Genomic DNA, 115,343 nt, shown 5'->3' with positions numbered 1-115,343 from the left:
ACCAGGGTCAGCAGGCCCGCCCGGTCCCAGTCGTCCCCCTGCTCGATGGAGCGCTGGCCCTGCGCTTCGACGACGGCCCCGCCGTCGGCACTCATGGCCTGGAGGAGGCGCTGCGCGGGCGGCGGCACGAGGTCGCGACCGGCGTGACCATGAGGGCTGCGAACTCCTACTTCGGCTCCCTTCAGCTGTTGGCGGCCACCACCTTGTCGGGCTTCTGCCGGCTGGCCGTCCACCAGGAGTCCGCCGAGGCGGTGACCGGCATCGCAAAGGACCGTGACGCCCCCGCCATCCTGGGCGAGGCCTCGCTGGCCTACCTGATTCACGTCCAGACCAAGGACAGCGATCGCAGGGAAGACAAGGAGTGGGAGTGGTTTGCGTACGCCTTCGGGGAGCAGGGGCCCGAGCTCGCCGAGCGGCTGGTGGCCACGGTTCATGCCTGGGACCGGCACATCCGCGCCGAGGCCAACGACGAGCACGTCGATCCTGTCCTGTCGGTTTACCCGGCCGGCACGTCCGACGATGCGCTGCCTGCCGGTGACGTCCTGGACAAGGTGAACTGCCGGATGGTGTTCCGGTGGCCGGGGCGTGACGTGGTGCTGCCCGGGCCCGTTGAGCGTCCGGTGGCCGACGCCGTGGCGGAGGGGGTGTGACGGTGAAACAGGCCGTGCAGCAGGCAGTGTTCGTCGCCCCGGCGGAGCGCGACGAGCTCGAGCGGATGCGTCGTGCGCACGCGGCCGCCGCGGAGCAGTTCCGGGTGTCCGCATCGGGGCCGGAGGTGTGGGGGTGGCAGGGCCGCACCCTGGGGCGGAGGGCCGGGGATTGCTGGCTGCGCATCGTCTCCGCCGAGGCCGGCAAGGCGGGCGGGCGGCTGTGGGAGGGGACGGCGACCGCGGACACGCACGTACCCCGGTCGGTGCCGCGGCCACGGCTTCGCGGCGTTCTCGACTGGACTTCCCAGGACGTCGCCTACCGGGCGGAGCTCACCGAGTACATCTCCACCCCGCCGGTCACCAGCGGCACTCCCGTCCTCGACCAGGACATCGCTCTGCCCGACTCGTGGTGGGCGGAGCTGAAGTCCGCACTCGGGACGCTCGCGACGGTGCCCACCAACCGGGAATCGGTACGGCAGAACTGGGTCGACCGGAACTTTCGCCGCTTCCTCGGCATTGCCCCCATCCGGATCCGGGAGACGACGACCGGGCACGCCGATCTGCACTGGGCGAACCTCACTGGCGCGCCCCTGATCCTGCTGGACTGGGAGAACTGGGGCCGGCTGCCCGTGGGCTACGACCTGGGGCTGCTGCACGCGTATTCGCTGGCCGCGCCGGCGACCGCCGCCCGGATCCGGCGCGAGTTCGGCCACGTCTTGGACACGGACGCAGGCCGGACCGGGGAGCTTATCGCCCTCGGGCAGCTCCTCCAGGCGTGCTCCCGGGGCGTCCACCCTCACCTCACCCCGCTCGTCGCCCGCCAGGCCGAGCACCTCACCAACATCCCCGTCCCCACGCCCTGACCAGCCCGACGGCCGGAGAAACCCATGCCCCGCCCACGCGTCGACGTCGTCGTTCTGACCATGAACGATCGCCCTGCCGAGGAAGCAGCCGCGCAAGCAACCCTCCTTGCCCAGAGCGGCGTCGACGTGCGGGTGGTGGTCGTCGGCAACGGCTGCAAGCCCGAGGTCGTACCAGCCGGTGCGCTCACCGTGTGCCTGCCCGAGAACATCGGCATCCCCGGCGGTCGCAACGCAGGCGCCGCCGCGCTGCGCGACGCGGGCGATCCGGCCGACTGGCTGTACTTCCTCGACAACGACGCAACCTTCCCCCGCCCCGATGTCCTTGCCCGGCTCGTCGCCGAGGCCGAGCGGCATCCAGAAGCCGCCTGGGTGCAGCCCCGGCTGACCGGCCCGGACGATTCGACCACACCGCGCCGCTGGGTCCCCCGGCTGCGCGCCTCGAATCCGGGACGGCCGGGGAAGGTCGCCTCGATGACCGAAGGTGTCGTCCTGATCCGGCGCGCCGCCTTCGACGCAGCAGGCGGGTGGGAATCACAACTCTTCCTGTATCACGAGGGGTTCGACCTGGCCTGGCGGCTGTACGAGGCGGGCTGGTGCGGCTGGTACGCGGCGTCGATCCGCATGCACCACCCCCTCACCGAACCCGCCCGCCACGCGCTGTACCACCGGCTCGCCGCCCGCAACCGGATCTGGACCGCCCACCGCAACCTCCCCGCCCCGCTCCTCCCCCTCTACCTGAGTGCCTGGACTGCGATCACCCTGGCCCGGGCCGTGCGCGGCGGCGGACTGGACCAGACGCTGCGCGGCATGCGCGAAGGATGGACTACCCGGCGTACGCAGCGGCGGCATCCGATGAGCTGGCGCACCGTCTACCGGCTCACCGCCGCCGGACGGCCGCCGATCATCTGACCCCTCTGCCCCCGTCAGCCCACTTCGAGGAGTCCTCTTCGCCATGAACAAGCCGCCGTTGCCGTCGCTGATGGGGGTATTCGCGCACCCCGACGACGAGAGTCTGCTGGCCGGCGGTGTGCTCGCACAGCACCAGGCCGCCGGCGCCCGCACCTGCGTCGTCACCGCCACCTGGGCCCCAACAAGCCACCGAGCCCCCGAACTCGCCCACGCCCTGAACGTCTTGGGCACCGAAGCCCCGCGCCTGCTCGGCTACGCCGACGCCCGCACCCCCGCCTCGGCACCCGAAGGCGCCGTACGCCTCGTCGACGCACCCCTCGACGAAGCCGTCGGCCGCTTGGTTACACACATCCGCGAGGTCCGGCCCGACATCATCGTCGGCCACGACGCCCTGGGCCAACTCACCGGGCACCCGGACCACCGGCGCGCCCACCAGATCACCCTCCTCGCCGTCGAGGCCGCCGGCCTGCCGCACCTGTATCCCCACGCCGGCGAGCCCTGGCAGCCGGCAGCCCTGTACGCGGCCACGCACCCGCAATCCGGCGTCGGCCGGCTCGGCCCGCTCCTGCAGAGCGTCGGGAAGACGCTCCTCGCGGTGCCGGAGGCGTACGTGACCACGACCGTCGACGTCTCCCCGTGGGCCGCGGCGAAGATGGAGGCGATCCTCGCGCACCGCAGCGAAGCCGCCCGCGAGCGGCCCCTGCCCGGCCTGCTCGCGCGCCTGCCCGAAGCAGAACGCGACGAGATCATCCGCACCGAGTCCTTCACCCGGCTCACCCCCGGCCCCGCGCCGGGTGACCCTCACCGGCTCATCGCCTGACCGACCGCCGTCCACGCGGTCCCCCCGCACGATCGGAGACGAGATGACCGTCACGCCCTCCCCTGACACGCCGCCCAGCACGACGATGACCGACGAGGAGTACGGCGCCTTACGCGCCGCGGCCGCCCTATGGGTGGGAACGTCCGTGCTGATCACAGACGAACGCGGCCGCATCCTGGTGCAGCACGTCGACTACCGCACGACCTGCCTCCTGCCGGGCGGCGGCGTCGACGAGAACGAGCCCCCCGCGCAGGGCGCCGGGCGGGAAGTGCGCGAGGAACTCGGCGTCACTACGACCGTCGACCGAGGGCTCGCGGTGGACTGGGTCAGCGCCGACAGCCTCGACGCGCCTGCCAGCATGCGCTTTCCCGGCGAGATCCTGCACGTCTACGACGGCGGGACCTGGGACAATGAGCAGATCGCCGCCATCCGGCTGCCCGACCGAGAGATCACGTCCATCGAGTTCGTCGAACCCGCCCGGCTACCGGACCTGATGGCCCCCGGCGACGCCCGCCGGGCCCTGTCCGCCCTGCGCGCCCGCATCAACGCCGCCGGGCCCTCCCTGCTGGAGAACGGCCTCCCGATCGCCCCCACCGTCCTGGACCGGGCCGGCGCCCTTCGCACCGCCCGCGCCCGGCACCACCTGCCCTTCTACATCGGCCCCGCCCCGGAGCAGCTCTCGGTGGTCCAGGTCTGGGGCTGGCTCCTCGGACCCGACGGCCGCGTCCTGGTGCTTCTGGAACCGGACACCGGCGCGGCCCTTCTGCCGGGCGGCGCCCCCGAACTCCCGGACCGCGGCGAACCTCTCGCCACACTGCGCCGGGAGGTACGCGAGGAAGCCGCAGCCGAGTTCGGCGCCTCCCTACTCCTCGGCCACCTCTGCGACCCCGACAAGCCGTACGCCCGCCTCCGCTACGCCGCGCCCCTCACCCGCCTCGGCCCGCCCTCCGTCGACCCGGCCACCGGACGCACCCACATCCGGGTCCTAGCCACACCCGAGCAAGCCTCGGAGCTCTTCGACTGGGGACTCCCGGCAGCCGACCAGCTCGCCGCCGTCCACCAGGCCCGAGCGCGGCTCGGGATCCCCCGTGCCGCGCGGCAGCCCCTCACCGAACTGCCGGACGCCACCGACCTCACCACCTCGTAGACCCCCGGCCCATCTCGAAGCAAGGACTCGTATGAACAACACATCACCTGCCTTGGGCACGCCCCCTGTGGCCGCTCGATCCCTGCCGGTCACGAGAGCCGCAATGGATGCTCCACCGCCGGTTCGAACGGGACACTGCCAGTGCGGCCGGATCTCCTACCAGGTCACCGGCGTCCCAGATGATCCGCATTTGTGTTCATGTGTCCATGAGACGCGGATCTCCGGCGGGCCCGCGGTGCTGTGGGTGGGCTTCCCTCTGGACTCTCTGATCTGGACCGGCCCCGGGGGTGAGCCTAAGTGGTATGCGACCTACCCGACCCTACGACGAGGCTTCTGCCCCGACTGTGGATCGCAGCTCGTGTCCATCGCCGATGACTCCGACATGGTCATGGTCACCGGGTTCAGCCTTGCCGACCAGAACGGCATCGAACCACTGGGCCACTCCTTCCGTGAGCACGCCGTGCCGTGGATGCACATCACCCTCGCCCCTGCCCCGGCACCCGACTGAGACGGGGTTGCGGCACCTGGAACTGAGCCAGCTGACAGTCTTGAAGAGCCGTGTCGAGAGCGAACCTCTCGAACACCATCGGTCGGATTGTCCTGATGGCCGAGTCGCGAGTGGCGGCTGTTCCCGTCGCCGGCTGCGGCAAACCGCTGGCCGACTACACGCCGAAGCGAGCCGCCCGGCCAATCATCAGAGATCACGTACACCAGGCGCTGACTGTGCCGATCAGCCGACCGCATCCAACCCTCATCCGGGACGCGGACGACGTCTTTCAGCCACAGCAAGTAATTGAGTTATTTTCCTGCAATAGAGGAACGAAAAGGCCGCGTGGGCCCTACTCTTTTCCCATGGCAAAGCCTGACAGTGGAACAAGGTCGGCCAGTCACCTCCGTACGGCACGGAACCACCTGCCGGACGTACCGAACGTGCGCAACTTCCGGGATGCATGCATTTCCCCTATGCGTTCTGGAATTCTCTACCGATCCGGTTCTCTGAACCGGCTGACCGACGTTGGGGCCGGGCGCCTAAGAGAACTGGGCGTTCGCACGGTGATCGACTTGCGCAGCGGTGTCGAAAGCGACGTCTGGCCCGGGCAGACGCACGGGCTCGACATCGAATGGGTTCCGATTCCGGCGTTGCCTGATTTGGATGCCCTGAAGGCGATGGGCTTCACCGACTTCACGGGCTTCGACGGCAAGCCGTGGCCCGTGGACCCGGCCGCCCTGTACCCCTTCATGGCCACCTACGGGGCTGCGGCGATCGCGGCGCTGGTCAAGCGGCTGGCCGAGCCGACCGCGCTGCCGGCGGTCGTGCAGTGCGCCGTGGGCAAGGACCGCACAGGTTTCGCGGTGGCCGTGGTCCAGTCGCTACTGGGGGCCCCGTGGGACCAGGTCGTCGGGGACTATGTGCGGTCCAACGTCGAGCTGGAGCTGACGGCTGGACCGACGTCCTTCCTGGACGAGGCGGGGGTCACCCGCTACTCGCACCCGGTCAGCGAGGCCCTGCTGGCCTCGGCGATGGACACGATTCTGACCGGGTTCGGCTCCATCCCCGCCTACCTGGCACCCCACGGGATCACGGAGGCCGACCTGGACGCCCTCCGCTCCAACCTGCTCGCCTAACCAGGCCCGCGCGGCTGCGCCCGCGATCCACCGGATCGCGGGCGCAGCCGCGCGTCGACGCCTCGTCATCCGTTCGGGTGACGTTCGCTACGCGGCCCACGGCGTGAACGCCGTCTCGCCCACATCCGCTCTGAGCATCGCCGCAGGCCACACTGGTGCGCTTTGATCAATTGCGACGCCGGATGCATTGAATTCGATCTTGAGAATGCCGGACTCTACACGCGACAAGGCGAGTTGGGCACCCCGGGACCGTTGCGCAGCGTGGCTCGTATAACATCGCTTGGGTCGCAAGGCGAGCCCTGGTGTCCTAGCGTAGATATGTGCTGCTTGTAGACCCATGGGCCGATTCGGGATCTAGGTATGGGAGCGGCTTAAATGACTGATGCGCCTGGTGGTGCGGTCCCGCTTTCCGGCGGAAGGATGACCGACGGCGTCGTTAAGGTCGATGATTCCGTGCGCAGGCCGGTATCGGATTCCTCGGAATTCGTCGCCACCCTTCTGAAGGTTTTCGAACAGCAAGGATTCGACGGCGCTCCGAAATATCTCGGACAGGCCGACGGGATGGACATTCTGAGTTTTCTCCCCGGTGAGGTTCCGGCGCGTTTCCAGGTGTGGGAGGACGGTCAGGTGGCGGCGGCCGGAGCGCTGCTGAGGGCCATGCACGACGCCACTCGTGGTAGCGAGCTGGCCGGCCGCTCGCCCGTGGTGTGTCATCACGATGCCGCCCCGAACAATGCCGTTTTCGTCGATGGGCTGCCCACCGCGTGGATCGATTTCGACACCGCGGCGCCCGGCTCACCCCTGGAAGACCTCGGCTATGCCGCGTGGACGTGGTGCATCGCGTCCAAGTGCACCGTCCCGGTGGAGCGGCAGGCGGAGCAGGTGAAGATCCTCGCCGACGCCTACGGCCTCCAGGGCCCGGAACGCGGTGCGGTGGTCGACGCCATCCTCGAGCGGCAGGCGCGCAACGCCCGGTTCTGGGCGGAGCTGATGGCCTCTCCCGACACCGCGCCCGCCGAGCCCGAAGTGCTGGCCTCCCGGATCGAGTGGAGCCGCCGCGAGTTCGCTTTCACCGCATCGAACCGGTCGGTGTTCGAGGACGCCCTGGCCTGAGCCGGCCCTGTCGCGCTTCAGACGGTGGGCGGGGCCAGGACCGGTGCCGGGGGCAGCCCGAACATCGAGCCGCTGGTCCGTGCCAGTGCCGCGACGTCCACGGCTTCGCCCCCTGCCGTGGCGTAGGGGGCGATGTTCCGGTCCAGCCTGGGGTTGACCAGGAAGAGTGTGGTGATGCGCCGCTGCAGCTGGTGGTTGCGGACCTGGTGGTAGAGCGGCGGGATGTGGCCGGCGGTCATCGCGGTGAGCACGCTGCCGGGCATGACGAGCAGGCGGCCGTCTCCGACGGTCGCCTGCTTCATCTCTCCGTCGGTCTCGATCTCCAGTCCGGGGCCGTCGGAGGTGGCGAGGGTGAACAGGTGGCCGTCCTCGTGGCGGTCCTGAAGGAGGTCTCGCTCGGGTTCGCGGAGGTACCAGTTGATCTCCAGGTAGGACGAGGTGCGGAATTGCAGGTCGTCGTGGTAGCCGTAGTGGGCCGCCAGGCCGGCCAGCACCTGGTCGGCAGCGTGGGCGGCGACCCGCCAGTACCTGGCCATGGCCTTGAGGAACGGTGCGACGGTGTCGGCCTCGTGCCCGGGGACCTTGGCCGGGTCGTTCGCCCAGTAGGTGAACGAGCTGTTCATGTCGGGCCGTTCGGGGCTGACGGAGTACTGGCGCCCGTAGGGCCGGTAGCCGAAGTTGAAGTCGCTGCTGCCGTGCCGGAGCTTGGTCTCCTCGTCCTGGGTGAAGAACCGCGCTGCGTGGGTGCGCAGGTCCGCGAGGACCTCGGCGTCTTCGGCGGGCAGGGGGATCGTCGCGTGGCTGCGGTCGAGGAGGTCGCGGGCTGGGCTGGTGAGGGACATGCGGGCGCTCCTGGGATGTCTCGGGCCTGGGTTACAGGAAGTAGAGCTGGCTGAGGGCGGTGGCCTGGGCGGGCGGGGAGTTGATGGGATTGCCGTCGAGGGTGACCCGTCCGGTGTCCGGGTGGACGCGGACGTCACTGAGTCGGTCGTTGCGGTTCATGTCGGCCAGGCCGATCGTGCGGGTGTCGCGGACGGCGACCCGGCGGCGCTGGGTCGGCAGGGTGTCGGTGCCGCTGTCGTGCGCGGACCGGCTGACGAAGGCGACAGACAGGTCGGCTGCGGTCGCGCCGTACGCGCCGACCTGCGGCCCGAGGACGAGGGGCTGGCTCGTCTCGGTGGAGGCGTTGGGGTCGCCGGTGGCGCCCCAGGCGGGGTAGCCGGCCTTGAGGACGAGTTGCGGCTTGGCACCGAAGTAGGCGGGGTTCCACAGCACGATGTCCGCGAGGCGGCCGGGGGTGAGCGCGCCGACCTCGTGGGCCATGCCGTGGGCGATGGCCGGGTTGATGGTGAGCTTGGCGATGTAGCGCAGGACGCGTTCGTTGTCGTCGCCGCGCGGTTCGGGGTCTAGGGCGCGCATCTTGGCGGCGATGGCGAAGGTGCGGCGGACGGTCTCTCCGATGCGGCCCATGGCCTGGGAGTCGGAGGAGGTGATGGGGATGACCCCGAGGTCATGGAGGACGTCCTCGGCGCCGAGCGTGCTGGTGCGGATCCGGTCGTGGGCCATCCGCCGGCAGTCGGGGTCGTCCGGGTCGAGCCGGTGGACGGTGGCGATCATGTTCAGGTGCTCGGCGGCGGTGTCGCGGGTGTAGGGCAGGCTCGGGTTGGTGGAGGACCCGATGATGTTCGCCAGGCCGGCCAGATGCAGGACGTTCGGGGCGTGGCCGCCGCCGCAGCCCTCGACGTGGAAGGCGTGCAGGGTGCGGCCGCCGATGACCGCGAGGGTGTCCTGGACGAACATGGCCTCGTTGAGGGTGTCGCTGTGCAGCGCGACCTGGACGTCGTGGTCGTCGGCGACGGTCAGGGCGGTGTCCAGGGCGCGGGCGTGGGCGCCCATGTCCTCGTGGACTTTGAACCCGGAGGCGCCGCCCTGCTCCAGGGCGCGTAGCAGCGGGTCCGGGTGGGAGGAGGAGCCGCGGGCCAGCAGGGCGATGTTGACGGGGAAGGCGTCGAAGGCGCGCAGGGCGTGGCGCAGTTCGGCGGGGCTGGTGATGCCGCAGCCCCAGGTCGGGCCGAAGTTCTGGGAGACGATTGTGGTGACCCCGGAGGCGAGGGCGGCGCGCATGATGCCTGGGGAGCAGAGGTGGACGTGGGTGTCGACGATGCCGGGGGTGGCGATGAGGCCTTCGCCGGGGATGACGGTGGTGCCGGTGCCCGCGAGGACGTCGACGCCCTCCAGGGTGTCGGGGTTGCCGGCGCGGCCGACGGCGGCGATGCGTCCGTCCTTGATGCCGATCGAGGCCTTGCGGATGCCGAGGACGGGGTCGACGAGCAGGACGTTGCTGACGATCAGATCGCAGGTCCGGTCGGTGAGGCGGGCCTGGTAGTGGATGCCGTCGCGGCCGGTCTTGGCGTAGCCGGTCAGGAACTCGTCGCCCGAGCGTTGGGCGTCGGCTTCGACGCGCAGGGTCAGGCCGGTGTCGGCCAGGTGGACGCGGTCGCCGGTGGTGGGGCCGTGCTGCTGCGCGTAGGTGAGGTGGCTGCTCACAGGTCGCCTTCCTGGTCGGTGGTGGGGCCGGTGTCGAGGTAGCCGGCGACGTGGGCGCGGGTGAGCGCGGTCTCGCGGGCGCCGGGGGCGTCCAGCGGGCCGTCCACCAGACCGGCGAAGCCGATGACGATTCGGGCGCCGCCGATCGGGGTCAGCGCGACCTGCTGGGTGGTGCCGGGTTCGAAGCGGGTGCTGGTGCCGACGGGCAGGGCGAGGTGGCGGCCGTAGGCGGCGCGGCGGTCGAAGGCCAGGGCGCGGTTGGCCTCGAAGAAGTGGAAGTGCGAGGTGACGGTGACCGGCACCCCTGCGGTGTTGGTGACCTCGATCCGCATGATGTCGGCCAGCTCGGGCGGCGGATGGTCGGCGGGAAGGACGGCGCCGGGGGCATGGGCCGGGTTGGCGGGCGGCCCGAGGGGGTGGGTGATGACGATGAGCTTGGAGCCGTCGGGGAAGACGGCCTCGACCTGGATCTCGGTGAGGATGCCCGGCACCTCGGGCAGCACGTCCGCGGCGGTGAGGGCCGCGCGCCCGGCGGCGACCGCGTCCTCGAGCCGGCCGCCGTCCCGGGCGGCCTCGCACGCGGCGTGGGCGATGAGCGCGGTCGCCTCGGGCACGTTGAGCTTCACGCCACGCTGGTGGCGCTCGCGGGCCAGCAGGGTGGCCGTGTACAGCAGCAGCCGGCCCTGCTCGGCGGGGGTCAGGTGCACGACGTCTCCTTCCCGGCGGGGGCGGTCGGGTTCATTCGCCGATGACCACGCCGCACGCCTTGGCGTGGGAGCGGATCGTGGCACGGGCCTGGGCGAGGTCGTCGAAGGTGATCTCGGGCATCAGCGCGAGGGTGTAGTCCCGCATCGCGTCCTCCGGCATCACCACGTCTTGGTGTGCCCAGCGGGCCGAGACCGCAGCGAGGGTGGCGTCGTCGGCGACCGTGAGGCCGAGCTTCGCGGCAGCCTGCCGGGCGGCGTCGGGGGTGGTGAGGTAGGTGTAGTCGCGGGCGCCGGGCTGCGGGGAGAGCACCTCCGCGTCGATCGCCGAGAACACGCCGTGCTTGCCGCCTTCGGTGATCAGGGCCAGGATCCGCTCGAGGTTCTCGGTCAGCAGGGCCCGGGTCATGCCGATGTGGCCGACGACGAAGCCGGCGCGGATCAGCATGCCGTGGTCGCGGGCGACCGTGATCGCCTGCGAGTTGAGTTCGTACAGCTTCTCGGCCTCCGCGAGGACGTTGCGGCGGCGGCCGCCGACCGGCTTGTTCATCGCGGCGAGGGATGTCGCGGCGCCGGCGTCCATTCCGATCATGATCTGGCGCACTCCGAGGGAGGTGAGCAGCGCGGTCTTGCGGGGGTCGGCGATTCCGTCGGCGCGGCCGTACCCGACCAGGAGGGGCCGCTCGTTCTCGCTGAGGGCGGACCACCAGGCGGGGGTGTCCGCGGCCATGCCGGTCAGCAGTTGGGCGAACGTCAGGGGCAGTTCGTCGGCGGTCAGGTAGTGGTAGTCGTAGCCGGCGTTCCAGGCGGCCTCGATGGCGGCCCACGCCTGGGCAGGGGTGAGCTGGTTGCGCCACAGCTGCCCGGGGTGGATCGAGCAGAAGGAGCAGGCGTCGTCGGCGGCGAACTTCACGCAGCCGCGGCCGATGTCGACCGGCATGCCGGCCGTGACGGTTCGTCCGAGCAGTTCGTGGATGCGCGGGGCGATCCGGTGGCCGAACTGCCTGGTGTACAGCGGCGTCTGGGGGAAGACCCGGTCCACCAGGGTGTAGTCGTAGCCGGAGAACACCGGCTCGGCCCGCGTAGGGGTGGTGTGGACGAGGCCGTCGGCGCGGTACACCAGACCCGGGAACGCCGGCGGGTCGATCGGCGCCTCAGCCCGCAGGGCGCCGATCAGGTCGGTGAAGGGCCCCACGACCTCGTTGCCGACGAAGCCGTAGTCCAGGCTGGGGGACGCGTTCATGCACACCGTGGGCAGGGAGCTGAAGTGGTCGTTGCCCGCCACGGTGGTGATTCGGGCGTCGGTGTCCTTGGCGTGCCGGGCGATCAGGACGCCGGCCTCGTAGTTCGCGGTCAGCATGCCCAGGCAGACCGCCAGGATCCGGTCGGCGTGGGCGGTGATGCACTCCAGGATGTCGTCCAGCGGCGTGATCGTGCCGTCGATGTAGACCGGCTCCAGGGCGGGGTTCGTCGCCAGCGAGGAGACGAGGGACAGTGCGCCCAGGCACAGGAAGTCCGACCAGTCGGAGTGCTCCTCGGGGCGGGTGACGGTCAGCAGCCGGCCGGTGATGACGGTGTTGGAGTTCGGCGGGACGACGACCAGGACAAGATCACGGGGCATGGCGGTCTGCTCTCTGCAGGATCGGGGCACACCCGGCCGGGGCGCGCGGCTCACAGGTGGCTGGCCTACGGCTGAGGGTGCGGCCAGCGGTCGGACAGGGAGTTCGCGAGGTGGTGCATGGCGGCGGCTGAGCGTCCGGCGGGCAGGCGGCGGTGCTCCCGCTGCCAGCGGTGGCGGCGCAGCGCGACGAGCACGGCCGAGTACAGGGCCGCATCGCGCACCAGAGCGCCGTTCAGCTCGGCTGCGCTGCCCTGCTGATAGCCGCTCAGCAGGTGGCGGGCGCGTCTCGGGGAGAATCCGCGTCGGCCGCACAGGCCGAGCAACGCCATCCCCACGTCCAAGTGGGGCAGGTCCAGCGAGCCGTCCTCCCAGTCGAGGAAGATCAGGCCCCGGCCGCCGCGGACGACGATGTTGTCCGGGAACAGGTCGCCGTGGACCGGGACGCGAGGGGCATCGTGCTCGGTGACGTGGCCGACGGCGTGCCAAGTGGAGCGCGCCCACTGGGCGAACGCCCCATCGGGCAGCGTGGCCAGGGTGTCGGCGTCGGCGTCGTGCAGCCGCAGATGCGGGGGCAGCGCACTGTCGAAGCCGGCCGCCGCAGTGCGGTGCACCCGCCCGAGGAGGAGCCCGGCCTCGTGGACCAGGCGGACCGGTAGCCGGGCGGGGCTGCGCCCGTCGACGAAGTCGCACACGATGACCGGCCGACCGCCGTGCCGGGTGACCCAGCCGCCGGCGCGCAGCGGCCGCAGCCGCGGTGCCGGGGCGCCGGTGAGCTCCAGATGACGCAGGAAGCGGGCGTACTCCTCGGCCTGCGCTGGCGACTTCTTGTTCAGCACGGTCACCACGACCGTGCCGGTGGCCGTCTGCGCCTTGATGTGGGCGTTCTCCATACCGCCCGGCAGCGGTCGTGCCCGGCGCAACGTCAGGCCATACGCGTCGAGCAGCTCGGCGGCGTCCAGCTCGGAGAGCGGCTCCCCTGCCGCGGCGGTGCTCACCGGGCCTCCGGCCGGGGCGTAGGCAGGGTGGCGGTGATGTCAGCAAGGGTGGTGCGGGGGTGGGTGACGGCGCGCAGCGCCTGGTCGAGGCCGGTGAGCGTGGCCGCGATGGCGGGCCGGGTGGCGGTGTCGGTGCGCCAGGTCAGCGTTCCGGCAAGATGGCCGGCGTGCTCGTCCAGGACCCAGCGCTGCTCGATGCTGGTCGGCGCGCGGCGTGGGCCGACCCGCTCCAAGTCGATGTCCTGGCAGTGCAGGCCGTCCAGGGTGAGCGAGGTGGTGCGCATCGTGTTGAGCGCGAGCGTCACCCGGTACAGCGGGCCCGGCCCGAGGGCGCCGGTGTCGCAGAGGTTCTGGTAGAGGTCCTGGATGGGCAGGGCCTGGTGCTCGATGGCCTCGGTGACGGCGGTGTTCGCCTGCGCCACCAGATCCCCGGCGGTCATCGTCGGGTCGACGTGCAGTCGGATCACGGCGGTGTTCACGAAGTAGCCGATCAGGTGCTCGGCTCCGGGCCGGGCCCGATTGGAGATCATCATGCCGATCCGCACGTCCCGCTCGCCGTCGACGCGGTGCAGGACCAAGGCGAGGGCGGCGAGGAACGGTCCGGCCACGCCCCCGCGCTGCGCGCTGGTGGCCGCGGTCTCGCGCAGGCTCCGGACGAGGTCGGCCGGCACGAGGACCGGTTCGACGTCCACCGGGCTCAGGCCGTCGGCCTGCGGCTCGGCCCGGTGGCCAGGCAGCGGCGGGGCGAGTCGGCGGCGCCAGTAGGCGAGCTGGCGCTGCTCCTCGGGGCCGCCGCGCTCGGCGCACATCTGCCGGCTGTGGGCGGCGAAGCTGCGGGGGATGGCGGGCAGGTCCGCGTCCCGCCCGGCCCGGGCGGCGTTGTAGAGCTCGGACAGGTCGCGGTAGAGGACGCCGATGGACCAGCCGTCGCTGACGGCGTGGTGGACCTGCAGCAGGAGGACGTGCCGCTCCTGGTCCAGGCGCAGCAGGTGGACGCGGAAGAGCAGGTCGTGGCGGGGGTCGACCAGCCGGGCCGGAGCGTGGCGCAGCAGTTCCTCGGCCGTGGGGAACTGCTGCCCGGCCGCGAGGTCGAGCGCCCCGAGGCTCATCGGGTCCGGGGCGCGGTTGGTAACGAGCTGGACGGGCGCGCCATCGGGCCGCCGGCGGAAGGTGGTGCGCAGCGCGGACTGCCGGGCCACGAGCGCGGTGACGGCGCGCCGGAGTGCGGCGACGTCCAGGGGACCGTCGATGCGGATGGCGCCGCTGTCGATCGGGCGCAGCCGGGTCGGCGTGCCCGGAGTGGGCCAGGAGCCGTCGGGCAGGACGAACTCGGCGTCGAACAGGCGCTCCTGGCCGGGCGAGAGCGGCGCGATGTCGGTGACGGCCGAGGGCTCGCCGGCGGCGGTGGTCGCGGTCATGCGTGCTCTCCCTCGTGGGCGGGGATGCCTCCGAGGAGGGTGTGCAGCAGTACGAGGCGTTCGCCGCCGGGCAGCAGCCATCGGATGCGGTCGAAGTCGAGGCCGTGCACCGGGGCCAGAGCGAGGCCCGCTCCGGTGGCGGTGTGGCACAGCAGTTGGCCGATGTAGCCGGCGTTCAGCAGGGCGAGGGGTTCGGCGTCGCATCCGTACAGGGGGGCGGAGTCGGCGGGGTCGGTCGCCAGGAAGATGCTGAAGGCCGCGGTGCCCGCCAGGGGTCGGTTGGCCGGGCCGAGGTGGATGCCGGGGTCGAGGTCGATGTCCGGGGCGTGCGGGGTGAGGTCATGGGCGTCGGGGTGGTAGCCGTACAGGCCGCCGGGCAGGCCCTGGACGCGGCCGGGCCGCACGTGGAGATGGGCCTGGACAGCGTACAGGCCGCCGGCTGAGGGGTAGAGGAAGGCGGGCCGGCCGCCGGCATGGGTGCGGCGCAGGCTGTCCAGCAGGTCGGCGAGCGCCGCCAGGGTGACCGGGTGGGGGTCGAAGGTGCGCGGGGTGCGGCGCCGCGCCCGCACGTCCAGGTGGCCGGGCGCCCGTTCGGGCAGGGTGCGGGAGGCGGGGGCCGGGCCGTGGGCGGGCCGGGCGGCGCGGAAGGCGGCCCGCTCGGCGGGATCGGTCAGTTGCGGCTGGCCGGACCACACGCCCGGCGCGGCCGGCACCGAGTCGTCGGGGGCCGCGGAGTTGTGCTGGAGGAGGGTGCGCAGGGTCGGGGCGGCGTAGAAGGCTTTCAGGTCGGGGCGCCCGCCGGTGTGCTGTTCGACGGTGTTGGCCAGCCGGATCACGTCGACGGAGGTGATCCCGAGGGCGAGCAGGTCCTGGTCCAAGCCGGGCCGTCCGGGCACGATTGCGGCCAGCGCCGCCCGCAGCTCCTTCTCCAGGCCGGTGTCGTGGCGGGCGGTCCCGGTGGCGGGCTGCGGTGACCGGTGGCCGGGGTCTGCGGCGAGGCGTTCCAGCGCGCCGCGGTCGACCTTGCTGGTGGCGCTCAGCGGCAGTGCGGGCAGGATGGTGAGCGCGGCCGGGAGCATGTGGGCGGGCAGGCGGCGGGCGAGGTCGGCGCGCACCGCGTCCAGGGGGCGGGCGGTGACGGCGAAGGCGGCCAGGCGCCGGTTGGTGCGCTCGCCGGTGGCGACGACGGCGGCCTGCTCGACGCCGGGCACCGCACACAGCGCCGTCTCGACCTCGCGCAGCTCGACGCGGTAGCCGCGGATCTTGACCTGGTCGTCGCGGCGGCCGAGGAACTCCAGGGTGCCGTCGGGGCGCAGCCGGCCCCAGTCACCGGTGCGGTAGAGCCTGCGGCCGGTGCGGCCGTCGAAGACGAACGCGGCCGCGGTCAGCTCCGGATCCCGCCAGTAGCCCAGCGCGGTGCCGTGGCCGCCGATGTACAGCTGTCCGGGGACGTGTGCGGGACACGGCAGCAGCTGGTCGTCGAGGACCTGGACGCTCTGCCCGGTCATCGCGGTGCCGTACGGGATGCTCGACCAGGCCGGGTCGAGGTCGCCGATCTCGTGGAGGATCGACCAGATCGAGCCCTCGGTGGCGCCGCCGAGGCTGACGATCCGGCACTTCGGGGCGCGCTCGCGCAGCCGCCCGGGCAGGTTCAGGGGGATCCAGTCGCCGCTGAGCAGGCACACCCGCAGGCTCTCCAGCATCGTGTCGCCGGGGGGCAGGCTGTCCAGGAGCAGGTCCATCAGCACCGGCACCGAGTTCCACACGGTGACGTGCTCGGCGCGGGCCAGGGCGGTCCAGGCGGCAGGGTCCTGGCGCTGGTCGCGGGTGGGCACCACCAGGGTGGCACCGGCCGCGAGGGTGCCGAACAGGTCCCAGACGGCGAGGTCGAACGTGGATGGGGACACCGCCAGCACCGCGTCCGTCGCACCGATGGCGAAGCGCTCGTTGACGTCGAGAACCGTGTTGAGCGCTCCCTGGTGGGAGATCATGACGCCCTTGGGCCGGCCGGTGGAGCCCGAGGTGTAGATCACGTACGCGAGGTCCCCGGCCGTTCGGCTGCGCTGCGCCCGGCCCACCGCCGTTTCGCTGGCGGGGGTGGGGTCGTCGGTGAGGAGGACGGTCAGGCCGGCGGGCAGGCGGGTGCGGGCCTGGGTCTCCTGCTCGGTGACGACGACCGTGGCACCGGTGGCGGCCAGGAGGTCGTGGAGGCGTTCGGTGGGCCAGGCGGGGTCCAGGGGAACGTAGGCGTATCCGGCGAGCAGGACGCCCAGCGTGGCGGCGGCCTGCTCGCGGCCGGGGCGGCACAGCACGGCGACGAGTTCGCCGGCGGGCCCGGCGGCGGTGACCTGGTCGGCGATCTGCCGGGCCGCGTCGGCGAGTTCGCCGTAGGTGGTGCGCTCGCCGTCGCAGACGATCGCGGTGCGCCGCGGGTGCCGGCGGGCCTGCGCGATGAACGGCTCGTGCAGGAGTCGGCCGCCGCCGAGCGGCTCGGCGAGCTCGGGTGCCGGAGCGGAAGCGCTGAGGCGGGGGCGCTCGGCGGCGCCGGGGTCGTTGATCAGGGTGCGCAGCTGAGCGGCGTGGTCGTCGAGCATCGCCTGGACCAGGCCGTCGGGCATGCGGGCTTCGACGGTGTCGAGGTTGATCACGAGGTGGCCGGCGGCCTGGTAGGTCTGGTAGTCGACCAGGACCTGCGGGGTCTGACCGATCCCGAACCCGATGGTGCCGGGGAACGGGGTGGCCGGCTCGGCACCGGGCACCTCCAGGTCGAGGGTGCTGGTGAACACGACGGGCGCGGCCGCCGCGGTCCGGTCCCGGGCCTCCCGCAGGTCCCGCAGGACATCGACTCCGCTGTAGCGGGCGTGGTCGAGGTCGGCCCACAGCCGGCGCTGCAGCGCACGCAGCCGCTGGCCGAACGTCGGCGCACCCAGGTCGATGCCGGTCAGGACGGTGGAAGTGAAGTCGCCGACGATCTGGTTGATCTGCGGATGGACGTCGGGCCGGTTGTAGACGGTGGTGTTGAGCAGGAAGGTGCTGCTGTTGGTGAACCGTCCCAGCGTCTCGGCGAAGACGGCCATCAGCAGCGCGGACAGGGTCGCGCCGTGCGCGGCGGCAACCCGGCGCAGCGCGGCGAGGTCGTCGGCGGGCAGGCGCAGATGCAACCGGGAGAACCGCGGCCGCGACCCTTCGGCGGTGTCCGCAGGCTCGGGCAGGAGCGGCAGCGTGGGCGGTGCGGGCAGGGCCGGGAGCTTCGCCCGCCAGTAGGCGCGGTCGCGTTCGAAGCGCGGGCCGGTGGCCAGGGCGGGCAGGTGAACCACGTAGTCGGCGAAGGTCAGCTCGAGCACGGGAAGTTCGGCGTCCGGGTCCTCGTAGAGGGCGCGGGCCTCGCGGTAGAGGATCTGCCAGCTCAGCGCGTCGCCGATGAGGAGATCGAAGCTGAGGAACAGCCGGGTGGCCCCGCCGGGCAGTAGGGCCGCCTCGATGGTGAACAGCGGCCAGGTGCCGGTGTCGCGGCGAGCATGGGACAGGCGCTCACGCACCTGGGCGAGCTGCGTCTCGGGGTCGGCGTCTGCGCGCAGATCCGTGGTGTGGATCCGGTAGGGCGCCACGTCGGTGAGGATCTGCTGGCGGCCGTCGGGGGTGGTGACGGCGCGCAGCATCGGGTGCCGGTCGATCAGGGCCCGCCACACGGCGGTCAGCCGCTCCAGGTCGGCCTCGGGAAGGTCGGCCTCGGTGTAGAGGTGGGAGTCGACTCCGCCGAGGTCGAAGTCCGCGCTGCGCCCGGTCCAGTAGGCCTGCTGGATGCCGGTCAGCGCGAACGGCTCCCCGGTGCCGTCGGACGGGGCGGGGGTGAGCGGCGGTAGCGGATCGGGCGCGGTGGTCTCGGCGGTGAGGAGGTGGCGCACCCGGGTGGCCAGCGCCCTGGGGGTGCCACTGGTGAGGAGGTCGCCGAGGGTGAGATCGACGCTGAGCGCGGTCCGTAACCGGGCCGCGAGCCTCAGCGCCAGCAGCGAGTGCCCGCCCGCTGCGAGGAAGTTGTCGCCGGCGCCGACCGGCTGGCCGAGGACATCGGCGAACGCGTCGGTCAGCACCCGCACCAGCGGGTCGCTGTCGTCGGCCGTCCGGCCGGACGCCGGGAGGGCGCCCGTCTGGGGCCGGCGGGGCTGGTAGGGGGTGAGGTCGCCGGTGGCCGCGGTCAGGTCGGTGACCGGAACCGTCGCCTCGTCGGCCAGCCGGTGCAGCATCGTGTGCAGGGTGTGCAGCACGGTGCGGGCGTCGTCGTCACCGATGCGGGTGCGGTCGTTGACCAGGCGCAGCCGCAGTCCGTCGAAGGTCTCGACGACCAGGGCGAGCGGGTGGCGGGTGCGTCCGCCCTCGGACCGGATCCCGGCCGTCTCCAGCACCAGGCCGGGCCGGGGGCCGCGGTCGCCGGTGTGCGGGTAGTTGGCGATCGACACCACGCTGTCGTACAGGGCGCCGCCCGGCGCGAGCCCGGCCCAGGCGTACAGGTCGGCGGTGGAGCAGGCACTGTTCGCCTCCGCCTCGGCGAGCAGGTCCTGGATGGCGCTCACCCAGCGGCCGGCGTCCCCTGCCGGGGCGGGCAGCCGGATCGGCACGGTCGTCGCGACGGGCCCAATCAGGTCGGCGGCGCCGGGGAAGGCGGCCGTGCGCCCCGAGAGGGTGACTCCGATGGCGATGTCGTCGCGGCCGCGCTGCCGGGCGGCGACCAGGCCCCAGCAGGAGATCAGCACGGCCGCCGCCGTGGTGCCGTGCGCGCGGGCGAAGCTGTCCAGGGCCCCGGAGGTGGCCGCGTTCACGTCGAGGTGATGCTGTCCGTGCCGCTCCTGGTCCGGGAGCAGCGAGTGCTCGGCGACCGCGGGCAGCGGCTGGTATCCGGCCAGGCGCCCCGCCCAGTACGCCCGCTGTCGGCCGCGGTCCTGGGCGGCGAGCCAGCGCGCGTACGCGCCGAACCGCGCCCGCTCGGCCGGGGCGTCCCCGGCGTATCGCTGCAGGAATTCGTCGACGAGCGCGAGGTGCGACCAGCCGTCCAGCACGCCGTGGTGGTGGGTCCACACCAGGTGGTGCCGCTCACCGTCGAGGTGCTGCACGGCCAGGCGCAGCAGCGGCGGCCGCGTCAGGTCGAACGGCTCGGCCCGCTCGGTGCGCAGCAGTTCTTCCAGGTCGGCCTGCTGGCGGCCGGTGGCGTGACGGCGGCTGTCCACGACGCCGATCGCGCTCTCGCTCCGGGTGAGGACGACTTGCTGCGGATCGGCGGCCAGGTTCCAGGCGAGGCCGGTCCGCAGGATCTCGTGGCTGGCGATCATCCCCGCAAGTGCGCGCTCCAGACGGGGTACCTCCAGCGGCCCGGCCAGGGGGAGAACAGCCTGCTCGACGAAGAGGGCGTCCTCGGGGGAGGCGAGCGTGCCGAGAAGGAAGCCCTGCTGCACGGGGGTGGCGGGGTGGACTGCGGCGATCGTGCGGTCGGTCATGATCGTCATCCCTCGAACGTGGCGGTGATCCGGCTCAGGTCGGCGGCCGAGAGTCCGGCGGGCCCGGTGGCGGTCTGCGGGCGGATGGTGAGCGTGGCGGCCGCGCGGCGGGCGAAGGCGTCAGCGAGGCGTTGGACGGTGGGGGCCGGGATGAACGCCTCGTCGAAGCGCCACCTGACCTCGACTGCCTCCGGTCCGGTCCACACCACGGCCTCCAGGCCGAACAGCGGGTTCGCGGCGGCGTCCGGAAGGTCGGGGCCGCAGCCGGCCGGAAGGTCGCCCAGGTAGTTCAGCGCCACCGGCGGCAGCGCCCCCGTCCAATCCTGGGGCTCCTCGATCCGGCGGTGCAGGGCGGCGGCCAGCGCCGACGGGTCGCCCAGCACATGCTGCTCGGCTCGCAGCGGCCGGAGGTCGGTGAGCCAGCCCACCGCGGCCGCCAGGTCGAGCCCGGGACGGTCACGGCCATGGAGCTCGGCGCACAGCGCGGGCGGCAGGTCCGGGCGCACCTCGGCGAGCGCACCCAGCAACCCGGCCCCCAGCACGGCGAGAACCCATCGCGGTGCGTCCTGCTGCGCATCGGCCAGGGCCCGGCGGGCGCCCGCGCCCAGCCGCGAGACGGCGGTACGGCACGCGGTCGGCCCGCCGGACCCTAGCCAGGTGGGGAAGAGCGTCGCGGGCCGTCCGTCCTGGTCCCGCAGCCACACCCCGTACCCGTCCCCGCGCCGCTGTACCAGCTGGGCCGGGTGCGCGTAGGCGTGCCAGAGCTCCTGGTTCAGGCTCTGCAGGGAGACGACGTCGGCGACCAGGTGGTGGACGATCCACACGACGCTCTCCCCCTGTCCGGCGGCACGGATCAGGCACAGGCCCACCAGCCGGCCGGCGAGGTCGAACCCGTCCTCCACGCGCTCCAGGGCTGTGGCCACGGCCTGCTCCCGCTCGGCGGCCGGGACGCCGTCCAGGTCGAGGACGTGCACGGGCACCGGGCCGGGTTCGCCCAACCGGCCCGTCCACCGGCCGCCCGTGTGCGTGAACGACGTCCACAGCGCCTCATGCCCGGCGACGGTCGCGGCGAGTGCCCGCTCCAGGCGCCCGGTGTCGACCGGGGCGGGAGCGTTAGCGCTCCACCGCACAGTCCACCGCTCGGGTCGGGGGGCGGCGTGCGCGAGGAACCCGGCCTGGTGGGGCGTCAGCGGCACAGGCCCGGGCTCTACCGCGTCCCGCACGCCGGCCGGGCGCGCGGCGGCCGCGATCCGGCGCAGGGTCCGGCGCTGAAGGATGTCGTGCACGGTCAGCTCCAGGCCCGCCCGCTGCGCCCGGCCGGCCAGCAGGACCGCCTTAATGGAGTCGCCGCCTTCGGCGAAGAAGTTGGCGTCCGGGCTGGTCGGCGGCGTGGAGAGGACCTCGCTCCACAGCGCGGCGACCACGGCGAGCTGCGGGTCGGCCGCGTCCAGCGCCTCCTCCCCGGTGGCGGGCGCGGGGTGTTCGGCCAGCTCCCGGCGGTCGATCTTGCCGTTGCCGCGCAGCGGCAGCCGGTCGAGGACCTCGTACCGGTCGGGGCGGGCGTAGAACGGCAGTCGGTCGGCCGCGAGCGCAGCTGCAGCCTCGGGAAGGGCGGCCGGGTCGGCGCCGGGGGCGGGGACGAGGAACGCGGCGAGCACCGGTGTGCCGCCGGTGGTGGTGACGGCGGCCGCTGTGATGTCGGGGTGGCCGGTCAGGACGGCTTCGATCTCGCCGGGTTCGATGCGGTAGCCGTGGATCTTGAGCTGGTCGTCTCTGCGGCCGAGCATCACCAGCTGCCCGTCGGGACCGAGGAGGGCGAGGTCGCCGGTCCGGTAGGAGCGGGTGCCGGTGTGCGGGTCGGTGGTGAAGCGGGCGTCGGTCTCGACGGGCCGGTCCAGGTAGCCGGCCGCGATACCGGGCCCGGTGACGACGAGTTCCCCGGCGGTGCCGGGGAGGGCGAGCCGGCCGTCCGGCGTGCGCAGTTCGATCGTCGTGTTGTGGATCGGTGTGCCGATGGGCACCGGGCCGGCCGCCGGGTGCTCGCCCAGGCGCAGGGTGTGGGCGCAGCAGCCGACGGTGGCCTCGGTGGGTCCGTACTCGTTGGTGACGAGCAGGCCGGGTGCGTCCAGGAGGTTCAGGGTGGCGGCCGTCAGCTGTTCGCCGCCGACGACCAGGTGCCGGGTGGCTGCGGTGATCTGGGCGCCGGTCAGGAAGGTGGTGAGCAGGCGCAGGCCGCCGGGGGTGATCTTCAGCGGGCTCAGGTCGCGGGTCCGGGTGAGGGCTGTGGCCAGGTCCGTGGGCTCGTCGGAGGGCAGCAGGGTGACGGCCTGGCCTGTCAGTAGCGGCAGGAACAGGCTGGTGATGGTCATGTCGACGCTGATCGACGAGTGGGCCAGGGTGCCGCTGCCGTCCGAGGTGCCGTAGTGGCGTGAGGCCCAGCGGAGGTAGTTCATCAGCGCCGCATGGGTGATGGGGACGCCCTTGGGGCGGCCGGTCGAGCCGGAGGTGTAGATCACGTACACGTCCGTCTCCGGCCCTGCCTCGACCGGCTCCGGTCCGGCCGCCGGGGTGCCGGGTGGTAGCGCGTCGATGCGCAGGACGGGCGTGCGGCCGCCCGGCGGGAGGTCGGGGCGGTGCTGGTCCGTGACGAGCAGTCGCGGGTCGGCGTCGGCGAGCAGGTCGGTCACCCGGCCGGCCGGGAGGGCTGGGTCGATCGGCACGAACGCGGCGCCGCGGCGGGCGACGGCCAGCAGCACGGCCAGCAGTGGCACCCGGCGGCTCATGCACACGGCCACCCGGTCCCCGGCGGCCACGCCCCGGTCGGCCAGCGTTCGGGCGAACGCGGCGCTGGCGGCGTGCAGTTCTCGGTAGGTGACCTCGTGATCGTCGTCGCGGGCGGCGCAGGCGGCCGGGGTGCGCGCCGCCTGGGCGTCGAACGCTTCCACTAGCGTGGTGGGCGCCGCGGTGCCGGAATCGGCCTGGTCGGCGCCGTGCAGGCGGCTCTCAGAGGTGAGCGGGTCCAGGATCCGTGCGACCGCGGCCTCGGCCGGGGCGTCGATGTGCTCCGGCAGGCCGGTGCACAGGGCGCCCAGCCAGTCGGCCAGGCGGCGGGCGCTTTCCTCGGTGACGGCGGCGCGATCCGCGTCCACGGTGAGGCGGAGCCGGCTGCCGACGTGCAGGGAGTGCAGGTCGAGGCGGATGCTGTCGGTCGCGGCCCGCAGCGCTTCGACGGCGACGTCCAGGCCCGGTCCGAAGTCCAGCGGGGATGCATCCACGTGCCGGAATCCGACGGTGAACTCGCCGCCCGGCTGCGTGTGGGTGAAGAAGTCGCCGAACTGGGCGGCGAGCACGTTCTCGCGGTGGCAGCCGCGGACGGTATCTGCGAGCGTGTCGGCGGTCTGCGGGCGTATCGGCACGGGGACGCAGCGGCCCAGCAGACCGATCGTGTCCGGCAGCTGCTCCACCGGTCCGGGGGTGAACAGGCCCAGGGCCCCGTCCTCGCCGGGCGCGATCCGGTTCAGCAGCAGCCGCCACGCCGTCACCACGACGTCGTCCACGTCGACATCGAGGTCCCGGGCGAGGCGGACGAGCCGGTCTCCGGCAGCATCGTCCAGCGGCACGGGAAGGTGCAGGCGCGGGCCGGGCGTGGCGGTGCGCATTACCAGGGCGCGGGCCAGGTCCTCGGCCGTCGTGTCCAGCCGGCGGGTCTGCCAGTGCTCGCGGCCGGCGGCGGCTCCTGGGTCGGTGAGCAGGCCGGTGAGGAAGGCGTCGACGGTCTGCGGGTCCGGACCGCTCGCCCCGGCCGCGGCCTTGGTCCGGTAGCCGGCGGCGACGGCCGAGGCGGCGCGCAGGAGGCCGGTGGTGTCCATCGAGCCGAGCGCCGGGCTCAGGCAGAGGGTGTGGCTGCCGGAGGCGAGGCGGACGAGCCGGACCAGCGGCTGCGCCCCGTCGGCGGCGGTCGCGTCGAGGCGACGGCGCAGCGCGGGGTGCTCGCGCACGGTGTGCTCGGCGGCCGCGCGGAGCCGGTCGGCGTCCAGCGGTCCGGTCAGCCGCAGTTCGAGTATCGGGGCCGTGAAGGCGGCCTCGGGGTGGGAGGCCAGGTGGAGGTGCTGCGGTGCGGCCGGTGCGACGGTCGGGCCGTCGGTGGCGTCGATCTGCCACACGGTGGTGGCGGTGGCGGGTCGGGGGCTCGTGGTGGTCACCGGGGTTCGCCGTCCTCTCGCAGGTTGGCCAATCGGTCACGGACCAGGTCGTGCACAGTGGCGGTACCGGGCCGCAGGAGATCCCGCAGTCGCTGCAGGGGCAGTTCGGGCAGGGTGCAGAGCGCGGCCAGGACGAGCGGGTACGCCTCGGCCAGCCACGGCGGATCCACGGGGTGACGGGCGCGGGCGTCGAACCGCAGCAGCGCGCTGGCGCCGTCGGCGTGTTCCTGGACGTCGAGCATCAGCGGGTACGGCACCGGCCACAGGGCCGGTTCGCTGCCCGTGATGGCGCAGCCGTCGAAGCGCAGCGGGTGCGTGGCGGGTGGCTGCAGGGTGAAGAGCGTGTCGAAGACCGCCCCGGCACCGTCGGCGACCAGCCCGTAGGGCACCTCGGCGTAGGTCAGCGCCTCAGCCACGGCGGCAACTGCCGTACTGAGGAACCCGCCTGCGGTGGCGGACCAGTCGAAGTGGACAGGGACGGGCACGAGGTTGGCGAAGAAGCCGACCGTGTCGGCGAACACCTCCTCGTTACGGCCCGCGACCGCGCAGCCTGTCACCACCGCATCCGTGTCGGCCGCGACCGCGAGCAGAAGCTGCCAGGCAGCGAGGTGGACCGCGACCGGGGTGACAGACCGGCTTCGCGCCGCCGCCCGCAACGAAGCCAGAAGATCGGAGTCCAGTGCGAAGCGAAGGTGGCGGGGCTCGAAGGGCAGACCGGAGGGCGTGCTCCAGGGGCGGGCGGACGCCCGGTCGAGCGCGGCGCGGACGGCGGCCGCGCCCTGGTCGAACGCGCCGCTCTCACGCCGCCGAACGGCCGCGGCGCTGTACTGGGCAAACGTCGCACCGACCGGCACGCCGGCCAGGGCCTTGGGGTCCGCGTACAGGGCGCCCAGGTCGCGCTGGAGGATGTCGACGGACCAACCGTCGCCCGCGCTGTGGTGCAGCATCAGCAGCAGCACATGGTCGTCCGGGCCCAACCGCAGCACGGCCGCGCGCAGCATCACGTCCCGGCCGATGTCGAACCTCGCCGAGAAGAACCGGCGCGCCAGCAGATCCGCCCGGCCGGGACGCTCGGTCTCCGGCAGGCTCGACACCTCGTGAACCTCGATGCCGACCCCCTCACCGGCGGTCAGCCGGCGCTGCACCAGCGCCCCGCCGCCGTCGACCAGCACAGTGCGCAGGGCCGGGTGCCGGGCGACGAACCCCTCCAGCGCCGAGCGGAGCCGGCCGAGATCGAGCGGGCCGGCGATCCGGTACGCCAGGGGGATGACCTGAGCGTTTCCGCGCCCGCCGATCGCCTCCGCCGCCCAGACGCGCTGCTGCCCGAGCGACGCCGGCCCGGCCTCCGCGTCCGCCGGCAGCTCGATGGCCGGCCGCAGCTCCGCGCCCGCCTGCCGGGCCGCCCCGCGGACGGTCGGATGCGCCAGAAGCTCGTGGACCGCCAGCTCCACTCCGTGTTGGCGAAGGCGCGCGCAGATCACCGCGGCGGTCAGCGAGTCGCAACCCAACATGAAAAGGTCGTCGTGGACGCCGATCGGCGCGACCTCGAGCGCCTCCTCCCACACCGCAGCGATCCGGCGCTCCGTCTCGGTCTGCGGCGCGACGTAGGGGGTGGTGGACGTCGTCTCGCCGGGGCGCCGGTAGGCCTCAGCGGCCCGCGCGGCGGCCTGCTGCGAGACGGGCCAGCGCACCCGCGACGGAACCCTGGTGGGCGGGCACTGACTGGCGATCGGGGCCGCGGCGGCGGTCTGCGGCGAAGTGAGGAGCCGCCAGTCCAAGCTCGCGGCCGCCGAAGCATCCACCAGATCGAGCGCATCCGAGAGGTTGAACCGGGTCCGGGCAGCGTCCGCGAACTCCAGGGCGGGCCGGTTGCGCGGGCCCGGCGTGCTGGTGAGAGCGATGCCGTCCAGGCCGAGAGGCCCGGCCCGCCCGGCCAGCTCCCGCAGGACGCACCACTCGACGTTGCGACCCAGGGCGCGGCAGCTGACGAAGAAGTCCCTCACCCGCAGCACCCGGCCGTCGGCATCGGCCGAGGCGAAGCCGACCAGCCCGTAGTCACCGAAGCGGTCGCGCACCCGGACCGACAACGCCACCCCGGCGGACGCGAGCACCTGACGGACCGTACCCGGCGTGTGGACGCGCAGCGCCAGGTTGAACTGGGTGGTGCGGGCCGCGAGCTGCGCGATCCGCTCCACCTCGTCGTCCGTCGCCTCGGACACCTCCACACGGAGGTCCAGCTGCTCCAGGTACTCGGCCGTCGTCGCCGCCTGCGCCGCAGTCCTCCGGCGCCGGGCCTCCCCTGCGATCAGGGCCGTCCGCGCACGGTCCTCCGCGGTCCCGGTGCCCTCCAACGCCAGCTGCCACGTACCGCGCAGGGCGGCGGTGAACTCCTCAGCCTCGGCGGGCAGGTCGACGACTGTGACTCCCGGGTGCGCGATGGCCACCTCGGCCCGCTCGGCCGCGCTGTCGTCGACGAAGACCAGCGACTCCACCGCAAAGCCGAGCTCCTCGGCGATCTCACCGACGGCGACGGACTTCGGGCACCAGCCCGCTCGCACCACCGTGAAGTCCTGCAGGCTGAGCGGCATGTCCGGGTGAGTGGCGAACACCGCTTCCACGTCGGCCGGGTTGTTGCGCGAGCACAGGCACAGCACCCGCCCTGCCTCCAGCTGCGCGCGCAGCGCCTCCTGCACCAGCCGGTAGGGGCCGCCCGTTTCCACGTTCTCGGGTCCTATTTCGCCGCACACTCCGCCCCACAGTGTGTTGTCACCGTCCACGACCACGGCCTTGACCACCGGCCGATGCACGGAGGTCATCCGTCGCAGCACCCTCTCTGCCCACGCCAGCACCACACGCGGCCTCTCGGCAGCGACGTCGGCTGGCGGGAGGGGTGGCGGCTCGACCCAGGTCAGGGCGCGGGCTGCGACGGCCTGACGGGCGATCCGCGTCTCGGCGGGCATCGCGCCGGGACGAGCGGTCACGTACAGCGGCAGGGCTGAGGTCTGGGCCCAGCGTTCGGCGGCCGCGATCTGGCGCTCCATCCACGGCGCTTCGGGGCGCGAGGCACCGGGCCGCAGACCGTACAGCATGTAGATCTCCGATCCGGCGAACAGCGCGTCCTGCTCGACGACCGTCTCGAAGCCCCAGCGTTGAAGGAGGGTCCGGAGCCTGTCCATCCGTCCGTCCCGGTCGTGGACCTCGGCGACGACCTGACCGATCAGGGGCCAATGTTCGTCGTCGAGCCCGGCGAGGACGTCCTCCTCTGCGCGCTCGGCGTCGACCTTCAGGAGGTCAATGCGGCGCACAGCGTTGTCGCGGATCCAGTCCGACAGGCGGATCACCGGAACCTGGAGCTCCTGCCGCTCGGCCGTACGTGCGCGGGCTGTCGGCGCGAGAGCATCGGCGGCGGCCGCTCGCAGCTCGGCGGGGAGTCCGGGAAGTGCGTCGGCTTGGTGGCGCGCGTACTCCCCCACGATGTGCTGGTCGCCCTCGGCGTCGGCGTAGAAGCCGGATTGCAGCGACGACTGCGGGTAGAAGGTGAGCGCGCGGACGCCTGCGCTCGCTCCGGCGGCAGCGCAGCTCACCGTGCCGCTGATCCCGTACAGGCTCATGTTCGTCTGCAGGGCGCGGGCCACGACGGGGACCGGCTCGAAAGCGTGGATCGTGACCTTGCTCGCCTGCGCGGCGGCGAACAGTGCGAACATCCCGATGTTGGCCCCAACATCGACGACGGTGTCGCCGTCGCAGAGCTGTACGCCGTGTCGTAGGTACTGGTTGCGGACGACGATCTCGTCGTAGAGCTCACGCGTCTCGTTCGCGTTCGTCTGCGCGATCGCGCGGCCGTCCGGCAGCACTCCCAGGTCGGCCCCCAGCGCGTCCTCACCTCCCGGGGCGTCCTCGGACCTCGGCTGCGGGAGGCTACCGAGGCCCTGCTCAAGGACGACGAGGTTGGCTCTGCACGCCGTCGGCCGGACCCATCCCCCAGCTGGCCCGGACGCCTGCGTCTGCTCGGTCTCGACGCGGTGCACCCTCACGGGCAGCCCGACCGCGTACCCCCAACCCTGAAGCGCAGTGGTCACGTCAGCGAGGCCGGCACCACCCAGGACCTGGATCTCGAAGCCCAGCGGCTCGGCCTGCTCCGCGGCCTGCGCCACGGTCAGGTTCGGTGCAGCAGCCAGAGAATGCAATACGGATTCGACCAGTCTGGCGAGTGCCCACAGCCTGTCTTCGTCGGCGGCACTGGGCAGAGCGCTGAGGGTCCACTCCCAGCGCGCCGGAGTGACACGGACCGAGCAGGCGAGTGGAGACAGCGCCGGGGGTGGGGTCTGCCCGGCGGCCAACAAGTGAAACGTCGGAAGCGCACTGGAGTCGATCAGCTGCTGAAGGCGCGGGAGCCCGCCGACCTCGGCCCGAGCCGGCGAGCTGTCGGCCCACCGTGCGGAGAGGTGGCGGATCGGGGTCTGCGGAAGCACCTGCAGAGCCTCAACCCGCGATGGCTCCCCAGCCGCGGTGGTGCTGCACACCATCCGCACGTCTTCGACGCCGGAGCTGATCGCCAAGACGACCGCGAACGCCGTTCGTGCGAGCAGGCCGGCGTCGAAGTCGGCCGCTGCACCCGTCCAGCCGACGGGCGGGCGGGTGAGGGATGACACCGTCAGCCGATGAGACCCGCGGTCGGGGGCTGTATCGGCCCGGCGCGTGCACGGCCGTCCGAGATCGGCCCGTTCAGTCGGTGCAGACGCCATTCTTCCCCCTCGTCGACGTGCACATCCCAGGCTCACGACAAGTCGGCTTCATGCGGCCGAGACCTCGCTCCGTCCGGGTTCTACGGACGCGCCAGTTGGCCGCCCTCAAGGAGACCGCCGGTAGACAGCGGCAGGAAGATCGCTGTCGTCATCTCGAGTGGCCTCGCGGTCATCCAGCGGTCATCCACCTGCCCCCGGGGTCTCCCCTGAAGGGCTTCGACCGGGGACACTTGGACGGCCGGTCCAGCAGCGGAGGGGGAGCACTGTTGAGCGAGGTCGGGGATCTTCTCGACTACCTCGTCGCACATCACGGGGGAAAGGCCGAAGCGTTCTTGAAACGGATCGCGGCCCGCCATGAGCACATGGGGTTCGGCAGCATGGCAACCCACAAGCAGAAGCTCCACCGCTGGAAGACCGGTACCCATCCGGACAGAAACACCCAATTCGCGCTTGCCGACTTTCTGGGTTGCCCCCGGCGCGACGTGGTGGAACTCGGCTGGCCGGCCTGGCTGCATCGCGCAGTCCCCGATGCGCTGCTCGCACCGCGCCGCGCGACCCCGACCGCGCTGAAGGCCCCACGAAAGGCCGGTGAAACCGTGGAACGTCGTCGGTTCATGATCACAGCCGCCGCCGGTGGCATGGCTCTCGCGCTTGCACCCGGCGCCCCAGCCACGGCCCGTGCCGGCCGCAGAGTCGGTGATGGCCTGGCCGCCCTTCACGAACAGCGCTTGATTGCCCTACGGCACCTCGACGACAAGGTCGGCTCGGGCCACGTCTACAACGCCGCCGTCAACGAGTTCGACATGATCACGGGAGCGCTGCGTACCGCGTCCTACAGTGAGGAGACTGGTCGGCGTCTGCTCGCCGCCGCAGCCGACGCACAGCGGGCAGCCGGCTGGACCGCTTACGACAGCGGGCACCCCGACCGCGCCGAGACCCACTTCGCGGACGCCTCCGAAGACGCGCTCTCTTCCCAGGATCCGGAGGTCCTGGCCACGACCCTCTCCTTCTGGGCCATCAAGCTGTACTCAACCGGTGCACCCCAGGAAGCAGTTTCGCTCGTGGAAGCCGCGAAGGTTCACGGTCGTGCAACCGGATCCGCCCGGATGCTCGCGATGCTCCACGCCCGGGCCAGTCGAGCCCACGCGCGGGCGGGCGACCTGCGTGCTTCCGACAGGGAAGCGAACGCAGCCATGGATGCCTACAGCAACGCCATCTCCCTCACCGAGGATCTACCGTCGTTGTACTGGGTCAACCTGGGTGAGATCCACCAGCTCCTGGGCAGCTCCGCGCTCAACCTCGGTCATCCCGCCCGCGCACTGGACCACTTCCAACAGGCCGCCACCGTCGGCTTGGCCGAACTCCAAGAGAGTTACGACGGTGACTCCTTCCCCCGAGGGGCGGCGATCTACGAGGCCCGCGCCGCCGAAGCGCACCTCGAACTCGACGCCATTGAAGAAGCCGTAGCCGTGGCCCACCTCGCCGTCGAGCACATGGGCGGCGTGAACTCCGCCCGCGGCAGCAGCGCCCTGGCCGATCTCCGAACGAAGCTGCGGGTACATCGGAGCGTCCCGGAAGTTAGAAACTTCCTGGAATTTACCGCGTAACCGAGCCTCGTCTTCGATCGGATCGGTGATCTCAGACCGGCGGTGGCCGACTCAGGCAGCCAGGCACAGGAGCTTGCGAGAACGGCCGCAGCCTGGGCCTCAGCCGGGCTCCATGAGCAGGCCGGTGTGGGAGTGGGACGCCGGCTTCTGCCGGATGTCCTTCCTGAGTGCCCGGTTGATCTCGGGGTCGCGGCCGGGGACGTACGAGCGGACCGGCTCGTAGCCGCATGCGGTGTACAGGCCGAGAGCGGCAACGTTGCGCATACCGGTCTCCAGCAGGATCTCGGTGGGACCACGGCCGAGCACGTCTTGTTCCAGAGCGGCGAGGATCCGGCGCCCGAGTCCCTGTCCGCGAGCGGACGGCAGCACATACATCCGCTTGATCTCGGCGGCCGAGGTGTTGAAGGTGCGCCAGCCCCCGCAGGCCAGTGCCGGCCCGTCCCCGAGCCGGGCGACGAGGAACAGGCCGTCGGGAGCGTCGAATTCCGCGTCCTCGGTGGCTTCGGGGTCGTCGGCCGTGCCGTAGGTGGCCAGCTGCTCCTGGTGGAGGGCCTGGACGAGGACGCGGGCGTCAGGGCTGCCGTAGGGGACGGCGGTGAGCGTCCATTCCGGGGCGGCCTGGAACAGCGAGGTCATGGTGTCGATGGTGCCGTGCCGCGGGCGTCCAGCGCATCACTGTGTCCGGCGCCTCGCAGTTGCCGACCGACCACGGTGCGGACTCGGGTGAGGAGGCTGCGGCAATCGCAGGGGCGGGACGGCATGGCCCGGCGCGGCGCCGAGAGGCTCTGGAGGACAGGGCGGCGGTCTCAGAAAGCGGTGTGGGTGTCGCTTCGCGGATCCCCGGTTACCCGACGGTCGTCGTAGAGCCCGTTCTGTGCCGAACGGCGCCAGGGTCGGGCGTAGCGGAGGGCCACGTCGATGTCCGGGTCGGTCGAGTCGAGGTTGATGTCCGCGACCGCCACAGCAGGTTGCCCGTCGGCGGGGCACTGCGCTAGCCACCGGCCGCCGGGGGCCACGATTCCGGACGGCACCGTGGTGCTGAACTGGGCTGGGATGGAGTAGCCGAGCCAGTAGCTGTAGAGAGTTCCGTAGGCTTGGGCGATCCGGGCCCGCGGCGCGTCGTCGACCATCACGGAGAGCAGGACGCAGTCGACGTCCAGGCGTTCGTACTCGGCGAAGAGTGGCGGGAAGTTCGCCTCGACGCATAGCGCGCAGCCGATGCGGATGCCGTCCACCTCGAAGACCACAGGCTCGCGCCCCGGGGTGTACAGGTAGGAGACCTCGGTGTGCGACAGGAAGCGCTTGTCGTAGCGCGCGACTAGCTCGCCGCGGTCGGAGACGATGAAGAGGCTGTTGTGGGGCCGGTTCGGCGGTGTGAGCGGGTGGATCGACCCGAACGCCGTCCACAGCCGTAGTTTTCCCGCCAGCGCGGCGATCGACTCGGCTTCTTCGCGCAGTACGTCCCAGGCGGCACGGCTCCAGTCGGCCGGGGCCAACTCGCCGTCGGGGCCGGCCGCCATCACGTGCTTGCTGGGGTAGGTGATCGCTCCCTCGGGGAACTGCACCAGGCGCGCGCCTGCGTCGGCGGCCTCAGCCATCAGGGCCCGGATCTCCCGCCCGGCTGCTCGCAGCGCGCCTCGGTCGGTGGGATCCTCCGGCACAGTGCTCTGCGCGACAGCCAGCCGCAATGTCCTCGCCATGGCGCGGACGCTACGGCATCCCAGCCCCTATGGCTTGAAGCTCGGGTGGACCCGACCAGATCCGCGTGGTTCCTGTCCGGTTCGCCGGCCGTGACCGGCGGGCTGGATCGCCGATCATGGTGAGGGCTGGCCCGCGTTCGTCCTCTCGCGCAGCCGCTGAAAGACCACCTCGTAGGGGCCCGCCCCCTCTTCGCAGCGCCGGAAGGCACGCCCGTCAGGTCTGCTCCGGGCTGCTCTCGCTCAGGAACTCGCGGGCGCCGCGGAGCCGGGTGCGCAGCTTCTGCTGGGTGGCGCGGTTGTCGAGTCGTACGTCGAGCCCGCCGTGCAGTCCCGTGTCCGAGCGGCGCGCCGAGGGCAACCGGGCGGGGTCGAACCCGTCGCGGCGTGCGATGAGCTCGCCCAGCTCGTAGCGGCTCAGGGCATCCGGCCCAGCGAGGTGGAATACGCTGGCGGCCTCGGATGCCTCGGACCCGGTGATCTCCCACAGGGCGGCGGCGAGGTCCTCCACGTGGACGGGGCAGCGGATGTCGTCGGTGTACAAGGCGCCCTGCCGGGTGCCGGCGGCCAGCGCGTGCACCAACTGCTCGTGTTCGGAGCGGCCGTTGCCGATGATCAGTGAGGTGCGGGCGACGGCTGCGTGGGGGCATAGGAGGCGTACGGCGGTCTCGGCGGTCGCCTTCGCGGCCCCGTACGGGGTGAGCGGATCCGGAAGGCAGGACTCGTCGTACCAGTCGCGGCCCGTGCCGGAGAAGATCGCGTCGCTGGAGACGTGCACCAGGCGGATGCCGCGCTCGGCTGCGGCTTGGGCGAGGCGGATCCCGCCTTCGGCGGTGACCGCCCAGTCCGCGCCGCCGCTCGTCGCGTTGATCACTGCGGTCGGAGCCACTGTGTCGAGGACCTCCTCCAGGCGGGCGGGGTCACGAAGGTCGAGGTGATGCCAGGTCGCCCCGTCGCTGCTGCCGGGGCGGGAGTGGAACGTGGCGGCCGGGCGACGGCCAGCGGATACCGCCTGCCGTACCAGCTCGGTGCCCAGGAAGCCGCTGCCGCCGATGATCAGCACAGTCATGCCGCCTCACGTTACGGGCGACGGGTGCCGCCCAGAGCGGCTTTGGCGGGATCCGCTGATCCTTCTGAAGCCGGGTCGGACGAAGCGGGAGACGGGCCGGTTCATGGCCCAGAGACGCAAGTAGAGGCAGGGAAGACCGCGCACGCGCGGGTTGCCGTCCGGTTGACCGGCCTGTCGACAGCGCGTTCAGCCAGTCTCCCGACGTGCTGCGGGTGACACTGACGGGTATGTCCGACCGATCGACGCTTCAGCAGGTCCCCTACTACTCGCAGTGGGAATCACCCGATCTCGTCCCGGAGTTCATCGCCGGGACGAGATCGGTCCGTGACGACCCCCTGTGGCAGAAGTCCGGCGCTGCCGACCCCGACGAGTACGCGTTCTGGGCCGACCGCACGTGCGGCATCGCCTGCCTGCGCATGGCCCTGGACTACTTCGGTGAGCAGGTCCCGCCTGTTATGCCGCTCGTGACTGACCTGTGCGAGGCCGGCGCCTACGTACGTGCCGATGACACCGTGGCAGGTCTGATCTACCGGCCCTTCGCCGCCTACGTCACCCGCCGATGGTCTGCGATCACCGCTACCGTCCACACCGACCTGGAAGAGACGCAGATCGCCGACGCCCTTCACGCCGGTTCCCTCGTCGTCATCTCGGTCCACAAGACGATCCGGACACTCGCCCCGCACCCCGCCTCAAAGGGCGGCCACCTCGTCCTTGCCGTCGGCGCCGACAAGACGGCCCTGCGCATCAACCGCGTCCCCTGGGCCGACCTGCCCCGCTTCTACGCCCGCCGCGGCATCGTCCTGTCGCACACCGAGGAGCCGGTCCGATGATCCCCATGACCCTCGCCGAGGTCGCCGCCGCCACCGGGGGCGTACTCGACACCACCGACGGCACCCCTGTCGTCGACGCGCCGCTCGCGTTCGACTCCCGCCGTCCCTCGCCCGGCTCCCTGTTCGCCTGCCTCACCGGCGCTCTGGTCGACGGCCACGACTTCGCCGCTCTCGCCGTCGAGCAGGGAGCCGTTGCCGCGCTCGCCCAGCGCCCGGTGCACGTCCCGGCCGTCCTTGTCCCTGACGTCCTGACCGCCATGTCCGACCTCGCCCGCGCCGTCCACCAGCGCTACGACGGCGTCACCATCGGCATCACCGGCTCGGCGGGCAAGACCACCACCAAGGATCTCCTCGCCCACGTCCTGGCCGCTCACGCCCCCACCGTCGCCAACCGTGCCTCGTTCAACAACGAGATCGGCTTCCCCGTCACCGTGAGCTCCGTCCGGCCTGATACCCGGTACCTCGTGCTGGAGATGGGCGCGCGCGGCAAGGGCCACATCCAGGCCCTGTGCGACATCGCCCGCCCCGGTATCTCCACCGTCCTGAACATCGGTTCCGCGCACGTCGGGGAGTTCGGCTCCCGGGAGGCCATCTCGGATGCCAAGGCCGAGATCGTCCGCGCCCTCCCGGCGACCGGCAAGGCCGTCCTCAACGCCGACGACCCGCTCGTGGCGGCCATGCGCCGGGAACACGACGGCCGGATCCTCACCTTCGGAACCGACGAGGGCGCAGACGTGCGCGCCACCGACATCACCACCGACGAAGGCCGTCCGACCTTCACCCTCCACCACCAGGGCCGTACTGCGGCCGTCCAACTCACCGTCTACGGCCGGCACAACGTCACCAACGCGCTGGCCGCCGCCACGACCGCGCTCGCCGCTGACGTACCCTTCGACACCGTCGCCACGGCCCTGTCCGAGGCACGGATGGCCACCGGAGGACGCATGGCCGTCACCACCCGCACCGACGGTGTCACCCTCATCAACGACGCCTTCAACGCCTCCCCCGAGTCCGTCCTGGCCGCCCTCGACGCACTGACCGAAGTGGGACGCGGTCGTCGACGGATCGCGGTCCTGGGCGAAATGGCCGAACTCGGCGACGCTTCCGTCCAGTGGCACTGGCGCGTCGCTGACGCCGCCGCCCGGGCCGGCCTCGCCCACCTCCTTGTCGTCGGCAGCGGAGAGGGCGCCGACGTCCTAGCCGACGCCTACACCGCCGCCACCCACACCGTCCCCGACCGGCATACCGCCGACACGGTCAGCGCCGCCGTCCGCGCCATCCTCCTCCCAGGCGACGTCGTGCTCGTCAAGGGTGCCCACGCCCTGGGACTGGACGCCGTCGCCGACCAACTCCTCACCGTCTGACCCACGACAGGGGCCGTAGGGCACCCATGCGGATGGCCATCTGCCGCCGGCCCCGGCCCGCTCGGAGCCGCCCTCCGGTGACGGCCGCACTCAGGTGACCGGCTGAGGGTGGGCGGTGTCGATGCCGGTTTTTCCCGAGCGAGTGCGGCCGCCAGGCCGGAACGGCCGGTCGGTTCTCTACCTCGTTCACCTGTGGGAACGTGCGTCCGGACGGTAACCAGACAACGTCCGGCAACGTTCCGCCAACGTTCACCGACCCGCTGCGATCCGGTCGCCTGATCGGCTGCACTGTTCCCGGCCCTTTCAGGACGGCCGCGAACAGTGCAGGAGACGAGGGCGGGGCGGGAGCGATTTTCGCATGGTGACGATCAACGTGGGGGTGCTGCTCGCGGTCATCGTGGTGATGCGGTTGCGCCGCAGGACCCAGGCCAGAAGCCGTGTCGAGGAACGCAACACCGCGCTCTTCGTCCTCGCTCTGGGCATCGTGATCGCGCCGACCCCGCTGGGTCAAGGCATCTACAACGTGATCAAGCAGCTGGTGAGCGGCATCTCGCAGGCCGGCACATGAGCCCACGACCCCGGCAGGGCACTCGCCGCTCCCCCGCCCGACGCCAGCGCCGTACGTCCCCCGCCCCTCGACGCCGGTCTGCGCCGAGGCGTCGCCCGGCTTCCTACCGTCGAAGGCGGACGCCTGTCTGGGAGCAGGCCGGTCTGCTGCTCCTGGCGCTCGCCGTGGCGTGGAGCCTGGCGATCGGCGCGTTGCGGTGGCTGGCTGCACACCCCTGGGTGCCGATCGTGCTGCTGCTCGTCGCGGCGGCGGCCGGCGGGGTGTGGATACACCGGCACCGGGAGACCGCCCGCTGGAACCGGGTACGTGAGCAGGGCCTGCGCTACGCGATGCCGCAGATCGACGCCCTGCACCACCGGCAGTTCGAAGAAGCCGTACGGGATCTGATGCGCCGTGACGGCTGCTCCGAGGCGATTCGGGTCGGTGGGGCCGGCGACAATGGTGCCGATGTGAAGGCCACGGACCCCTTTGGCCGCCTGTGGGTGATCCAATGTAAGCACCGTAAGGCCGGACTGGCCGGCTCCGCGGTCGGGACCCCGGACCTGCACGTCCTCAACGGCACTGGCCGGCCCGTCCACAACGGTGACGTTGTCGTGCTGGTCACCAACGGCCGCTTCACGGACAAAGCCGTCACCTTCGCCCGATCCCAGCGACTCCACCTCGTCGACCGCCACCTGCTCGCCCGGTGGGCCGCCGGCTCTACTCCTCTGTGGGAACTCCTGAGCGCGGTTCCCGCCCCCCGCCGTCCCGCCTCCGGGTCCTGAACCCTGCCGAGGTGCGGTGGCGTCAGGTGGCCGAACGGACAGACTCACGGTGACTTCCTCAACGCATCCCCTCACACGACGGCCAGGTCCGCACCGGGGTTCGCGCACCGGCGCAGCCGTCCCGCAGTGCCACAGCCGGGTCCGACTCCAGCACTGTCATCGGATGCGTCGCGGCGAGGTAGCGGGAAGCAGCTGGTCAGGGCCGTCGCCCTCGACATGGCGGCCCAACCGTCTGGCCGCCGGAAGCCGCTGGAGCTGCCTGCCTGGTCCGTGAGCGGTGACGCTACCTTTGGCCGGATGCAGCCACAGCGACCTTCCACCCTCGCGCCCAGCTCGACCTCCTACGAGCAGCCCGGCACCCGCATGAAAGCCGTGATGCTCTCGCTCGTCGCCGGGCTCGTGCTCGGCGCCGCGGGGATGGGCGCTGCATGGGCGATGAACGCCGACTCCGACTCTCCTGTCGACGGGACCCCGGCCGCAGATGCGCGTGCGGCCTGCGAGGCGCTCGACGGCTTCGACCCGGAGAAGTACACGGCCAACGGCCCTGCTGGCGAGGTCGCCGTCAACCGCTATGCGGCAGCCGGAGCACTTTCTGCGTCGGCGGCAGCAGGTGACGCGAAGTACGAGGAGCTCGCACAGGCCATTCGCCGATCACAGGACCGCCACGCCCAGGTGTTCGACTTCGACGCCACGGTGAAGAAGGATCTGGACCAGGCGCGCGAGATCTGCCGGGCCCTGTAGCCCGGTTACCCCCGGCCCGCCAGCGGCGTGGATAATTCCGATCGTCGGCCGAGACGTGCGGCACGGTGGCCCCCGACCGCCTGGCGCTCAGGTTTTCCGGCGGCCTCTACTGCTCGTAGGTCCATGCCCGGCCGGTCTGGCGGTACTCCTCGACGGGGATGGGTGCGACGCCGGTCCGCATCCGTGCGGTGTAGAGCAGGCCGTCCAGGTGGTCGATCTCGTGGTGTATCAACCGTGCGAGCCCACGCTCGTAGACGACGGTTGCCGCCTGGCCCTCCAGGGTCGTGGTCTCGACAGTGATCCGCAGCGGACGGGGAACGAGGCCACGGACGTCGAAGTAGCTGAGGCAGCCCTCGAACTGTTCATCCGTCTCGTCAGAGTGGTCGGTGATGCCGGGGTTGAGCAGGACGATCGGCGGGGTGCCGGCGCCGGGGGGCTGGACCACGGCGGCGGCCCGGCCGATCGCGATCTGAGGCGCCGCGAGTCCCATTCCCTTGGCGAACGGGTGAGTCTGCCCGATCCGCTGCATGGCGGAGAACAACTGCTCGACGGCCTGCTCGGCCTCCCGTCGCTCGGCCGGAAGATCGAAGGGGCGGGCCGGCTCGGCAAGGACGGAGGCTCCGCGCTGCACGACTCCGAGCTCGCGCATCTGCTTGCTGGGCCGTGCCTGGGCCACCTGAACTCCCGTCGATATACGCCATGTTCGGATTGAACCCGGGCCTGCCTCTCAAACGGTACCGGGCGTGGAGGTCCAGTGTGGAGCTACTCCAGGGCCGTCGGGTGTGCGGGAAACGCGCGGCGTGGTGGAGGACTGTCCGGCCAGCGGGGGGGGCCTGGCAGCGCGGAGGTGAGAAAGCACCGGGCCACCCACAAGCGTCCGCCGGCAGCTGACGGCAGCTTCCTCACTGGGTGCGGGGCTCTTGCTCGGGAAGGATGATGATGCGGGTGCCGTTGGGTGCGGTGCGGCCGAGGATGCGCAGCTCGTCGAGGTTGCGGACGAAGATGAGCAGTCCTCTGAGCTGGTCCCAGTCGACGAACTGGGGCCGGGGTCGCAGGACGGCGTAGGGGCGGTCGCCCGCGTACAGGGGTGTGCCCAGGGCCCAGCGGCGGCCGCCGTCGCGGTAGCGCAGTTCGGCGTTGACGCCGAGCAGGAGGCGGGCCTCGGCCAGGGCGGCGGCGTGGAGGTGTTCGCGTTCCCGGCTGGGGAGGTTGACCTGCCACACCGGCTCGGGGCGCGCAGCGGTAGGGCTGGCCTGCTGCGGCACGGTCGGTTGTCGGTCCGCAGGCCCGGATGGGGGCGTGGGCGGGGCGGCGGCCGGGCGGGCCCGCCTTGCTCGGTACTCCGCTTTCCGGCGGCGCTGCTCGTCCTCTCGCACCCGCTGCTGTTCTTCGAACGCGGCGACGGCGCGGTCGTGGGATTGCTGGTAGGCCGCGGCGGCGGTGATGTACTGCCGTGCGGTCCAGACGCCGGTCCAGGCGTGCTGCTCGGTGTGCAGCCAGCTCGGCATTCGGTGAGGGACGGCGCGGCCGGCCAGCGCCCAGGCGGTGAAGTCCCGCAGGTCGGCTGTCGTCTCGTGCCACTCGCCATGGCCGATGGAGCGGCACAGCAAGTGCTCTTCACACCTATCGACGGTGAAGCGGGCCAGCCCGCCGGCGACCGTCCAGTTCGGCTCGTCGTCGCTCGGCGGCCGGACGTGGATGGAGGGCACTTCGCCGACCCAGGGCCGCAGCTTCGTCGTGACCCAGCACACCCGTACACCGTCCTTCGCGAACCGCGCCGTACGCTCGCTGATCTCGTCCACGGTGATCGGGGACAGCTGCGCCTCCCACGCCATCCGCAGGCTGCCGTCCGGCGAGGACGCCATAACGTCGGCTCGCCAGTCACCGTCGGGCCCGCGGACCTCAAGCTCGGCGTGGTACCCGGCCGCGCGCACGGCGGTGGCCAACTCCAGCTTCAGCAGATGGTGCTCCATGGACTCCCTGGCCAGCGCGCAGGTGGGCGCGCCAGGGTCGTGGGCGAAGAACCGCAGCCCGTGCCGGGAAACCTTCGCGTGCATCGGGTACGCGCACTCCGGACAGACCATCGCAACGCGGGGGCGGGCGCGGTGGATCGCCTCCCATGCCCAGCCGCAGCCGAGGTCGGGCTGGGTGGCATCCAGTCGGCCGCGCCCGTCGTGTTGCGCGGTGAAGCCCACGGTTTCCTCCTGGTCAGGACGCCTGTGATCCGGGATGCGGCTGTGAGAGGTGGCTGCCGGAGACGTCGACGGTGAGGTCGAGGCGGACACCGGGCTGGTCGGGGGCCGGTTCGCATTCGTCGGGGCACAGGTAGAAGGGGACAAGGTTGACCGACGTCACGGACACCCCTTCGTGCTCGGCGATCCGCCGGCCGTCGGCCGTGAGCAGGGCGGCGACGTCGTCGCCGGTGATGGACACGGTCTGGGTGCTGCGGGCGTCGACCTTAATCTGAGGCGGGACGATGGCCATGCGTCTCCTTCATGGGGGGCGGGTGGCTGGGTGAGGAGGAGGCGGGGTGCGCCCGGGCGTCGAGCGCCGTGGAGGCGTCGCTTCAGGGCGGGCTCTCAGCGGCCTTCCTCTGTCGGAGCCGTACGGCGGTGCCGCCCCTTCCCGGGGCCGAGCGCAGGGCGATCCCACTCAGCGGGCTTGTCCTTCACCGGCTGCAGGGGATACAGCAGGGCCTTCGCGGCGTCCAGGTCCTCGGCGACGCCGATCGTCTCCCACTCGGTTCCGTTCCACTCCTGAATGACCCGTGGGACGTCCGGCTCGACGTGCGCCGCTCGATGTGGGCCCTCGGTGAGCGGCACCGCTCGTCGCTTCCCCGTCGCGGCGGCCCGGCGCTCCTCGCGTCGCTGTGCCCACTCCTCCAGCGGTTCTTCGTTCATCGGAGCATCGTGACGCAACCCCGCTCCGGGTCGCCACCCTTGGCCGGAATGGCACTGTTTGTGCTCCTCCGTCCTTTCGAACTCCCTTCCGCCGCCCAGGATCGAGACGGCCAGGGGCGGGTGCCTTCGCCGAACCGGTGGCCGACGTCTTCGCCCCACGCGATCACGGGGGGGCATCGCCCGCCCTTTCAGGGAGGAATTCGCTCATGTCCAAGAAGACGCTGGCCCGCCGGTCCGCGCCCGGGGGCGGACCGGGAGAAGCTCGCCGCCGAACTGAAGAAGAAGTATGAGGCCGGGGCCAGCATCCGGGCCCCAGGCCGAGGAGACAAGCCGCTCGTACGGCGGCGTGCACCGCCTGCTCGAAGACGCCGGGACCACGTTCCGCTCGCGCGGTGGCGTCCGGCACCGTCCCGAATCCTGACGGTTTCGCCACCTCGAGTTCCTCCGGTCACGGCAGGGGTCGTGCACGGTCGCCAGGCCCACCGGGAAGAGGGGGGTGCTCTCGGTCGGCGTCGCCCGGCCGGTGGGCCGAGGCCGACACGGGATGTCGGTGCCCTGTGGTGGTGTTGGTGCCTGCCTGTGATGTGAACTCGCGAAGGAGCACCGATGGTTGAGCACGAAACGCATGGCGGCGAACGTCCGGAAGACGGCGATGCGCCCGCCGGCTTAACCCAGCGCACCGCGGTCCCGGACGGAGGGCCGGGCCCTGACCTCCTGCTGCACTCCCCGGATCCGGGCCGCGATCCTGCCGGGCCGGAACGGTGGGCGGAGCTGCGTGGTGGCGTGCTGATCGGCGCGGCAGTGGTCGCCCTCGCGGCGGTGGTCGGGTTCGGGATCTGGCTGGGAGCCTGGCTGAACGAGCACTGGGGGATTTATGCCGTCGTGCCGCAGGTGGTGTGCATGCTGCTGGCCGTCTGGGCTCTGGCCGGCGACCAGCGCCGCCGGTGGGAGGAGCGGCGGGCCCGGGGGGTGAGGGTGCCGCTGGAGGTGATCGACGCTCTGCATCACCGCGAGTTCGAGTTCGCGGTGCGGGATCTGATGCGCCGCGACGGCTTCGAAGCCGAGCGGGTCGGCGGAGCGCACGATGACGTCTGCGACGTCCGCGGTGTCGATGCAGATGAACGGATCTGGGTCGTTCAGTGCAAGCACAAGCGGGACGGCTGGGAGGGCAAGGCCATCGGGGTGGAGGTCCTGCAGCGGCTCGCTGGTACCGCGAGAACGGTCCACAGGGCCCGGTTCGCGCTCATCGTCACCAACGGCCGGTTCACCCTGTCGGCGGTGGAGCGGAGCGAGACGTACGGCGTTCATTTGATCGACCGGGGCCGGCTGGAGCTGTGGGCCGCCGAGGGCCGGCCGCTGTGGACGGTGCTGGAAGGGGGCAAGCCCGCCCGGCGGCTGCCGGGCCAACGCCGCCGGCGGCCCGGGCAGACTCGGGCCGCCGCTGCCGTGTCTGCCTTGGGCCGTCAGGGCCGACCGGGGGTCCGGTAGATCCATCCGGCGCCGAGCCAGTCGTCGGCGTTGAGGGTGCCGCGGGCGTCGATCACCTTCGCCTTCGCGACGCGGGAGGCGAGCCGGGCGGGGTCGATGTGCCGGTAGTGGGCCACTCGGTGAGGTGCAGCAGCAGGTCGGCGTCCTGCGCGGCGGCGATCGGGTCGTCGGCGTAGTCGAGGGTGGGGTGGAGCTTGCGGGCGTTGGAATGGGAACACGCTGCCCGCCCCGTCCTTCCGCCGGTGTGGCCGCCTCCCGAGCAGCCGGCCACACCGGTGCTCCCCGTCCTTGGCGGGTTCGACATCCAGACCCTTGTCGGGCTCGCTGCCGCAACTGCCCAGCGTGCCCACTCCCTTCTTCACGCCCTCGCCCAGACCGACACCACGGCAACGACATCGCCGGCGGGCATGCCCGCGGATGCCGACCGGGACGGAACTTCGCCGGCCTCGCGCCCCGTCTCCCATATCCCGCTGCAGCAACGTCTCCAGGAGCTCCAGAAGGCCACTGGCATGACCAAGGCGCGACTCGCCCAAGCCGTCCGCGACTGGGGCCTGAGCGGCTGACCTGGCATCTTGATCTCCCCGAGCGTCTGCTGGGCGCCGATGTCCGAGTTCGTGCACGGGCCGGATGATCGCCCAGAGGGAAGAACCCCCCGCCCGCCGGCGAGCGGCCGGTGCTGGACCGTGTGCGGAGTCGTGGAGGCGGAGTCATCCGCACACCGCCTCGGGCGATGCGTCACCGGGCCAGGGTGGCGTGGGCCAGGTCGGCCGGTACGGATCGTCGACGATCCACCCCTGCCACGCCGGGTCGCGGAGCTCTCCCGTGTTCTGGTCGACCACGCCCTCGGGCACCAGCCGCAGCCGCGCCCGGCCGGGCTGGCGACGCTTGGCGGCGCGCTGTGCGCGTGCGGTGAGCCATTCCCGGTAGTAGCGCCGCTGGTCGCTGTGCCGTTTCCGGCGCCGCTCCCCCAGGCCCGCGGTGCCGCGGTCGAGAGCGACTTGCCGAAGCTGGTCGGGGTCGGGGCGAAGGCCTTCGTCGCCGGCCAGGTGGCGGGGCAGGTAGACCAGGCCGTCGGCTTCCTCGGCCAGGCCGTCTTCGACGAGCTTGTCCACGCGGCGGCGGACCGTGGTGCGGTGCAGGCCAATCACCGCGGCCAGGTGCGCGATGTCGAGGCCGTCGAGCGGGTGGAGGGCGGCGAGGATCCGGGCTCCGGACGTGCCGTGGGCGTAGTGGTGGCAGGCGTCCGTACCCATCACGGTGCCCAGGGCGCGGGTGCTCACCTCCCGGTCCGTGTGCGCGTCCGGGACACCCTCTGCCCCCCTCTCCCCCGGAGCTGGACGGTGTCCCGGGCGCGCACAGGATGCCTCGGCCTCTTGTGGGATCCGCAGGGACCAGGTCGAGCTGCGCTCACCGGTGCCGACCGTGACCAGGGACAGCCACCCGGCGGCGCGAAGGCGGGTATTGCTGGCTTCCACGGTCGAGCGGGCGCAGCCCATCAGCTCGGCCAGCTGCCGTACTGACACCTCGTGCTCGAGACCGCCGGCCTGTTCGGCCAGCTGCAGCCGCGCGGTGAGGTTCTTGAGGTCGGTGCCGCCGCCGGGCCCCGGCCACACGACAGCTTCCACGGCGGCCCGCACGCGGGCGATCGCCACCATGGCATCGGCCCGGCACACGATCGCGCCCGATGTGCCCACGAACGCGCGCGCCTTGTCGAGCATCCCGGCGAGCTTGCCCTCGGCGTACTGCTCGCCCTTGCGTGAACGCAGCGATCTCGCCCAGGCGCCGCCGGCGGTTGGGCGCAGCACCAGGGCCTCCCACCACTGCGCGAAGGTCCACTCCCGGCCGGGCTGGGAGACCGCGACTGCCAGGGCCATCGTCAGCCGGTAGCCGGAATCGGCTGACGTCCTGCCCGCGTACCGGCGTTCGGTGTCGCCTTCCAGCAGCAGCCGGCGCGCCCGCCCCGAAAGGCCCGGCAGCCCTTCCACCCACTCGGTCAACGACGGCCGCCGAGCGGGCCGCTGCGCGAGGACGCGTACGGGACGATTCATGCCCCCACCCCCGCCGGCTCCCCGCTGCCGACCGTCGGCGCGGCCGCGGATGTCGTGGGCCGCCGTACGGACACGGCATGTTCCGGTGGCGCCGGGCGGATCAGAGCACGGACCTGAGCGGCCGCCTGCGCGTACCAGTCCGGCTCGGTATCCACCTCCGCGGCTGGCCGGGCGGACCGCAGCGTACGCAGCCGGTCCTCCAGAAGGGCATGCGCTGTGTTCAACCGGGCCGTGTGCGCAGCCTCTTCCGCAGCCTCGCGAATCTCGTCATCGCTGGCGTCGAAGTTGCGCCGCAGGCGGTGCAACTCAATGCGGAGGACCTTCTTGTACTCGGCCTGGGCCGACGGCTGGTAGGCGAACCTACTCAGCGCCCGCCGCCGCAGGGCACCCAGCTGGAGTTCCGCGGCCAGCCGAGCCGCGAGTGCCACCGACTCGGGAAGGGCGCCTCCGCCCGCGGCGAGCAGCTCCGCCACCGCCTGGTCGACCGCTCCGCGCATGTCCCGCTCGGTCCTGCGCACGACGTCCAGCCGATCGAGCTCACTGCCCAGGCCCCAGGTGGCCACCGCTACGTCGACGGCCTCGGCGACCAGCTCCTGGACACGGCGCTCATCGCGGCACTGCCCGCACATTCCCGCCGTGTTGGGCTTCCCGCACGCCTCGCACGCAAGCGCCTGCCGTGCGGCCTCCTGGGCCGCGTACTGGGCCCGCTGCTCGGCCCACACCCGTTCACGGGCGTGCCGCTCTCGAGCGGCCTGCTCACGGCGGACTGCCGCGAGGGCGGCCTCCTGCTGCCAGCACGCGTTCAGCTCCGCCTCGAACGCAAAACGGTCTACCCGGCCGCCGGCCAAGGTCGTGGTCGCTTTGGTGAAGGCGCGGGCCCGCAGCGCTCGTCCGTCCAGAATCAGCATCTGGCAGGCGGTGCAGTCGGCCCGGGTGTCCATCCGCCGTCCGTCGTCGCACCGGAGATCCGGGCACATCGCCCGGCGTGGCAGAGCACGGCCGACCAGCCAGCCCACGGGGTCGGTGATGGGCACCGTGCCCTGCTGCGCCAACCGGCGCTTGAGCCGTTCCTGCAGGATCCGCTCGGCATCCACCTCCGGGCCGCACGCTCCCGAGATCTCGCCGAGTTGGGCCCGCACCACTTTCGTGACGTACCGGCGCGTCGTCAGCCGGTCCAGCTGGCCCCACACCATGGCCACCGGCTCCAGCACGCGCTCCAGCCCCTTGGGCACCTGAGCCCACACCGGCGGCGGCCCACCCGACGCAGCCCGCCACGCTTGGAGAGTCGACGCCGCGGCCGACACCTCCGACTCCCCCTCCGCGAGCGGCAGATCGGGTTTCTCCCCGCGAAGCGGGCCGTCCCCGCCGTCGACGACCGGCACGTCACCCTGGAGACCACCATCCGATGCCCCGGAGTTCCGACCCTCGCGTGCGCGTACCGGCTGACGGCAGTACCCCGATGCGGCTTCGCCGGAAAACCCAAAACCTCCAGCACCCTCACCACGTACATCAGCCACAACAGCGTGGTCGGCGTGAGGGTCTGCAGCAGCACAACTCGCCTCGAACGACTCAAAGACGGTCTGACCTGCGAAAAGATCGCTCTCGGCGTCGTCGAGACCTCTGGGTGCAGTTCCGGAAGCCTCCTCGGCCCCATCCAGATCATCCCAGGACAGCTGCCGCCAGCCATCTCCCTCCAGCACAAGCTCGTCACCGGCGTCGTCGCGACAGGCACACCGCGCACAACCCGCCACATCACCGGCAGGCACCGGATCCGGTGATGCCGAACCCTTGAGGACAGCAGCGTCCTGAACCCGGGCCTCCGCCCCGTGAGCGGCCGCCACCGCCGGCACCACGAGTCGACCCGAACCGCCTGACACCACCCCCGCGGCCACAAGGCGGCCCAGCACCGTTGCGGCGACGGGCACACGGCACCCCAGCAACCGCGCCAGCGTCACCGCCGCCCGCCCATGACGAGCCACCGTCTTCGCCAACGGACCGCCGATCAGAGGCACCCGCCCGTCCGGCCGCGCATGCAAAGCGAGCAGAAGCAGAGCCAGGCGATCCGACGCCGCGCCCCTCCCCCGTCGCCCCACCAGCAGACCCGGAGGCGTGGCGCACTGCTCACCCCACCCGGGAGCGAACAGCGCTTCCACGAACCGCAGAAGCGTCGCCAACTCGGCCTTCGACAACGCCAAGGGTGCCCCGACGTCGCTCCGGGCCTCCCACAGAGGCTCCACTCGATACTCGACGCCCGTCGGCAGGCCGTCGTCACCCCGCAGGACCCGCGTAGCGACGGCATCAACCTCCCGCAGAACGCCCAGCACCTCGTGGTCCACCGTCGACTCCGACACCCCGAGCCAACGACCCAGCTCCCGGGCCGTGGTCTCGACGCGGCAGGTGCCATGGGCGGCCTTCGCCATCAGCACGAGGGTGCCGAGACGCACCACGTCCTTGCGGCCGACGAGCCGGCCATCTGCCAGCAGGGCGCGGACAGCTGCCAACAGCCGGAGCCGCATGCCGCGACCCAGTTGCAGGGCCGGGCGCGGTCGGTCGGTCACCTGCAGAGACCTTGACAAGACGCCTGGGACCAATAGCGCTGGATCCGGGTTACTGGGCTTCTCGGGTAGGCTTCCGCCTGCTTTAGGCATGACTGAGCCAACCCTCGTACGGGTAGCTATGATCTGCTCCAGTCGAGGAGGTACAAGGGCGTCCGTCATCGCCACCCGGCGGGCTAGGCCGTAGCACAACAGCCGGGCATGCGACGCGATTCAGCTAGAGATGTCGGTTGTGCCTCACCTCCTCGACAACAGCAGTGGCCCGGGACCGCAGATCCCGGGCCGCCCTGCTACATGAGCCCCTGCAGGGCGTTTCTCAGAGAGGCCTGCTGCAAGGGGAGAACCACCGCGGAGGCCAGTGCTTTTCCTCCGACTCGGACCGCTGGCTTCTTGTTGGAATGCCCAGCAAGTCACTTTGTTTCCCGGTCAGGACGCCGGCCGAAGTGCTTGAGTTGAGGCCCGTACTCGTTGCGAAGGCTTATGTCGTCCAAAGGACGTCGAATGAGCCCACCGTCAGGGAGGTCGTAGAGCTCGGCCCAGTGGGATCGGCCCCCCTTCGTCTGGTGCTCGATGATTCGAAGCGCCGAACCAGGGTGCTGCGATGACGCATGCTGCCGCACCTTTTGGTACGTGGTGTCATCGAAGGCGGCCCTTGACGTGGCAAACACCGTGACCTGTTGGGGAATGGTGCTGAAAGCCAGCAGAGAGATCTCAGTGTCTTGGACTGTGATCGTGGTGTCCAGGATCTTGCGGGGCCAGTGGAAGATCGTTTCCAAGTTCGGCGGCAGTTCAGCGATCCATTCGCCGATCGGGACTGCGACGAAGTTGGTCCGCTGATGGGCGAGGACGAAGGCCGTGTGGGCGCCGAAATCGTTGGTGACTTCCACACCTTCAGGGGTGATCCACAGGATCGAGTCCATCTTGGTCGCAGGGTCACGCGCAGCATCGCGCGCCGCGTTGACCGCAAGCGACTGCCAGGGCTCCATCGCCCGAGCCTCGCTTCTGGACCGCTTCTTGCCTGGCCAGACAAGCTGGTCCACAAACGCGAACACGCGCACGACAATGACGTCTTCGCCGTCGAGTGCGCTTGAGTTTACGAGGCCAAGTTGGGCGGCCTTGGTCACCCAGGAGCGGTTGACGTTGGCCGTGCTCGCAAGAACGGCTGGCTGCACGTAGGCGGACAAGGCGTCTCCAGTGTGTGTCCGTAAGGCTGTGGATCACCGTAGCGCATGGCGGCCTGTTCTCGTGTCACGACGCGACACGACCTTCCCTGGTTTTCGCTGCCCCACCTGGACTTTCGCCCGGATTGTCCGGTACTACCGAGCTGTTTGCGTGTCGCGTCGCGTCATAGTCGAGGCCCTCAAGAGAGACGAGCGATGCGAACATAGGGACGCGCCAAGATCCCTACAGACATCCCTACAGGCATCCCTACAGACATGACTACAGCAGTCCCTACGGACCTACAGATGTAGCTACCGAGTTGCCTACGAGAGACTTTGCTCAACCGGTCGCTATCCGTGCTGCTCGAAGGGCGTGTACAAACGCGGAGGCGCCGACCACATTGCTGTGGCCGGCGCCTCCGCGGACCTGTGAGGTAGGCGCGCCCTTACTTGCCGAGCGGCCCTTCTGCTTCGAGATCACGGAGGAAGCGGTCAAGAGCGCCTGAGTAGACGTGAACGGCGATGCGCGCGTGCCCTGCTTCCCGAAGATCATTGGCCAGGGGTGCTGCGATCGCATACACCTCCGGGCTGACCCGATGGCTGGCCTGCTTCCCCGTGCCGACGTCCGTCTCGCGAGAGAGAAGAAACTCCTCCGCGAGTGCCAACTGCTCCTCTATGGTCGACGGCAGATACTGGCTCATTGCAGCGTCAACATACTGCGCAGCCGTCAGCGATTTGCCGGAGGAGGAACAATCTTGCGCCACCCGCTTGCTCAGCTGAGTCACCAAGTCCGCTGCGAAGCGAAAGGGATGGGTCTGCCAGTCATCTCGGCGGAGCTTCAGGTCCACCCTGCTACTACGCCATGAGTTGAGCAGTGCCGTGTGCGCGGGCCCCAGCTTGGAGCCTTGGCGGGAAGGAGCCGAGCGCTTTCGACGCGATCCTGCTGACGGTGTCTCCCCTGCTCGCGACTCAGAGGCCTGGGAGGAGAGCGATCCCTCCCCGGAATCACTCGGCTGTTCGTCGTCGGAAGCGTCGGGTTGCTTCCCAGAGGCTCCGTCGTCGTCGCGATCGTCTTGCGGTACCTGCTCGGTCTGTTGGTGCGCTGCCCCAGAGACATCAGGGGGAGAGGAAGCATGCTCAGGAGCAGAAGGCGGATAGTCATTTTGGCCGCCGTCTGCGGGTGTAGTTCTGCCGGGAGGTGCAGGGGCGTCGGGAACAGATGACCGCTCAGCGGGGTGCGGTGCTGCCGTTGCGACGGGTGCCGGTTGCCTGGGTTGCTCTTCCGAGGAGGAGACCGACAGAGACGTGATGGTGCTGGACTCGGCTTCCTTGTCCGCCGGTTCCACGTCGGCCTGCGTCAGCGTCGTGTCCGCCGGATGTGTCTCGACAACGCCCTGCGAGTCGGGAGGTGCGCTGGGTCCTGGTACGGCAACGGCATCCTGTGATGCGGGGGGCGGCACTTGGGCGGCCCTGACGGGCTGAACGCCGGCACCCTGGCCTAGGACTGAGCGAGCCGCCACGCTTGCCGCACCCGAGAGAGCGGGGTTGCTGAGTAGGTCGGGACGAGGCCGGAGACCGGCCACTTTCTTCGTCGCCTTCTTTCTCGGCTGCTTCCGCTCCGCTCCGGAGGCTTCTTCCTCAGGCATCGGCGTTCTCCTCGACGACGATCGGATCGGCGATGGTCCACTTCTGGCGCGGCATCTGGATGCGGTCCAGGATCTCCTCCACAACACCCGTGTACTGCTTGCCACACGAGTGATTTGGGAACCGCGTTACGGCGGGCCGACCGTGGATGTATGACTCTGAAATGCGGACGTCCCGGCGCACATCTGTAACGAACGGAAAGAGGCCTCGTCCTGGTTCGGCGTTGATCCCGTCGCCGATCATCGCGTTGCGGATGTCGACGTCCTGATTAGTCCAGGCAGACTCGGGGTTGGAGCGGTTGAGAAGAGCACCAAGGAGCTGGGGCTCGCACACTCCCCCGGTATTCGTTGCGATGGCGTGCGTGGCTGCACTGAGAACCAGGGCCCCCTTGATGGACTGGTACTCCGGGATGCAGATAGTTACCACGTAATCGGCTGCTGCCAGGGCCACCGCGTTGAGGTGGGAAACGGCCGGCGGCGTGTCGATGAGGACGAAGTGGAAGCCCCGTGCCTCCTGAAGCAAGAGGTGCCGGAGCGTGACGATCTCCTTGTAAGGCTTCGTCACGAAGGCGTTCTGCGCCGCTGACATGGACGCCTCTTCCGAGGCGAGGACGCAGAGCTGACCGTGGCCCTCGAAGTCCCCCAGGACGTCATCGGTGCGGTCGAACATCGCCTGCTTGAGGTGGGGGCGTGGGAACTTCTGGAGGGCCATCTGCAAGATGTAGCCGAGGGACCGCTGCAGTTCCGCCTCGTTCGCCGCCTCATCTTCGTGGCCGCCGAGGGTGATTCCGAGCGCGGTGCCAGCTTGCGCCTGGGGCTCAAGATCAACGATCAGGACGTTGTAGCCAGCCATGGCAAGGCGTGCGCCCAAGTTCACCGTTGTGGTGGTCTTGCCAACGCCACCCTTCTGGGTGGCGATGGCAAGCACGACCGGCGCAGGGAGCGATGTCTCGTTGGCGACATCGATGGCGCTCGCAAGGGCTGTAGTCATCGCGAAGGCCTCCGGAGGTGGCTGAGAGGGTGGCTGCGGGAAACGCCAGGACGGCTGTCGCGTCGTGTCACGCGAGTGGGGTGTATCTGAGTGTTCGTTCTTGCCATTTGCTGCATCACAAGTGCGCTCTGCTGTGTATACCGGACATTGGGGGCGTGCCCCGTGCACTGGATGCCTGGACTCCGTGTCACGACGCGACACGGGTGACGATAACAGGAAGTTGTGACGGGTGCTGGTGCTCTGGCAAGGCGCGCGGCGTGTCGTGGGTGTTGGGGTTCAGCGAGTGGATGTCAGCGCCAGGGGCGGGATGCTTCGGGGTGCGGTCGAGGGGGCGTCAGGGGGCGTAGAGCGCCCGGGGAGAGGGGGGCGGTCATGGACGAGTCAGGGGATGTGCCAGACCAGGTAGCTAAGTGGCAAAGACAAGACCGTCGAACGGCAGGGCGTGAGCGAGAACGAGGACAGCGGCGTGCGTGAGTGAGGAGTAGTGCGTGAGGGGGGCGCAGTGTCGGACAAGAGAGCAAAGAAGGCGAGAGGTTGCGGGGCGACCGAAGTGACTACGTGAGTCGATGCCTACAGACGAACAGGCATCCATACAGAGATACCTACAGAGATACCTACAGAGATGTCTACGTGCCTACAGAGATGCCTACAAGAATGAATACAACGTAAAGACGTGTTGGTCGAGAGGGAGTAAGCAGTGGCGTACCCACTAGATACCCAGCACCAAGGAGGGGTGGCGACCGAGGGAGTCTGCAAGAAAGAGGTGATGACAAGAAGCGTGAGTTCCACTGGAAAAGTATTTCTACGTGACACATTCCTGTTGTGGTGAGATGTCGGCATCTGCAGTTTCCGGAAACCCGAGTAACCTGACGCCGTAGCGTCGTCCCGGCCAAGCTACGTGATGAAACTGTCAAGAGCATCCCGCTTGCGCGTAGATGGAGTGTGCTAGTCACACAGCGCGGCGACCAATCGGCTTCGGTCAAAACCAAGAAAAGGACGTGTTGATCGGCCAGGGTCGTTGGGCGAAACCTGCCATAAACAGCCCTGTGCGTGCCCGGAGTGCCGAGGGCGAGCAGATAGACGGTGCGTCCGAGGTGCTCGCGTGGGCTGAAGTCGGCGGCCGTGAGGATGCCGGGGCCAGCCGGGACCGGCGTGTTCAGGAGGGCGAAGGTCCAGGCGAGCCGAAGACGACGTCGCTGTGGTCGGTCAGGGCCAGTCCAGGGGAGCCTTTCGGTGACAAAGGCGGGAACGCGCTCAGGGGGCCGGCGGCTACGCGGCCGGTGTGTCGAGGTAGGACCGGAGCAGGCGCAGTGCGGTGAAGATGTGCCGGGCGCGGCCTTCGTCGTCCTGGTCGGCGAAATCGCGCTCCTCGCTGGCACAGCAGTAGTCGACGATGTCGGTGATGCTGGCGCGGATCGCGGGCGGCAGCAGCGCGGCGGGCGCACCAGCGTGCGGGTTGCCAGGGGTGGTGACGAGAACGTTGCCGAGCTGGTCCAGGCGGACGGTGCCCGGCTCGATGGTCAGGGCGCTGACGCGCACGCCGTCCAGGAGGGGCACGTCCGGGTCGATCTCCTCGCCGGTGGTGGCTTCCACCCGGGCACGGGCCTCCTTCACGCTCGTCCCGGTGACGCGGACCATCACGGTTGCCAGGGCGAGGAAGGCCAAGTCCGCCTGCCGGCGGGTGCCCGCAGGGGGTGCGTAGGTGGCGGTGTCCAGAACGGTCAGGGCCTCGCCGATCGCCTTGGACAGGTGGGAGGGGACGAGGCTGGAGTTCTGCAGCAGCGCGAGCTTGTCGCCGGGGGCCGCGGCGTCGACTGCGTCGAGCAGCTGCTGGTCCTCGGTGTCGTCGCTGGCCCACTGGGACGCCTCGGAGGTGAGTGGGTCTAGGAGCGCTTCGGCGGCGGCCGTGCGGGCGCTCGGGGTGATCATCTGTGGTCCTCCGGGATGTGGAGCCGGACCCGCGTCGGGCGGGTCCGGCCGTGTGGACGGGGCAGGACAGCCGGAGGTATCAGGACGGTGCGGGGACGGCGTGGGTCAGGCTGAGCCGGATGAGGGGGGTGTCGCTGTTCCACCTCTCGATGCAGTCGGGGCAGGTGGCCAGCCGGGGATCGGCGGCGGCCGGGCGGTCGGCGCCTCCACACAGGGCCGGTCCGGCGGGGCCGGGCGCCAGCGGGCGGGGGAGCGGGGCCGGCCGCCAGCGGCGGGGGTCGGTCCGCTCCGGGATGCACGCGTCGGCGAAGGGGACCGGGGGAGCCTGGTGAACGGCGAGGGCCAGCTGGAGCAGCCGGTCGCGTACTGCCTCTCGCGGGCCGTGAAGGGCGATGCCGTTGCTGCCGGTCCACACGGCGACGGCGATCTCGCCCGGCTCGACCACCGCCCCGTCGATGTCCTCGCCGGGAAAGAGCAGTTCAGCCCCGCTGGAGGCGTGGGCCCATTCGAGTCGTTCGCTCATCAGAAAAGTCCTTGGGGTCTGGGGAAACAGAGGAGGAGGGGCGGGGCGGGGCTCGGTGGCGCGCCCTGCGCTGGCAGGCCCCGGGTTCACGCGGGCTCCCACGCGCCCCGGACGGTGAACTGGCCGGTGTTGAGGTCGACCACCAGCCGCGATCCCGCTATGGGACAGGTGAAGCTGGAGTAGTCGCGCAGCGCGTGCTCGACGTCGGTGCCGCCGTAGTCGACCGGGGTCTTCGCCCCCGACTCGTGCCGGGCGACAGCGTTATCGCCCCAGCACACGGGGTCGTAGTCGTTGTCGTGCGTGCTGAAGGTGACGTGGGTGACCGGCTCGGAATGGTCGGTGAGCCCGTCGCGGTGCAGCACGGCACTGTCCGCGCGCAGCGCGGCCAGGAGCCGGGCCTCGACCCGTGCGAAGCGGCGGGTGCTGACGCGCCTGGCCAGCTCGTCGAGCTGCTGCTCGTCCAAGGCGTCGAGGAGGCGATCGATGATCGATTCGGTGGCGAGCGCCGAGCTGGTGGCGTGCGCCGGGCCGGGGCGGTCGCTCATGACGTGAACTCCTGTGGAGGGAAAGGGCAAGGAACGAAGCGGCTCCGCATCGCTTCAGGGGTGACAGGCATGTCGATGCCGCGCGTACGAGCCCTCCTCGGGGCGGTGCTGTGGGAGGCAGGGCCGGTCGGCGGCACGGGACGCCGGCAGCCGGTCACGCACGTGTTGGTGATCAGTAGGTGACGGGCTCGAAGTACTCGGCGGTGTCGTCGACCCAGGTGTCGTCGTCGTGGGCGTTCTCCTCGTACGCGCGCTGCACGGCGCGGCGGTGGTCGTCGACGTCGAACTCCCACGCCCAGTTCGCGCCGTTGGTGAACGCGGGCCGCGTGAGGGCGTTGATGGCGGCCTGGTCACCGTCGGCGACCTGGTGGGAAGCGGTGATGCTGAGGGTGGCGCCGTCCTTGGACCAGCAGCCGATCAGCAGAGTGGACATGGTGTGGCTCGCTCTCATGGCGGCCAGGGCCCGGCGCTGGCTCGCCGGGCCCTGAGGGATGGCGGCGCTTAGAAGGCCAGGACGACGCGGATGTGTTCGCCGTAGCTCGGCTTCGACCACTTGGTGAGGGAGTCGAGCGCGGCGGCGATGTCCTCGAAGCGGTCCCGGTCGCGGAACCCGCCGGTCACCTCCTTGGTCGTGCCGCCATACATCTCGGTGACTTCGGCGCCGCGCCAGCCGGGCCCGCCCCAGTACTCGAAGACCACGGCGTCGGGCATCGGGGCCTGGTCGGCGTAGTGCTTGAGGAGGGCGCGGCGCAGCGCGGCCCACCGGCGTTCGGTGTACATGCACGGGTGGAGGTCGCCGACCGGCTTGCCGTTGCTGCCCCAGCCGCAGCCCTCGCAGTAGCGCAGCCCTCGGTAGTTGTAGGCCGGGCAGGACGGATTGCCGCAGCGCCACAGGTAGCCGGCCTGGCGGAAGAGTTCGTGGGTGAGACGGGTCTGGGTCTCGTCGGCATGGGCGGTGAGACGGGCTATGACGGAGCGAACTGCTTCGGCTTCGGACATGGGAGTTCTCCGCAAGGGGGCATGGGGGAGCAGCGTGTGGCTCCGGGGGTGTGGGGTGGAGGGGAACGGCGCCCTCAACACCAACAACAATACACATTGAAATGAAAATAGGCAACATTTTGGGAGTGGCGCGGCCCCCTCCAGGCCCACCTTGCAGGCAAGCGGTCCACCGCGACAACCCACCGCTCCACAGGGCCTTCACCGACGTCAGCGGCCGGGGTCCTCGCAGCGGCACAGCCTGAGCGCGGGCACGCTGCAGCAGCGAAGCGTCAGCCGACTCGGAGGCTGATGGGCTTCTTAGGGCGGGCAGTTGGAGCACGCGGCGGATACACGAGGCCGCCGACGCCGCCGTGCTGATGACCGGTCTGCTGTCGCTGCACGAGGTGCGCATCTCGCCCGGCCTGGCCGGTGCCGGCCAAGGTGCTGGCGATGGCGGTGTCGGCGGCGCTCAGGGACAGGTCCGCCGCCCTGCTCAGGACCGGCCAAGGACGACGCTGCCCCGGTGCGTACGTGCCTAGAGCGACCCGTCCGTCCGTCAGGGGAGCACGGTCTCGGTGCTGGTGCGCACCACGGGCCGGAAAAGAAGTTCGGGATGCCGAGCCTGGCGGTCGGCGAGTTCTGCACGGACCGCCGCTTCCGACGTGCAGGGGCGTCCCACGGACCGCCACGCCCGGGTGGCGTCGTGCCACACCTGGACCTGCCAGGAGGTTTCCACGCTGCTCTTTTGCCCGGCGTCCCCGGCACCGGGGGCCGCCCCGATCGCCTTCAGGCATGCCCGGCACAGCTGCCCCCAGGACACGGGCCCGCGCGCCAGCTCCATGAGCGGGGCGGTCTCGGGTACGGGACGGCACACGGTGTCGGCCTGGAACTCGCAGGGCACGGGAGGCATCTCGCCGCCGCTGTCGAGCAGGTGCAGCACACCGGAGGACAGCGTGCGGCCGATATGGAAGCCGCCGAGCGTCGCCGGCGCTGCGGTGGGCGAGGGGGAGGGGATGGTGTAGCGGGTAGCCGTGTGCCCGGTGCCGGGCGTGAACGAGATGAGTCCCAGAGCACGCAGCCGGCGGCGGGCGGTGGTAACGGTCGGCCCGCTGTAGCCAGTTGCCCTGGCCAAGTCCGCCACGCTCATGGACTTCCCGTCGTGCTTCTCCAGCACCTTCAGGACGGCTCGCTCGCTGCGTCGCAGCTCCGGTGGTGCCTCGGTGGTCATGGCGAGAGCGTACGACCTTCACCTCGCGCAAGCAGGCCCTTCGGGAGCACCGCCGACACGATGCCCGCGCCACTCGCACACGCAGCGCAGGATGACGCCCCGGACCGGACGTCACGATGCGAGGAAGACAACCCCGCTGCGGTCTTCCTGTATCCGGGCCACCCGGACAGCAGCGCCGAAGGTGATACCACGGAAGTACTCCGCTTTCACCTGCTCGACCGGAATGATGTCCTCCTCCGCCGCAGCACTCAAGTGCGCCTTAACGCCCTTCTCCCATACGACAGCCGACACACAGGGACGGGAGATCCACGCGTCGAACAGGACCGCCTGGGCGATCTTGGCCTCGCTCTCATGCGCCATGATCCGCTTCTGGACCTGCGCCTTGTCCTCCTTCTTCGTCCGGCCGACCTTGACGTACGACAGCTTCGAGCACATCGACCGGAAGAACAGGACATACAGCCGGTCACCAACGACGTCGAGCGAACCCCCCTTGTACTCCAGGTCCCTCCACGACTGGTGCCGCACCGCCGCGACGACCTCCGCGGGCGGCAGACGCCGGGCGTTGAAGTAGTCGCCCAGCAGTACCTTCGCCGTCATGGGGTCCAGGAACGGGTTCCTGTACTGCACGTTCAGCCTCGTCGTCGGCAACGCCTGCTGCTCCCACTGCGGCGCATCGGCGACGGAATGCTGCTCGTCGCCGAAGTACTGCTCGGTGTAGAGGTCCTCTTCTCGCATGTCCGAGATTGTGGTGCGGCAGCGCAGCCGGCAGAAGAGCACCTCGGCCAAGGGCCAACCGCCGGATACCCCCTCCCGGCCAAGGCGATGCCCCCTACAGTGCTCCCATGGCCTACGACGAAGAGACCGGGACCATCCGAGACGTGTTCGTGGTGGAACGCCCGGCTGGGACCAGCCTCTCGGATTCGAGCAGTCCCGGGGGGATCAGCGCCCTCCTGCGGGACGCCGCCAACGTGCTCGCTGGACACGCCGTGCTCTACCCGGCCGACGCCGAACTCGACGAGATCAGGGCTGAGGCGAGGGAAGAAGGCCGTCAAGAAGGCGTCACGAAGGGCGTGGTGATCGGCGTCGCCGCCTCCGTCGCCGCCGCCGCGCTCGGTGCCGTCGCCGTGAAGACCGCACCGCACATCAAGAGCAAGTTCAACAGCCTCAGGACGAAGCTGAACCGCAAGCCCGAGGACACCGCCGAGACAGGCCCCCTCCAGGCCGTGCCGGAACCGCCCGCCACGAAGGACGAAAAGCCCCCGCACCGAGGCCGGCACCTGCACGTGGCGTGAGGCCCCCCGGACCACCTGCCGCATGTGTGGCGCGCGCCTGGGAAGCCACGGGCGGCCCGGCGCCGCTGGAGGAGTGCCACCTGGGCGACTCCCAGGGCCACCCGTCCTACGTACTGACGGCCGGATACGGGCCCTACGCGGAGGACGCGAAGTACTGGGCGTTCGAGCGGCGCGACGAGAAGGCCCCCGCTGGGGCGAGGGCGGGCGAACTGCTCACCGCGGGGTACTGGACCAGCACGACCTGCGACGGCGGGCAGCCTGCCTTCTTCATCGTCGTCCCGGCGGGCGGCGGCGCCTACCGGCCGGCCGAGCAACCCGCGGACGACCTGGCCTACGCGCGGGCCGCGCTCAAGGCGTTCGCGGAGCGGTCGGCCAAGGCCCACGGCTGTCCGGTACCGCCCGCACCACCGGCCTCTGGTGAGGCCGAGCGGTGACCGGAGCCAACTCGTCGCCGCGGGGCGCGACCCCGCTTACCGTGCCGGGGATCGAGTGACCGGCGATCGTGCAGCGATCGTCAGGAAAGACAGACGACGGCGAGATGAACGAGCCGGCCACACGGGAGGCTTCCCCGCCCGTCCAGGCCGCTGTCGGTGCGCCGTGTCCGGATCCCCTGCAGTCCTGCGCCGGCGGCAGCGGCGACTCTCTCCAGGTCGTCACCGCGTGTGGCTGTCGCCAGCAGCCGGACCGTGAAGTCCCGGCCGTCGTCCTCCACCCACAACTGGGCCCCGTGCAGCAGGTCTTGGTCCAGTGCGGCCGCCCACGAGGCCAGCGTCCGCAGCAACTCGGCCGCCGCCGGCGTCGACGTCGAGCGGACCCCCGGCACGGCGCCGCGCGCCGGTGCGTCCACGGCGGCGACCATGACCACGTCCCCTTCCAGGTCCACAGTGAGCACACAGTCGCCACGGCCGTCCGCCTGTCCGGCCGCCTCGCTGCCCGTCGCCGCTGCCAGACGCGCCATGCTCACCGAGGCGGCCGGCCCGCTCGCGCACACCTCCGCCTGCACGTCCCGGTCGCTCATGCACAGCCGGACCGGCTCCAGCAGACCGCAGCCATCGAGCAGACGGGCAACCGCTTCCGCACAGCGGGCCAGGGCAAGTGACATGGCCGCCATTCTCGCCCCCTGAGCACGAGGAGGTGGCGTGGTCCGGGCAAAGGGCGGCGCCCTTCCGGCGTCAGCCAACCCCGGAGGCCCTGGCGCAGCGTTTCATGCCCACGTCGCCCTGATCGCTCGCACACGACTGGTGACGTGGCTGGACCAGTCGTCAAGCGGTGATCTGCTCGACCTCATAGATGATCGTCACGTCACCGTCTTCGATGTCCGCGTCGGTCGCGTACACGACTCCCGGCGCCACGGTCCTATAACCTCCCTCCGAAACGTGGAAAGACGTTCCTACCGGAAGCGGCCGGTCGAAGGGCTTGGGCACCAAGGCAACCTTGAAGGTCGCCGTGTGCGTTGCGTTTCCAGCAGACCTGCGGATCTCCGACACAGGCTCGATCGTCAGCCCCTGCATGCTTGCCTCCTCATCCGCCGAGCCCCAGGCCTCGTCCAACGATGGGCTTCCGAGAGCGACGCCTGACTCGGTCACGGTCCCCCTTGCGTACGACACAGCGCAGGACAGGGGGCTTGTCGTTCAGGCGGTTGACGATACTGGCCGGCGTTGTCGACCACAGCGAACGGGCCGACATCCTGCCCGCGCGATGGACCAGGCACAGATGGACGCGGCGGTGTGTCGCAGCGCGGTGCACCGCAATCCGTCGCTCTGCGTTCCAGCATCTCTCGTTGAGGCCGTGATCGGACGAGCGGCTGCCCGAGGCCACGGGCCGCAGGCCCGGCGCCCTTTTTAGACGGCCGGGCCGCAGCGTGCAGGCGGGCTGTGCGAGGCCGGTCAGGCCTGGGCCTTCGCCGCCTCGGCGATGACCTCCTGGTGCACGCGCAGTGCCGCGGTCGCGTACTCCATGGGCGAGGGGCTGGTGCCCTGTACGGCCGTCATCGCCGCCAGGAAGCGTGCGTAGAGCGGCTGGTCGGCGTCGTCGACGACGTCCTCGATCAGCTTGAACGCGCTCGTCGCGAAGCGCTTGAGGGCCAGCGGCCGCGTCTTGCGGCCGGCCGTGCCCTGCTTGTCCCGCTCGACCACGCACTCGGCGTGCGTCTCGTTCACGTCGGTCACGCGCAGAATCCGCTCGCGGGCGACCATGTCGGGGGCCATGTCCTGCCACAACTGTCCGGCCCGGACCCGGCCGACGGTGGAAGGGGCGGGGGAGGGGCTGGTGCTCACGGGAACTCCTGAACGGGGGTGAAGGGTTGGTGCCAGGCGACGGGCGCGCCCGGCAACGAGCGTAAGGGGGGCGTCAGGCCGTGGTGCCGGGGGCGGGAGCCTTGAGGATGCGGAGGTTCTCCGCCTGTACCTCGGCGCAGAACCGGGCGATGAGTACCCACAGCGGCATGGACAGGCCGTCGAGCTGGTCGTGGAGCAGCCGGGCGGCTTCGTGGATGCCGTGCTGTGCGCGGACGACGTCCATCAGGTCCACACCGCGCGTCTTGCGCTCAAGGGACCGGCCGGCGCCGAGGATATGGTCGTGGGCCTCGCGGCTGACCGTCTCCAGCCGCAGCGGATGCGCCGGGGTGAACCGGGACGGCGGGGGCGGGGCCGGGTCGAACGCGGTCGGGCGGGCCGCGCTGTATCGCGTCGCCCACAGCTCCACCATGTAGACCGCGGCGGCCTGCCAGGCGGCCTCGTCGTGCTCGCCGGTGCGCGCCTGGAACGTCGCGATCGCCAGGTCGAGGAGGACCTCAGCACGCTCCAGCAGCGCAGTGCCGTGGCCGAGGCGGAAGTCCTCCAAGGCCTTGGCGGCGTCGATCACGTGCACCTGGGCGGCGGGGGCGTGGTCGGTGAGACTGCGGCGCATCAGGATGTCGCCGGCCTCCACGACGATCCGCGATCCCGGCGCGGCGGGCTCTCCCGGCTCGGGGGACTGGAAGGGCATGGCTGTTGTTCCTCAGATGTCTTGTCGGACGGGGGCGAGCTGCCGACGGGCAAGGGGGCTGACTCGTGCGGGGCGACGCTGCGAACGCGGCTGCCGACCGCCTGGCCAACGAGCCATCACACTACATATTGAAACCTGAATGCACAACAACTATAGTACATACTGAAACACAAACAGAGCGCTTGCGCCGTCGTGCCGGGTGCGTTAGATTCGCGTTAGATTTTGGGTTCTGAGGGTGGAGGTGGAGATGGGGGGCAGCGACCCTGTGGCAGCGGTGCTCGAGCGAATCCGGTTCGATGGCCCGGTGCCACAACTGCCGGATCCGGCGGAGCGTGCCACGCTTCGCGAGGCGTTCGGCTGGACCGTGACGCAGATGGGCCAAGCCGCCGGCGTGCGCCGCGAGACCGTGTGGACCTGGGAATCGGATCCTCCTCGCACGCCGCGCGGCGAGAAGGGGCAGCGCTACGCCAGGATTCTCGCCTACTTCGCAGCCGAACTGGCTCGCGCTGATGCGGAGGACAACTCCGCCACCCTGGAACCCGAACCTGAAACCGAACCGGTGCCCGCTGCGGTCGCCGTGGAGGAGACCCCTCTCGAGCTCGACTTCGACATCGAGGATCCGCCCGAACTCGACTGGCAGAACACCGAGCCCAGCCCGGCTCAGACGGAGACGGCGGAACCCGAGTTCGACACTCCCGGCTCCTGGGTCGACCTGCCCGAGGGAGTCACCCGGCTATGCGTCCGCTGCGGGCACCCGACGTCGAGTGTCGTCGGTGGCCGGCCCCGCCACGTGTACCTCCAGGCCATGGCCGCCATGGGCATGCCCCGCTGCGGCACCCGGCCCACCGCGGGGTCCGCGCCTGCCTCCGTCCCGCAGGCCGATGCGGCCTCGGCGGCGGTCACACCCGCCTCCGCAGCCCCGGCTGCCGCTTCGACCACTGCGCTTGCCGCTGCCGCACCTACCGCCCGTCCGTCGGCCGCGCCGCGCCGCCCGGGCGCCGCGCCGGCTTCTCGCCGTGTGAACCGCACGGCGAAGAAGCCGGCCGCGAAGCCGGTGCCGCCGCAGTACGCCGACGGGCCGCTGGCCGTCCTCGACGTCACCGACGGCGCCCTGACCGCGCACCTCGTCGACGGCCGCACCGTGCCGTGCCCGGCCAAGACCCTCCAGGCCCTGGCCACGTGGACGCTGGACAAGCGGAAGATCCGCCTGGGCGCGGCCAAGGTCCACGACAACGGCTTCGACCAGGACCCGCTCCTCGTCCTCACCGAGGGCGCTGTCGCACACTTCGGCCTGCCCGCCGACCTCGCGGACCAGGAAGAACTCCGCCTGCCGGCCGACCACAAGGCCGTCAAGGGCCTCATCAAGGCCGGGTGGGAGCTCACCAAGTCGGGGTTCGGGCCCTGGCCGAGGGTCTTCAAGCGCGTCGACGGCAAGCGCCACTGCGTCCAGTTCTTCCTCACGCCCTGGGGCGCCCTGGAAAACCGCGTCTGGGGGCAGGCCGGCGGCCTGCCTGCGGGCGACCTCGCCCGGATGCTCGGCACCTACGCCCGCCTGGTCATCACCCCCCGCGGCACCGTCGCCGTCACCGGCGAGGAACTCATGACCTCGCTGCGCCCGCCCACCAAGGCCGAGTGGAGCGAGAAGGAGAACAAGTACGTCTCGGTGAAGGTGCCCCACACCCTCCACACCGTCGTCGACCCCGCTCCGTGCGAAGCCCCCGACGAGCACCCCGTCGTCGCCGCCGACTACCCGGAGGAAGGCTCCCGGCCCGCCAGCGAAGCCCTCGACGAGGAGGCGTGCATCTGGGTCCGCCCCGCCGACCTGATCACCGACACCGAGCGGGCCTGCACCCACGTCGTCGCGCTGGACGTGCAGGTGGCGTTCCTGGCGGCGTGCCGGCGCCTCCACGTCGGCACCGGCCCGGCCATCCACTACCCCCGCAACCCCGCCTTCGACCCCGACCTGCCCGGCTCCTGGTACGTGGACCTGTCCCACATCGAGACCGACCCGCGCATGCCCAGCCCCTTCACTCCCAGCGGCGTACGCCCCGAAGGCCCCGGCTGGTACGCCACCCCCACCGTCGCCTACGCCGTCGAGCTCGGCGCCGACGTACGCCCGATGGAGGCCTGGGTCCGTGAGACCCACAGCCCCTACCTCCAGCCCTGGTACGAGACGCTGCGCGACGCCTACCTGACCGTGATGGCCGACCTCGGCGTCACCAAGGACCTCGACGACGAAGCCTTCCTCGCGGCTATGGCCAGCTACAAGGACGGCGACCCGCTGCTGGTCACCCTGGCGAACGCCATCAAGGCCACCGCCAAGTCCGGCATCGGCAAGCTGCGCCAGCGCCCGAACATGGGCATCGGCCACGCCTTCGGCGACCCGTGGCCGGCCCTGAAGCGGGTCACGTGGCGGCCCGACATCCGCGCCATGATCCTGTCGAAGGCGCGGACCAACATGCACCGCAAGATGCACAACCTCGCCACCACTGCGGGCCGCTACCCACTCGCCGTCAACACCGACTGCGTCGTCTACGCCACCGACAGCCTGTCGCCGCTGCCCCTCCTCCACGGCCCCGACGGCCAGCCGATCCGCGGCGGGTTCCGCCTCGGCGTCAACCCCGGCTCCGTCAAGCACCAGGGCTCCCAGACCATCGACTGGGCGCTGGACCTGCTCGCCGACGGAGTGAACATCGCCAACGAGATCAAGGACGACTCGCTCGTCCGCGTGGCCTGAACCCAAGGAAGCTGACTGAACGTGGGACTGATCGAAGACCGACTGGAAGAGGCCGCAGAGACCGCCTACTCCCAGCCGATCCCCAAGACCCTGGGCGCCCGGATCCGTTTCCTGCTCAAGCAGGAGAAGGGCGTCAGCCGCGCCGAGGCCGCCCGCGCGGTCGCCGAAAAGATCGGCAAGTCCCAGCGCACCGTCGAGCGCTACCGCGACGACAAGATCAAGACTGCGAAGCCCGAGACCGCCGCGCTCATCGAAGCCGAGGTCAAAAAGCTCTGGCAGCCGATCGTCAAGGCGAAGAAGTTCCAGGCCGCCGTCACCACCGGCGGCATCAAGGTCGACGTCCGCGGAAAGTTCGGCTTCACCTCCCCCAAGGGCACCACCAACGACCCCCGCTACCGCCGCCTCACCCGCCGCCTGGACGCCGCCACCGCGGCCGCCCTCTTCGAAGCCAAAGAGGCCGGCGCCTCCGAAGAAGACCTCGCCCAGATCGTCGCCAACGGCCTGCGCGACGACTACTTCACCGACGGCGGCACCCGCGCCACCTCCCTCCAACAGGTCGAGCTGACCGGCATCGACCACATCCGCTTCAGCATCACCTGACCGCCGACCGTCACCGGCTGAGAGGACCGGCCACCACCGTGACCGCGACCATCACCACCCCGCCGCCCAGGATCAGGCTGCGCCCGCACCAGTCCAAGGCCGTCCACGCAGCCCACACCGCGCTGCGCCACACCGCCCGGACCTCCATCGTGATGGCCTGCGGCACCGGCAAGACGTACGTCGCCGCCCGCACCGCCGCCCGCGTCGCTCCCCAGGGCACCCGCCTGGTGCTCCTGCCCACCCTGGAACTCCTCGCCCAGACCATCGACGACTGGCGCACCGCCGGCATGACCGGCCCCATCCTCGCCCTGTGCTCCAAGCGCCCCAACACCACAGGCGAAGCCGTCGCATTCACCACCGACCCGGCCGCCCTGACCGCCACCGTCCACCAGAACCCCGGCCTGACGGTCTTCGCCACCTACCACTCCCTGCACCGCGTCCAGGACGCCCACCACCGCTTCGCCCTCCCTCCCTGGTCGCTGATCGCCATCGACGAAGCCCACCGCACCAGCGGCCACCTGGGAAAACGCTGGGCCGCCGTCCACGACGACGAGCTGATCCCCGCCCACAAGCGGCTCTACCTCACCGCCACCCCCCGCATCTGGTCGGCCGGCGAGCCCGGAGACGACGAGGACGACTCACTCGTCGCATCCATGGACAACCCCGACCTGTACGGCGACACCTGCTTCCGCCTCCCGCTCGCCGAGGCCATCGACATAGACCTCCTGGCCGACTACCGCGTCGTCGTCATGGAAGTTCACGAGACGACCATCCGCACCCGGCTCGGGATCTCCGACAAGGCCACCGAAGCCGAACTGCGCCAGGCCGCGCTCCAGATCGCCGTCCTGCGCGCCATGGCCGAGCTCGACCTGCGCCGCGTCGTGAGCTTCCACCACCGCGTTGCCGACGCCCATGCTTTCGCTGGCACCCTCCGCGAGACCGCCGCCCTCCTCTACGCCCTCGACGAGACCGGAACCAGCTGCCCCGACCCGGGCGAGCTGTGGGCGACCGGCCTCGACGGCACCCAGGACCCCGCCTACCGCCGCGAACTCCTCGACCGGTTCGACGGCCGCCCCGGCGAGTTCCTCGAGCCCGCCCACCGCACTCTGATCGCCAACGCCCGCCTTCTCGGCGAGGGCGTCAACATCCCCAGCATCGACACCGTCGTCTTCGCCGACCCCAAGGAGTCGATCGTCGACACGGTCCAGGCCGTCGGCCGCGCCCTTCGCCAAAAGCCCGGCCAGGGCAAGAAGGCCACCTTGATCGTTCCCGTCTACGTCGCCCCCGGCGAAGACGCCGACGACCTCATGGACTCCAACCTGTATCGGCCGCTCTGGCGCGTCCTCCAGGCCCTGCGCGCGCACGACGACCGCATCGCCGACCGGCTCGCCGTCCCCCAGCAGCCCGCCCACCCGGCCCCGGACGACGAGGACGAGGAGACGGGCGTTCCCGTGGACGTCGTCTTCGACCGCCCCTTCCCCGCCGACACCATCGCCCAGGCGTTCCGGCTGCGCGTCCTCCACCCCCGCGAGGCATCCTTCCGGCGCGGCCTGGAAGCCGCCACCGCCTACCACCAGACCCACGGGCACCTCGACGTCCCCCGGCTCTACGACGACGAGAACGGCTTCGCACTGGGCCGCTGGATCAACCGGGCACGCAAGGCGTACGCGGCCGGCACCCTCAAGCCCGCCCAGATCAAGGCTCTCGAACACCTCAGCATCATCTGGAACCTCCAGACCCAGGCCGCCGAACGCGGACTCCTCCACGCCCGCAACTGGGCCGCCCGCCACGGACACCTCGCCGCCCCCACCGGCGAGATGGCCGGCGACTTCGCCCTCGGCCGCTGGCTCACCAACCGCCGAGCCGCCGCCCGCACCCGCGCGGACAACGGACTCGAACCCGACCCCACCGACCTCGCTCTCGCCGAGATCGACCCGTACTGGAACCCCGCCTGGCCGATCACCTGGCAGCGCCTCTACTACACCGCCCGCACCTACGCCGAAGCCAGCATCACCCTCGACGACCTCCCCGCCGATTTCATCACCGACGACGACGAACCCCTCGGCGAATGGGTCCGCGCCCAGAGCACCGACTACAGCACCCTCCACCCCGAGCAGCTCCGACTCGTGCGCGAACTGGGCATCACCCTGATCGAACCCGCCGAAGACGAACCGCCGCAGCCCACCGGCCGGGCCGCCCGCCAGCAGAGGCAACTCGACCAGGGCCTGGCGGCCGTCGCCGCCTTCCGCGACCGCGAAGGCCACCTCCACATCCGCCAACGCGACACCGTCACCGTCGACGGCGAGGAGTTCAAGGTCGGCCAGTGGCTCAAGAACCTCCGCAAACGCTGGGACAGCCTGCCCCCCGAGCATCTCCAAGCCGTCACCGAAGCCGGACTGACGCCCCACTCCGCCCCGGCCGGCGCCTGAGACGGGCAGGGTGCCGTCGGGGCGCAACCGGCCCCAGTCGCCGGTGCGGGCGGCGTCGCAGACACGAAGGTGTCCCCGAGCGCAGCACTTCGCTCGGGGACACCCGTTCTTGAGACAGCCGGGCTGCGCTCAGGAACCGGACGCCTCCGTGGGCAGGACCCGGTCCAGGTACTCCGCCAGCAGTGCCTCGTCCAGCTCGCCGTCCATCTCGAGCGAGGCCCGCAGACCCTCGCCGGCGACCCGGGGCGGAACTTCCCAGCGGCTCTCGATCTGCCTCAGCGTGTCGCCGATCGTGTACTTCGCCGTGTCGGGGTGGTGGCGGATGAGCCAGTCCAGCATCTTGGCCACCTGCGGCGTCAGGCGGATCTCGTACTCCTTCACCTCCGCCCCGTCGCGGTCCGCCAGGTCCTGGCCGAGGTCGTCGAGGATGGCGTGCCGGACCGTCGTGCGCAGAAGGTCTGCCGGCAGGATGCGGTCCAGGCTCAGCGCGACGGTGGAGGCCAGGTCGTCGGCGACATCGCGGACGTCGGCCTCGTTACGGTGCCGGAGCACCCACTGCTTGCGCCTGCCGGGGTTCTCCCACAGCGCCCGGAAGAAATCCTCGGTGAATCGCTGGCGGACGGCCTCGGCGCCCACGGACAGGCTGCCCTCCTCGCCGGAGGCGGACATGGCCGCGCGGACGCCCTCCGCGGAACGGCGGCGCGACTCCGCCCAGTCCTGGCCGACGGGGCGGGACCACATCGCTCGGCCGGCGACGACCGCTTGCGGGGGCGGCACGCTGCTCTCGTTGCGGGAGATGTACGCACGCAGCGTCGAGGCGCCGATCCCGCCGAGCGTTGCCATGTCGGGCACGCCGATCAGCTGGTCGCCCGCCAGCTCGGGGCTACTCACGTTCACCACGCAGTGCTCCAGGGCGAAGGCGTGGCCGTCGCCTGTGGTCAGCTGCGCCCACAGGGCCAGGTGATCGAGCCAGTTCTCGGGGGCCGGCGCGTCCTTGTCGAAGTCAGCTACCTGCACGACTGTCGCCCGGTCGGGGAAGGTGGTGTTGGCAGCGAGTAGGTCGGCGGCCGTCACGGTGACAGCCCCGGCTGCCTTGCGCCGTTCGAACTCCTCCGCCACCGGGTCCCAGATCTGGCCGGGCCGGTACCAGTCGGTGCCGTCCCACCAATACCCGCCGGCCCGGAACAGCAAGGGCCCTCCGTGCCACTCGGTGTGGAGATCGGCGGCGTGTCCGCTGGGGACGAGAAGCACGGTCTTGCCGTGCGTGGGGTGGTAGCGCACGGCCCAGCTGAGGCCGTGTCGGTCCGGGTCGGTGGTGAAGGCGCGCCAGCCGCCCGCGATGCGTTCCGGGTCGAAGCGGCCCCACATTCCCTGGCCGACGTTGCGGCCGACTGCTTCGACTGCCTCTCCGTCGTCTACCGGGATGTGGGAGTCGTCGACGAACGGGAGACCTGGGATCGGATGATCGGTGTGCAGGCCGTTCGCCAGCGCACGAAGGTTGAACGACAAGGTGCTGCCCCCTTCTTCGTTAGTGCTGTAAGCCTACACAGCACTTTTGGCAGTAGGTTCTACAACGGAGATGATGGGGCTTGATACAGCGTTTTTCGGTCAGTTCGCCGCAGGTGTAGCCCCTCCCTCACGCGCACCCCTACCGAGCCGTGAACGCACACCTGCCCTGTGGGTGCGAGGAGCGGACGGGGCCCATATCCAGGTCAGGGGCGCCCCGAGAGGCCGCTACGCCCGTGGCCAGCACGCCGGGCGTCGGGATCACGCGGCGATGGGCGTGCGTGACGTGAGGAAGGCCGGATCCGCATCGCGTTGAGAGCCACGGGCCTTGGCAGTGCTGGCCGCCGTGCTGCGCGTGTTTCCCGCTGCTGACGGCCCGTGCCGCTGGCGACCCGCCGTCAGCACCGGGCGCAGCGTTGTCAGACCCAACTGACAAGATGGCGCCGCACACGTCCCGTCCGTGCAGCGGACGTGACAACCCGAGGACCACGGAGTACCCCGCATGAACCGCAGTGAGCTGATCGCAGCCCTCGCCGAGCGCGCCGAGGTGACCCGCAAGGACGCCGACGCCGTACTGGCCGCCTTCGCCGAGATCGTCGGCGACGTCGTCGCCAAGGGCGATGAGAAGGTCACCATCCCCGGCTTCCTGACCTTCGAGCGCACCCATCGTGCCGCCCGTACGGCCCGCAATCCCCAGACGGGCCAGCCGCTGGAGATCGCAGCTGGATACAGCGTGAAGGTCTCGGCGGGCTCCAAGCTCAAGGAAGCCGCGAAGGGCAAGTAACCCCGTCCCTCCTCGTGCCGTGACCACTCCAGGACCGCGACCTGGCTTGACCAGGTCGCACTCCGTCGGGCAATCACTGCGTGGAGACCGGATAGTTGCGGCGCCAGCGGGGTAGAACGGACGCCGGGTGCCCTCCGGTTGCAGAGGGCTCCGACTCCAGACCAGCCGGGATTCCTCGGCAAGATCGAAGGACACGCAGTATGGCCAGCGGCACCGTGAAGTGGTTCAACTCGGAGAAGGGCTTCGGCTTCATCGCCCAGGACGGCGGCGGCCCGGACGTCTTCGCCCATTACTCCAACATCGCCGGCAGCGGCTACCGCGAGCTGACGGAGGGTGACACGGTCACCTTCGATGTGACCCAGGGGCAGAAGGGCCCCCAGGCCGAGAACATCGTTCGGAGCTGACGGCCGTACGCGCGCCGCCCCGCCCACGAAGATCACTGTGTAGAGTGGCCTCACCGACGCGGGGTGGAGCAGCTCGGTAGCTCGCTGGGCTCATAACCCAGAGGTCGCAGGTTCAAATCCTGTCCCCGCTACTGACCGACGGGCCCGGCATGCAGCCGGGCCCGTCGTTGTATCCGGGCACCGCGCGCGGTCCGGCTGCAGCGGGGCCATGCATCACTCCGGCGAGACGATGTTGGCCTGGGAGATGCGACGCGATGCCAGGGCAGCGACGATCGCCAGGGCGCCAACGACCTCCTCGCCTCCTCCCGGCGCAGCTGACCGGGCCCCTCCCCACAGGCTGGCGTCACTCCGGCATCGGCGGAGGCCACAGGAGCCGGGCCCGGCCGTACCGGGCCCTGGCCGCATCCGCGCTCAGACCATGCGGGCGCCCGATCTGCTCCCAGGTTGCACCCACCTCCCGATCCGCGATCACCGCGCACCGCACCAGCTCGCTGGCCAGGTGCCGGAAGTCCGCGGCCGCAGTGCTGTGCAGCCCCGCGTCGGTCCGCTCGTTGCCGACCGCGTCGGCCACCAGCAGTTCCAGGGCCTCGCATCGGGCCCGGATCTCGCGCGAGATCTGCAGCAGAGCGATCCGTGCCCTGAGGGCAGCTGCCGCCCGCCGCCGCTCCCGGTACGCCTCCTGCCGGCAGGAACGCGGACGAGGGCAGTATCGGCGCCGCCGCCCGCCGGGTAGCCCGGCGCCACACCACGCGCATCTGTCGTCCATATCCGAAGGATTCCCCCGGAACCTGATGACAGCACCTGGGGCCATCGCCGTCCGGTAGCACCGGCGCGGCCCGCCGCACACGTCCGTACAACGACATTCACATGCCGCTGACCTGCAAAGACACCCACTGGAGTGTGGGCCGCAGTCCCGCTGTCGGCATCGCTCCGCCCAGCCCGGGCAAGGCGTTTTCGTATGCTCCGCCGCACCGCGGGCACGCCCTCGCCCGCGGTGCGCCTGGAGCCGGCCGGCTCCAGCGCCCGGATACGCAGGGCTGGAGGACTTGATGCGCGGCACGACGGTCGCCGGCCGGTACCGGCTGAAGGAGCCGATCGGCAGCGGAGGCATGGGCACCGTGTGGCGCGCCGAGGACCTCCACGAGAACCACGGCGTCGCCCTCAAGATCATCCCGGTGGGGGAGGGGGACCCGGTTCGGGAAGCGGCCTTCCGCCGCGAGGCACAGGTCGCCGCGCGCCTGTCCCACCCGAACGTCGTCGCCGTCCGTGACCACGGCGCCGCCGACCTCGACGGCCGCCGGATCCTCTTCCTGGCCATGGACCTCGTCGACGGACGGCCGCTGAACACGCTCACCGGCCGCCCGCTCCCCGTCCATCAGGCCCTGACCTGGGCGATCCAGATCAGCCAGGCCCTGGAGGCCGCCCACCACCGCGGCATCGTCCACCGCGATCTCAAGCCGTCCAACATCCTCCTCGACCAGGCCGCCGGCAACGCCGCGAAACTGTGCGACTTCGGCATCGCGCGCCTGGCCGAGGCCACCCACCACACCCTGACCGTGACCGGCGTCGCCATCGGCACCCCCGCCTACATGTCGCCCGAGCAGGCCCGCGGCGACACCACCCTGAGCGCACCCAGCGACCTCTACTCGCTCGGCTGCCTCCTCCACGAGCTGCTCACCGGCTCGGTCCCCTTCACCGGCACGGGCTGGCAGGTCCTCAACCAGCACGTCCACGACGCGCCGGCCCCGCTGTCCGCCCTGCGCCCCGGTGTTCCCCGCGACCTCGAGCAGCTGGTCCTGGAGCTCCTCGACAAGGACCCCGACCGCCGGCCGACCGCTGCCGACACCAGCACGCGGCTCACCCGGCTGCACACCGCGCTGGCCGCCTTCGCCGACGCACCCACCGCGACAGCGCCCCGGCACCCGCCCACGCTGGTCGCCACCACGACCTCCGCCGGCCCCGCCGGCCGCCAGCGTGAGCCAGGCGCCCGCGGCACCACCGTGTGCACGGCCGGCCTGACCGCGGCCGCCATCACCGGCGCCCTCTCGCTCACCACCACCGTGCCGACGCCCTGGACGACCGGCCTCGGCACGCTCGCCGGCCTTCTGCTCGCCGCCCTCTACCTTCTCGACCCGCCCCAGCCACCGCATCCAGGGCAGCTGATGATCACCACGGCCGCCCTCATGACCCTCCTGCTCCTCACCGGCGGCGCGGCGCTCGCCGTCCTCGTCACCGACCTCTCCCTGTGGGCGACCGCCCTGGCCATCAGCGTCCTGGGTGGGCCCGCCATGGTCACCTGCGCCAGCGGTGTGCGCCGCCTGGTCGAGCACACGCTCCACCGCACGGCCTGGCACGGCGACCTCGCCTCGACCGCCGGCGCCCTGCAGACCGCCACCCTTCTGCTCGCCGCTCACCACGCCGGCCTTCCGCCCCTCACCCTCATCGCCGCCGGCGCCTTGCTGTGGCCAGCCACAGCACTTCTCACCGCGGCCCTCACACCGCGCCGAACCCGCCACGAACCTCTTGCGCCGGCCCGGACCGGAAACACCGAGCCCCGGCGTGCCACCCGGCCCCGGTCCGCCGTTACCCCCACATGAACGACGCCACCACCGTCTCCGGCGAGATCATTCCCGGCTCCGTCATCGACCAACTCCTCGCCACCGTCGACTGCGCCGACGGTGAACGAGCCCTCGCGAACAACACTCTCGCCGAGGAAGCGGCCTACAAGTACAGCCTGGCCTACGGGCTGTCCGGCGGCCGCGACCTCCACCACGATGCTCACAGCGCCGGCATCGACAACCTTCTCGGTCACGCGGTGCCCGCAGCCGTCGCCTTCGCACTGCACCACCTCGGTGCACTGCTGCCCGACCTGACGATCGAGCAGTGGGAGCGCCTCGATGCCGTCGCCACCACTCTGCACCTGAAGATCTGCGAGGACCTGACCGGAGCGAACGGCACCGGCGACGAACCCTGCGCCCCTGCCGATGCCGTACCCGATGCCGTGAACTGAGCCGGCCGGCCCCCGGCACCGGTTCCCACCGGCGGCAAGGCGACGGTCAGCGTCGATGTCAGTGGCCGCCTCTATGCTGCGCCGCACAGCGAGGCAAGACCCCGCTCACCCTTGAAGAGCGGGGAGTTGGACCCATGGCGCGCACCGGCAGACCGCGGAAGGACCCCCGCGAGCCGGAAGAGATCATGCGGGCGGCGGGCCTGGAACCCCTGGAGCCCTACCCAGGAAGCGCCGCCCCCTGGCGGTGCCGCCATACGGCGTGCGGGCGGGAGGTCACCCCCCGCCTGAGCAACGTCACCAAGGGACAGCGCGGTTGCGTGTACTGCTCCGGGCGGGCCCGGATCGACCCCGAGGCCGCAGCCGCCGTGATGCGGGCGGCCGGCCTGGAGCCCCTGGAGCCCTATCCCGGCAGCGACCGGAAGTGGCGGTGCCGCCACCTCGCCTGCGGACGCGAGGTCACACCCACCTACGTCCGGATCAACTCCGGTACCGGGCCCTGCCGGTGGTGCGCACCGAACGCGCCGGTCGACCCGGACGTCGCCGCGGCCGACATGCAGGCCGCGGGCCTGGAACCCCTCGGCCCGTACCCGGGAGTGGACACACCCTGGCCCGTCCGCTGCCGGACGTGCGGAGAACCCGGGACCCCCACGCTCGGCTCCATCCGCCAGGGGCAGGGCGGCTGCTACCCCTGCGGCCGGCGCAAGGCCAACGAGTCGATGCGCCACGACGCCGAGACCGCGGCCGCAGTGATGCGGGCGGAGGGCCTGGAACCGCTTGAGCCGTACCCCGGCACCGCGTTCCCGTGGAAGAGCCGCTGCACCAAGTGCGGAGCCATCGTCTCCCCGCGCCTGGGTTCCCTGACCGGCCGGAGCCGGCGTCCGGGCTGCAAGCCATGCGCCGACCGGGCCAACGGTGAGGCACAGCGCCACGATGAGGACCTGGCCGTCGCCGAGATGCGCGAGCACGGATTCGAACCCCAGGAACCGTACCGCGGGGTCAAGTACCCCTGGCGGTGCCTGTGCCACGGCTGCGGCACCATCACCTCACCGACCTTCGGATCCATCCTCGCCGGCCAGAGCGGATGCCGACGCTGCGCCGACCTCCGCGCCGCCGCCGCACGACGAGAAGACCCCGAGCGCGCCGCCGCCTCCATGCGCGAGGCCGGTCTCGAGCCCCTGGAGCCCTACACCACGACCATGACGCCCTGGCGCTGCCGCTGCACCACCTGCGGCCGCACCTCGACCCCCACCCTGGCCAAGATCCGCAGCGGCCGCAGATGCAAATACTGCGCCCGCTTCGGCTTCGACCGCGCCGCGCCCGCCCGCGTCTACGTCGTCACCCACGCACAGCACGGCGCCGTCAAGATCGGCGTCGCCGGCGCTCTTCAGCGCAACGACCGCATCGCCCAGCACCGCCGCCTCGGATGGGCCCTGTTCTACGAACACCACGTGCCCACCGGCGACGACGCCCTGTCCGTCGAGCAGACGATCCTGCGGCGCCTGCGCGCCGCCGGGCACGGCATCTTCCTCACCGCCGTCCAGATGCCCAACGGCTGGACCGAGACATTCGATGCCGCCCGCGTGACCGCCGCCCAGCTTCGGGACGCGATCCGAGAACACCAGACCACGCCGACCCCTCCTCAACCGCTGACCCTGTTCTAGCCGCCCACCTCGGCCGGGTGAGCGAGCCGACCTCGGAGGCGGCGATGGGTGGGCTACGCCGCGCTCTGGAGGGGGAGGGCCGCCGCGGCGGCCTGCTTGGCGGACTCCAGCGCCTTGGTGAACGTCGAGGCGACGACGGCGGCCTCGTCGGTCAGCCTGTCGATCTCGGCGACCGCCAGGTCGTCCGCTGCCGTGCGGGCAAGCAGGTCGAGGAGCTCGTCGCTGCCCGCGGCCAGCCGCTCGATCGCCCGTACCTCGGCATAGCGGGCGTCGGCCTCGGCGACCTGTGAGGCGTACGCCTCCAGCGCCGCCACCCGCCGCTCGATGCCGTGCAGGCTCGTCGCAAGCACACCTCTGCGAGCGGCGAGCAGCTCGGCCACCGCGGCGTTGTCCGTCTCCTGCGGTACCCCTTGATCCTTGCGGGTCACGCGGCTGTAGTCCCGCAGGCCTTGGGCGATCGCCCACTCCTGACGGAGGAAGGCCGCCTCGTTGCGCTGGGCGTCGAGCCACTGCTCGCGGTGCACCCTGGAGTCGAGCACGGCCGTCATCGCCCGCCGAGCCCGGGCCAGGAGTTCCTGGGCGTCGGCGGTCAGGTCCTTCGGATGCACGAGGTGCTGCTGGACGGCGGCGAGCCGGCGCAGCTGCCTGTTGTAGAGCGCCCGGTCGGCGATCAGACCGGCGCAGAGCACAGCCACGATGCCGGCGGCCAGCGGCCATACGGACAGCAGCGTGTGCGCCAGGTCGACGGTCTCCTGCAGCTTCCGGTCCAGCGTGCTGACGAGGGTGGAGGAGTCGGCGGCGGGATCCGCGATCTCAAGGCTACCGGTCCACCACCACGCCATGGCGGCAGCCGCCACTCCCGCTCCGCCGCGCTTAAGAAGGGGGACAGCCGCCCACAACGGGTTGGTCAGGCGGCCCACGTAGCGCCGAGGGTCCTCCATGGCCTGCCGCAGGACCTTCCGGGTAGCGTCCGAGAGCTCCGCATCCGGGTCAAGGACCGGGCACATCGTGCTACCCGCGGGCTTCTTGGACTCCGCCACCGCTTCCTCCCCATGCACGAACACAACCCGCTCGGCCATGCTCCGCCTGTCCCGCGGCGACCACGCGGTCGCGGGCTGACGTATCAGTCGGCGCCACGGTACGCGATCGCCTTCCGGCGCCAAGGCGGTTGGACTTTCGAGTGCTTCACGCTGGTCCGGTCCCATTGGCCCTCGGTGGGGCCCCGGGCAGCGGGATGCCCCGGGCGGCGGCCGGCAACGCCAGTGGACAGACGTCCTCCAGCAGAACCGAACCGGAGAAAGGCGGCGGGCCCGGTCCCGAGCCGTGCCGATACCGGCGATGAAGGAAGTGAGGCTCCCGTGCCGCAGGTCGAACCGAGTGTTCTCGACGTGCTCAGGGAAGCGGCGTAGGACGCCGCTTCCTGCGAGGCCATCGTGGTCGTGCTCGCGGCCGCCGACCTCGACACGAAACGCCGATGCCGCCCAGCAGCGCGATGCGCGCTGCGACTTCGGCTGTCTGGGACCGGCAAGGCTCAGGACTTCGCTGCGCCGCTCACGGCCATGCCCATCACTGCGGAGATCATCGCCCACGCCAACGGGGCGAGTGGACTGCCGCTGTCTCTGCGAACCAGCTCCATCCACCGTGCCACTGCCGGGATACTGCCGACCGCAAGCACCTTGATCGCATGATTCCGTAACACGTACGCTGGCGGCCGTTACTGTGTGTGGCGCAGGGTGAACAGTCCGCTGAACGCGGTTCGCTCGGGTTGCCTGCGGGATGCGGGGGTGCAGGTTGGACAACTCCATGCCGGTGGCAGCTGGTGTTCCGCCCATCCATTTCGGAGTGCACGAACTGCGGACCGGAAGCGCGGACGGGGCACGGGCCGACTTCGAGAAGATGCTCGCGCAGCTCGCCAGTGCGACCAATCCGAACGTCCGGATGATCGCCGCGAATCCGGGCGACTGGGGAATCGACGCTTTCGCCGGTGACCTCGGCGGCGCCATCACGGTCTGGCAGTCCAAGTACTTCATGCCGAAGACCACAACCAGCCAGTCGCAGCAGATTCGCGAGTCCCTCGCGAACGGGCTGAAAGCCGCGGCGGCTAACGGTCACACCATCACGCTCTGGATCCTGTGCATCCCCTCCAGCATGGACGGGCCGGCAGCCCAATGGTGGGATGGCTGGAAGAAGCGGCAGGAGAAGGCGCATGGCCTCGTCATCGAGCTGTGGGACGAGACCAAGCTCATGAAGAAGCTGCTGAGCCCCGAAGGTGACCAGGTACGCCGTGCCTATTACGAACCCTTCACGGCGCCTGCCGCCCCCGCTCAGGAGCAGATACGCCTCGTGCTGGACGTGGAGGAGGACAAGGCGGCGGCGCTCGACTCGGCTCTGTTCGTGCGCCAGATGACCGAGGCCGGCCACGTCGAACTGGACTCGGCGAAGCGGCAGTTCTTCAACGCCGACCTGGTGGCGCGCGAAGTCGCGCACAAGGGCGTGCCGGCTGAGGTTGCCGCACTGAGCTCTGCTGACGCCACCCTTCACGGGGTGTGGGAGATGCAGTTCAACGAGTGTTCGGCCGAGGGCACCCTCGCTGCTCTGCACGGCCGGGTATGGCGCGAGGTGCGCGGCGAGCACGACAAACTGCCCAAGGTGCTGCGTCTGGAGGTGACGCACAGCTGGGGTCTGGTCCACCGGCTGGTCGACAACCGTCGGGCAGGGTGGGTCACGCACTGGCGGCAGATCGCGAGCGGTCATGCCGACGACTGAGGTTTCGCGTCCCTCCGTACCGCTCGACCACTGATGAGGAGCATGCCGTGCAAGCAGACCGGCCGGTTGTGATGCCCGAGGACGAGGTACCTTTCCGTCTCGCTCAACTGCTGCTGCTCCTTGACGCCGTTGCCGCGCAGGACGCAAACGGGGCCACCCTGGAACGCATCGGGTACTACGACTTCCTGTCCGCGAACCCCTTCCTCGTAGTTCCCTCCGAGGGCCGGGACGCGAGCCTCCTCCGGCTGGCCGGATTCGACCCGCAGGTCCTTGCCTACGCGTCCTCTTCGCAGCGATTCACGAGCCGGCGAGAACGGATCCAGCACGACTTGGCGCTCCTGGTGGCCTATGGGTGCTGCCAGGTCCGAAATCGCAACGGCTCCCTCACCTACTCGATCACAGAGGCCGGTCAGCACCTCGGCGGGCAGTTCACCGCCACGTACGCGACGTCCTTTGCTACCGCCGCAGACATCGTCGTCCGGCAGCTCCGCAAACTCAGCGACAAAAGGCTGCGCGAGCAGACCGCACGGTGGCTCAGGCCGGACGGACCCGACGGGCCCGCGGCTGCCCTCATGAGCGTCCTGGGGCCAGGCCCGTTGCTGGAAACGTCCTGGGAGGGATGATCACCATGGAGCCGCTTCCCGGCATCCGGATCCGCCGTCTGCGCCTGGTCGGCATGGAGCGGTCCTACGACGTCGACTTCACCGCCGAACAACGGGTACGGAACCTCTCCGTCATCGCCGGGGCATTCAGCTCCGGCAAAACAGCGGTCCTGGAATTCATCGCCTACGGGCTCGGCGCGAAACGGCACCCCCGCCACCAGGAGGTGCTGCGAAGGGTTCGTTCATGCCTTTTGGAGGTCGAGCTCTCCGGCGAGCCGCACGTGATCGAGCGGTCGGTCGGAGAGCCCTCGAAGATCGCCTTCGTACGCCGCGGAACGCTCGACAGCAGGCCCACCTCCAGGGCCGAGAGCAGGCCCATCGACCCGCCCGGGGCACCGGAGAGCCTGTCCTCTCTCCTCCTGAGTCACTGCAAGCTCGAAGGCGTTCAGCTACGCGAAGCGCCCACCAACAGCGAATCCCGCACGGACCCGCTCAGCTTCCGCGACTTGATGTGGCTCGCCTTCCTGCCCAACGAACGCGTCGCGGACAAGAACTTCCTGTTCGAGAACGACTACATGCGCAAGCACAAACTGCGACAGGTCGTCGACGTCGCCTTCGGGGTCCACGACGATCGCGCCGTCGAACTCGGCCAGCGCATCCAGGAACTCGGTGGCCGGCTCAACCGCGCCAAAGCCGAACTCGCAGCAGCCCGTACCTTCGTCGTGGAGCAGGCTCCCACCGCACTGGACGGTGAACCCACACCTGCCGTCCACGAACAGGAGCTGGCTGATATCACGAGCCAGCTCACGGAGTTGGACCGCCGGGCGAAGGCGGGAACGGAATTCGCGGCTCAGCTGCGCCACCAGCACAAAGAGGCGGCCCAGACTTCTCACCGGGCGGCAGCGGTCCTGCGGGACTGCGAAACGCAGCTCCAACGCCTGATGCCCCTCCGCGCACAGTACGCCGACGATCTCCTCAAGCTCGGCATGCTCGGCGAGGCACAGCAGATCTTCGACCCCCTGAGCGTCACCACCTGCCCCGCATGCCTGAACCGGCTGTCGGCTCCCCCCACCGCCGAAAACGGACGTTGCAGCCTCTGCCGCCACGACCTGACAGCAGCGGAAGGGACGTTGGTCCTGGGCGCTGCCGACACCGGCAGCCAGGCCGGAGACAACCGGGTGGACGTCGCAGCCGAGACCCGGTCCACCAAGGCCCGCCTCAAGGAGATCACCACCTACATCGACGAGCTCGGCGCCTCGCTCGTCCCACTCAAACTTCGGGCGGAAGAGGCGGCCGTCCGGGAAGAGGAAGCCGCCGCCGCGCTGGACGCCGCGACGTCGCCTTCAGTCTCACCGTTCCTCGCCGCCCGCGACGACCTCCACCGAAGGCGCGAACAGGTCCTGCGCCAACTCGAACAGGCCGAGAGCGCGGTCAAACTCCGCGAAGGACTTGCCAAACGGGCCGACGCCGTGGAACGCCACGAAGCCCAGATCGCCCGTCTCCGCGAGGAACTCGCACGACTCGGAGACGCCTCCCACGACCGCGATCGGGTCATCGCCAAGATCAGCGGCCGATACGGCGAGCTCCTGCGAGCCTGGCGCTACCCCAAGGTCAGTACGCCCTTCATCAAGACCGACCTCACCCCCTTCGTGCGCGGTGAGCCGTACCAGGAAGCCTCCTCCGGCGCCCGCACTCTGCTTACCCTCGCCTGGCAGCTGGCCGTATTCGAGATCGCAGTCGAAGCAGGGGCCGCGCACCCGGGATTCCTCATGATCGACAGCCCCCAGAAAAACCTCGGCCACGGCGGCACCCTTGATGCCGTGATCGCGGACGCAGTCGCCATCGACGACTTCTACCACCACCTCTCCCTCTGGCTCGCAGAGCGCGGTAGCCGAGCACAGCTCATCGTCGCCGACAACAGCCCGCCACCGCTGGTGGAAAGCAGCGTGGTGGTGCGCTACAGCCGCAACGAGGACCGTCCGCCGTACGGGCTGATCGAGGACGAAACCAGTGCGGACGAAGAGGCAGAGGCCGAGGCGTGAAACGCCCTCCCAAACACACGTCCTGTCCTCGATAGCAGGCTGACCCCAAAGGCGCAGCGTCGCGGATCACTCACTCAGCAGTTGAAGGGCGGGCTCGACTCTGACATCCGCCCGACAGCCGCGTGTCGGTCGGCATCAGTGGCTGCCGGAGCTCGGACGGGTGGGCGGACCCTGGCGGGGGAGAATCGTGGTCTTTTGTCACTGAAGACTGACCGAGGGCCCGCGCGTGCAGGATGTAGCCATGAAGAACGAAGTGCCCTTGTCCGGTGGACGCATCACTTCGGGTGTGGTCAGGATCGGCGATACCGTCCGTCGGCCAGTCACCGCGTCGTCCGCGTTCGTCGCCGAATTGCTCGGTGACCTTCGACGGCAGGGCTTCGCTGGCGCTCCGCGTCATCTCGGGTTCGACGAGGCAAACCGCGAGATCCTCAGCTACCTTCCCGGCTGGGTGCCCGCTCGCTTCCAGCGCTGGACAGACCTTCAGGTGGCTGCCGCCGGCTCCCTGCTACGAGCCTTTCACGACGCCACCCGCGCGAGCCGCCTGGCCGGTCGGCACCCCGTCGTGTGCCACCACGACCCGGGGCCGAACAACACGGTCTTCACAGACGACGTCCCGGTCGCCTTCATCGACTTCGACACCGCTGCCCCAGGCGATCCGCTGGAAGACCTCGGCTACATGGCATGGACCTGGTGCATTTCCTCCAAGCCTGACGCTCCACCCGCCGCCAGCCAGGCCGCACAGGTACGCATCCTCGCTGGCGCGTACGGGCTCGACGACGCCTCCCGCTCACGTCTCATCGATGCCGTGCTCGACCGCCAGATGCGTAATGCCCGGTGGTGGCGCCACCACCTCATGCGCCCGTCTCCGCACGTCGCTGACGACCACGAGATCGCCGAGCGCATCCGGTGGTCCGAACGGGAGCACGCCTACACCTTGACCAACCGCACAACCTTCGACGCAGCCCTGGACTGACAATCCGACACTCGTCCGATCCTCCGCCTGCGCGATCAAGGCTCGATGACACATACCCGCGTCCCCAAGTCCGGTGACACAGGGCAGCCTTCGCCCGGCGCCCGAGCGACCCCAAAAACTCGTCCGCTCTGACTGTCACACCGCGCGCCGTCCGCACACCTGTACCAGGTGACAGCGGACCTCACAGCGGGAGCAGCACCGTGACGCACACCGACACCCTCACCCCGTACACGTCCCGGCTACAGCAGGGCCTTCGCGCGACCGACGCGGCCGTCTCCCCGGTCGCCCTGCGCCAGATGGCCACGGGCGAAACCGAAGAGACGGCCCGAGCCGAGCTCGCGGACTTCGAGCACCTCATCCCGACGCCCACGCCCGAACAGGCCCGGGGCGAGGCACGGATCTTCCACGCGCTGATCACCGCCTACGGCCGTCACCGCCCCACCCTCACCGGTGGCCCGTTCGGCATCCGCAGCCTCACCCCCCGCCCCGACGAACTGGTGGTGCGGATCGCGCCCGCCCAGCTGGAGCGGTGGATCGACGCCCTCGGCCACCGGCCGGGCGGGACAGGCGTCGCAGGCCTGCGCTGGGCCGGCCTGCGAGAGGGGATTGCCCTGACGCTGCCCGGGATGAGGATGCTCCTCGCCGGCATCAGCGAGACCGACTGGCGTGCTGCACTCGGCCGCCGGTCCGCCGACCAGAGCAGCCTGATGCCTCACTGGATCCCCCAGTTCCGCCGCGAACCCGAGTACGCAGCCGCCCAGGACGCCGAACTCGCGGGCCTCGCCGACCACCTGTGCGCCACCCTGCGCCGGATCCGGCTCCTCGACACCCTCACCCGTATCAGCGGTCACGTTCACCTGTTCACCACCCGCCACCACGGCGGCCTCCACCTGATCGAGGCATGCGAGGCCACCCCCACCGTCCTGCCGCTGTGGACTTCCCGGTCCGTCCCCCTGGCCCTGTGGCCCGCCGGACCGATTCCCGCCTCGGGCCCGGCCGACCCGCGCACAGCTGTCCTCGACCTCCTCACCGAGATCGAACCCGACCGCGCCCCGTCCGGCACCGTCGATCACCCCGCCGCCCGCGCCCTCTGCCACATCGCCGGCCTCAGTGCGGACCCTGTCCTGGTCCAAGCCGCCGAGCACGCTCTCGACGTCGCCACCCGCGTCCTCGCCGACCCCGCCCACGCCAGCGTGTACGCCGCCGGCGGCTGGGCAGGCAGCTGCCGCACGTACCCCGAAGGCACGGTCCACGGAAGCGACCCCTGCCTCCCGCCCGGCGCCGAGGCCGTCACCGACCTCCCCGAGGAAGCCCTCCAGCGCCTCGGCCGGCACTTCTCCAGCCAGCCCTCGGACACCTCCCGCACCGACCTCGCCAGCGCCGGCCAGGAAGAGCTCGTCCACCTGCTCGACTGGGCGCTCGCTATCGCGACCCGCCCCGCAAACCGCCTGAACTGGACCCGCGACAGGACCGACGGCACGCTTCAGCACACCCAGCCGCTGCCCGACCGCGACGGCATCCTGACCCTGACCGCCACGACCACCGGCGTCTACCGCGTCAGCCTGGACGCACTGGGGCTGAGCGACCTCGCCGAGGAGGACGACACCGTGGAATGGGAGCGCGAGGCCGCGCCCTCGCAGAGCGTCGCCGTCCTGCTCGCCGAACACGCCGCGATCGAGGCCGCCGTCTGCCTGCCCTTCCAGCGCGAACACCGCAAGCAGCGCCTCCTGCTGCCAGAGGCGGTGCCGACCGAGCCGACGATCCGGTCCGTCATCGCCGGAGCCGACTACGTTCTGGGGTTCTTCACCTTCGCCAGCGTCCTCGGCCGCCTCCACGAACGCGTGGGCTCCGCCCAGGGAGCAGCCGACGGCCACTGGCGAGCCGACACCCCGCTCGACGGCCCGGCCACCCTCACCGCTCTTATTAGCGACTGGTGCGCGCTGCCCTCACCCCACTACGGCGAAGCCGCCAACACCGCCACCGTCGACAGCCCCGACTACCTCCGCCACCTCGCCGCCCACCGCGCGGCGCTCGACCCGTTCGTCACCCGCTACCTCGCCGCCGCCGACAGCCTCGCCGACGCGCGCACCTTCGAGGAGCGTCACCTCGCCGGCTTCGCCGCCCTGCGCACCACCGACCTGTCCGCCCTGGCTCGCACGGAGGTACGCCCCACCGGCGAACGGCTCCTCCGGCTGGTCAGGTCCATGCCGCAGGACCCCGCCCAGCTGACCGCCTGGTACGAACACCACCTCGACCAGGCCTGAACCACGCCGACCCGGAAGAAGGACCACACGATGAGCGATCAACTGCCGGACCCGGCAGCGTTCATAGGCCCCATCGGACGCGGGAAGGTGCCGCTGCCGCGCGATGCCGACGCCGACCAGTACGCGGCCGTGCTGAGGCGAGCCTTGCACACCGTCGAATGCCGCGAACTCGGCCCGGAGGCCGCCAGCCAGAAGTTCGGACCGTTTGCGGACACCGCGGACGGCCGTGTGACCGTGCTCGTGGACGAGGACCAGATCCGGGCCCGCCACCCCGGGCACGACGAGCTCCATCACCTGGCGCACGCGGTCCGTGAACGAGGACCAGCGGTGGACGTCGTCATGGTGGCGCCCAGGCCGACCATGCTGTTCATGGACGAGATGGCCCACGTCATCAGCAAGGCCGCCGAGCCTGCCTCCGTCCCGGCGCTGGCCGGGTGCACCCGGTGGGTGTACGAGCCGAGTTGGCCACTGCGACCGGTCTGGTGGTCTCCGAGAGGTGAGCGTGAAGCGGCGGACGAGCGGTGACGGTTCGGGCCCGGAGGCGGTGGTCGACGCGTTCGCATCGGCGGACGTGGCACGGGCGAGCGTGCCAGGAGCGGCGGGCGGTCGGGAGCGAGGGGGGCTTGACGTGGGAATGCGGCCCGAAGGAAAACTCCTCGGGCCGCAGTTCGGAATCTGTATACGCTTTCGCAGCCGGCCTGTGCGCCGGCCTCCAGCCGGGCCCGGCCCGGGACGAATCAGGGGGACGAGATGACCACCACGAAGACCTCAAGCTCGGCAGTATCAGTGCCCGACCGTACGCCGGGTGCCCCCGTCGCCCTCTTCAGCGACGAGGCGTCCGCGGTGACGAGAGCGGTGCCCGGCGCGGCCAGGAACCTGCCGCGGCCACTGGACACCCTGACCTGGCAGGAGCCCCCCGCCCTGGAGGACGCGGACGACGACGCGCGGTGACCGCATGGCCCGGGGCACGTCGCCTCTCGCCGCTCGGCTGATCCGCCCAGGCGCCCCACCACGATCATCGGTTGTGCCAAGCAGAGTGGTCCTCGTTCCACTGCTCCCGGGCCTGGGCCCGCTCCACTTCTGCGTCCAGACGTTCGATGCGCGTTCCGTCCTCGATGTGGACATCGGCGTGCGACGAGCCAGCGTGGTACCGGTGGCGCTGGCTGACCACGACCACGGTCCGGGCGATACCCCCCTGGTTCGGCATCGCCATCACCGTCGACACGAAGGGCCCTGCGAGCCCGCCCGGCACCGAGATCCAGTCGTCCTCGCCGGCCTGCCAGGGGAAGATCAGGTCTCCTCCCTGGGGGCCGGTGCCGGAGGGAAGACCTGCGGGTGCCGGTTCGAGACCGGCGGTCAGCCTGGCGAGCGCCTCCAGTTCGAAGACGGCCACCTGGAAATTGTCGCCGGGGGCGGCCATCTGCCCGAGCAAGGCGAGTTCTGAGGCCACCCGGCGCCAGTCCTCCGCGCGGTCACCGGTGATGCTCCGGTCCGTGCGCAGTGTGGTGAGGGTGCGGGTGACGAAGGCGTGACGGGCACGTTCTCGGCCTGCGTTGCCTCGCATGGCCGGGGGCAGAGGCGGGAGGCGGTCGGCGAGGCGCTGGGCGCTGAGGCGGGTGTCCGCGGCGGGCATCGGGGTCCTCGAAGTCGAAGGGTGTTCGGGTGAGTTCTGGCCTGCTGCTGCGTGCCGGTCTGGTGCCGTCGCGGATAAGTACGACGGCACCAGACCGGGGCGGAGTGGGTTCAGCGGGCACCGGGACGGGGAGGGGGCTACTCGCCCCGGGTGCACGTGGCCGTCGAAGCAGCCGTCGGCGCGTAGCCGGTCCCGGCCGTCGGAGACCTTCACCTCGGTCACCTTCGACAGGTCCGCGTGGGGGGCGGCTCTGGTGCTGTGGCAACGCGGCACCAGAGGCACCCTTTGCCGAGTTCTGCACGTTCACCGGAGCGGGTCCGGTGGGGCATCAGTCGGACAGCGCGCCGGTGATGGTGGGCATCCCCTGGACCGTGGTGATGGCGACGGTGGGGGAGAGGATCTTGAAGGCGTGCTTCCAGCCCCGGTCCAGGAGGCTGAGGAGTTCGCCCGTGGGCAGTGTCAGCGACAGGCGGTTGTGGCTGGTGTAGCCGAGCCGCCCGTAGAACCTCGTGAGGCTTCGGTCGTGGCGCAGTGTCAGGACCGTGTATCCGGCATCCCGGAACGTTTCCTCGGCGTGGTGGAGGAGGGTGCGGGCGATTCCCTGGTTTCGGTAGGCGGGGACCACGGCGAGGCCGTGCACGGTGGAGATGTGCTCGACCATCTTGCGCCGCATGATCTTGGGCGACCGGTTCGGGTCGGACATCCACTTGGCAGGGCCACACGTGATGGCTCCGACGGGGACTCCCTCGCTGTTCTCTGCGATCAGGAAGTGGTTCCTGCGGTGCGAGAGCGGTCCGTTGTCGCTGTCGGCGAGGGCGTGCCGCATGGGGTCCAGGGCACCGGGCAGGTCCTCGGCTCGCAGCTGGAGGTCGACGAGCGAGATCAGCTCGACGAGGGTGTCGCCGTCCTCCTGGGTCGCGGTCCGGACACGGATGTCGGTGTCGGTGAGGGCAGTGGGGGCGTGCATGGTCGAGTCCTTGGCGCTGGCAGCCGGACCGTCGTGGCGCGGCTGGAGGGAGGTGGGGGCCGGGGTGGGAGAGCGGGTCAGCCGAGCGGGGTGCTCCAGCCGAAGAAGAGCCAGCTCGGCTCCGGCCCGGTGGGTTCGAGCAGCAGCGCTCCGGCGCCGCCGGATCGGACGCACGGGGCGTCGTCCTCGATCAGGCGGTCGGCCAGCCAGTCGGCGTCGTCCTCGTCGAGAGGGGCGCCGTACGGGACGGGCGACGGAACGGATTCGTTGAAGTAGCCCGCGATGACGGGGCCCAGCGCGGAGCGGTCGCGCACGACGGTGACGCGGCCGACCTTCGTCAGGTCTGCGCGCCGGGTGAACGGGTCAACCGGAAGTTCCCGGTCCTTGGCGGCGTGGTTCGTGAATGCGCTCTGGGCGCTGGGGCCGCTGGCAGTGAAGCGGAAGACCATGGGGTCCAGGTGCATGGCGATCCTCGCAAGAGTGGGCGCCGTACAGCCGTCGGCGCACAGGGCAAGCCGACGCGACGCAGGAGAAGTGAGGGGGTGCCGGAACTCGGCGACATGACCAAACTACATATCGAAATCAAAATAAGCAACAGTCTTGGGGTGGGGTGCTCGTGTGTACGGCACCGACCTGACGCGCACGCAGGTCACAATGGGAGTGGTCTCGACGGCGTCCGGCTACTGGGGGAGTGTCTTTGTCCATCGACCGCCTGCAGCCCATCAGTCCCGCAGCGCTGGCCGCCCGTACACCCCGAGTCCAGATCCCGCCCTCCCGCGCCGGCGCCTCGGCCGAGAGCACGGCCTTGGCCCTGATGGACGCGGACGCCTTCCGCGATGCGCTTCAACGCGCCATCGCCCAGGGCGCATCCGCGGCAGCCGTCGCGTCCGAAGCCACCCGCCGGATCGCCCGGGGCCACCTCGACGTCGCCGCCCTGCGGGCCGTGCTGTTCGAGACGGCCGGAACAGACGTCTGGTCGGCCGTACGGCAAGCCGCCATCACCGCCGTCGCCGCCAGCCCGGCCCTGGCGCCGAGCATCATCTCCATGCACGCCCAACTGCTGCGCACGCCGTCCGCGACCGTCCGGGAAGGACAGGGGGACGACGGCCAGCCGTGCTTCGTCGCGCAGGCCGCCTTCGCTCCCGCCGGCCGCGACATCACCGGCAGCATCCAACAGGCCCGCACCCGCAAGGGCGCCCGGCAGCAGGCCATGACCAGCCTCATCGCCGCGCTCGCCGACCTGCCCGACCCCCTCGCCGATCGCGCGGTGCCCGACTGGAACTGGGACACGCCCGCCGCGCCCCATGCGCCCGCGCCAGCAGGGGAAGCCAACCCCCTCTCGGTCCTGAACGAGTTCCACCAGGCCGGCCACATCACCCGGCCCGACTACCGGACCCCGACACCGACGCCCACCGGCTTCACGGCCATGGTCACCGCCGTCCACCGCGGCCAGCAGCTCACCGGCGAAGGAACCGGCCCCAGCAAACGCCAAGCCCGGGCCGAAGCAGCCGACCGCCTCCTGAAGGCCCTGCAAACCGCCCTCGGCGCCGACGCCGACCCCCCGGCCGCGACCGAACCGGCGGCGGCCGCGCCCGTCCAGCCCGCGCTCCCCATGCCGCCCGCGCCGGCAGACCGACAGGAGCCGCCGCCCGCCCTCCCCGCCGACCCGGCCGACCTGTTCGCCGCCCGCCGCGCTCTCGAGCAGGCCCTCGGCGACGGCGCCGCCCTGACCCTGCTGCCCTCACGCCACCCCGGCCGGGCCGCGTGGATGCTGTTCCAAGCCGACGGCACACCCCTGCCCACACCCCGCCGCCTGCCGCCGCCACTGCAGCCGGTCATCCGCGACCTCGTCCTCGCCGGCGCCGGCGGCATCATGCCGCGCCGCGCCACCGTGACCGGCATCGCCGTCCCCGTCGGCCTCGCCCTGCCCGCGCTGCTCACCCGCCGGGAAGGCGAACACCCCTCCGTCACCGGGTGGCGGCCCGCTCTCCGCCTGGCCGTGGCGTGCGTGGCCCAGCAGCGCGTCTACCCCGCCCTGACCGCCGACGGCCAAGGCTGCTGGCGCATCGGCCCGGTCACCGAAGCGCTGCGCACCGCCGTCACCGAGGCCGCGGCCCGGATGGCACCCGAGGGCCATTGCCTGCTCGCCGGCCAGAGCCCCCTGCGAGTCCTCGCACCCGAACACGCCCTCTGGCCCCTGCTCGACGCCGTCGCCGACGCGATGGTCCGCACCCCCAGTGCCGCCCCGCTCCTGGGCCCCGGCCCGTTCACCAGCACCCCGGCCCCCGAGCCCGAGCCCACACCCGAACTGTGGGCCTGGGCCGACGCGATCGAGGACGCCGCCGACCCCTGTCCCGCTCCCCGCCTCACGCTGCGCATCAAGGAGCCCGACACGGGCGAGCAGACCCCGACCGTCCAAGCCGTCCTGCACCTGGCCGCCGACGACCAGGACGAACCCGTGTCGGCGAGCAGCATCTGGGACGGACAGCACACCCACCCCGCCCTGACGCCTGCCGTGCTGCCCGGCGTACGCCGGGCGCTGCGCCGCGGCGCCCGCCTGTTCCCGCCGCTCGGCGACCTCGCCGCACAGGAACGCCCCCGCCGCCTCACCCTGTCCGCGGAGGAACTGGCCCTCCTCCACGACCACGCCGCCGCCCCGCTCGCCGGAGTCGGCTTCGCCGTCCACTGGCCGCCCGCTCTGCTCGGCGCGCTCACCGCCACCGCCGTCATCGGCACCCACGACGGCGCCGACGAGTTCACCCCCGGCAGCGGCTTCCTGGCCCTGAACCGTCTCGTGGACTGCCGCTGGCACATCAGCCTCGACGGCGACCCGCTGACCGAGGACGAGATGACCGCCCTCGCCGACGCCGCCTGGCCGCTGATCCGCATGCGCGGCCGCTGGCTGCTCATCGACCCCGACACCGCCCGCCGCGCCCGCCACCGCGACCTCGCGCCGCTGCCCTCCCTCGACGCGCTCGCCGCCGCCCTGTCCGGAACCCTCACCCTCGACGGCGAAACCCTCGACGTACGGGCCGCCGGCACGCTGGCCACCCTCGTCGACGCCCTGCGCCAGGCTCCCGACGATCCCCGGCCCGTGCCACCGCCGACCGGTCTGAACGCGACGTTGCGCCACTACCAGCAGCGGGCTCTGACCTGGCTCGCGCACACCCTCGGCCTGGGCTTCGGCGCGCTCCTCGCCGACGACATGGGCCTGGGCAAGACGCTGACGACCATCGCCTTGCACCTCCACCGCGCCGAAACGGCCGGCGCAGCCGCCGGCCCGACCCTCGTGGTCTGCCCGGCCTCCCTCATCACGAACTGGCAGCGCGAGATCGCCCGCTTCGCCCCGGACACCGCCGTCGTCCGCTACCACGGCACCACCCGGACCCTCGACACCGATGCGCTCGACCACACCACGGTCGTCATCACGACGTACGGCACGCTGCGCCGTGACCCTGCCGTCGCCGCCACCCAGTGGGGCCTGGTCGTGGCCGACGAGGCCCAGCACATCAAGAACCCCGCCTCCGCCACGGCCAAGGCGCTGCGCGACGTCCCTGCATTGGCCCGGCTCGCCGTCACCGGCACCCCCGTCGAGAACACCCTCACCGAGCTGTGGGCCATCCTCGACTGGACCAACTCGGGCCTCTTCGGCACCCGAGCCGCCTTCCGCGCCCGCTACGGCACCGTCGAGAAGGACCCCGACGCGCCCGCCGCAGCAGGGCTCGCCCGGCTCATCGCCCCGTTCATGCTTCGCCGGCGCAAGACCGACGCCGGCATCGCCCCCGAACTGCCCGGCAAGATCCACCACCACCGTGTCGTGGCCCTGACCGACGAGCAGACCGGTCTGTACGAGGCGATCGTCCGCGACACCATGCACAAGATCACGACCAGTAGCGGGATCGAACGCCGCGGCCTGGTCCTGAAGCTGCTCCAGGCCCTGCGTCAGATCTGCAACGCCCCCACCCTCTACCTCAAGGAACCCCTGGACGACGCCGAGCCGGCCGGCCTCGCCCGCCGCTCGGGCAAGCTCGCCGCCTTGGACGACCTCGCTGCGACCCTCGCCGACCGGGGCGAAGCCGCCCTCGTCTTCACCGGCTACGTCCAGATGGGCCGCATCCTCGAACACCACCTGCGCGCCCGCGGCCGCTCCGTCCGCTTCCTCCACGGCGGCACCCCGCCGGCCCGCCGCCAGCACCTCGTCGACGCTTTCCAGCACGACCCCGACCCCGCCCCGGTGTTCATCCTGTCCGTCAAGGCGGCCGGCACCGGCTTGACGCTGACCCGGGCTGAGCACGTCATCCATTACGACCGGCCCTGGAACCCGGCGGTCGAGGACCAGGCCACGGACCGCGCCCACCGCATCGGACAGCACCGCACCGTCCAGGTCCATCACCTGATCACCGAGGGCACCGTCGAGGACCACATCAACGAACTCCTCGCCCGCAAACGCGCCCTGACCGACGCCGTCCTCACTTCCGGCGAAGGCGCCCTGACCGAACTCGACGACTCCGAACTCGCCGCCCTCGTCACTCTGGGAACCCGATGACCGGCACCGCCCGATCCCTCGCGCCGCTTGCCGGAGCGTGGAAGCAGGCCTTCCACCTTGCCACCAACGGCTCCGGCTCGTACGGCAAGGGCCTCAACCTCGCGCGCAACGGGGCCGTCGCTCAGATCCACACCCAGCCCGGCAGGATCAGCGCCCCTGTCGCCGCGAAGAAGGCCACCCACCAGGCCGTGATCCACCTCCCCGAGCTGACCGCCACCCAGTGGGAATCGCTGGCCGCCCGGCTCGCCGACGACCCTCAGGCCGTCGCCGACCTCGTCGCCAACCGGATCCCCGCCACGATCGCCGACTCCGGCCACGCCGGCGGCATCTCCATCACCCCGCCCTCCGACGGCATCACCTTCTCCTGCTCCTGCCCCACCGGCCGGACCCACCGCGTCTGCGACCACAGCGCAGCCCTTGGCCACGCCGTCGCCGAACGCCTCACCAACAGCCCCTCCTTGCTGCTTGGCGCCCGCGGCATGACCGCCCGCGCCCTCGCCGCCCACGTACGCGACCTCGTCGACGGCGCCGACCCCGGCCCTCTCCCCGCAGACACCAACGGCACCGTGCGCGCCGCCCAGCTCTACTCGCTGGCCGCCCACCGCCCCCCACAGACGGCACCGTCCCTCGACCTCGACACCGTCACCATCCTCACCTACACCGACGCACCCCTCCCTGGGCCCCGAGCCCAGGACCTGGCACACATGACCGCCGACGCCGCCGCCCGCGCCCGGACCCTTCTGACCGACACCACTGCTGCGCCGCACGACGAGTTGGCCGACATCCTCCGGATCCTCGCCAGCCCCGACGGCGCGGACCATCTCGCGGCCGCCCAGCGCGCCACCGGCATCCCCGAAGCCACCCTGCGGGCGATGATGATCGGCTACCGCCACGGCGGCCCGGCCGGCGCCCACGCCACCCTCGCCGCCACCCCAGCAACCAGGGACGTCCTGGAACAGGCACGAGAGACCCTCCACTCCTCCCGTGCTGTCGGCCTCGGGACCATCACCCTCGACGGCGATGCGCTCACCGACACGACCGCCGGCGTTCAGATCCGCCCGGGCCCCGACGGCCGCTGGTATCCCTTCACCGTCTGGCGCGCTGGCGAATGGCGCCCCGCGCCCGGACCTTGCGACGATCCCGCCGAAGCATTCCGCGCCGCACGGCGCGCCCGCGCTGCACGACCGCTCAGGCGATAGCCCAACCGACGACCCGACCAGACGTCCCGAGCCCGAAAGACCTCACCACATGCCCCTGGACCAGCAGACCGGCGTACGCCTCTATCAGTTCATCGTCGACCGGCTCGAGGAACGGCGCCGCGAGCAATACCCCAACGGCCGCGACGAGTACGAGGCCGACTGGACCGCAGCCCACGATCTGGAGAAGGACTTCGCTACGGCCGTACACGCCGACGACCTCGCCACAGCCGAGCAGCTCCTCCAGGAGCTCATCGACATGGCCGCTCCGTGGCGAAGCCATCCTCAACACCCGGATAGTCACACCGAAGACGGGAGCCAGCCCGACAACGCCGTGCTGGGCAACCGGGCATGAGGCGGCAGTGGATCCTTCCTTGCGGCATGGTCGCTGCCATGGTGGTGCTCACACCCACCGTGATCCGCACCCAGAGCGCGTCGTGGACGATCGGGTGGTCGGCCATCCTCCTCGGGGCCGTCGCCGTGCTGCTGCTACTCGTCCTGGCTGAACGCCTCACCCCGCCGTCGGACCGACCCGAGCCCCGCGACCTCCCGGAAGCCTGACCCGCCCCGACCCGCCGTTCCCCGCCCCGGACAAGGGCGGCCCTCAGCCCTCCGCCCGAAGCAGGACGATCACGGTGGCGTCGTCGCGGTACCCGCTCTCGTCCTCGGCAGCCGCCGCGACCAAGGCGTCCGCGAGCAACTGCGGGCCGGCCGCGTACATGCGACACAGCCGGGCCAGCACCTCCAGGGGCACCTGGTCGGAGACCCCGTCGGACACCAGCAGCACCAACGGGACCTCCGAGGGGACCTGCACCTGCCGGCACGTCGCCGCCCCGGCCTGGGCCAGCCCGAGCCGCGACCAGTTGTCGTGGACCTCCGCCGCGAGCTCCACCGCCGCGCCCCCGTTGATCCGCAGCCACTCACCCATCGTCTGGTCGGTCGACCACTGCCTGAGCGAGACCCCGTCCCACCCGTACGCCCTGCAGTCCCCGATCCAGTGGACGCTGGTCGGCTGTCCCGGCTGCGCGCAGGCGAAGACCGCGGACGCGTGCGGGGGCCGGTCGTAGGACGCGGCCATCTGCCCGGCCGCCATCAGGCCAGCCAGCCCGCCCACCACGGTCCCGATGTGGGTGATCACCGCCGGGATGATCGCCGCGTACCGGACCACCTCCGGATGATGGCCGGCCCCGTCGACCACTGCGGCACTCACCATCTCCCCGCGGCGCTGCACGTCGGCTCCGTCCGCGCAGGGCGGCTCCGTCCCAGGCCGCTGGGCCAGTCCCACCACGATCTTCTCGACGGTCACCGTGCGGGTGTTCTGCTCTTCCATCGTCCATGCCTCCGTTCCGGGGGCCGGGGTGACCCTCGTGCCCTACAGGCCGCTCGGAGCAGAGGAGTGGGTTATTTAACGACGTTGAGGCTGGTGTGACGCTTGTGGCGGCGAGTCCGCCGGTGACGGAGTCGTACGGGCTGCCACGGGAGCGGGGGATTCGGAAACCGAAGGTGCGCGGTCAGACCGGCTGAGATCATGGCAAGAGGGTCAGCTCATGACCATGGCACAGCAATGGGGGCGGCGATGGACGAGACGAGCACGGTGCGCGCGGTCGCGATCGACTACAAGGCGGTCCTGCGCTCACCCGGACGCCCCCACGACGGGATCGCCGACTTCCTGCAGTGGCTCGACGAACACGACGTCTCCTTCGTGCTGCTCACGACCGACTCCATCGACGCCGAAGCCGCCATGAGGGCCGCCGGTCTGCCCGCCCCCGCCCTCCACCTGTGCCGTGACGACATCCCCGGCAGGCCGGCCCGCGGCAGCGGCGCCTGGCTGCTGACGGTCGCCGACCGCCTCAAGCTGCGCACGAATCAGATCGCCATGGTGGGAACCTCGGAGTGGGACTGGCGCACCGGCATCAACGCTGGCGTCGTCTACATCCACGCCCGCTGGGCCAACCACGTCCGCGACAACAAGGGCATGACCCCCCTGTCGGCCGACGAGCCGGCGGACGTCGGCGAGCTCCTGGAGCAATTCCTCCTGGACGAGCCCCGCTGGGCCTTCAGCCACGACGACCCCGCCCGCTCCTTCAAGATCCGCTCGCTGCTGCCTCCCAACGTGCGCTTCCCCCAGGCCCCCGGCCGGACCTTCGAGCTCCAGGACATCTTCACCCGCGGCCGCACGATCACCGTCGGCAACCAGGACGCCCGCGACATCCTGATGCTGCGCCTGCTGTCCTCCGCCTACCTCGACGGCACCCTGCCCCACCGCAGCCTCTTCTGCGTCTACCCCAGCAGCTCCCCGGGCAAGGTCAGCCAGCAGCTCGCTGGCTTCCTCACCAAGGCGAAGGTGATGGTCGGCTCCTACTATCGCGAGGACCTCCTTGAGCGCGTCGCCCAGGCCCCGGACACCAGCTGGGAGCGGGCGAAGAAGAACTGGGGCCAGGTGAGCACGGCGGACATCTCGATCGGCGCACAGGCCCGCACCGTCCGGATCAACCCCAAGTACAAGGGCAAGCTCAAGGGCAAGACGGTGATCGTCTTCGACGACTTCACCACCGAAGGCAAGTCCATTGAGTGGGCTCGCACCCTCCTGGCCAGAGCCAAGGCGGCACAGGTCATCGCCCTGACCATCGGCAAGTACGGCGCCTCCCGCCACACCGCCTACCAGCTGCGCCCCGGCACGACGATCGATCCGTACCAGGTCAGCTACCACCTGGCGGCCACGAACTTCGTGACGACGTCCGTCACTGGAGCCGCAGGCCCGGGCCCCGACGACGCTCTGAAGGCCACGATGTCCCACTTCATCGCCGCCGCGCAGACCGCTGATTGATCTTGCCCGCCGTCCGGCCTTCGGAGCTGGCGCCCCCGTGGCGAACCGGACCCGAGGATCGAGCCGACCGTGCCCTTCCCTCCCGTACGAGGACCGCGTACGCCATGATGGAAGTGGCCCGAGAACCTCGCTTCATCCTTCGAACATCCCGGGGCCACGAGTAGAAGGACACCTTGATGGACCTCGATATCACCGCTGACCAGCACGATCTGCTGACCCTGTGCGCGTTGCGCGCTGGCGACGCCACCCTCGACTGGAGCCTGATCGCCCGCGGCGCCCAGAGCCCCGAGGGCTTGGCCGCGCTCATGGACGGACAACTGCACGAGGACTCCCGTGCCGCGGCCAAGAACCGCCCCCTGCTGCAGCAGGCCCTGACCTCCGGCCTGGACGACGCCCGCGCCCGCGTCGATGACGAGCTCGCCGCCGCCGGCAAGACCGGCGCGCGCCTGGTCACCGTCCTGGACAAGGACTACCCGGCGAACCTCAGGGTGATCGGCAACCTGCCGCCGTTCCTCTTCTACCGCGGCGAGCTCGACCAGCGCGATGCCCGCTCCATCGCGATCGTCGGCACCCGCCAGGCCTCCGAGGACGGCCTACGGCGGGCGGCCCGGATGGCCCGCGAGCTCGTCGACCACGACGTCGTTATCGCCAGCGGTCTCGCCAAGGGCATCGACGCAGCCGCCCACCAGGCCACGCTCACCGCCGGCGGCCGGACCTTCGCCGTCATGGGCACCGGCATTGCCGCCCCGATCTACCCGGCCGAGAACCGTCCGCTCGCCAAGGCGATCCTCGCCGCCGGAGGCGCGCTGCTGAGCCAGTTCTGGCCCACCAGCCCTCCGGCGAAGTACACCTTCCCTCGCCGCAACGTCGTCACGTCCGGCACCACCCTGGGCAGCGTCGTCATCGAGGCCTCCAGTACGTCGGGCGCCAAGATGCAGGCGCGCCTGGCGGCCGAGCACGGCAAGCTCGTCTTCCTGATCCGCTCCCTCGCCGACACCCAGCCCTGGGCCAAGAAGATGCTGGAGGAGGGCCGGGCGATCCTGGTCACCGCCTCCAGCGACATCACCGACCGCCTCGGCCAGGCAGCGGACATCCAGGCCGCCGGACAGCAGCGCCAGCAGCTCGCCCTGGCTGGCCTGTGACGGCAGGTCTCCCGGATCCGGCAGGCTTCCCCGACTGCCCGGTATGCGCCTACCGCATCACCGGCACCGCCCGCCTGTGCTCCGACTGCGCCGGCCGCACCCTCCAGCCCGTCGCCGAGCCCCACTGCCCGGTCTGCTCCCAGGCCGTCGCGCCCGGCAGGCCGTGCGGGAACCGGGTGTGCGCGCTGTCGGAGGCCGAGCGGGGGTTCTCCCGCGTCGACGCGGTGGCCATGTACTCCGGAGCCCTGCGCGACAAGATCCACAAGCTCAAGTACGAGGGGAGGGCGGGCTGGGCGTTGATCTTCGGTCGGCTCCTCGTCGGCTGGATGGAAAGCCACCCCGAGGCGATGCACGGCGTCGACCACGTTGTCGGGAACCCCACCCACACGGGCCGCCAGCCTCTCCAGCACATCGAGGCGATCATGGACGCCGCCTACACGGAGGACGTGACGCGGGTCTTCCCGCTCAGCCCACCGGGGGCCCACCGGCTGGTGAAACATGCCGAGACGCCCCGGTCCGCGAACCGGACTCTGGACGAGAAGCGCGTGGCCGCAGTCGCGCACGCCGCCGCCCTGACCTGGACCGGAGACACCGGCGACATTAAGGGGGCCACCATCCTCCTCGTCGACGACGTCTTCACCAGCGGATCCCAGCTCCAGCACGTCGCGCGCCGACTCCGGGCAAACGGCGCCGTCGACGTCCGGGGACTTGTGCTCGCACGAGTCCCCTGGAGCGGATGACCGCCCCGACGCTCCGGCCTGTCTCCGCGGCATCCCGCTCTCCCGCGCAGACCGAGTCCGCGCCACGCCCCGTGATCCGAATCCCCGAATATGTGCGATAAGAGGCCAGTTGGCGCGATACGTTGAGCAGCAGTCCCCCCGGACGCCGCGTCCCCCCGTGCGTTGCGTCCGGGGGCATACTCCGCCGGATCCGGCCTGATCACCGGCCACGACCGTCCCGCCACGACGTACACAGCTCTCGACCGCGCGCCTCGTCAGGACCACTCCTCACCCCTCTGAGGGATGGCCATCGGCGCGTGGAATTCAACGTCCTCGTCCGCCACTACCCTGGTGGCCAGCGGGATCGAGGGAGCCACATGAAGCGAACGCGAGCTGTCGAACTGATCGAAGCGATGCTTCACCGGCTCGACGGCCCCCAGGAACGGCCCCTCAACCTGGTCCGGCAGGTGTGGCTGTTCGGCAGCTTCGCACGCGGCGCCACCGAGCCCCACGACGTCGACGTCGCTGTCCGGTGCGAGCGCGACGAACGGATGAACCAGGCCGTCGTCCAGGCCATCTTCTCCGGCGGCAACCCCTACGCGCCGCTGCGCCGCGCGCTCGCCGGGTCATCCCGCGGGTTGCAGTTCCAGTTCGAGGACGCGGCGCGTGAGCAACTGGAGGCCGAAGGCACGGTCATGCTCCCGCTGTGGCAACGGGGTGACACGCTCACCGAAGCTCTCGGCGTGCTCCACGCGATCGACGAGGATCCCGAAGCGGGCCGGGCCGAGCGCCACGACATGATCGACGCTTTCGAAGGCCTTGACCGGCACATCCCCCGCCCGATCCGGGCAGAACTGATCGAGTGGCAGCAGCAAGAGGCCATCACCATCTCGCGCATCACGCTCTCCGACGCGCCGGACGACACCGACCTGCTGGCGACCCCGGACATGCGCTGGGCCTTCCGCCGGTGGAACGACGACAGCCCGCTGCGCCGCGCTGCCCTGGCGGGTCTGGCTCTCATGAAGGAACTCGCGGTCGACCTCGACGACGTCGAGCTGGCCGGTCAGCGGCTGTCTACACCGCGACGCCTCGCGGGACACCGGAGTGAACCCCGCTGGTGGGTCAACTGGAAGTGGCAGGGCTACCAGAGCATCCCGTACTGCGTCACCCGCGCCGACGGCTGGCTGGAGGTAGTACAGCCCACGCGGGCGCGACCGCTGAACGCGTTGGTGATCAAACCCGGACCCAAGGCAGCAGCATTCGGACGCTGACCACCCGAGCCGGCAGCCTGCGCTCGGTACGTTGGCGGTCAATCCCTGCACTGTGTTCCCCGATGCGCGGCGTCCAGGGGCATACTCGCCGGATCCGGCGTGACCATCGGCTGCCGCCCATCTAATCCCGGAAACCCCGCCACTCGTCTTCCCGCCATCCGGGGCCCAGCGCGTTATCGGCTCTTCAGTAGCAGAGCTCGCAGACGTGGGTAGCGGGCGAGCAGCCGGGCCAGGTGGGTGCTGAGGAGGCTCGGCCTGAGGACGGCGGTGACATGGACAAGCCAGAAGTCCTCCACGGTGCGCCTGGCGTGCGTCAGCGCGTCCTGGGACGGCGTGGTCTCGTCGTGGTCGGGAAGGTGCCGGCCGTAGACGGGAATCACCTCTATGCCAGCGGCGCGCAGCGCGCACAGGCGGTGCTGGCCGTTGGTCAAATTCTGCTGTCCGGTGTCCCACCAGATGTGGCCCCCTCCGATGAGGGAGCGAAACCAGGCGCGGTCGCGCTCGCTCAGGTCCGTGGCGCGGTAGAGCCGGTCCTGTTCGTCGCTGTCGGGTTCGGCGCGGGCGAAGGCGAGCACGGCCTCGGTGATCGCCCTCCAGTCGTCGGCCTGATGGTAAGTGCAGGCGGCGAAGTCCTGATCGCCGAGCCGGGCGAACAGCTCGGCGTGGGCGGTCTTGCTGTGACCCTTGGGGTAGGTGGCAGCCAGGGCCTTCGCCCGCTCACCGTAGGGGCACTTGAACAGGCCATGTGGCCAGGGGAGCTGGGAGGCGGCGACGGGGCGTATGCCGGTGACGCCGTCCAGGTGCAGAGCCCGCTGGGCGGGGCTGCTGAACCTGCTGGGGTACAGAGCGGCCTCCGAGCCAGGCGGCTCCGGCCGTATACGGGCATCGGCGTGGAGCTGCTCGGTGAGGTCGGGTTCGGTGACACCGGCCAGTTCGTAGAAGGGACCCTCGTGCCAGGCTTCGTCCTCGTCGGAGCGGCGACGCTCCGGGTTGGGCTGGATCAGGACGGTCACCGGAACCTCGGGCAGCACGAGGATGCCGGACAGGCCGTGGACCGAGGCGAGGGTAAGGCGACCGCGCGCCCAGGCAGGATCGTTCAGCACAGCGTCGAGGGCGTCACCGGCGAGGTGGCCGATCCATTCGACACGGTGGAATCCTTCGTCGATGCGCATGTCCCACTTCGGGTGCCGCAGGGCATGGATCTGCAGGTAGTCACCAACCATGACCAGGTGGGCCGGTTTGTCGAACACGGCTGCCCGCTGGCGCGGCGGCTGCGGCTCGGTCTCGTCGGCCGGCGCCACGAGGTCGGGGCCGCGGATGGTGCTGCGAAAGGGGTGCGGTCCGGCGGCCAAGCGGCTTCCGGTGAACAGGGGCTCTGGTGTCTCTGGCCACCAGGGATGGGCGGAATCCCAGCGGGCCCGGCCGCTGTCGACCTCGCCGAGGGTCCACTGATCACCCTCGCGCAACATGACCGGGCCTGGCATGCCGTGACAGAACACGACCGCGATCTGCCGGGTTGCCCGGGTACGCAGGTGGGTGGAGCCGGGAGCCAGGAAACCGATGTCGGTGATGACCTCCACCCGCTCGATCCGGGCGAACCCCTCGCCGTCCGGCACGCCGTCGACGGCCATCCGTTCCGAAGCGATCTGGAGGTAGTCCCCCGGGCGAAGCGCGGTACTCACGTGCGGAACGGTCATTCCCTACCCCCGGTGCGCCGCCTCACAGTGCGGCGGTCTGTGATCTCCTCGTGTATACCGCACCGGACCAGCAGCTCCTGCCCGGCCTCGCGAGCTAAAGTGCTGTCAGTGCCCGTTGATAACGTGCTTCGTCCAGTCGTGGAGTTCATGAAGGGACCAGGTACGTGCGGGATGTGACATGCCATCAGATTAGCGAGCAGCGGTTGGCCGAGGCGCTCGACGACATCGACGGGCGGGCCTACATGCGGTGGCACTGGCTGCGGTACGGCAGCATCTCGCCGGCGTTGATCCGGGACATGGCGGACGAACTGCTCGACCATGTCGCCGCGCGAACGGTGACGGAGCCGGGGCTCGACGCTGCGGCCGGCACGGTCGCCATCACCGCGGCGGAGTGTGTGCAGGGAGTGCTGAGCATCATGTGCTTCCCGGACGGGGACCAGGAGCTCCGGTTCCCCCTCGTCGGGGAGCGGATCAGCACGGACCCGGACGACGACGAGTTCGGGGACGGGCCCATCACCTTCCGGGACGTCGTCAAGGAGGCGCCCACCGCGCGGACCTGGCTCGACATGTTCGAGATGTGTGTCGTCAGCGGGCTTGTGTGGGATTGGGAGCGGGTCACCGGGCTGCTGCTGCGCGGCGACTACGCGCCCGCCATCCGTGACGGCGTGCCCTACAACCGGTACACCTCCGTCTCCGACCCCGCGGACCTCGCCGCCATGGACGCCCTGTGCCTCTATCTCACCGAGGCGGCCGGGCATCTGCCCCGCGACTGGCCGACGGTTCCGCTGCGCAAGCCGGACGCCGGGGAGCGCGCGGAGGCCGCCCGGCGGCTCGACGAGGTCGGTGACGCGCTGAGCGCGGACCAGCGGCTGCTCCGCGTACTCCTCGACGACGACCAGCACGCCTTCGAGGACGCCCTCGTCGCCCGGCTGGTCGCGTACCGGGAGAGCGTTGAGGCCGGTGCCGGTGATCCCGCGCCCCGGTCCCTCCTCCCCCTCGGCACCCTCGCCCTGGCCTGCCTCGCCGTCCAGGTCCATGGGTGGGAACTTGGTGTCCGGTCCGGGTATCTGCCGTACGGTCTGCTGGGATCGCCGGACGCGCCGCGCCGGGCGGCGGAGGGGAACCGGAACAACTTGGGCTGCTGGGCTGCCAAGTAGGCCACCCGGGGTGCGGAGGTGGGCCTGGCCCGGCATCCAGGACATCGTCGTGGAGACGGACTCGTCCCCACCGAGGCAGCGCGTACGTCTGTGCGATAGCAGTCGGCGCCCCGAGCCGACGAACGGCGTGGCGCCCCCGTCGAGTCGAGCCCGAGGGATACGGTGGCGCCCTGCGGCATCGGTCTGCTGCTCCTCACGCGAACCTCGGCCCACTGGTTCAAGGCGGAGGCGAAGAAGCTCGGCTTCGATCAGAGCCATCTCACCGACCGCACCACCGCACACCAGTGCCTGTTCCTCACGCTCCGCGGGCCGACGGAGCGGAGCGAAAGGTACCCGCCATGTCGGCCACCCAGACCAGCAGCCGGGCCCGGACGTACGCCCTCTACACCGGAGCTCCCCGCCAGCTCGCGTGCGAGGTCGTCGCCAACCTCCCCCGGCGCGCCCCTCTCATCCCCGCTCCCGCCCACCACGAGCAACTCCTCCTCGAGTCCGAGGTGTTCTACTGGGTTCTCGGCTCCCAGCGGAACTTCTTCGAGTTCCCCTTCGGTATCCAGTACGTGCAGCCCACCGCGGACGGCATCAGGCTCCACCTGGAGAGCAACGCGAGCCTCGACAGCCTGCTGGCCGGCCTGCTGCCCGGGCGGGTGAGCGTGGGTACCGGCGACGACGAGATCCACGGCCTCAACGGGTGCCGAATCACGGCACGAAGCGAGCGCGGCATTGAGCTCCGCCGCCTCGGACAGCCAACCAGCATCCGGCTCACCGGCCCCTCGCGACGAGCCTTCCAGAAGGCCGAGGCAGCCCTTGCGCAGCAGATCCAGAGCAACGGGGGAGAGGCCTGCTGGCTGGCCGGCGACACCTGGACTCCCTACGAGAAGCAGTGGGACACCGAACGGCAGCCGCTCATCTACGAGAAGATCTGGCGGGACGCCGCCTGGCTCCCCAGCGGGCTGCTGCGCCGCCTCGGACTCCTCCACACCGTCGCCGTCCCCCAGGTCGTCACCGGCCACGAGTCGCGGCTGGGGGAGTGGTGGATCCTGCAGCTCGAGCACGATTCCGAGACAGCCCTGCGCCGCGCCGAGCTGGTGCAGGCCCTGACCGACCCGGAGCATGGTCTGCCGCTGGAGCTGTGCGGTCACCGGGACCTGACGCCCGGGGGTAGCCTCGGCCTGGTCCTGTTGAAGTCTCCAGATCGCAGCGCCGCTCTCCAACTGCGCTACGACCGGATCGATTACCCGATCAGGAAGCACCGCGCCGAGATGTTCGCGGCGATCCGTCGGCGCACCAGTGCCCTGACGGGCGAGGCATCGTTGCCCGTGATGCCCGGTTGCTCGGGCACCGGCTGAGGGGGGCACGAGGCGTTGGGGCCTTGGTCAAGGCCCCTTCGCCCGAAGGGATTGCCGCAATGCGGCGATGTCCCATGCCGTAGGCGGTTGCCGTACCGTTCTCGGACTGCGCCTGCCCAGGGGAGTGCGGCGGGCCGGACCGGGGAGAGGACGGCGTCGGGGTGAACGGGGAAGACCAGGAGAACTGGGGTAAGCGAGCGGTCTGCCGAACCGCTGATCCGGACGAGCTCTTCGTGGACGGCACGGCCCAGAACAGGGCCAAGGCCCTCTGCACCGGCTGCCCGGTGCGCACCGAGTGCCTGGCCTATGCCCTCGACCATGGCATCGAGCACGGAATCTGGGGCGGCATGACCGAGCGTGAGCGGCGGGCTCTCCTGCGACGGCGCCCCCTGGTCACGTCATGGAGACGCCTGCTCGAAGCCGCCCGATCGGAACACCAACGACTTGCCAGCCCGGACGAAGGACACGCCTGGGACGTCGCAGGATGAAAGCACGCCGGCCCCAGGACCCCCGCTCCCCGCGGTACCGCCCGGCGCGGACAGGAGGTGTTGGGCCGGGGCCGTGCGCGCCGGACGGCACCGCGGCCTGAGTGGCTGGAGCCGGGCCCGTCAGGGTCTGCGGGCTGGAGCACGCGGCCGGGGGAAATTGGCGGTGATGCGGCCGCCCGCCCGGCAGAATCGGGTGATCGACACGCCCTTTGGGGGAGCTATGCAGGAACTCCGCTTCGACGACGACATCCGGTTCACCGTGGAAGTCAGCAGCGACCAGACGTGGCTGCACCGCGCACTGGGAGCCCACGAGCTGAGCGTCCAGCTCGCTGTCGGGGTGTCGCCCTTCACCGAGGCCGGGAAGATCCTCGCCCTGGAGGCGGACCTGTTCGGCTTCGAGGCGACGGGGCAGCGCTCCCGGCTTGCCCGGACCACGGCGAACCTGGCGTACACCCCGAAGGTGACCGTCCACCGCGTGAACCTGTCGTTCCCGCTGACCTCGTTGCAGGTCCACGCCATCGAGGAGGGCCGCGCCGGCGATGTCCGCTTCGAGATCGACCTCAACGCGACCCTGCCGCAGGCGCCCGGGTATCCGGGGAGCACCCAGGACACGGCGCACATCACCATCGCCAAGAGCCGGTGGGAACAGCAGCTGGCGCAGCTGGGGCCGTCTGCGGCGTTCGAGATGGCCGTGCCGTACCCGCTCGGCGACCCGGAACGGGACGAGGTTGGACGGACGCTGCGGGAGGCACAGCGGCTGCTGACCGCGAACGAGGTGCGGGCGTCGATCCTGGAGGTCAGGCGGGCGCTGGAGTGGGTCCGGGAGAACGTCACCTGGGACAACCCCGGATCGAGGAAGCAGGCCAACCAGTGCAACCAGACCGAGCGGTGGTGGCGGATCCAGGACGCCCTCTACAGCCAGACCTGCGGCGCCCTGCACAACGACGCGGTCACCAAGACCTTCAAGTACGACCGGGCCGAGGCGGAGACGCTCCTGGCGATGACCGCCGCACTGCTGCGGAACGTGCCCGTCACCAGCGCGTGACGGCCCGGCGCCCGCCCCGCGACCGAGACGAGGACCGCATGGCAATCGAGCACAACGGCATTGCAGGCCCCTACTTCGAGTACGACGGACTGCCCGCCCAGCACGTGGTGGACAAGGATCTGCCGCTGATCCATCCGTACGGCCCGGTGACGCCCGGCCGCTATCTCACGCCCGGCGGCGGACGGCTCACCATCCGCCCGGCCGAGAAGCGCGCCCACACCCGGATCACGCTGGACCACCTGGGTTGTCCCGCCCAGGTCACCGATGAGAAGGACGCCGCCTTCATGCGGCTCGCCCAGGCTGCCGAGGGGTACTGCGTGCAGGCCAGGTGCCGACACCACGCCGCGTACTCGGGCGGGGTGCTGCGCATCTTCGAGGTACGCAAGGGGAGCATCGAGCTCACCGCATTCGTGCGCGCCGCGCTCGCGGTCGAGCTGGGGGACTTCACCCCCACGGACCGGCTCTTCCAGGAGACCGAAGCACTGGTCGGGCCTGTCCGCCGGGACGGCGAGGGGGACCAGGCCAGCGGCGGCTAAACGCCCGATGTCCGCCTGTCGCGGCGGTACCGGCGGGCCCATGAAAGCGGGGAGGTGCGGCGCCACGGGGGGAGCGCCGCACCTGCGACCAGCGTAGCGATCCACCGCCCGGCCCGGGCTCAATTGTGCGACCGGCAACGGAGAAGGCCCCGGACCTCGGTCCGGGGCCGTCGTCGTGGAAGACCGTCAGCCTGTCCCTGGCTAGGAGTCGTAGGCCCACGACCGGCCGGTCTGCCGGTACTGCTCGACCGGGATCGGCTCGACGCCGGGTCGCATCCGGCTCACGTACAGCATCCCGTTGAGGTGGTCGATCTCGTGGGCGACGAGCCGGGCAAGACCCCGTTCGTACACCGTGGTGACGGTGGTGCCCTCCAGCGTCGTGGTCTCGACCGTGATGCGCAGCGGGCGGGGGACCATCCCGCGGACGTCGAAGAACGACAGGCATCCCTCGTACTGCTCGTCGGCGTCGCCGGAGGCCTCCGTGACGCGGGGGTTGAGAAGGACGATGGCGCCGGCGCCCTCGTCGGGCGGCTGGACGGCGGCGGCCGCGCGGCCGATGCCGATCTGCGGGGCCGCCAGTCCCATGCCCTTGGCGAAGGGGTGCACCCGGCCGATCCGCTCCATGGCGGCGAACAGCGCGTCCACGGCCTGCTCGGCGGCCTGCTGCTCGGCGGGCAGGTCGAACGGGCGGGCCGTCTCGGTCAGGACCGGGGCGCCGCGCTGGACGACCCCGAGGTCGCGCATCTGCTGACTGGGCCGCACCTCGGTCACTTGAACTCCCCTTGCATCACGTCCTGTTCGGGCCGGGCCCGGAACCTCCATTCCAGACGATAGCGAGCATGCAGGGCCGGGCGGCCGGTCGACCAGGTGAAGACGCGCATGCCGTCCTCCTCCCGGCGGCCGGGGGCACTGGGCAGGGGAGACGCCTCGGCGGTCATCGACGTCTCGGTGCCTTGCATCACCGAGTCCCTGGGGTCCCTACACGTTCGGGTCGCCGTCCCGGCCGACCTCGTGGGCGAGGTGGAGAACACCCTTGGCACCGAAAACGGTGTGGAACCTCACCAGGCCGCCGGCCTCGTCGGTTCCGGAAGCCGCGTCATCGAACCAGCGGCTGGAGCGCAGGGCTTGGGCGACGCACTCAGCCAACGCAGCACCGATGGGCGCGACTGAGGTATCAAGCGACCCCAGCTCGGGCAGGTCCTCCAGGTCCATGCCGTAGTGCTCCAGGTGCTGGATGAGTAGATGCGCCAGGGCACGCGACGGGTCGCTGGTGTGGCGCTGCCCGTCGTCGGGGTCCATCACCCCGGGGAAGACCACCGCGCGGGTGAAGAAGTCGCACAGGGCCCCGAACACCTCCGGGTCCGGGTTGTGGCTGCGGCCGTCGCGTGCCTTGAGTGCCCACTGCAGGATGACGTCCACGTGTGCGCGCCGGGCCCGTTCCCCAGCGTCCAGCGCGCCGACGTCGCTGGACCCGCGGGCGTCGGTATCGGCGATGCCAACGACCTCCGCGGGCAACTGCGCCTCGGCAGGATGAACCCCGTCCAACTCGTTCTGCCACCGGTCGAACGTCGCGGCTTCCTCTTCGGCCCGCTGATAGGCCGCGTCGTACTTGTCGTCGCCCAGGACCGCGGCCGACTCCGACCACTGCGCGAGCAGAGCAGCGTGCTCCCACCGGTCCTCGGATGCGGGAAGCTGATTGCGGCGCCCGTCCATCAGGGCCGGCAGCAGCGCGGTGATCGCCTCCGGTGCCGCCAAAACCGGCACCGGCAACGCGACGGGCTTGTCACCGCCCCGCTCCTGGTAGGCCCAACCCGTGGACGAGTTCCACACCAGCTCCAGCCCGTTGGGCCACTCCTCGCCGGTCAGCTCCGCAGCGCCGCCGATCCACGACCACCGGGCTTCAGTCGTACCCCGCGCCGCTGCCCGGCGCACCGCGAACTCGGCATCCGCGTAGCCGGCGCGTGCGAGAGCACCCTCCATGACGCGCGGGTACCTCTTCCAGCCCCTGAACTGGTCCACGTATGCCCTCTCCTGCTGCTCCGAACGGCTTGCCTCTCTCCTGGTCAGCCTGCCACCCGCCACCGACACCACCCCCACCGGCGATCGAACACGAACCGAAAGCGCGATCGGCAGTGCGATCCCTGCGGCCGCCCGCCACCCGCCAGGCCCGGCCACCGTAACCCCAGCCACCCGCCGGTGGACTCTCTGAACGAAGCCGCCCCGGGCGCAGCCGTACGCTGCCAAGGTGGCACCCATGGAATCCGTCGACACCGCCCTGGGCCGTGTCTGGCCCGCCCAGTTGCGCACCGACCGTCTCCTCCTGCGGCCGGTCACCCGGGAAGACGGCCCCCTGGTGAGCGAGTTGTTGACCGACGACCGTGTCCGCGCGCACCTTGGCGGTCCGGTCACGGAGGGGCGCGTCGCCGCCCGGCAGGCCGCCTATCCGACGACGGCCGGCGCGTGGACCGTCGTCCGCGTCGCCGACGAGCGGCCGATCGGCCTGGTGACCATCGGCGCCGACCACCGGTGCGAGGGCCGCGCCGAAGTCTCCTACCAGTTGCTCCCCGCGGCCTGGGGCGAAGGGCTGGGCAGGGAGGCCGTCGCCGCGGCCGTCAGCTGGTGGACGGACGCCGTCCCCGGCGGTGGCCCGCTGGTCGCGGTCACGCAGAAGGCCAACCGCGCCTCGTGCCGCATGCTGGAGGCGATCGGCATGACGGTCGTCGACGAGCTCGACGAGCACGGTGCGCGCCAGTGCCTCTACACTCCCGCGTGCGACCAGGACGACAGCGACCTGCGCTGGGTCCGCCTGCTCGCCGAGCGGCGGGACGCCGTCGAACGTTGCCGAGGCGCCCAGGCACGCGCGACCGCGGCCGGCCAGAACCTTCCCGACGACCTTGCGGCGCTCACCCCCGAGGAACTGGCCCGGCTGTGCCCCGCCCGCCACGGCGCCTACGGCCGGATCTGCGCCCGCATGGCCGATCACACGCCGGACCTTCACCTGGGCCGGGCACAGGACGGCGCGTGGATCGCCTGGCTGACGACGCCTGACGCCTGACCGGGCGCGGCCGAGGGAGCGCGTCGGCGCTCAGAACTCGTCGGCGCGCATGGGGACGAGTTCGGCGACCTCGAACTGGGTCGTCTCGGGGTGCAGTTCGAGGAACCGGTCGATGACCTGGGCATGCGCCTGGCCGGTGAACAGGTCCAACGCCACGGGGTCGAGGGGACCGTCGTCCAGCTGCAGGTATGTCATGGCCAGATGGGCGCCGTGGTGCAGAGCGTCCTTCTCGGTGGGGTAGGTCCAGGTGCTCAGCTCGCGTTCCGGCTCGCTGCGGTGCAGCAGAACCCACGGCCCGCCGGCCGCCCCCTTGGGCGCGTCGGCCAGGGCCCGGCAGGTACGGCACCACGACGCGTTCGCAGCAAGCCGCTCCGCCGAACCGGCACCCCACACCGGCTCCGGCACGACGACGCGCGCGACATCCGGCCGTACGGGCAGGGGCTGCGGCTTGCGGGTGAGCAGTTCGGGGACCCGGTAGGCGGTGCGGGCGCGGCCCTTCCTGCCGGCCGGAGGCTGCCACAGTGCCCGCGGCCACGGCTCGTCGAGCGTCACCGAGGGGCTGGGGCTGAGGGGATGGCCGAGGTCGACCCGGTCCCCGTAGGACGGGGCCGGCTCCTCCCCCGGAGGCAGCGGCAGCAGCCACCCGGCCGCGTCCTTCACCCAGGACTGCCCGCAGCCGCACCAGTGCACGGCGGCAGCCTGCTCGGCGGGGCTGTCGTACCAGTCCGGCTCCTCCCGGCCCAGCCCGAGGCGCGCCATGGCGGTCGGCTTCTCGCACGGGCAGGACGCGAACCTGTACAGCTGCACATCGGGCTGCTCGTCGCGCGAAGCGTGCAGCCACGCCGGATGGACACCCAGTGCCCCGGCCAGTGCCTCCCGCTCTCGATCCCCGGGTCGGGAGCGGCCCGCCGCCCAGTGTCCGATCTGGTGCGCCCCGACGCCGACGTCGCCGCCCAGGCTGACCGCGGTCTTCGCGGCCGCCTCCTGCCATAGCCGCAGGCGCCGCGCGAGGGGGGACAGCTCCAGCAGCGCCCACACCGGGTGCTCCCCCTGGGGCTCGACGTGATCCGGATCGTCTTCCCACACCTCATGGAGCTCGTTGTAGGAAAAGGCGTGCTCGGCCAGCGTCTCGGTCACCCACCGGCGCACTGCGGCGTCGTCCGCCCACTGCTCATCGGTGGCCTCCCGAGCCGCGGCGTCCGCGTTTTCCGCCAGCACCAGCTCTTCGTGCAGTGGGAACACCAACTCCTCGACGGTCAGCAGCGCCCGGGAGGCGACGACACGGCGGGCCGGCTCCGGCGCCGCGCCGCTCAGCACGCCCGACAGCACGTCGACGGCCCGTACCACCAGCCGGTCCTGCTGCTTTCCCCACCTGCTCACTTGGACCCCCTCCCGCGGCCGCCGCGGCCCCGCACGTGCCACATCATCCCGGCCACGACACGGACGCGGGCGACAACGCCCGAAGTTCACCCACACCAGAACAGGCCCGCCCCGCACCCCGGACAGCCAGCGGCGCCCGGCATCAGACCCAGCACAACCGCCAGCTACGCGGCCACATACGCTGTGCCGATGCCCGTCGTGCCCCCGCTCTTCAGCGATGCCGAGACCGACCACCCCGCCATCGCCCAGTGGTGCTCCACCATCCTGGCCGGTGACACCGCCCGCCTGCTCCTCCTGGGACCACACTGGTCCGGCAAGTCCCACGCCGCTTACGCCGGGCTGCGCCGTCTTCTCGCCTCCGGCTACCGCGAGGAGAACATCACCGTCCACCAGGCCCACGATCTCGGGCGCAGCTACGAGCCCAGCTTGATCGAGAACACCACCGCCATCACGGTCATTGACGACCTGACCCTCTCCGTCGATCTGGTGCGCGAGGCCAAGGTGCCGCTGAAGCCCGACACACCCGACGTCCAGGCCATGATGGCCCTGGAAGCGGGAGCACTCGCAGATGCCGTCGCCCGCCTGAGCCTGCTGCCGCGGCGCTCCTGGCTCCTGATCGCCTCGAACCTCGACTGCCTCGTCGAGGCGGTCGGCCAAGAGACCGCCGAGCGCCTCGTCGCCGTCGCCGAGCAGGCCGAACTCGCCCCCCGCCCCCGGCCGACCCTGCGCTGGTAGCAGCCGGACAACCAGCACGCCCGCCGCACCTCAACCGCTGGACTACGCTGCGCGTTGTCGTCAGGGCGAAGGAAGGGCGGGCTGTGGCCAAGCGGACGAACGGCTCCGACAGGAACCGCAAGGAGCCGGTGTCCGGCGTCGCGCGCCGACTGTGGGCGTTCTCCGGCAACGAATGCGCCTGGGGCGACCCACACTGCTCAACGCGGCTGGTCACAGATGAAGGCGCCTGGGTCGGCAAGATCGCCCACATCATCGGCGCCGAGCCTGGCAGCGCCCGGCACGAGGCATGGGACGGCAAGGACGTCGAACAGCTGCGGGACTTCGACAACCTGATGCTGCTGTGCGGGGTGCACCACGACCTGATCGACAGCAGCGTCACCCGGCACGACTACACCGTCGAGTACCTGCGGGCAGTCAAACAGAAGCACGAGGCCAAGTACCGGTACACGCTCGACGACATCGAGGCCGAGTTCCGCGACACGGTCAACGGCTCCCTGGTCCAGCCCGCCACCACCATGCGCCGCTTCTTCGCCTGGGAGGATGCCAACCAGGACCCGGAGGACGAACAGGACTTCCTCGAGCTGGTCAACCGCTTCGCGGGGCGTGTCGGCGGCCTTACGCGGATGGCCCGGCAGGTGCTCGCCCTCGTCGTGCACGAGCAGACCACGGACTTCGAGCTGGTGCTGAGGCGTTTCTCGGCGGACCGTACGACGCTGCTCAGCGTCGTACGCGAGCTCCAGAAGGCGGAGATGGTCTACCTCCACGCCGAGGAGTACGACGAGGACCGCGGACAGCTTTCCCTGCTCGGTGGCGCTCTGGAGGGCGTCCCCGAAATGTGGGACGAGCTTCGGGGCTTCTGCCGCGACGAGAACGTCGACGTGAAGGAGATCCTGGTGGACCTCGACTTCTCCCGCCTGGACTGAGCCGCCCGTGATCAACCGGCGGGAGTGGCGGCCCCGGCCGTACTGCGTCCCGTCACGGGGACCGGGGCCTGTCCCGCACTCTCCATTCCGGCACGGGCCACAGCGAGCCTAACGGGTGCGCCGAGAGCCCCTGCCCGAATCTCCACCAGCTCGACTCACCGGCCGGGACGAGGTACCGAGGACGAGCACGGCGAGGAGACTGCCGCAAGGCATTCACGCCGCCGGCTTCCGTACAGGACCGGTTCCACGAGCGGCGACACCGGCGGCACCGTCCTTGCCGTCCTGGACGTGCTCCGTGGCGGCCTCGCCGGGCTTGGCGGTGGCACCGTAGAAGCCACCGAAGGCCTCGACACCTCTCTTCCCCTCCAGTTGGGCGAGCAGCGCCGCCGCGGCCACGCCGCGCGCCAGTTCGCTCGCGGTCCGGACCACACGGTTCTGCGCGCGTCCCGACCGAGGACGACCATCGCTGAACTGCAGCACGTCACCGTTCTCGCCCAGGCTGCCACCAGCGCGCTCGGCTTCACCACGTAGCCAGGCCTTGGCCTGCTCGCGCGAATGGCCCCATTGCCTGAGCTTGTACGCGATTTCAGCGCCGCAGAGCGGAACCGCGAAATCCAGGAAGAGCCGCAGCTCGTCAATAGCATTCAATGGTTCAGGCTGGCGCATAGAAGAATCTCCTAGAACATAAAGAGTCGGAAACCCGAAATAGGGCTAAAGAAGTGGCTGGGTTCCAGGAGAAAGCGAGCAGGAAGCGTCAGTCGGAAAGACGCCGTCACTATCGGGCCACACGGCCTGCCAATACGGCACGGCAATCTCCTGGCCGTACACCGCACGCAGCATCGCGAAGGGCTCCAAGGACTCCACGGGGCGCATGAGCAGTTGGAATCCGTCCGCAAGAAGCCCGTTCAGCACCTCACCGGAAACCGGACCAGACGATCCGGCGAACCGCTCGGCGACGGAATGGAGTACGCCCTGCATCACCCGGACGTCCAGGCCGGTCATCACGAACTCCTGCCCCAGAGACTCGTGCAGACCGATGGTGTAGCAATAGGCGGCAGAACCCCCATCACCAAGAACCGGCTGGATAGCGAACCCGTGCTCCGCGATCACGGCCCGCAGCCGAGCAACGTACGCCGCCATGAAGTCGGGCGGACACACCGGGCACTCCTCATCTCCGCAAGAATCGTGAGGGCGGCCCTTCGGCAAGACATTGGCCGCGGCATCGGGTGTGAAATCGAGATCGCGGACGACCAGCTGGGACGGGTCACCGTCCGGACGGAATGACTCCAGAGCCGGGAGATCGATCAGGCCCCAGCCGCCCTGCGACAGGTCACCCCCCAGGCACGACCACCCGTAGGCCCGGCCGCTCGCGTCGTCGACCTCAACGACGTACCACTGGCCCCAGGCGGAGGAGTACCGGAGGCGGACCACCCTGTGCTCATGCGGCTCCAAGGCCGTTGCCCACAGAGCCGGGATCTCGGCCAGCACCTCCGGAGCCGGGTAGAAGCCGTGGCCGCGCTCCTCGCGCCACAGCTCGGGCGGCCGCGTCCCGACCGGAGCGCCCCCCTGCGCAGAGCCCTCGGGGTCGGGCTGGGCGCGGAAGATGGCCTGCTCCACATCCGGGTGATAGATCGAGACCTCCTCGCCGTCCCAGCGCACGGCGTACGCCTCCAGGTCACCGGGCAAAGCGAGCAGTTCGGGGACGGTCTCCATCGCCCTGAGGAAGAGGGCGATGAACAGCTCTTCGCGTCCTCCGGCATCGGCAGAGACGGTGGTTCGCTCCCAGGGGTGCCCGAGGAAGCGCATGCGGATGTCCGCCATGATCAGTTCTCCAGTGAATCGTGGGGTGGGGAGGCCGACGAGGGCCTGGCCGAGGGCGTGCGTCGCCGCTCAGGCGATCGCGGAGCGGCGACGCTGCGTCTCCGCGCGCATCACGGGCCAGCCGGCCCCGACGGAGTGAGAAGAGGGAGGAGCGAGCCCGGATCAGGAGGCTGACGACTGCTGGGCCCGGTACTTGCCCACCACGGCGAGCACGGCGACGCCGAGCAGGTCGGCCCCCTCACCCGCCATCCAGTCGCCGAGTGTCGCTTCCGGGCTGCTGCTGAGCCGCTGGATGAGCTCGTGCACGCCGACATGGGGAGCGCCCTCGGCATCGCAACCAGCCTCGAAGTGCCCGAAGTCGGGGGCGTACGCGTGGTAGTGCCCGTCGGCGCTCCAGTGAGGGTCCTGCCACAGCTCGAACACGGCGTTCGGGGCGTCCTCCTCCAGCCGCGCGGCGACTTCCTCGCAGAGGCCCAGTGCGGCGTCCCGGGCGCGGTAGACCTGCCCCAGCGTGAGGGCCTCGGCGGGACCACGCTCATACTCGCCGCGAAGTTTGTGCTCCCGCATGAGGTCGAGAAGCGCGACGACCTCGCCAGCGGGAATCGAATGGATGCGGAGCTGCAGATCAGCAGACACGATTCTTCCTAGGATCGAGCGCCACGGCGGGCGCGCATGAAGAGGGGCAGCACCGCGGGCGCTGTCGGCAGCGGTGAAGTAGAGGGGCTTCGGTCACTCGGCCGGCGCCCTCGCACCTGCGGGGGAGGGGGACCTGTCGGCGTTTGGTGTGTGGGCGGCTCTTCGGCCGTCCGGCGTTACGTCGAAGGCCTGGTTGAGAGCAGCCGTCAGAACCGCGATGCCTCACGCCGCCAGCTGCGCGTCTCGGCGCGGCGAACCAGACGGCGGAACCAGGGCCCCTTTTCGCCCTCATCGCTGTACCGGCCCGGCAGGATCTTGCTCCCCACGGAGCCGGTCCGAGCGTTCTTGACCTTGCGACGCCTCGCGGGACGCTTCTTCGCCCCGGTTCCCGGGACGGGGGTGCTCATGTTGAGATCAACTCCGCATCTGTTTGCCCCGATGCCTTACGCGGCGTCGTTTTCGGCGCAGTCGGGGCAGTCGTCGGGACAGCGGTCTTGGGTGCCGTAGGTGTGAACCGCACAGCGCACACAGGGGTCGACGGAGGCGACGTAGTCGCCGTCTTCGGTACGGGTTTCTCCGGCCCAGTCGTCAGCCGGGATCCCAGTCGGTTCGTTGCAGTGGCCGCAGTTGACCTCGCCGGGACGGTAGATGGCCATCAGCCCTCACCGACCATCACCGGCACGCCTGACGTCCGGCACTCCTGGCCGCGCACGAAGTGGCGATCCAGTCGGCCGTTGATCAGATCGACAACCGCACCGCACCCGGCGGCCGGGCAGCGGACGGCCATGACCCGGCCCTCGTCGTCAAGGAGGGGCATTTCGGATGCGATGGCCATCGCGGTCTGCTCGCCCTTCAGGCATACGGAGAAGGTCACCGCGCCGCCGGCCTCTACGTCATCGAGACACGATTGGCACAGGGGTCGCCTACGCGCTCGGGCCGTGGCCTCTGGCGACGGAGTCACACGGTGACCGTCGGGAGAGATGCCGGGCGGCAGGCCCGTCTCGGGGTCGATCAAGAGGCTCGGGGCGGTGTGTCGTTCCAGTTCGTGAAACATCGTCGGGTGGCCGCAACAGGGGCACTTCATCAGATAGAACACGCGAGCTCTCACGATCGTCGGAGTGGTGCGGGTAGGCGCGGACGGCCCTCATGGGGAAAGACCGCTTTTGTGTGGGGCTGCTCCAGGAGATCCAGCCAGTGACCTCGGGCGCTTCGTCTTCCTCGACGAGGCCGCGGGCGGCGGTCTGCTGGGCGGGTGGCTTTTCGGCCGGTTCTTCGGCCGGCCTTACGAGAACAACAGTACACACTGAAACGCAAATACACAACAGTGCCGGCATCCATGCAAGACACGGCGCGGTCCGGCCGCCAGCCCGTACGAGAACGAGGACCGTCTGCCTCGGTGCCCCGAGCCAGGTGCCGGAAGGCGCGAGAGGCCCATCCGATCGCCGCCGTCCCTAGACCGCGCTGCCCTCCGGGCCGCCGCCGCACAGCCGTCTGCCCGCCCTCGTCACCGGCCCCGGCGCGCCAGGGCGAAAGGGGCGCGCGGAGCCGACCGGGTGTGCGCCCTGCCCGAGGCACGGCCGGACCCGTACCGTCGCAAGATCGGGCCGAAGACCCCGGGGGCGCCCGGGACACAGCGGCAGGGGAGGACGGTGGCGTGGTCGTGGAGCGCAGGAGGGTACTGGGCACCGGGCTCTGCGCGGCGGTGCTATGGACGGGCGGCACGACACCGGTGCTGGCCAGCGGGCGCGGCCAGCACCTGACCGAGGGGGATCTGCCGGCCGCGCGCAGGCTGTTCGCCGCCGGCAGGTACGACCGGCTCCACCAGGTGCTCCCTGGGATGGTGGCCCGCGCGAGCGAGAGCGAGCGAACGGGCCCGGTCGGCGCCGGCCGGGCGGCGGGGGTATGGGTTCTCGTCTCTCAACTGGCGGTGAAGGAAGGCGAGATGGACATGGCGGCCGCCTTCGCGGTCCGGGCTGGGACGGCGGCCCGGCGCTCGGGCCGACCGGTACTCCTCGCGGCCGCCGCGCGCGCGGCCGCGACACCGCTGCGCCGTACGGGCTGCGCGGACACGGCCCTGCAGCTGCTCGGGGAAGCGCACGATGCGCTGGACACCGCTCTCCGGCCGGCCGCGGCCGTCTTGGACGCGTCCGGCATGGTGGCCCTGACCGCGGCATACACCGCCGCACAGGCCGAAATGCCCTCCGCCGCCGAGCAGTTCGCGTCCCTGGCCGAACACACCGCGGCCCGCCTCCTCCGCGACTGCGGACGGCTACCGGCGGGTGGGGAGCTGTCACCAGCGCAGTGCCTGCTGTACCGGGTCGGCATCCACCAGAAGCTCGGCGAGGTCGACCGCGCCCTGGCGTACGCCGCGGGCCTGGAACCGACTGCGCTGCCCACGCCGGAGCGCCGAGCCCGCGCGGCGACCGACACCGCCCGCGCCCTGCTGGCCGCCGACGACGTGCCGACCGCGTTCGCCCAGCTACAACTCGTGGAGCGGGCCGCACCGCAAGAGGCCCGCCGCCCCTCCGTACGCGCGCTGTCGGCCGAGGTCGCCGCGCGCCGACCGGACCTACCCGGCCTCACCGCCTTCGCCCGCCGCACCGCCACCTGACTGCCCCGCCGACCGAATCCCCACCGCGCCCTCCTCGTACAGTCTGATCAGGGTCGAACAGACCGTGCAGGCTGTTGCCGGGAACTTCTCCAGCTCCGAGTGGACGCGGCAGTTGCCAGCCGCGTCGACCGGCCAGCCGTGGCGGTGCTCCAGCCAGTCGTTGTAGTCCATGCCGGTCAGCTCGAGGAACTCGTACTGCTCAATCGGCTGCGCCTCCCACTGCTCACGCAGCCTGTCCATGAACTCCTGACGATTCACTGTGCTGGTGTCCTGGGATGTGGAGGTAATACAGCTCCGCACCGCGTCGGCTCCGCACTGGTAGCCGATGGTGATGGCATTAGCGATGATCAGTACGAGCTCCGGATCGTCCACCCATTCGGACTGTGTCCACATCACGATCTCCCCCTCGTCGTCGGAGAGGTAGATGGAGTCGGCGTCGAGAACTACGCGAAACCCGCGATCGGGCGCAGCGCTGGTCATAGGTGAGGGCTCCTCTGTGCGGTGGCGATGGTGGTGGGGCCCGGCCCCGGCCCCCTGGGAAGGAGGGGGTGTTGGGGCCGGGCCCGGGGTGGGCGCGGGTGGGTCCTGGGGGGTCGGACCGGTCCTGCCCTGGTCTCTTCGGTGGTTCAGTGGCCGTTGGGCGATCGGGTGGGTGAATGGGGAATCGAACCCCGCGCGCCCGCTCAGCGAGTCGTGCCGTGTCCAGACGGTTCACCCGGGGTGCCGGCCCGGCCCCTGGGTGGAGGGGATTTGGGGGGCCGGGGCCGGGCTGGTGGTGGGCGTGGGCGGCCCTGCGGGGGGTTGGGGCCGCCCTGCCCTGGTCGGTGGCTTAGGCGGCCTTGTAGCCGCTGAGCTTCTTGCTCAGGTGGGCCCGCCATCCGCTGCTGCTCGGGGTGCGCGCTCCGGCATCCCGGTCTCCTTGAGCCGGACGATGCGGGTGTAGCTGACGGTGGAGCGGTAGTTCTCCATGCCGTCCTCGATCTTGAACTTCCGGCCGTCCGACGTGTGGATCAGCTCCCGGCCGATCTTGGCCACGGTGACCATCGTGTAGCCCCAGTGGACCTGGCACGTCTCGTACTGGGCGACCTGGTCACCGACCTTGATGCCCTGGAGCTGCGGATCCGGGTTCCGCACTGCCTCGCTGAAGTCCATGTAGGTCTCTCACTCTTGATGTCGCCCTGGCCCGCCGCGCCCCAGCTAAGGCGCTCGGTGTGGGAGGGGCTGGGTCCGGGCTCCGTGGGGCCGGGTGGTGGGCGCGGGCGGCCCTCCGGGGGGTGGAGGGCCGCCCTGCCCTGGTCGGGTGGCTTAGGCGGCCTTGTGGCCGTTCAGCTTCTCGGTGAGCTGCGCCTTCTTGAGCTGGAGGGCCTTGATCAGGTCGTCCACCTCCTTGATCTGGGGCGCGAGGACCTCGGCGCGCTGGGCGTCGAGGAACTTGCCGTACTTCGCCTCACGCTTCGCGGTCGCCTTGTCGGCCCGGTAAATCTTGACCAGCTCGGTCACCAGGTCCTGGACCGCCAGGAACGTCGCCTTGCTGGCCGTGGTCGACGGCGACTTGACCTCGGTCGCCGCCGCCCGGAGGTGACCCCGGAGGAACCGCACCTTCGGCGCGCTCTCCTTCTCGGCCTCCGGGTCGACGTCCAGGTCGGCCGGGTTGACCAGCTGGTGACCGATGATGAACGCGGCCTCCAGCTCCTCGCCCAGCATCGGGACGTCCGTGCGCTCGTCGCGCTCCGCGCCGCCCTTGCCGAACTGGACGTTCAGCAGCCCCGGGACCTCGGGGAACGGGTTGTAGTCCGGGTGGATCACGATCGCGCCGACCGGCAGCGCACCGTCCTGGAAGACGCGGGACAGGTCGTAGATCGTCTCGCCGTTCTCGCCCTCGGAGACAGAGTACGAGTAGGTGCCGGTCTGGGTGGTGAACGTCTGGGTGCCGGACATGAAGATCCCCTCCAACAGGGTCAGGTGGTGTGGATTCTCGGCCGGTTCTTCGTTCCCCCGACCTCGTGATAACTACAGTACACACCGAACCGCGAATACGCAACACCGGAACGGGATCACCCCCACACGCTCAACCAAACCC

102 protein-coding genes, 1 tRNA gene and 1 pseudogene (1 of these 104 running past the window's edge) are annotated in these 115,343 nt (G+C 70.9%); 51 read left to right on the top strand and 53 right to left on the bottom strand.

Annotation, left to right across the window (positions count from 1 at the left end):
• From fxlM to ADK41_RS00475, 8 genes are all read left to right on the top strand, one after another.
• On the top strand, window positions 1-650 hold the 3' end of the coding sequence (gene fxlM, locus ADK41_RS00510; RefSeq protein ID WP_030819597.1) for a methyltransferase, FxLD system. Its footprint begins 1,726 nt before the window's first position; only the last 650 of its 2,376 coding nucleotides appear in the window; its start codon lies beyond the left edge, outside the window; it ends in the stop codon at window positions 648-650.
• Window positions 647-1,513 carry a hypothetical protein gene (locus ADK41_RS00505; protein ID WP_030819599.1) on the top strand — a complete coding sequence of 289 codons (867 nt, stop codon included), beginning with the start codon at window positions 647-649 and terminating at the stop codon, window positions 1,511-1,513. The genes fxlM and ADK41_RS00505 overlap by 4 nt, the downstream gene beginning before the upstream one ends.
• Before the next feature lie 60 nt (window positions 1,514-1,573).
• Window positions 1,574-2,422: a glycosyltransferase family 2 protein gene (locus ADK41_RS00500; protein ID WP_234318557.1), complete on the top strand. Its 849-nt coding sequence runs from the start codon at window positions 1,574-1,576 to the stop codon at window positions 2,420-2,422.
• Window positions 2,423-2,465: 43 nt separating this feature from the next.
• Window positions 2,466-3,242: a PIG-L deacetylase family protein gene (locus ADK41_RS00495; protein WP_030819603.1), complete on the top strand. Its 777-nt coding sequence runs from the start codon at window positions 2,466-2,468 to the stop codon at window positions 3,240-3,242.
• A 43-nt stretch (window positions 3,243-3,285) separates the two neighbouring features.
• On the top strand, window positions 3,286-4,389 hold the full coding sequence (locus ADK41_RS43825; protein WP_030819605.1) for an NUDIX hydrolase: 1,104 nt from the start codon (window positions 3,286-3,288) through the stop codon (window positions 4,387-4,389).
• 31 nt (window positions 4,390-4,420) lie between these two features.
• Window positions 4,421-4,897: a GFA family protein gene (locus ADK41_RS00485; RefSeq protein ID WP_348538581.1), complete on the top strand. Its 477-nt coding sequence runs from the start codon at window positions 4,421-4,423 to the stop codon at window positions 4,895-4,897.
• Window positions 4,898-4,992: 95 nt separating this feature from the next.
• Window positions 4,993-6,015: a tyrosine-protein phosphatase gene (locus ADK41_RS38265; RefSeq protein WP_348538580.1), complete on the top strand. Its 1,023-nt coding sequence runs from the start codon at window positions 4,993-4,995 to the stop codon at window positions 6,013-6,015.
• 420 nt (window positions 6,016-6,435) lie between these two features.
• Window positions 6,436-7,128 (top strand): phosphotransferase family protein, encoded by a 693-nt coding sequence (locus tag ADK41_RS00475; RefSeq protein WP_234318560.1) that lies wholly within the window; start codon window positions 6,436-6,438, stop codon window positions 7,126-7,128.
• Between the two features lie 17 nt (window positions 7,129-7,145).
• Here the strand turns inward: ADK41_RS00475 and ADK41_RS00470 are convergent, their stop codons facing one another.
• The 9 genes from ADK41_RS00470 to ADK41_RS00430 form a co-directional block, all read right to left on the bottom strand.
• Window positions 7,146-7,970, bottom strand: coding sequence for an isopenicillin N synthase family oxygenase (locus ADK41_RS00470; RefSeq protein ID WP_030819614.1), 825 nt, complete (start codon window positions 7,968-7,970; stop codon window positions 7,146-7,148).
• A 31-nt stretch (window positions 7,971-8,001) separates the two neighbouring features.
• Window positions 8,002-9,675: an urease subunit alpha gene (locus ADK41_RS00465; RefSeq protein ID WP_030819617.1), complete on the bottom strand. Its 1,674-nt coding sequence runs from the start codon at window positions 9,673-9,675 to the stop codon at window positions 8,002-8,004.
• The gene (ureA, locus tag ADK41_RS00460; RefSeq protein WP_030819619.1) at window positions 9,672-10,382 is read right to left on the bottom strand and encodes an urease subunit gamma; all 711 of its coding nucleotides are present in this window, start codon (window positions 10,380-10,382) and stop codon (window positions 9,672-9,674) included. Before ureA ends, ADK41_RS00465 begins: the two co-directional genes overlap by 4 nt.
• A gap of 31 nt (window positions 10,383-10,413) precedes the next feature.
• Window positions 10,414-12,000, bottom strand: coding sequence for a hypothetical protein (locus tag ADK41_RS00455; RefSeq protein WP_030819622.1), 1,587 nt, complete (start codon window positions 11,998-12,000; stop codon window positions 10,414-10,416).
• 65 nt (window positions 12,001-12,065) lie between these two features.
• Complete coding sequence (locus ADK41_RS00450) at window positions 12,066-12,995, bottom strand: phosphotransferase enzyme family protein (RefSeq protein WP_030819624.1); 930 nt, start codon at window positions 12,993-12,995, stop codon at window positions 12,066-12,068.
• The gene (locus ADK41_RS00445; RefSeq protein WP_030819627.1) at window positions 12,992-14,413 is read right to left on the bottom strand and encodes a condensation domain-containing protein; all 1,422 of its coding nucleotides are present in this window, start codon (window positions 14,411-14,413) and stop codon (window positions 12,992-12,994) included. Before ADK41_RS00445 ends, ADK41_RS00450 begins: the two co-directional genes overlap by 4 nt.
• Entirely contained in the window at window positions 14,410-19,902 is a 5,493-nt protein-coding gene (locus ADK41_RS00440; RefSeq protein WP_158717629.1) for a non-ribosomal peptide synthetase, read from the bottom strand. The genes ADK41_RS00445 and ADK41_RS00440 overlap by 4 nt, the downstream gene beginning before the upstream one ends.
• 5 nt (window positions 19,903-19,907) lie before the next feature.
• Window positions 19,908-24,104, bottom strand: a complete 4,197-nt coding sequence (locus ADK41_RS00435) for a non-ribosomal peptide synthetase (protein WP_030819631.1) — start codon at window positions 24,102-24,104, stop codon at window positions 19,908-19,910.
• Window positions 24,101-28,258 carry an FkbM family methyltransferase gene (locus ADK41_RS00430; RefSeq protein WP_051842893.1) on the bottom strand — a complete coding sequence of 1,386 codons (4,158 nt, stop codon included), beginning with the start codon at window positions 28,256-28,258 and terminating at the stop codon, window positions 24,101-24,103. The genes ADK41_RS00435 and ADK41_RS00430 overlap by 4 nt, the downstream gene beginning before the upstream one ends.
• An 857-nt stretch (window positions 28,259-29,115) precedes the next feature.
• Here ADK41_RS00430 and ADK41_RS00420 point away from each other — a divergent pair.
• Window positions 29,116-30,456, top strand: a complete 1,341-nt coding sequence (locus tag ADK41_RS00420; RefSeq protein ID WP_234318561.1) for a transcriptional regulator — start codon at window positions 29,116-29,118, stop codon at window positions 30,454-30,456.
• A 99-nt stretch (window positions 30,457-30,555) separates the two neighbouring features.
• Here ADK41_RS00420 and ADK41_RS00415 read toward each other — a convergent pair whose 3' ends face one another.
• The 3 genes from ADK41_RS00415 to ADK41_RS00405 form a co-directional block, all read right to left on the bottom strand.
• Complete coding sequence (locus ADK41_RS00415; protein WP_051842895.1) at window positions 30,556-31,092, bottom strand: GNAT family N-acetyltransferase; 537 nt, start codon at window positions 31,090-31,092, stop codon at window positions 30,556-30,558.
• A gap of 170 nt (window positions 31,093-31,262) precedes the next feature.
• The gene (locus ADK41_RS00410) at window positions 31,263-32,156 is read right to left on the bottom strand and encodes a carbon-nitrogen hydrolase family protein (RefSeq protein ID WP_030819643.1); all 894 of its coding nucleotides are present in this window, start codon (window positions 32,154-32,156) and stop codon (window positions 31,263-31,265) included.
• Between the two features lie 214 nt (window positions 32,157-32,370).
• A complete protein-coding gene (locus ADK41_RS00405; RefSeq protein ID WP_030819644.1) occupies window positions 32,371-33,222 on the bottom strand; it encodes an SDR family oxidoreductase in 852 nt (283 codons plus the stop codon).
• Window positions 33,223-33,449: 227 nt separating this feature from the next.
• Between ADK41_RS00405 and ADK41_RS00400 the strand changes: the two genes are divergently transcribed.
• The 5 genes from ADK41_RS00400 (at window position 33,450) to ADK41_RS42405 (ending at window position 37,489) form a co-directional block, all read left to right on the top strand.
• Window positions 33,450-34,052 (top strand): C39 family peptidase, encoded by a 603-nt coding sequence (locus tag ADK41_RS00400; RefSeq protein WP_030819646.1) that lies wholly within the window; start codon window positions 33,450-33,452, stop codon window positions 34,050-34,052.
• Complete coding sequence (locus ADK41_RS00395) at window positions 34,049-35,416, top strand: UDP-N-acetylmuramoyl-tripeptide--D-alanyl-D-alanine ligase (RefSeq protein WP_030819648.1); 1,368 nt, start codon at window positions 34,049-34,051, stop codon at window positions 35,414-35,416. Before ADK41_RS00400 ends, ADK41_RS00395 begins: the two co-directional genes overlap by 4 nt.
• 358 nt (window positions 35,417-35,774) lie before the next feature.
• Entirely contained in the window at window positions 35,775-35,984 is a 210-nt protein-coding gene (locus ADK41_RS00390; RefSeq protein WP_030819650.1) for a hypothetical protein, read from the top strand.
• A 164-nt stretch (window positions 35,985-36,148) separates the two neighbouring features.
• Window positions 36,149-36,748: a restriction endonuclease gene (locus ADK41_RS00385; RefSeq protein ID WP_420706713.1), complete on the top strand. Its 600-nt coding sequence runs from the start codon at window positions 36,149-36,151 to the stop codon at window positions 36,746-36,748.
• Between the two features lie 297 nt (window positions 36,749-37,045).
• Window positions 37,046-37,489: a hypothetical protein gene (locus ADK41_RS42405; RefSeq protein WP_199822357.1), complete on the top strand. Its 444-nt coding sequence runs from the start codon at window positions 37,046-37,048 to the stop codon at window positions 37,487-37,489.
• A gap of 106 nt (window positions 37,490-37,595) precedes the next feature.
• On the opposite strand, the gene ADK41_RS00375 is transcribed toward ADK41_RS42405, so the two are convergent.
• The 4 genes from ADK41_RS00375 to ADK41_RS00360 form a co-directional block, all read right to left on the bottom strand.
• Complete coding sequence (locus ADK41_RS00375; RefSeq protein ID WP_106979359.1) at window positions 37,596-38,165, bottom strand: peptide deformylase; 570 nt, start codon at window positions 38,163-38,165, stop codon at window positions 37,596-37,598.
• Between the two features lie 226 nt (window positions 38,166-38,391).
• Window positions 38,392-39,684: a competence protein CoiA gene (locus ADK41_RS00370; RefSeq protein WP_051842896.1), complete on the bottom strand. Its 1,293-nt coding sequence runs from the start codon at window positions 39,682-39,684 to the stop codon at window positions 38,392-38,394.
• A gap of 13 nt (window positions 39,685-39,697) precedes the next feature.
• Window positions 39,698-39,973, bottom strand: coding sequence for a hypothetical protein (locus ADK41_RS00365; RefSeq protein WP_030819661.1), 276 nt, complete (start codon window positions 39,971-39,973; stop codon window positions 39,698-39,700).
• 95 nt (window positions 39,974-40,068) lie between these two features.
• Window positions 40,069-40,389, bottom strand: coding sequence for a DUF6087 family protein (locus ADK41_RS00360; RefSeq protein WP_030819664.1), 321 nt, complete (start codon window positions 40,387-40,389; stop codon window positions 40,069-40,071).
• A gap of 198 nt (window positions 40,390-40,587) precedes the next feature.
• On the opposite strand from ADK41_RS00360, the pseudogene ADK41_RS41945 reads away from it, so the two are divergent.
• Together ADK41_RS41945 and ADK41_RS00355 are read left to right on the top strand one after the other, a co-directional pair.
• Window positions 40,588-40,810, top strand: a pseudogene (locus ADK41_RS41945) (helix-turn-helix domain-containing protein).
• A gap of 185 nt (window positions 40,811-40,995) precedes the next feature.
• Window positions 40,996-41,877: a restriction endonuclease gene (locus tag ADK41_RS00355; protein WP_051842898.1), complete on the top strand. Its 882-nt coding sequence runs from the start codon at window positions 40,996-40,998 to the stop codon at window positions 41,875-41,877.
• Here ADK41_RS00355 and ADK41_RS42670 read toward each other — a convergent pair.
• From ADK41_RS42670 to ADK41_RS00290, 13 genes are all read right to left on the bottom strand, one after another.
• On the bottom strand, window positions 41,853-41,993 hold the full coding sequence (locus ADK41_RS42670; RefSeq protein WP_234318562.1) for a hypothetical protein: 141 nt from the start codon (window positions 41,991-41,993) through the stop codon (window positions 41,853-41,855). The two genes, ADK41_RS00355 and ADK41_RS42670, sit on opposite strands and share 25 nt — an antisense overlap.
• Window positions 41,994-42,584: 591 nt before the next feature.
• Window positions 42,585-43,925, bottom strand: coding sequence for a MarR family transcriptional regulator (locus ADK41_RS00345; protein ID WP_051842900.1), 1,341 nt, complete (start codon window positions 43,923-43,925; stop codon window positions 42,585-42,587).
• Entirely contained in the window at window positions 43,922-46,483 is a 2,562-nt protein-coding gene (locus tag ADK41_RS00340; RefSeq protein WP_234318563.1) for a hypothetical protein, read from the bottom strand. Before ADK41_RS00340 ends, ADK41_RS00345 begins: the two co-directional genes overlap by 4 nt.
• Window positions 46,484-46,890: 407 nt before the next feature.
• Window positions 46,891-47,664, bottom strand: a complete 774-nt coding sequence (locus ADK41_RS00335) for a hypothetical protein (RefSeq protein ID WP_030819674.1) — start codon at window positions 47,662-47,664, stop codon at window positions 46,891-46,893.
• A 422-nt stretch (window positions 47,665-48,086) separates the two neighbouring features.
• The gene (locus ADK41_RS41505; RefSeq protein ID WP_030819676.1) at window positions 48,087-48,488 is read right to left on the bottom strand and encodes a hypothetical protein; all 402 of its coding nucleotides are present in this window, start codon (window positions 48,486-48,488) and stop codon (window positions 48,087-48,089) included.
• 790 nt (window positions 48,489-49,278) lie between these two features.
• Window positions 49,279-50,274: a ParA family protein gene (locus ADK41_RS00325; RefSeq protein WP_030819683.1), complete on the bottom strand. Its 996-nt coding sequence runs from the start codon at window positions 50,272-50,274 to the stop codon at window positions 49,279-49,281.
• A gap of 1,269 nt (window positions 50,275-51,543) precedes the next feature.
• Window positions 51,544-52,203 (bottom strand): hypothetical protein, encoded by a 660-nt coding sequence (locus ADK41_RS00320; protein WP_030819685.1) that lies wholly within the window; start codon window positions 52,201-52,203, stop codon window positions 51,544-51,546.
• A gap of 79 nt (window positions 52,204-52,282) precedes the next feature.
• The gene (locus tag ADK41_RS42400; RefSeq protein WP_030819687.1) at window positions 52,283-52,726 is read right to left on the bottom strand and encodes a hypothetical protein; all 444 of its coding nucleotides are present in this window, start codon (window positions 52,724-52,726) and stop codon (window positions 52,283-52,285) included.
• 86 nt (window positions 52,727-52,812) lie between these two features.
• Complete coding sequence (locus tag ADK41_RS00310) at window positions 52,813-53,271, bottom strand: hypothetical protein (RefSeq protein WP_030819689.1); 459 nt, start codon at window positions 53,269-53,271, stop codon at window positions 52,813-52,815.
• Window positions 53,272-53,443: 172 nt separating this feature from the next.
• Window positions 53,444-53,704 carry a hypothetical protein gene (locus ADK41_RS41500; protein WP_030819691.1) on the bottom strand — a complete coding sequence of 87 codons (261 nt, stop codon included), beginning with the start codon at window positions 53,702-53,704 and terminating at the stop codon, window positions 53,444-53,446.
• Between the two features lie 68 nt (window positions 53,705-53,772).
• Window positions 53,773-54,270 (bottom strand): hypothetical protein, encoded by a 498-nt coding sequence (locus ADK41_RS00300; RefSeq protein ID WP_030819693.1) that lies wholly within the window; start codon window positions 54,268-54,270, stop codon window positions 53,773-53,775.
• A gap of 535 nt (window positions 54,271-54,805) precedes the next feature.
• Entirely contained in the window at window positions 54,806-55,477 is a 672-nt protein-coding gene (locus tag ADK41_RS00295; protein WP_030819695.1) for a helix-turn-helix transcriptional regulator, read from the bottom strand.
• A 111-nt stretch (window positions 55,478-55,588) separates the two neighbouring features.
• A complete protein-coding gene (locus tag ADK41_RS00290; RefSeq protein ID WP_158717630.1) occupies window positions 55,589-56,212 on the bottom strand; it encodes a hypothetical protein in 624 nt (207 codons plus the stop codon).
• A gap of 107 nt (window positions 56,213-56,319) precedes the next feature.
• Between ADK41_RS00290 and ADK41_RS00285 the strand changes: the two genes are divergently transcribed.
• On the top strand, window positions 56,320-56,769 hold the full coding sequence (locus ADK41_RS00285) for a hypothetical protein (RefSeq protein WP_030819699.1): 450 nt from the start codon (window positions 56,320-56,322) through the stop codon (window positions 56,767-56,769).
• A gap of 26 nt (window positions 56,770-56,795) precedes the next feature.
• Window positions 56,796-57,203, top strand: coding sequence for a hypothetical protein (locus ADK41_RS00280; RefSeq protein ID WP_030819701.1), 408 nt, complete (start codon window positions 56,796-56,798; stop codon window positions 57,201-57,203).
• Window positions 57,204-57,283: 80 nt separating this feature from the next.
• On the opposite strand, the gene ADK41_RS00275 is transcribed toward ADK41_RS00280, so the two are convergent.
• From ADK41_RS00275 to ADK41_RS00260, 4 genes are all read right to left on the bottom strand, one after another.
• A complete protein-coding gene (locus ADK41_RS00275; protein ID WP_078661785.1) occupies window positions 57,284-57,871 on the bottom strand; it encodes a hypothetical protein in 588 nt (195 codons plus the stop codon).
• 160 nt (window positions 57,872-58,031) lie between these two features.
• Entirely contained in the window at window positions 58,032-58,280 is a 249-nt protein-coding gene (locus ADK41_RS00270; protein ID WP_030819705.1) for a hypothetical protein, read from the bottom strand.
• A 375-nt stretch (window positions 58,281-58,655) separates the two neighbouring features.
• Window positions 58,656-59,045: a DUF6354 family protein gene (locus ADK41_RS00265; RefSeq protein WP_030819706.1), complete on the bottom strand. Its 390-nt coding sequence runs from the start codon at window positions 59,043-59,045 to the stop codon at window positions 58,656-58,658.
• Between the two features lie 73 nt (window positions 59,046-59,118).
• Complete coding sequence (locus ADK41_RS00260) at window positions 59,119-59,754, bottom strand: hypothetical protein (RefSeq protein ID WP_030819707.1); 636 nt, start codon at window positions 59,752-59,754, stop codon at window positions 59,119-59,121.
• Between the two features lie 304 nt (window positions 59,755-60,058).
• On the opposite strand from ADK41_RS00260, the gene tap reads away from it, so the two are divergent.
• From tap to ADK41_RS00245, 3 genes are read left to right on the top strand one after another with little or no spacing between them, the layout of a single operon-like run.
• Window positions 60,059-62,491, top strand: a complete 2,433-nt coding sequence (gene tap, locus ADK41_RS00255; RefSeq protein ID WP_234318565.1) for a telomere-associated protein Tap — start codon at window positions 60,059-60,061, stop codon at window positions 62,489-62,491.
• 21 nt (window positions 62,492-62,512) lie between these two features.
• A complete protein-coding gene (gene tpg / locus ADK41_RS00250; protein WP_030819709.1) occupies window positions 62,513-63,091 on the top strand; it encodes a telomere-protecting terminal protein Tpg in 579 nt (192 codons plus the stop codon).
• Window positions 63,092-63,129: 38 nt separating this feature from the next.
• Window positions 63,130-65,520 carry a DEAD/DEAH box helicase gene (locus ADK41_RS00245; protein WP_051842904.1) on the top strand — a complete coding sequence of 797 codons (2,391 nt, stop codon included), beginning with the start codon at window positions 63,130-63,132 and terminating at the stop codon, window positions 65,518-65,520.
• Between the two features lie 129 nt (window positions 65,521-65,649).
• On the opposite strand, the gene ADK41_RS00240 is transcribed toward ADK41_RS00245, so the two are convergent.
• Window positions 65,650-67,029: a hypothetical protein gene (locus tag ADK41_RS00240; RefSeq protein ID WP_037803362.1), complete on the bottom strand. Its 1,380-nt coding sequence runs from the start codon at window positions 67,027-67,029 to the stop codon at window positions 65,650-65,652.
• Between the two features lie 499 nt (window positions 67,030-67,528).
• On the opposite strand from ADK41_RS00240, the gene ADK41_RS00235 reads away from it, so the two are divergent.
• The 3 genes from ADK41_RS00235 (at window position 67,529) to ADK41_RS00225 (ending at window position 68,345) form a co-directional block, all read left to right on the top strand.
• Window positions 67,529-67,810, top strand: coding sequence for an HU family DNA-binding protein (locus tag ADK41_RS00235; protein WP_030819712.1), 282 nt, complete (start codon window positions 67,529-67,531; stop codon window positions 67,808-67,810).
• 200 nt (window positions 67,811-68,010) lie between these two features.
• Entirely contained in the window at window positions 68,011-68,214 is a 204-nt protein-coding gene (locus tag ADK41_RS00230; RefSeq protein WP_030819713.1) for a cold-shock protein, read from the top strand.
• A gap of 57 nt (window positions 68,215-68,271) precedes the next feature.
• Window positions 68,272-68,345 (top strand) — tRNA-Met (locus ADK41_RS00225).
• 212 nt (window positions 68,346-68,557) lie between these two features.
• Here the strand turns inward: ADK41_RS00225 and ADK41_RS41495 are convergent.
• A complete protein-coding gene (locus ADK41_RS41495) occupies window positions 68,558-68,980 on the bottom strand; it encodes a hypothetical protein (protein WP_030819714.1) in 423 nt (140 codons plus the stop codon).
• Between the two features lie 283 nt (window positions 68,981-69,263).
• Here ADK41_RS41495 and ADK41_RS00215 point away from each other — a divergent pair, with 283 nt between their 5' ends.
• From ADK41_RS00215 to ADK41_RS42395, 3 genes are all read left to right on the top strand, one after another.
• Window positions 69,264-70,811: a serine/threonine-protein kinase gene (locus ADK41_RS00215; protein ID WP_051842905.1), complete on the top strand. Its 1,548-nt coding sequence runs from the start codon at window positions 69,264-69,266 to the stop codon at window positions 70,809-70,811.
• Window positions 70,808-71,224, top strand: a complete 417-nt coding sequence (locus ADK41_RS00210) for a hypothetical protein (protein WP_030819716.1) — start codon at window positions 70,808-70,810, stop codon at window positions 71,222-71,224. The genes ADK41_RS00215 and ADK41_RS00210 overlap by 4 nt, the downstream gene beginning before the upstream one ends.
• Before the next feature lie 134 nt (window positions 71,225-71,358).
• On the top strand, window positions 71,359-72,885 hold the full coding sequence (locus ADK41_RS42395) for a hypothetical protein (protein ID WP_051842907.1): 1,527 nt from the start codon (window positions 71,359-71,361) through the stop codon (window positions 72,883-72,885).
• A 53-nt stretch (window positions 72,886-72,938) separates the two neighbouring features.
• On the opposite strand, the gene ADK41_RS00200 is transcribed toward ADK41_RS42395, so the two are convergent.
• The gene (locus tag ADK41_RS00200; protein ID WP_159043931.1) at window positions 72,939-73,742 is read right to left on the bottom strand and encodes a hypothetical protein; all 804 of its coding nucleotides are present in this window, start codon (window positions 73,740-73,742) and stop codon (window positions 72,939-72,941) included.
• Between the two features lie 985 nt (window positions 73,743-74,727).
• On the opposite strand from ADK41_RS00200, the gene ADK41_RS00195 reads away from it, so the two are divergent.
• From ADK41_RS00195 to ADK41_RS38495, 7 genes are all read left to right on the top strand, one after another.
• Window positions 74,728-75,651: a serine/threonine protein kinase gene (locus ADK41_RS00195; RefSeq protein ID WP_234318566.1), complete on the top strand. Its 924-nt coding sequence runs from the start codon at window positions 74,728-74,730 to the stop codon at window positions 75,649-75,651.
• A 47-nt stretch (window positions 75,652-75,698) separates the two neighbouring features.
• Window positions 75,699-76,274 carry an ABC-three component system middle component 2 gene (locus ADK41_RS00190; RefSeq protein ID WP_030578332.1) on the top strand — a complete coding sequence of 192 codons (576 nt, stop codon included), beginning with the start codon at window positions 75,699-75,701 and terminating at the stop codon, window positions 76,272-76,274.
• Window positions 76,271-78,295, top strand: coding sequence for a hypothetical protein (locus ADK41_RS00185; protein WP_030819720.1), 2,025 nt, complete (start codon window positions 76,271-76,273; stop codon window positions 78,293-78,295). The genes ADK41_RS00190 and ADK41_RS00185 overlap by 4 nt, the downstream gene beginning before the upstream one ends.
• Before the next feature lie 241 nt (window positions 78,296-78,536).
• The gene (locus ADK41_RS00180; RefSeq protein WP_030819721.1) at window positions 78,537-79,268 is read left to right on the top strand and encodes a phosphotransferase family protein; all 732 of its coding nucleotides are present in this window, start codon (window positions 78,537-78,539) and stop codon (window positions 79,266-79,268) included.
• A 200-nt stretch (window positions 79,269-79,468) separates the two neighbouring features.
• Complete coding sequence (locus ADK41_RS00175) at window positions 79,469-81,532, top strand: hypothetical protein (protein ID WP_030819722.1); 2,064 nt, start codon at window positions 79,469-79,471, stop codon at window positions 81,530-81,532.
• 30 nt (window positions 81,533-81,562) lie between these two features.
• On the top strand, window positions 81,563-82,057 hold the full coding sequence (locus tag ADK41_RS00170) for a hypothetical protein (RefSeq protein ID WP_030819723.1): 495 nt from the start codon (window positions 81,563-81,565) through the stop codon (window positions 82,055-82,057).
• 225 nt (window positions 82,058-82,282) lie between these two features.
• Window positions 82,283-82,483, top strand: a complete 201-nt coding sequence (locus ADK41_RS38495) for a hypothetical protein (RefSeq protein ID WP_078615117.1) — start codon at window positions 82,283-82,285, stop codon at window positions 82,481-82,483.
• 64 nt (window positions 82,484-82,547) lie between these two features.
• Here the strand turns inward: ADK41_RS38495 and ADK41_RS00165 are convergent, their stop codons facing one another.
• The 3 genes from ADK41_RS00165 to ADK41_RS00155 form a co-directional block, all read right to left on the bottom strand.
• Entirely contained in the window at window positions 82,548-83,165 is a 618-nt protein-coding gene (locus ADK41_RS00165) for a hypothetical protein (RefSeq protein ID WP_030819724.1), read from the bottom strand.
• Window positions 83,166-83,493: 328 nt separating this feature from the next.
• A complete protein-coding gene (locus ADK41_RS00160; protein ID WP_030819725.1) occupies window positions 83,494-84,132 on the bottom strand; it encodes a GNAT family N-acetyltransferase in 639 nt (212 codons plus the stop codon).
• Between the two features lie 77 nt (window positions 84,133-84,209).
• Window positions 84,210-84,596: a hypothetical protein gene (locus tag ADK41_RS00155; RefSeq protein WP_030819726.1), complete on the bottom strand. Its 387-nt coding sequence runs from the start codon at window positions 84,594-84,596 to the stop codon at window positions 84,210-84,212.
• A gap of 233 nt (window positions 84,597-84,829) precedes the next feature.
• Here ADK41_RS00155 and ADK41_RS00150 point away from each other — a divergent pair, with 233 nt between their 5' ends.
• From ADK41_RS00150 to ADK41_RS41940, 4 genes are read left to right on the top strand one after another with little or no spacing between them, the layout of a single operon-like run.
• Complete coding sequence (locus ADK41_RS00150; RefSeq protein WP_234318567.1) at window positions 84,830-88,678, top strand: SNF2-related protein; 3,849 nt, start codon at window positions 84,830-84,832, stop codon at window positions 88,676-88,678.
• Window positions 88,675-89,877: a hypothetical protein gene (locus tag ADK41_RS00145; RefSeq protein ID WP_030819730.1), complete on the top strand. Its 1,203-nt coding sequence runs from the start codon at window positions 88,675-88,677 to the stop codon at window positions 89,875-89,877. The genes ADK41_RS00150 and ADK41_RS00145 overlap by 4 nt, the downstream gene beginning before the upstream one ends.
• Window positions 89,878-89,926: 49 nt before the next feature.
• Window positions 89,927-90,229 carry a hypothetical protein gene (locus ADK41_RS00140; RefSeq protein ID WP_051842910.1) on the top strand — a complete coding sequence of 101 codons (303 nt, stop codon included), beginning with the start codon at window positions 89,927-89,929 and terminating at the stop codon, window positions 90,227-90,229.
• Window positions 90,230-90,267: 38 nt separating this feature from the next.
• On the top strand, window positions 90,268-90,435 hold the full coding sequence (locus ADK41_RS41940) for a hypothetical protein (protein ID WP_167353437.1): 168 nt from the start codon (window positions 90,268-90,270) through the stop codon (window positions 90,433-90,435).
• 43 nt (window positions 90,436-90,478) lie between these two features.
• Here the strand turns inward: ADK41_RS41940 and ADK41_RS00130 are convergent, their stop codons facing one another.
• Entirely contained in the window at window positions 90,479-91,204 is a 726-nt protein-coding gene (locus tag ADK41_RS00130; RefSeq protein ID WP_030819736.1) for a SpoIIE family protein phosphatase, read from the bottom strand.
• A 246-nt stretch (window positions 91,205-91,450) separates the two neighbouring features.
• Between ADK41_RS00130 and ADK41_RS00125 the strand changes: the two genes are divergently transcribed.
• The 4 genes from ADK41_RS00125 (at window position 91,451) to ADK41_RS00110 (ending at window position 95,833) form a co-directional block, all read left to right on the top strand.
• Window positions 91,451-92,701, top strand: a complete 1,251-nt coding sequence (locus ADK41_RS00125; protein ID WP_158717632.1) for a hypothetical protein — start codon at window positions 91,451-91,453, stop codon at window positions 92,699-92,701.
• Between the two features lie 176 nt (window positions 92,702-92,877).
• On the top strand, window positions 92,878-93,843 hold the full coding sequence (locus tag ADK41_RS00120) for a DNA-processing protein DprA (protein WP_030819739.1): 966 nt from the start codon (window positions 92,878-92,880) through the stop codon (window positions 93,841-93,843).
• Complete coding sequence (locus ADK41_RS42665; protein WP_234310084.1) at window positions 93,840-94,583, top strand: ComF family protein; 744 nt, start codon at window positions 93,840-93,842, stop codon at window positions 94,581-94,583. Before ADK41_RS00120 ends, ADK41_RS42665 begins: the two co-directional genes overlap by 4 nt.
• A gap of 296 nt (window positions 94,584-94,879) precedes the next feature.
• Window positions 94,880-95,833, top strand: coding sequence for a nucleotidyltransferase domain-containing protein (locus ADK41_RS00110; protein WP_234318568.1), 954 nt, complete (start codon window positions 94,880-94,882; stop codon window positions 95,831-95,833).
• Between the two features lie 173 nt (window positions 95,834-96,006).
• On the opposite strand, the gene ADK41_RS42660 is transcribed toward ADK41_RS00110, so the two are convergent.
• Window positions 96,007-97,515, bottom strand: a complete 1,509-nt coding sequence (locus ADK41_RS42660; RefSeq protein WP_234318569.1) for a hypothetical protein — start codon at window positions 97,513-97,515, stop codon at window positions 96,007-96,009.
• A 179-nt stretch (window positions 97,516-97,694) separates the two neighbouring features.
• On the opposite strand from ADK41_RS42660, the gene ADK41_RS00100 reads away from it, so the two are divergent.
• The 5 genes from ADK41_RS00100 to ADK41_RS00085 all read left to right on the top strand — a co-directional run bounded on the left by ADK41_RS00100 (window position 97,695) and on the right by ADK41_RS00085 (window position 102,102).
• Window positions 97,695-98,687, top strand: a complete 993-nt coding sequence (locus ADK41_RS00100; protein WP_030819744.1) for an immunity 49 family protein — start codon at window positions 97,695-97,697, stop codon at window positions 98,685-98,687.
• 338 nt (window positions 98,688-99,025) lie between these two features.
• A complete protein-coding gene (locus ADK41_RS00095) occupies window positions 99,026-100,033 on the top strand; it encodes a hypothetical protein (RefSeq protein WP_030819746.1) in 1,008 nt (335 codons plus the stop codon).
• A 161-nt stretch (window positions 100,034-100,194) separates the two neighbouring features.
• On the top strand, window positions 100,195-100,521 hold the full coding sequence (locus ADK41_RS38490) for a WhiB family transcriptional regulator (RefSeq protein ID WP_030819747.1): 327 nt from the start codon (window positions 100,195-100,197) through the stop codon (window positions 100,519-100,521).
• A gap of 220 nt (window positions 100,522-100,741) precedes the next feature.
• Window positions 100,742-101,566, top strand: coding sequence for a hypothetical protein (locus ADK41_RS00090; protein ID WP_030819748.1), 825 nt, complete (start codon window positions 100,742-100,744; stop codon window positions 101,564-101,566).
• 38 nt (window positions 101,567-101,604) lie between these two features.
• Window positions 101,605-102,102 (top strand): DUF6420 family protein, encoded by a 498-nt coding sequence (locus ADK41_RS00085; RefSeq protein WP_030819750.1) that lies wholly within the window; start codon window positions 101,605-101,607, stop codon window positions 102,100-102,102.
• 201 nt (window positions 102,103-102,303) lie between these two features.
• Here the strand turns inward: ADK41_RS00085 and ADK41_RS00080 are convergent, their stop codons facing one another.
• From ADK41_RS00080 to ADK41_RS41490, 3 genes are read right to left on the bottom strand one after another with little or no spacing between them, the layout of a single operon-like run.
• Entirely contained in the window at window positions 102,304-102,873 is a 570-nt protein-coding gene (locus tag ADK41_RS00080; RefSeq protein ID WP_030819752.1) for a peptide deformylase, read from the bottom strand.
• Complete coding sequence (locus tag ADK41_RS00075; RefSeq protein ID WP_030819754.1) at window positions 102,870-103,061, bottom strand: hypothetical protein; 192 nt, start codon at window positions 103,059-103,061, stop codon at window positions 102,870-102,872. The genes ADK41_RS00080 and ADK41_RS00075 overlap by 4 nt, the downstream gene beginning before the upstream one ends.
• A 19-nt stretch (window positions 103,062-103,080) precedes the next feature.
• A complete protein-coding gene (locus ADK41_RS41490) occupies window positions 103,081-104,121 on the bottom strand; it encodes a hypothetical protein (protein WP_030819756.1) in 1,041 nt (346 codons plus the stop codon).
• A gap of 235 nt (window positions 104,122-104,356) precedes the next feature.
• Between ADK41_RS41490 and ADK41_RS00065 the strand changes: the two genes are divergently transcribed.
• A complete protein-coding gene (locus ADK41_RS00065; RefSeq protein ID WP_051842912.1) occupies window positions 104,357-105,157 on the top strand; it encodes a GNAT family N-acetyltransferase in 801 nt (266 codons plus the stop codon).
• A 30-nt stretch (window positions 105,158-105,187) separates the two neighbouring features.
• Here the strand turns inward: ADK41_RS00065 and ADK41_RS00060 are convergent, their stop codons facing one another.
• Window positions 105,188-106,537, bottom strand: a complete 1,350-nt coding sequence (locus tag ADK41_RS00060; protein ID WP_234318570.1) for a helix-turn-helix domain-containing protein — start codon at window positions 106,535-106,537, stop codon at window positions 105,188-105,190.
• A gap of 189 nt (window positions 106,538-106,726) precedes the next feature.
• Here ADK41_RS00060 and ADK41_RS00055 point away from each other — a divergent pair, with 189 nt between their 5' ends.
• The gene (locus ADK41_RS00055) at window positions 106,727-107,272 is read left to right on the top strand and encodes a hypothetical protein (RefSeq protein WP_030819761.1); all 546 of its coding nucleotides are present in this window, start codon (window positions 106,727-106,729) and stop codon (window positions 107,270-107,272) included.
• Window positions 107,273-107,355: 83 nt separating this feature from the next.
• Complete coding sequence (locus tag ADK41_RS00050; RefSeq protein ID WP_051842913.1) at window positions 107,356-108,195, top strand: HNH endonuclease; 840 nt, start codon at window positions 107,356-107,358, stop codon at window positions 108,193-108,195.
• Between the two features lie 213 nt (window positions 108,196-108,408).
• On the opposite strand, the gene ADK41_RS38485 is transcribed toward ADK41_RS00050, so the two are convergent.
• The 5 genes from ADK41_RS38485 to ADK41_RS42655 all read right to left on the bottom strand — a co-directional run bounded on the left by ADK41_RS38485 (window position 108,409) and on the right by ADK41_RS42655 (window position 111,748).
• Window positions 108,409-108,861, bottom strand: coding sequence for a hypothetical protein (locus ADK41_RS38485; RefSeq protein ID WP_199822358.1), 453 nt, complete (start codon window positions 108,859-108,861; stop codon window positions 108,409-108,411).
• Between the two features lie 45 nt (window positions 108,862-108,906).
• Complete coding sequence (locus ADK41_RS00040; protein ID WP_030819767.1) at window positions 108,907-110,016, bottom strand: DUF4262 domain-containing protein; 1,110 nt, start codon at window positions 110,014-110,016, stop codon at window positions 108,907-108,909.
• Between the two features lie 162 nt (window positions 110,017-110,178).
• Window positions 110,179-110,652 (bottom strand): hypothetical protein, encoded by a 474-nt coding sequence (locus ADK41_RS00035; RefSeq protein WP_051842915.1) that lies wholly within the window; start codon window positions 110,650-110,652, stop codon window positions 110,179-110,181.
• A 443-nt stretch (window positions 110,653-111,095) separates the two neighbouring features.
• Window positions 111,096-111,308: a hypothetical protein gene (locus tag ADK41_RS00030; protein ID WP_030819773.1), complete on the bottom strand. Its 213-nt coding sequence runs from the start codon at window positions 111,306-111,308 to the stop codon at window positions 111,096-111,098.
• A complete protein-coding gene (locus ADK41_RS42655) occupies window positions 111,308-111,748 on the bottom strand; it encodes a hypothetical protein (protein ID WP_234318571.1) in 441 nt (146 codons plus the stop codon). The genes ADK41_RS00030 and ADK41_RS42655 overlap by 1 nt, the downstream gene beginning before the upstream one ends.
• Before the next feature lie 564 nt (window positions 111,749-112,312).
• Here ADK41_RS42655 and ADK41_RS00020 point away from each other — a divergent pair.
• The gene (locus ADK41_RS00020) at window positions 112,313-113,263 is read left to right on the top strand and encodes a hypothetical protein (RefSeq protein ID WP_030819778.1); all 951 of its coding nucleotides are present in this window, start codon (window positions 112,313-112,315) and stop codon (window positions 113,261-113,263) included.
• On the opposite strand, the gene ADK41_RS00015 is transcribed toward ADK41_RS00020, so the two are convergent.
• The 3 genes from ADK41_RS00015 to ADK41_RS00005 form a co-directional block, all read right to left on the bottom strand.
• The gene (locus ADK41_RS00015; RefSeq protein WP_030819780.1) at window positions 113,222-113,743 is read right to left on the bottom strand and encodes a hypothetical protein; all 522 of its coding nucleotides are present in this window, start codon (window positions 113,741-113,743) and stop codon (window positions 113,222-113,224) included. The two genes, ADK41_RS00020 and ADK41_RS00015, sit on opposite strands and share 42 nt — an antisense overlap.
• 381 nt (window positions 113,744-114,124) lie before the next feature.
• Window positions 114,125-114,415 carry a hypothetical protein gene (locus ADK41_RS00010; RefSeq protein WP_030819783.1) on the bottom strand — a complete coding sequence of 97 codons (291 nt, stop codon included), beginning with the start codon at window positions 114,413-114,415 and terminating at the stop codon, window positions 114,125-114,127.
• 153 nt (window positions 114,416-114,568) lie between these two features.
• A complete protein-coding gene (locus ADK41_RS00005; protein WP_078661789.1) occupies window positions 114,569-115,201 on the bottom strand; it encodes a hypothetical protein in 633 nt (210 codons plus the stop codon).
• Window positions 115,202-115,343: the final 142 nt, after the last annotated feature.

The organism is Streptomyces caelestis, from assembly GCF_001279005.1.
Taxonomy (GTDB): Bacteria; Actinomycetota; Actinomycetes; order Streptomycetales; family Streptomycetaceae; genus Streptomyces; species Streptomyces heliomycini.
This window is presented reverse-complemented; position numbering and strand designations above follow the sequence as displayed.

Excerpts from the sequence above, each read along its gene's own strand:
- ADK41_RS00500 (WP_234318557.1), top strand. The coding sequence starts at position 1,574 with ATGAACGATCGCCCTGCCGAGGAAGCAGCCGCGCAAGCAACCCTCCTT.
- ADK41_RS00495 (WP_030819603.1), top strand. The coding sequence starts at position 2,466 with ATGAACAAGCCGCCGTTGCCGTCGCTGATGGGGGTATTCGCGCACCCC.
- ADK41_RS43825 (WP_030819605.1), top strand. The coding sequence starts at position 3,286 with ATGACCGTCACGCCCTCCCCTGACACGCCGCCCAGCACGACGATGACC.
- ADK41_RS00485 (WP_348538581.1), top strand. The coding sequence starts at position 4,421 with ATGAACAACACATCACCTGCCTTGGGCACGCCCCCTGTGGCCGCTCGA.
- ADK41_RS38265 (WP_348538580.1), top strand. The coding sequence starts at position 4,993 with ATGGCCGAGTCGCGAGTGGCGGCTGTTCCCGTCGCCGGCTGCGGCAAA.
- ADK41_RS00475 (WP_234318560.1), top strand. The coding sequence starts at position 6,436 with ATGACCGACGGCGTCGTTAAGGTCGATGATTCCGTGCGCAGGCCGGTA.
- ADK41_RS00470 (WP_030819614.1), bottom strand. The coding sequence starts at position 7,970 with ATGTCCCTCACCAGCCCAGCCCGCGACCTCCTCGACCGCAGCCACGCG.
- ADK41_RS00455 (WP_030819622.1), bottom strand. The coding sequence starts at position 12,000 with ATGCCCCGTGATCTTGTCCTGGTCGTCGTCCCGCCGAACTCCAACACC.
- ADK41_RS00445 (WP_030819627.1), bottom strand. The coding sequence starts at position 14,413 with ATGACCGCGACCACCGCCGCCGGCGAGCCCTCGGCCGTCACCGACATC.
- ADK41_RS00440 (WP_158717629.1), bottom strand. The coding sequence starts at position 19,902 with ATGACCGACCGCACGATCGCCGCAGTCCACCCCGCCACCCCCGTGCAG.
- ADK41_RS00415 (WP_051842895.1), bottom strand. The coding sequence starts at position 31,092 with ATGACCTCGCTGTTCCAGGCCGCCCCGGAATGGACGCTCACCGCCGTC.
- ADK41_RS00410 (WP_030819643.1), bottom strand. The coding sequence starts at position 32,156 with ATGGCGAGGACATTGCGGCTGGCTGTCGCGCAGAGCACTGTGCCGGAG.
- ADK41_RS00405 (WP_030819644.1), bottom strand. The coding sequence starts at position 33,222 with ATGACTGTGCTGATCATCGGCGGCAGCGGCTTCCTGGGCACCGAGCTG.
- ADK41_RS00400 (WP_030819646.1), top strand. The coding sequence starts at position 33,450 with ATGTCCGACCGATCGACGCTTCAGCAGGTCCCCTACTACTCGCAGTGG.
- ADK41_RS00395 (WP_030819648.1), top strand. The coding sequence starts at position 34,049 with ATGATCCCCATGACCCTCGCCGAGGTCGCCGCCGCCACCGGGGGCGTA.
- ADK41_RS00390 (WP_030819650.1), top strand. The coding sequence starts at position 35,775 with ATGGTGACGATCAACGTGGGGGTGCTGCTCGCGGTCATCGTGGTGATG.
- ADK41_RS42405 (WP_199822357.1), top strand. The coding sequence starts at position 37,046 with ATGCAGCCACAGCGACCTTCCACCCTCGCGCCCAGCTCGACCTCCTAC.
- ADK41_RS00365 (WP_030819661.1), bottom strand. The coding sequence starts at position 39,973 with ATGGCCATCGTCCCGCCTCAGATTAAGGTCGACGCCCGCAGCACCCAG.
- ADK41_RS00360 (WP_030819664.1), bottom strand. The coding sequence starts at position 40,389 with ATGAACGAAGAACCGCTGGAGGAGTGGGCACAGCGACGCGAGGAGCGC.
- ADK41_RS00355 (WP_051842898.1), top strand. The coding sequence starts at position 40,996 with ATGGTTGAGCACGAAACGCATGGCGGCGAACGTCCGGAAGACGGCGAT.
- ADK41_RS00345 (WP_051842900.1), bottom strand. The coding sequence starts at position 43,925 with ATGAATCGTCCCGTACGCGTCCTCGCGCAGCGGCCCGCTCGGCGGCCG.
- ADK41_RS00325 (WP_030819683.1), bottom strand. The coding sequence starts at position 50,274 with ATGACTACAGCCCTTGCGAGCGCCATCGATGTCGCCAACGAGACATCG.
- ADK41_RS00320 (WP_030819685.1), bottom strand. The coding sequence starts at position 52,203 with ATGATCACCCCGAGCGCCCGCACGGCCGCCGCCGAAGCGCTCCTAGAC.
- ADK41_RS42400 (WP_030819687.1), bottom strand. The coding sequence starts at position 52,726 with ATGAGCGAACGACTCGAATGGGCCCACGCCTCCAGCGGGGCTGAACTG.
- ADK41_RS00310 (WP_030819689.1), bottom strand. The coding sequence starts at position 53,271 with ATGAGCGACCGCCCCGGCCCGGCGCACGCCACCAGCTCGGCGCTCGCC.
- ADK41_RS41500 (WP_030819691.1), bottom strand. The coding sequence starts at position 53,704 with ATGTCCACTCTGCTGATCGGCTGCTGGTCCAAGGACGGCGCCACCCTC.
- ADK41_RS00300 (WP_030819693.1), bottom strand. The coding sequence starts at position 54,270 with ATGTCCGAAGCCGAAGCAGTTCGCTCCGTCATAGCCCGTCTCACCGCC.
- ADK41_RS00295 (WP_030819695.1), bottom strand. The coding sequence starts at position 55,477 with ATGACCACCGAGGCACCACCGGAGCTGCGACGCAGCGAGCGAGCCGTC.
- ADK41_RS00290 (WP_158717630.1), bottom strand. The coding sequence starts at position 56,212 with ATGCGAGAAGAGGACCTCTACACCGAGCAGTACTTCGGCGACGAGCAG.
- ADK41_RS00285 (WP_030819699.1), top strand. The coding sequence starts at position 56,320 with ATGGCCTACGACGAAGAGACCGGGACCATCCGAGACGTGTTCGTGGTG.
- ADK41_RS00275 (WP_078661785.1), bottom strand. The coding sequence starts at position 57,871 with ATGTCACTTGCCCTGGCCCGCTGTGCGGAAGCGGTTGCCCGTCTGCTC.
- ADK41_RS00270 (WP_030819705.1), bottom strand. The coding sequence starts at position 58,280 with ATGCAGGGGCTGACGATCGAGCCTGTGTCGGAGATCCGCAGGTCTGCT.
- ADK41_RS00260 (WP_030819707.1), bottom strand. The coding sequence starts at position 59,754 with ATGCCCTTCCAGTCCCCCGAGCCGGGAGAGCCCGCCGCGCCGGGATCG.
- ADK41_RS00235 (WP_030819712.1), top strand. The coding sequence starts at position 67,529 with ATGAACCGCAGTGAGCTGATCGCAGCCCTCGCCGAGCGCGCCGAGGTG.
- ADK41_RS00230 (WP_030819713.1), top strand. The coding sequence starts at position 68,011 with ATGGCCAGCGGCACCGTGAAGTGGTTCAACTCGGAGAAGGGCTTCGGC.
- ADK41_RS41495 (WP_030819714.1), bottom strand. The coding sequence starts at position 68,980 with ATGGACGACAGATGCGCGTGGTGTGGCGCCGGGCTACCCGGCGGGCGG.
- ADK41_RS00215 (WP_051842905.1), top strand. The coding sequence starts at position 69,264 with ATGCGCGGCACGACGGTCGCCGGCCGGTACCGGCTGAAGGAGCCGATC.
- ADK41_RS00210 (WP_030819716.1), top strand. The coding sequence starts at position 70,808 with ATGAACGACGCCACCACCGTCTCCGGCGAGATCATTCCCGGCTCCGTC.
- ADK41_RS42395 (WP_051842907.1), top strand. The coding sequence starts at position 71,359 with ATGGCGCGCACCGGCAGACCGCGGAAGGACCCCCGCGAGCCGGAAGAG.
- ADK41_RS00185 (WP_030819720.1), top strand. The coding sequence starts at position 76,271 with ATGATCACCATGGAGCCGCTTCCCGGCATCCGGATCCGCCGTCTGCGC.
- ADK41_RS00180 (WP_030819721.1), top strand. The coding sequence starts at position 78,537 with ATGAAGAACGAAGTGCCCTTGTCCGGTGGACGCATCACTTCGGGTGTG.
- ADK41_RS00170 (WP_030819723.1), top strand. The coding sequence starts at position 81,563 with ATGAGCGATCAACTGCCGGACCCGGCAGCGTTCATAGGCCCCATCGGA.
- ADK41_RS38495 (WP_078615117.1), top strand. The coding sequence starts at position 82,283 with ATGACCACCACGAAGACCTCAAGCTCGGCAGTATCAGTGCCCGACCGT.
- ADK41_RS00165 (WP_030819724.1), bottom strand. The coding sequence starts at position 83,165 with ATGCCCGCCGCGGACACCCGCCTCAGCGCCCAGCGCCTCGCCGACCGC.
- ADK41_RS00160 (WP_030819725.1), bottom strand. The coding sequence starts at position 84,132 with ATGCACGCCCCCACTGCCCTCACCGACACCGACATCCGTGTCCGGACC.
- ADK41_RS00155 (WP_030819726.1), bottom strand. The coding sequence starts at position 84,596 with ATGCACCTGGACCCCATGGTCTTCCGCTTCACTGCCAGCGGCCCCAGC.
- ADK41_RS00145 (WP_030819730.1), top strand. The coding sequence starts at position 88,675 with ATGACCGGCACCGCCCGATCCCTCGCGCCGCTTGCCGGAGCGTGGAAG.
- ADK41_RS00140 (WP_051842910.1), top strand. The coding sequence starts at position 89,927 with ATGCCCCTGGACCAGCAGACCGGCGTACGCCTCTATCAGTTCATCGTC.
- ADK41_RS41940 (WP_167353437.1), top strand. The coding sequence starts at position 90,268 with ATGGTGGTGCTCACACCCACCGTGATCCGCACCCAGAGCGCGTCGTGG.
- ADK41_RS00130 (WP_030819736.1), bottom strand. The coding sequence starts at position 91,204 with ATGGAAGAGCAGAACACCCGCACGGTGACCGTCGAGAAGATCGTGGTG.
- ADK41_RS00125 (WP_158717632.1), top strand. The coding sequence starts at position 91,451 with ATGGACGAGACGAGCACGGTGCGCGCGGTCGCGATCGACTACAAGGCG.
- ADK41_RS00120 (WP_030819739.1), top strand. The coding sequence starts at position 92,878 with ATGGACCTCGATATCACCGCTGACCAGCACGATCTGCTGACCCTGTGC.
- ADK41_RS00095 (WP_030819746.1), top strand. The coding sequence starts at position 99,026 with ATGTCGGCCACCCAGACCAGCAGCCGGGCCCGGACGTACGCCCTCTAC.
- ADK41_RS00090 (WP_030819748.1), top strand. The coding sequence starts at position 100,742 with ATGCAGGAACTCCGCTTCGACGACGACATCCGGTTCACCGTGGAAGTC.
- ADK41_RS00085 (WP_030819750.1), top strand. The coding sequence starts at position 101,605 with ATGGCAATCGAGCACAACGGCATTGCAGGCCCCTACTTCGAGTACGAC.
- ADK41_RS00075 (WP_030819754.1), bottom strand. The coding sequence starts at position 103,061 with ATGCAAGGCACCGAGACGTCGATGACCGCCGAGGCGTCTCCCCTGCCC.
- ADK41_RS00065 (WP_051842912.1), top strand. The coding sequence starts at position 104,357 with ATGGAATCCGTCGACACCGCCCTGGGCCGTGTCTGGCCCGCCCAGTTG.
- ADK41_RS00055 (WP_030819761.1), top strand. The coding sequence starts at position 106,727 with ATGCCCGTCGTGCCCCCGCTCTTCAGCGATGCCGAGACCGACCACCCC.
- ADK41_RS38485 (WP_199822358.1), bottom strand. The coding sequence starts at position 108,861 with ATGCGCCAGCCTGAACCATTGAATGCTATTGACGAGCTGCGGCTCTTC.
- ADK41_RS00040 (WP_030819767.1), bottom strand. The coding sequence starts at position 110,016 with ATGGCGGACATCCGCATGCGCTTCCTCGGGCACCCCTGGGAGCGAACC.
- ADK41_RS00030 (WP_030819773.1), bottom strand. The coding sequence starts at position 111,308 with ATGGCCATCTACCGTCCCGGCGAGGTCAACTGCGGCCACTGCAACGAA.
- ADK41_RS00015 (WP_030819780.1), bottom strand. The coding sequence starts at position 113,743 with ATGACCAGCGCTGCGCCCGATCGCGGGTTTCGCGTAGTTCTCGACGCC.
- ADK41_RS00010 (WP_030819783.1), bottom strand. The coding sequence starts at position 114,415 with ATGGACTTCAGCGAGGCAGTGCGGAACCCGGATCCGCAGCTCCAGGGC.
- ADK41_RS00005 (WP_078661789.1), bottom strand. The coding sequence starts at position 115,201 with ATGTCCGGCACCCAGACGTTCACCACCCAGACCGGCACCTACTCGTAC.